The sequence below is a fragment of the Terribacillus sp. JSM ZJ617 genome (genome assembly GCF_044383785.1).
In the GTDB taxonomy this organism is placed as follows: domain Bacteria; phylum Bacillota; class Bacilli; order Bacillales; family Amphibacillaceae; genus Terribacillus.
On the sequence record NZ_JBISEQ010000001.1, the window covers coordinates 1149901 to 1248575 of the forward strand.

The following is a 98675-nucleotide window of genomic DNA, read 5'->3' on the forward strand; positions in this document are numbered from 1 at the left end:
TTGCTGCAGAAAAAAAGATAGAATCGATCATCGCCGTCAGTGATGCCGTTAAACCAGATGCAGCAGAAGCTATTAAACAATTGAAATCACAAGGTATCCGGACAGTCATGCTGACAGGGGATAATCAGCGAACAGCTGACAGCATAGCGGCGAAAGTTGGGATCGACACCGTTTTTGCCAGTGTGCTTCCCACTGGAAAGGCAGATCGAATTGCGGCTCTGCAGGAGGAAGGCTTTACTGTCGCGATGGTAGGGGACGGCATCAATGATGCACCTGCTTTGGCAGCCGCTGATATCGGAATTGCCATCGGCACCGGCACAGATGTTGCAATAGAAGCAGCAGGAGTGACCATACTTGGCGGAGATCTCAAACTCGTACCAAAAGCATTAGGGTATAGTGCGAAAACAATACGCAACATCAAACAGAATTTATTTTGGGCACTTGCATATAACAGTGCGGGTATACCAGTTGCGGCAATCGGTCTGCTGGCACCATGGCTTGCTGGAGCAGCAATGGCCTTCAGTTCTGTCAGTGTGGTAGCAAATGCTTTACGATTGAAAAGACAATTAAAGGAGAGATAAGACATGGAAATGACATTACAAGTAAGCGGGATGACTTGCGGACATTGTGAGAAAGCAGTCAAAGGAGCACTAGGAGAACTGGAAGGAATTCAAGGGGTGGACGTGGATTTGGCCAGCGGAAAAGTCGATGTTGTGTATGATGACACATTAGTGACGAAAGAAGATATGAAAGAAGCAATCGAAGAACAAGGTTATGAAGTAGTAGCATAAGAAAAACCTCCGCATTCTGCATGCGGAGGTTTCTTTTTATACTGCTGCAGCTTTTCCGTCTTTTTTAACAAACTGAACAGGCTGCTGTTTTTTCAGCATTAATGCTGCACATGTAAGTAAGAACGTGATAATCAAGATCAATCCAAGATGGAGGATGGTTGATGGTACACTTTCTCCAGCGTAAATTAGCTGAGTGAAGCCTTGCACCCCATTAGAAGCTGGCAGTGCAGCGCCTATTACACGGAATACAGGAGACAATAGGTCTGTCGGGATGATATTCCCGGCAGCCATCAATTGGAACGGAATCATAGCAACGTTGAATAAAGCACCAGCATTGCCGAAAATAGCAAAGCTCATCTGTGTGAAAGCGATACATGCAAAGACAACTAGCAGCTCGAATCCCCATAGCTGCATGTAGGAAGCAGCTGTATCGTTTGCAAGTGCATGAATCGTTACGATAATCGTCGTTACGACAAGACCGATAATCAGTAAAAGCAGCTGTTTATTCCAGAAGAGCTGCCATTTGCCGAATTTACGACTCAGGATTTGTGTGACAATGTTCATTTGGATATTCATTGTCATGACAGCGATGAAGATGATGAAACCAAGGATCATCGGCACCATGCTGGTTGCGAAGTTATCAATGTGATTTTCTTTGATGATTTCTGCTTGTACATTGGAACCAGCTATAGAGTCCGTCATTTGTCTTGCTGTACTTTCAGCTGCCGACAAAGCAACCTGTGAGTTGGAGCTGTTCAAATAGAATTGTAATGTCGTGTCACTCTGTTTGGCTAAGTTTTCGGTGAATGCTTCCGGAATGACAATCAGCATCGTAATATCATTTTTATCCAGCTGTTTCTTTGCTTCATCATATGAAACAAGATCCGCATCAAATGGCATACTATCCATCATTTTTTCTGCCAATGCATTGGCCTGTTCGCCATCTTCATTGACGACAGCAACATGCAAGCGGTCCAGATGATTTGTTGCATCATGATAGCCTGTCAGCCAGATGACGGAAAATAGTAATGGGACAAGTATGGCAAAAGCCATGCCCACTTTCGTATTCGGGATTTTAAGCATTTCCCGCAAAGGTTGTAAACGCAAAATAAAAACTCCATTCTATATTAGTTGCACGTGCATGTATTTAGCGAAAAAAATCACTGCAAATTCTGATGCAGCTTTCGAATCAGAGTATGCAGCAATTCTATATCCTTCCGTTGGAAACCTAAATAAGCATGATTTTCGATTTCTTCTATCTTCGGTTTGATATCTTTTACCAGATCCCGGCCTTCTGCTGTAATTTGCAAACGGATTGCCCGGCGGTCGTGGAGATCATGTCCGCGGGTGACCAGCCCCTTTTTGACAAGCTTATCGACTATCTTCGTAACGGTTGTCTGCTCTCTTTCCGTTAAGTCGGCAAGCTCTTTTTGGGTGATGTTATCCTGCTTGTCCAATTCCGCAATAAGGGAGAATTGTTCTGGTGTCAGTTCAAACTGTTGAAGCATGCGGGACGTTTCCCGTTTCAAGGATAAGTATGTCCGGGATAAAAGCAGTCCTAACTCGTCTTGTGTCCTGCTCATGGTCCGCTCCTTTCAGATAGCTCAAATAGTTGCACATGCAAGTATATTACGGGTTTGTATCCTATGCGTCAATAATTTTTTTGGATTGGGTTAAAAAAAGGACAACCAGCAGCTGATTGTCCTTCTGTGTCATGTATAGGGAAGTTCTTGTCGTGTTTTGCTGAATTGCTGATAAGCCTGTTCCACTTTTTGCTGCGGAGCTTGCTCCAGGCTGTACCACCCATGCTGGAACATCAAGTTATACAAATTTCGCTGGGAGTCTTGTGTCTCCTTGAACATACGGGCTACTGTTTCATATAATGACTGATTGCTCATTTCGTTGAGTGCCGTGCTGTAAGAAGCTGTCATATACTTTTCGGTAGCAAGCAGATCAGTGACGTGATCCCGGTCATTCATGTTCTGCGTTGTCGGGACTGGTGTCTGGGGATTTTCTATCTTTTGATTCTCTGGCATAACGTTCCCTCCTTAATTGAGCGGTTTTGTCTTCAAATGCTCCAGTAACATATCATAATGGCGCTGATGCATCTGGCCGATAGTGTGCAGCGCTTCCTGGGCATCTGTCAGCTGCACTTCACCGGCAGCATGCTGTGCCTTTTTTGCGGCATTCAAGTTCCAGTTCAGCATATCGCTCAAGTACAGTAAGTCTTTTTCTGAGATCATTTCTGGCGGCTGCAGCATGACATTTTGCTGATTTTCTGCTGGCATGGGATCCCTCCTCTTTCCTTTTTATCGTACCCGGGATCCTGGCGATTATTCTGTGCGAAAGATGCAAAGGACTATGCTAAAATAGCAGTATCAAAAGGAAGGAGATCTGTATGTTCCGATTTTATTGGTACCCGAATTGCAGTACATGTAAAAATGCAAAGAAATGGCTGGATGCGAATGACGTATCCTATGAAGCGATACATATCGTAGAGAACCCTCCAAGTCCGGAGATCCTGCAAGAAGCAGCGGATAAAAGCGGATTGCCGCTTACCAAACTGTTCAATACGAGCGGAAAGGTATACCGGGAGGGCGGCTATAAAGAGAAAATCAAAGAGGCAGATGATGCCCAGCTCAAGTCATGGCTATCCGAAAACGGTATGCTTATCAAGCGACCGCTATTAGTTGGGGAGAAGGCGTCAGCGGTAGGTTTCAAACCGGAAGTGTACGAAACTGTGACTGCTTCGAATTAAGCAGAAACGGTGGTAATTTTATCTATTACCTCTTATAGTAAATATGTTAGCTATTCTTGTAGAAAATAGGTGGAGGAATAAAAATGAGCAACTTACCGAAAGATCTACGTTATACTGAGGAACATGAATGGATTAAAAAAGAAGAAGGCAATCAATATCGAATCGGTATTACCGACTTCGCCCAGGATGAACTCGGAGACATCGTATTCGTGGAACTTCCATCAGTTGGTGACGAATTGAAAGCAGACGAGCCATTTGGCAGCGTCGAATCTGTTAAAACAGTTTCAGAGCTGTATGCTCCGATTAGCGGTAAAGTCGTAGCAGTGAACGAAGATTTGGACGACAGCCCTGAGTTCGTAAATGAATCCCCATACGAGAAAGCATGGATGATCGTAGTGGAAACAGACGATGAAGCAGCGTATGAGAGCTTGCTTTCTGTTGAGGATTACGAAGGACGGATTAAAGAGGATTAATTTTTTGGGTCCTTGTTGATATCTGTTAGCAAGGGCGGCGGTCTCTTTTCATATACTATGGCAAGCGTTCATTGCTAAGCTGCCTTTATTCGGGGGCTCGGGCAAGAAAGCAATCAAATATCGATCAGAATAGGTGATGCCAGTATGGGTGATGAAGAAAAAGTCATTATCGTAGAAGGACGCTCGGATAAAGAGCAGATAAGGAAGATCATCGATGAGGAAGTGACGATCATCTGCACCAATGGAACATTGGGCATCGAGCGGCTGGAACAGCTGTTGTATGACTATGACTTGGATCACAAGCAAGTATATATTATGGTGGATGAGGACAGCGCTGGTCATAAGCTGCGAAAACAGTTAGCACGAGAGCTGCCGCATGCCCAGCATATTTACGTAGACAGAACCTATCGAGAGGTAGCGGCGACCCCGGCCCCAGAATTGGCCACAGCCCTGCTTAGCAGAAGTATCATGGTGCATCCATTCTTCCTCGTCTGAAGAAAGAAGGGATGAATTATCAACATTATCAAAACGGAGGTCCAGTCCGTTATACACCAGGAGCAAGCAAGGATATTTGTGCACACGCCTTTTTGCGGCACATGTCAGCTTGCTGAAAAAATGCTCCTTGCGGTGGAGGCAATGATGGACCAGGAATACTATCATAAACTGAACGCCTCTCTCTTTCCTGATTTCATGCAGGAACATCAGATTGAAAGTGTGCCTTGTCTCATTATCTTCAAACAAGGTGAAGTTCAGGAAAAAATATACGCTTTTCATTCCGTCCAGCATATGCTGGCCAAGACGCTGAGTGAATAAAAACAGCTTTCCTTTCCGGAAAGCTGTTTTTTCTTGCAGGAAATCAGAATGAGAAGAGCCAAATACAGTATATGGAGGGGATGGCGGATGATCATCGAAAAACTGACAAAGCTCAAGCATCAGATCGAGGTGAGGGAGGATTTGCTGCCTTTATGTAATGACAAGCGGCTGAAGGTCTTCATTGAATGGGAGGATGCCCATTTCGATTTGCATATAGATAGAAGCAGCCTCACGACACCAGCTTCCAAGCCTTATGGCATTTTACATATACGTACCGATGAGCAGACATTGCAGGAGCTCCTTAGCGGCGAGGTGCAGCTTCGCAGTATCCGTCACAGGCAAGTGGTGGAGGGGGATTATCAGCATATTTTGCTTGTGGAGGCACTACTATTTCTGGGAGCTCCAGGAAGTATGTAAAATATGTTGACAAGATTATTAACTAGATGCTAAACTCCTTTTAGCAATCATATACCAAACTCTTATCAAGAGTGGCGGAGGGACTGGCCCGATGAAGCCCGGCAACCACAGGTTTTCCTGTATGGTGCCAATTCCTGCAGGGAAACCTGTACAGATGAGAGAACAATTATCGAACGCAGATGCGTCTTTTTGTTCTCAGGACAAGAAGACGCTTTTTTTTATGGTTATAAAGCCACATGAGGAAGGAGGAGCGGATATTGATCACTATCAAAAACCTCTCCAAGACATATCGCACAAAAAAACAGAATATTACAGCGGTCGATCAGCTTAATCTTACGATTGAGTCGGGTGAAATCTTCGGCGTGATTGGCTACAGCGGTGCTGGAAAAAGTACTTTCGTACGCCTGCTGAATCGTCTCGAAGAACCGACCGCCGGCGAAATAATCATCAATGGCAAGGATATCGTTAAACAGCGAAAAAACGAGCTTCGTCTTGCCAGACAAGAAATCGGGATGATCTTCCAGCATTTCAACCTGCTGTGGTCCCGTACTGTACACCAAAACATTGCTTTTCCATTAGAAATAGCTGGTGTGCCGAAAAAAGAAAGAAAAGCAAAAGTAGACCGGCTGATTGAGCTAGTCGGATTGAAAGGGCGCGAAAATGCCTATCCATCACAGCTGAGCGGCGGACAAAAGCAGCGTGTCGGCATTGCAAGGGCATTGGCTAACGACCCGAAAGTGCTGCTTTGTGATGAAGCAACATCCGCACTGGATCCGGAAACAACAGATTCCATCCTTGATTTGCTTGTGGACATCAACAAACGACTCGGTCTGACTATTGTATTGATTACGCATGAGATGAATGTTATCCGTAAAATCTGTCACCGTGTAGCTGTAATGGATACCGGTAAAGTGGTAGAAGAAGGCGATGCTGCTCATGTATTCCAAGACCCGCAGCAGGATATCACAAAGCGATTCGTCCAGCAGCTGGATGGAAGCGAGCAGTATGATTCCTTGTCTGCAGCAGTAGTGAAAGAAGGTACAGGTACGATCGTGAAGCTTTCCTTCTCCGGCGAAAACGTCAATCAGACGGTTGTCAGCCAGACTGCGAAACAATTTGATGTTGATATTAACATCCTGCAAGGAAATGTATTGCAGACACAAACCGGAGCAGTCGGTAATTTGTTCCTGCAGCTGGTAGGCAGTGAACAGGAAGTGGAGAAGGCACTGAACTTCATCCGCGCAGCGAATGTGAGAGCGGAGGTGCAGGAACTTGTTTGAGAAGTGGTTCCCGAATGTAGATATTGCAGATTTGAATACAGCCATCTATGAAACATTCTATATGACGATCCTTTCTTTGATTGGTACATTCATCATTGGTATCATCCTTGGTCTGTTGCTTTACCTGACTAGTAAAGGGAAGCTTTGGGAAAATAAGGTTGTCTATGGAGTTGTAGCAGCTGTCGTCAACATATTCAGGGCGATACCTTTTATCATCCTGATATTACTTCTGTTCCCTTTCACCGATTTTGTAGTCGGCACCATCCGTGGTCCAGAGGCAGCACTGCCCGCGCTAATCATTGGATCAGCACCTTTCTATGCACGGTTAGTCGAGATTGCATTGAAGGAAGTGGACAACGGGGTAGTGGAAGCCGCGAAGGCAATGGGTGCGAAGAACAGTACGATCATGTTCAAAGTACTGCTGAAAGAATCCATGCCAGCCCTTGTTTCTGGTCTTACAGTAACAGCAATTGCGCTGATCGGATCCACAGCGGTAGCAGGTGTTATCGGAGCAGGCGGATTAGGCGACTTTGCTTACTTCTATGGTTTCCAGCGACGTCAGTTTGATGTTGTATTTATCTGTACGCTATTAATCGTTATTGTTGTATTCGTCTTCCAATTCATTGGAGACTTGATTTCAAATAAACTAGATAAACGATAAAGGAGAGGGATTCATTTGAAAAAGGCATTATTAGTTATTCTATCAGCAGCTTTCATGATCTTCCTGGCAGCTTGCGGTTCATCTGGCAGCGGCTCGGGTGACGAAGAAACAACAACAATCAAAGTTGGTGCTTCCAGCACACCACACGCAGAGATTCTTAAAGAAGCGCAGCCTATCCTTGAAAAAGAGGGAGTCAATCTGGAGATTGAAGAATATCAGGATTATGTACTTCCGAACGACGACTTGGCAAGCGGCGACCTGGATGCGAACTACTTCCAGCACATCCCTTACCTAGAAACTTCAAACGCAGATACTGGCTATGACCTGATCAGCCTTGGAGCAGTTCACTTGGAGCCAATGGGTGTGTATTCCAAAAATATCAAGAACGTCGATGATATTAAAGATGGTACAGAAGTAATCATGGGTCGTAACGTAGCAGAGCAAGGCCGTATCCTATCTATTTTCCAAGATGCTGGTCTTATCACGATCAAAGATGGTGTAGAACCTGTAGATGCTACTTTGGATGATATTGGTGATAACCCGAAAAACCTGAAATTCAGCATGGATGTTGACCCAGCATTCCTTCCTGATACGTATGAATCAGAAGAGGATGCGCTAGTTGTCATCAACACGAACTATGCATTGCAAGCAGGTCTTACGCCTTCTGAAGACGCATTGATCCTTGAAGGTACAGATTCTCCATACGGCAACATCGTGGCTGCACGTGCCGAAGACAAAGACAATGAAGCATTGAAAAAATTGATGGATGTCCTTCATTCCGATGAAATCAAACAGTTCATCGAAGACAATTATGACGGAGCGATTCTTCCTGTCGATAAATAAGAAATACTATTCTCATGCCTTTGCTGGAATTCTCAGCAGAGGCTATATTTTTGGGTTGAAATGGATGTGTGATACAATAGGAGAAGATCATGTTAAAACTGTGTTTTTATCTAGTAAAAAAGTTGATAATGGTCGAATAATGCTTTAAGATTGTAATGAGAATAAATTGATAATGTGTTTAAATAACGTATTATCGAAACTTATAAAATAGCAGCTATCGGAGGGTTTATAAATGGCAGGTTCAGTTTTAGAAATCAAAGACCTACATGTTTCGATTGAAGATAAGGAAATTCTAAAAGGTGTAAACCTTACGATAAAGAGCGGAGAATTCCATGCAGTAATGGGACCGAATGGTACTGGTAAATCTACATTGGCATCCGCAATCATGGGACATCCCAAATACGAAGTGACTAGCGGAAGCATCACTTTGGACGGGGAAGATGTTTTGGAAATGGAAGTGGACGAGCGTGCTCGTGCGGGTCTGTTCCTTGCAATGCAGTATCCAAGTGAAATCAGCGGTGTAACAAACTCTGACTTCCTTCGTTCTTCCATCAACGCTCGCCGTGAAGAAGGCGACGAAATTCCATTGATGAAATTCATCAAAGAGATGGACGAAGCGATGGACTTCCTTGAAATGGATAAGAACATGGCACAGCGTTACTTGAATGAAGGTTTCTCCGGCGGGGAGAAAAAACGTAATGAAATCCTTCAGCTTCTTATGATGAAAGCTGAAATCGGTATCCTTGACGAGATCGATTCCGGTCTGGATATCGATGCGCTGAAAGTTGTTGCAAAAGGTATCAACAAACTGCGCGACGAAAACTTCGGTTGCTTAATTATTACCCACTACCAGCGTTTGCTAAACTACATCGAGCCTGATTTCGTACACGTTATGATGCAAGGCCGTGTTGTGAAATCCGGCGGATCCGAGCTTTCTCAGCGTTTGGAAGCAGAAGGTTACGATTGGATCAAACAAGAGCTTAACATCGAAGACGAAACAATTAACGCGTAAACTGGAGGAGGGATCTTATGACTGTTGAAACGAAGCAACAATATAATGATGAATATATCAGCCGTTTTTCCAGTTCCCGCAATGAGCCTGAATGGATGAAGGAACTTCGTCAGCAAGCTCTTTCCCAATCGGAATCTTTGGACATGCCAAAACCCGATAAAACTGGGATCAAGAACTGGGATTTCGATACGTATGTGCATGAAGTAGCAGGGGAGAAAATCAATACGTTGGAAAGCCTGCCAGCAAGTGTGGCGGCTTTGATTGATACGGATAATGCTCCAAACCTTTACGTTCAGCGTAATAATAGTGCAGCATACCTTGCTCTAAACGAAAAATGGAGCGACCAAGGTGTTATCTTCACGGATATTTTCACTGCCCTGCAGCAGCACGGCGACTTGGTGAAGAGATTCTACATGAAGGATGCTGTGAATATTGATGAAAATCGTTTGACTGCTCTGCATGCAGCATTGATGAACGGCGGAGTATTCGTCTATGTTCCGAAAAATGTTGTAGTGGACGAGCCGCTTCAAACTATCTTCTGGCAGGAAGATGATAAAGTAGCTTCCTTCAATCATATTTTGATCGTTGCGGAAGCGAATAGTGCTGTAACATATGTTGAAAACAGCATTTCACATAACGCTGACCAAGCAACATTCGCAAACGTTGTGACAGAAGTCATTGCAGCAGATAATGCCAGCGTATCTTATGGTGCGGTTGATAACTATGCTGCAGGTACGACTGTCTATGCAAAACGCCGCGGTGTAGCTTACCGTGATGCTCGCATTGACTGGGCGATCGGTCAAATGAACGATGGTAACACAATCAGTGAGCATATTACACACTTGATCGGTGATAACTCCGGTTCCGAAGCGAAAAGTGTAGTTGTAGGACGCGGAAAGCAAATCCAGAACTTCACGACGAATATTGTTCACTTCGGTAAGAATTCTGTTGGAAGCATCTTGTCCCACGGTGTTATGAAAGACCAGGCAAGCTCTGTATTCAACGGTATCGGTAAAATCGAACATGGTGCCAGCAAATCTGATGCAACCCAAGAAACACGTGTGTTGATGCTTAGCCAAGGTGCACGCGGTGACGCGAACCCGATTCTTTTAATTGATGAAGATGATGTAGTGGCAGGACACGCAGCTTCTGTAGGCCGTGTAGATCCGCTTCAGCTTTATTACTTGATGAGCCGCGGAATCACGAAGCATGAAGCTGAACGTCTAATCATCCATGGATTCCTTGCACCTGTAGTTAACCAGCTGCCGATTGAAACGGTAAAAAATCAGCTGACCCAGGTAATTGAAGGGAAAGTAAACTAATGGATGCCCGCTCTATCCGTGAACAGTTCCCGATCCTGCATCAGGAAGTCAACGGACATCCGCTGGTCTACTTGGATTCCTCTGCAACTTCCCATAAGCCGATAAAAGTATTGGAAGCTGTGGATGCCTATTACCGGAACGACAACAGCAATGTACACCGTGGTGTGCATACACTTGGAACCCGGGCTACGGATAAATATGAAGGTGCCAGAGAAAAGGTGCAGCAATTCATCAATGCCAGAAGCACCAAGGAAGTAATCTTCACACGCGGTACAACGACAGCAATCAATACGGTTGCACACTCTTACGCCCGTGCGAACTTGGAACCTGGTGATGAAGTGATCATCACACCGATGGAGCACCATAGTAATATCATCCCGTGGCAGCAGGCGGTCAAAGCGACCGGAGCAACATTGAAATACTTTGAACTGAACGAAGATGGTACGTTGAACATGGAAGATGTGAAGAAATCGATCGGTCCGCAAACGAAGATCGTAGCTTTGACTCATGTTTCCAATGTTCTTGGAACCATTAATCCTATAAAAGAAATCGTCGAGCTTGCTCATCGGCAGAATGCTGTCGTTCTAGTTGATGGCGCACAAGGCGCACCGCACTTAAAGGTGGATGTGCAGAATCTTGATTGTGATTTCTATTGCTTCAGCGGTCATAAAATGTGCGGACCGACTGGAATCGGTGTCCTTTACGGAAAGCAGGAACTGCTTGAAAATATGGAACCGGTCGAATTCGGCGGTGAAATGATCGATTTCGTACATCTGTATGATTCAACATGGAAGGAGCTTCCTTGGAAGTTTGAGGGAGGTACTCCTATCATTGCTGGAGCAATCGGTCTTGGTGCTGCAATTGACTTCCTGACTGAAATCGGTCTGGATAATATCGAAGCACATGATCAGAAGCTGACTGCATATGCGATGGAACGGATGAGCGGAATCGAGGGGCTGACCATCTATGGTCCTTCGAAAGACAAACGCTCTGCAGTGGTCACTTTCAATATTGATGGTGTCCATCCGCATGATACAGCGACTGCTCTCGATACAGAAGGTATCGCTGTCCGTGCCGGACATCATTGTGCACAGCCGCTTATGCGCTGGCTGGACGTCACAGCTACTGCCCGTGCAAGTATGTACGTTTACAATACCGAAGACGATATCGACAAACTTGTCAGCGGACTGGCAAAAACGAAGGAGTTTTTCGGAAATGTCTTTTAATAACCTTGATACACTCTACCGTCAAGTGATCATGGATCACTATAAACATCCGCGGAATCGTGGTAAGCTGGAAGAAGGCGCACTTGTGGTCGATATGAATAACCCGACGTGCGGGGACCGAATCCAGCTGCAGCTCCAGGTGGAGGATGGCAAGGTGAAGGATGCGAAATTCGAAGGAGAGGGCTGCTCCATCAGCATGTCCTCTGCCTCTATGATGACACAAGCCATCAAAGGTAAATCCGTTGAAGATGCACTCCGGATGTCTCAGCTGTTCTCCGATATGATGCTAGGTAAGGAAATTGATCCTGGCAATCTGGAAATGGGCGATGTGGAAGCATTGCAGGGAGTTGCGAAATTCCCGGCACGCATTAAATGCGCAACACTCGCTTGGAAGGCAATGGAGCAAGGCGTCGAAAAGAACTAAAACTTGAACACTGTCGTGTGAAATAGATGTAATCCTATAAGGAGGTTTTACCATGGCTAAAAAAGCGCCTGAAATTGGAGATTACCGGTATGGCTTCAGTGATCGTGATGTATCCATTTTCCGTACGGAAAAAGGCCTTACACCTAGAATCGTTGAAGAAATCTCTAAATTGAAAGAAGAACCACAATGGATGCTGGACTTCCGTCTTAAATCCTTGGAGCAATTCTATAAGAAACCAATGCCGCAGTGGGGTGGAGACCTTGCTGAGCTTGACTTCGATGAAATCACTTACTACGTGAAACCATCTGAGCGTTCTGAGCGTTCTTGGGATGAGGTACCGGAAGAAATCAAGAACACATTCGATAAGCTAGGTATTCCGGAAGCTGAACAGAAATACCTTGCTGGTGTTTCGGCACAGTACGAATCCGAGGTTGTTTACCATAACCTAAAAGAAGACCTGGAAGAAATGGGTATCATCTTCAAAGATACAGATACTGCCCTTAAAGAAAATGAAGACTTGTTCCGCGAATACTTCGGTAAGCTTATTCCGCCTTCCGATAATAAATTCGCAGCTTTGAACTCGGCAGTATGGTCCGGCGGTTCCTTCATCTATGTACCGAAGGGCGTTAAGACTGATACTCCGCTGCAAGCATATTTCCGAATCAACTCTGAAAACATGGGTCAGTTCGAGCGTACACTAATCATCGTTGATGAAGGTGCTTCTGTACATTACGTAGAGGGCTGTACAGCTCCTGTATACACAACGAACTCCCTGCACAGTGCAGTAGTTGAGATCTTCGTTGCAAAAGATGCTTACTGCCGTTATACAACAATCCAGAACTGGGCGAACAACGTCTATAACCTGGTTACAAAACGCGCGACAGTAGATGCTAACGGTACGATGGAATGGATCGATGGTAACATCGGTTCCAAGCTTACAATGAAATACCCAGCTGTCATCCTTAAAGGGGAAGGCGCACGCGGTATGACATTGTCCATCGCACTTGCAGGTAAAGGACAGCATCAGGATGCTGGTGCGAAAATGCTTCACTTGGCACCAAATACTTCTTCTACGATCGTTTCTAAATCCATCTCTAAACAAGGTGGTAAAGTAACGTATCGCGGAATCGTTCACTTCGGTAAGAAAGCAGACGGCGCTCGCTCCAACATCGAGTGTGATACGCTGATCCTGGATAACAAATCCACTTCCGATACGATTCCTTACAACGAGATCTTCAACGAGAACATCTCTTTGGAGCACGAAGCGAAAGTTTCCAAAGTATCCGAAGAGCAATTGTTCTACTTGATGAGCCGTGGTATCTCTCAAGAAGAAGCAACAGAAATGATCGTAATGGGCTTCATCGAGCCATTCACGAAAGAACTTCCTATGGAATATGCCGTTGAAATGAACCGTCTGATCAAGTTCGAAATGGAAGGTTCCATCGGTTAATAGCTTTACTATTAATATGAAAAAGACGAACTCTTGGAGTTCGTCTTTTTTGTTGTGTAAAATTGATTCTTCGAGAAGATAAGAGTATCCATTTTATCGGAATCAACATATAATTTTCGTTTTTGAATAATTATTTATTGTAAAACGATAAATAATATATTAAGATCGTAATTAAGAAAAACAAGTGAGGTGCTTATAATGAAACGAGAAACACTCTTCTTAAAGCTAGCTGTCTTTCTAATGGCTTTACCGGTTCTTGCATTATGTATTTTTGCGATTCCGAATATAGCTTTTGGTTCGGCAGATTATTATCCGGAAGTGGAATTTTTAAAATATCCTGCTTTGGTTGGATTGTATGTAACGGCATTGGCATATTTCCTAGCTCTTTATCAGTCTTTTCGCCTGCTTGGTTATATTGACAAAAATATAGCTTTTTCCGATTTGTCTGTTAAGGCATTAAAGAATATTAAACTCTGCGCTATAACTATAAGTATTGTTTACGTAATACTTCTGCCGCTAATTTATGTCGTTGCCGAAAGAGACGATGCTCCAGGACTTATTTTGGTAGGAATGGCGCTTATCTTCGCGCCGTTGGTAGTTGCAATTTTTGCTGCTGTCCTGCAAAAGCTGCTGAAAAATGCCATTGATATTAAATCAGAAAATGACTTAACGGTCTGAGGTGAACAATATGGCGATAATTATAAATATAGATGTAATGCTCGCTAAAAGAAAAATGAGTGTTACAGAACTTTCAGAGAAGGTCGGAATTACAATGGCGAATCTGTCCATTTTGAAAAACGGAAAAGCAAAGGCGATTCGAGTATCAACGCTAGATGCTATTTGCAAGGCTTTGGATTGTCAGCCTGGAGATATCCTGGAATACCGAAGTGATGAAGAATAATGAATTAGCAGACATGTGGTAAGTGTAAGTAAGTACCGGAGGGATATAGCTATGTATAGAAATCGAAGCATTACTTACTATGCAGGACAGGAATTACCCGCATTTCAAAAGAGAACGTTAGCCTCGAGAATGGTGGGAGCACTGACGCAGCTTGTCCGTTTTGGGTGGGAGCAGGCTTTATCCTGTTTGTTTCCCGTCGTCATCTTTGCTTCTTTAGCTTTGACTCAAGTTATCCCGCTCCCGTTTCTGCCGCGATATGACTGGCTGCTTATCATTTGCCTTTTGATGCAGTGGCTGATGCTGCGTTCCGGTCTTGAAACACGGGATGAACTAAAGGTGATTACGGTGTTCCACTTTATCGGTCTTGTGCTTGAGCTATTCAAGGTACATATGGGTTCCTGGTCTTATCCAGAAGAAGGCTATTTCAAAATCTTTGGCGTTCCTTTGTATAGCGGCTTCATGTACGCAAGTGTTGCGAGTTACCTTTGCCAAGCATGGAGAAGGTTAAAAGTGGATCTCGTGAAGTGGCCGCCGTATCTTATTGTCGTTCCTCTGGCAGCTGCGATTTACTTGAATTTCTTTCTGCATCATTTCTGGATTGATATTCGGTGGATCCTATCCGGACTGGTACTCCTCGTCTTTTGGCGAGCATGGGTTACTTACGAGGTTGGTGGTATTCGTTACCGAATGCCGCTTGCGCTTTCTTTTGTACTTATCGGCTTTTTTATCTGGATAGCTGAAAATATTGCTACGTTCTTTGGTGCTTGGGAATACCCGAACCAAACGGAAGCATGGAGCCTTGTTCATTTAGGCAAGGTGAGCTCATGGCTATTATTAGTAATTGTCAGCTTTCTTATAGTAGCGACGCTGAAGCAGTTTAAGGGAAAGAACAACACATAAAATTATATGGCAAACTGTGCTTAGTAAAGCGAGAGGTATAATGTTTGACAGTAACAACCTCTGGGAACATTTCCTTTATGTGAAGAAACGAAGGAGATGAAGTCCATGAGTTACAATTTAGATGGCAAAGTAGCAATCGTGACTGGGGCCAATGACGGTATCGGATTGGAGACAATGAAAGCCTTCCTGAATGAAGGAGCAAAGGTTGTCGGTGTCAGCTTAACGTTGGATGATGTGCAGGATATTGCAGATCGTTCTTCCTTTCTGCCACTGGAGCTGGATCTGACAGATGAAGGAGCTGCTGACAAAGTGGTCGAGGCGGCTGTTTCTCATTTCGGAAAGCTGGATATCCTAGCGAATGTTGCGGGGATTGCTACCTATAAAGATAGTTTCATGGATGTAACATTGGATATTTGGCGAGAGACTTTCGAAACGAATTTATTTGCTGTAGTAGCATTAACGAAAGCAGCCATTCCAGAACTGAAGAAACAGCCTGGTGCAAGCATCGTCAATGTGGCGTCAGAGAGCGGCCATGTACCTGATTCGTTTGCAATTGATTACAGCGGAAGTAAAGCAGCTATCCTGAATTTGACTCAAGCCTTGTCTGATGAGTTTGGCGGAGAGATTCGAGTGAATGTCGTATCCCCTGGTCCGACACGAACAACGATGTGGAACAAACCGGGCGGCATGGTCGATATGCTAAGCGATATGTTCGATAAAGAAGGTGAGGATGCTGTCAGCTACTTCGCAAAGGAGGTCCGTCAGATTCCTCGCGGGGAGATCGGGAAACCGGAAGAGATTGCCAATGTAATCGTCTTTTTAGCTTCTGATAAAGCGACCTATGTCACTGGAGCAGAATTCCCGGTGAACGGCGGGTCGGTCAAATACAAATGATTTCTGTTATAATGGTATGACTGCTGTATGCAGTCATACTTTTTTATTACAGTTGAAAAGATGGAAGGGATACACATGGTTTTTGCCGTAAGTTTACTAATAGGGCTCCTTGCAGCCGCGCTTGGCAGTTTGGTAGGTTTGGGAGGAGGAATCATCCTCGTACCGTCGCTGCTGATCTTGAGCAACTTCTGGGATGAATTCAGCTGGGCTACACCACAAGCAATCGTTGGTGTGTCTGTCATCTTTATGATCTTTACTGGCCTGACTTCTACGCTGACATATATGAAAAGCGGACGGGTTGATTACAAAAGCGGACTCATTTTCCTGGCAGGAGGATTGCCAGGAGCTATTCTTGGTTCATTCCTGAATCGTTTTATCTCGGGTGATGGTTTTTCGTTATACTTTGGCATACTTGTACTGCTTGTTTTCTTTATGTTCTTCGTAAAACGTAAGGAACGTGAAGTGATTAATCCAAAAGGAATCATCGTTACAAAAGAGATTGACGGGACCACTTATACATATAGCTTCCGATTCATGGCGGCATTTGTGCTGTCTTTGTTCGTCGGACTGCTTTCTGGTATGTTCGGAATTGGCGGGGGCAGTTTCATGGTGCCTGCCATGATCCTTATGTTCGGTTTTCCAGCACATGTTGCTGTTGCCACAAGTATGCTAATGGTATTTTTCCTCAGTATCGTCAGTACCGTTATGCATATTTCCCTTGGACATGTGGAATGGAACGTTGTATGGGCCTTTATTCCAGGTGCGATTATTGGTGGGTTCCTCGGTGCGAGGATTAACCAGATGCTGAAAGGAAATACTGTCGTTTGGATATTGCGTATCATGCTCGTATTAGTTGCTGTCCGTTTGATTTGGGACGGTTTGTCGTCATAAAGGAGTAGAGAAGGATGCAGGAAAAGCTGACTATCAACTACACAAATGATTTGCATAGCTATTTCGAGAACTGGCCGAAGATTGTCGGCTATCTGAAGGAAAATAAACAAAAGCTGAAGGAAGCGGGCGAGACGTGCTGGCTGATTGATATCGGCGATCATGTCGATCGATCACGTCCGATTGCAGAAGCATTCCGAGGCAAGGCGAATATCAGCCTGCTGAACGAAGCTGGCTATGACTTCGCAACAATCGGCAATAATGAAGGAATCACACTAGATTATGATGACCTTTATCATTTGTACGATGAAGCGGAATTCCGTATTGCAGTCGCGAACCTTCATTCACAGTCCGAGGAGGATCCGAGCTGGATGGAGTCGTCCTGGGTGGTCGAAACAGCTGGCGGTGTAAAAGTCGGTATGATCGGACTGACAGCGCCGTTTCCGGATTTCTATAATCTAATCGGCTGGAACGTCCAGGACCCGATGGAAGTTCTGAAGCGTGAAATTGACCCGCTTCGCTCTTCTTGCGATGTGGTTGTTTTGCTTTCCCACCTCGGAATTTATGCAGACAGGGACATAGCTTCTGCTTTTCCGGAAATCGATGTGATTGTCGGCGGGCATACGCATCATTTGCTTCATGAAGGAGAATATGTGAACCAATGTCTGATTACGACTGCAGGCAAGCAGGGCTTTCATTTCGGAGAAGTGGAGATCATTTGGGACACAGAACAGGGATGCATTATCGACAAGCGAGCCAGGGCTATTCCTGTGGCAGATTTGAAGGATGACGCAGACACAGCGGAGCATGTTGCTGTTTATTCGGAAAATGCAGCAAAAGCAATGCATCGACCTGCCGTCGTTCTGCCAGATCCGATGCCTTGTGCTCCTTATGAAGATTCCCGTGCAATGGATCTGTTGACGGATTATCTGCGCAGATGGACGAAGGCAGATCTTGCTTTTCTGAACGCAGGGGTGCTGCTGGAAAGCTTTCCGGCAGGGGCGGTTTCTTATATGGATATTCACCGGATCTGCCCACATCCTATCAATCCGGCAACAGTTCCATTAACTGGAGAAGCGTTGGAACAAATCGTAAATGCTGCATTGCAGCCTGATTTTGTTTCATTCCCTCTTAAAGGATTCGGCTTCCGTGGGAAGGTCATCGGAAAGATGATTTACAGCGGACTGACGTTCGACATTACAGGAACAGAAGCAAAACCAGTGGCTGTAAACGTAAAGATACACGGTAAGCCGCTTGATCCTGCCAAGCTTTATTTAACCGCAATGGCGGATACCTTTACTTTCGGCAGCTTGCTGCCCAATATAAAGCAAGCAGAAGGCAAGACATATTTCATGCCGGAAATGCTGCGTGATTTACTTCTGGAAGCATTTCAGGAAATAGAAAAATGAGCAAACACCTCCGTTTCTCCTACATAGGATATAACGGAGGTGTTTTTAAATTGATGACTGTAGAACCTTTATTTCTAGAAGGCAAGCCTTTTACCGCTGTGACCGTCGTATTGCCGAAAACAACCTTGCTCGTTGTGTCGAATGATGTCGGCTATATTATGTGCGGCGCATTGGACGTAGATTTGCTGAATGAAAAGCTGGCAGATCGCAATATTATATCCGGCAGGGCGGTCGGAGTTAAAACGATCGAGCAGCTGCTGGCAGCACCACTTGAGAAGGTGACTGAAGCATCAGCAGCGTATGGCTGGAAACCTGGGATCATAGGTAAAGAAGCATTACTTCTACTGTCTTAAAAAAATTGTCGAAGCTTGCCTCGTCAATCTAGATTGTTTTCCGATTTTCTGGTACTATTTTATCAGAATGGAATGTCGGAGAAGATAAGGGGTACGTCAATGAGACTAGTTTCGACAAAATCGGTAAAGCCCGGCAGTAAGCTCGCTCAACCCGTATATAATGATAAAGGCAGTATTCTCATCCAGCGGGATGTGGAGTTGACAGTAAATATTATCGATCGCTTAAGAGAGCTGCGATATACCTATGTCTATATCCGAGACGACAGGCTGCAGGACATCGAGCTTTACTTCTCCACTTCCAATGAAAAACGGCTAAAGGCAATGCAGGTTATCCATAAGAGTTTTCAGGAAATCAAAAAGAGTGACAATGGACGTTATTTGACTGAAAAGATGACGGATAAAATTACGCATTCCATCCAGGAGATGGTCAGTAACCTGCGGCCAAAGCGTCAGACACTGACGATTCTTTCCGATATGCTCATATATGATGATTACATTTTCTCTCATTCAGTCAATGTAGCATTGTATGCGATGGCCATCGCCAATGAAATGAAGCTTCCGGTTTCCGTTGTGGAGGAGATTGGTTTCGGAGCAATCCTCCATGATGTAGGCAAGATGTTCGTCCCGCAGGAAGTATTGCAGAAAACCGGCAAATTAACTGACTCTGAATTCGAGCAGATTAAGGAACATACAACAAAGGGTTACCATTATTTGCGCAAGATGAATAATATCCCTCTGGTAGTCGCGCATTGCGCATACCAGCATCATGAACGGATGAATGGCTCCGGCTATCCGCGAGGCATCAGCGGATCCGATATTCATTTGTATGCGAAAATCATTGGCATTGCCGATGTCTTCGATGCCGTGACAAGCAACCGAGTATACCGGGATGCCATGCTGCCGCATGAAGGTCTGGAAATACTGTTTGCGGGCGCGGGGGATCAGTTCGATATGGAGATGGTCGAGGCTTTCAAGCGAAGCGTGGCAATCTATCCTACTGGTCTGACTGTCCGTCTTAGTGATGGAAGAACGGGTATCGTGATTCGTCAAAATGAAGATATAAATACGAGACCTATTATCCGTATTCTTCAGGAAGCCGATGGTACTGAACCTGAACCATATGAGGTAGACTTGTATGAACATTTGAATATAACAGTTGTAGCTTGTTCGACATCTGCTGAGATGAACTAGCTTATTCTAAGCCTCCTTGGTCAAGCATATGTTTGATTCGAGGGGGTTTTTCCATGCGTCCATGGCAGCGTAGAGCTACTAAAGCATCACCTTCCTTTCGTCATGTACTCCTGATGACCTTGCTGCTATTCCTGCTATTTACTAGTTTAAGCCTTTGGCTTGTGAATAGGGGCCTGGAGCCGACGCTTATGGCAATTGCTGAAACAAAGACAGAGCAGTTTGCCAAACAGGCGATAAATCAGGCTGTACAGGCAGAGAAGGAAGCGGATTTGGACTTGAACGCATTTGTGCAAGTAGAGAAAGATACTAACGGAAATGTGACACATGCCAGCTGGGATGCAGCGACAGTGAACGAAGTGCTGCGGAAAGTTACCTTTCGCGTCCAAAACTATTTGCGGCTGATGGAGGATGGCGAAATGCCGGCAGTCAGCGAGGAACAGCTGGCTGAGGAAGCAGCGGCGGATGTTATTCAGGAGAAATTGGAGGAAGATCCGACACTTGTCGAGATACCGCTCGGTCAAGCAACCAATAATGCTTTGCTTGCCAATCTTGGTCCTCGGATCCCGGTGAAATTCGAAATGATCGGTTATGTAGAATCCGGTGTTGATGTAAAGGTGGAAGAATACGGTATAAATAACGCAATGTTCGTCTTCATGGTCGAAATCAAAGCGAATGTCCGAATCATCATTCCATTTTCCACGAAGACGACAACCGTCACGCAGGATGTTCTGTTGGGAAGTACGGTAATTCAAGGGCAAGTGCCGGAATTCTATAACAATGGAGGAGAGTCCGGTTCATCTCCATCTTTCTCCATCCCAATGCAAAAGGAAGGCGAATAAATTCAGCCTTCCTTTTTTTGCTGTTTGGATTTTTGTTCCCATATCCGCAGATAAGGATATGGGTCAAAGGAAAACTCCGAGCGCCCGTTGTCTTTATACATGCCGTAATGCAAGTGGGGCGGAAATTTGCCGGATGTTCCAGGTGGTCCATAGCCGCTGGCACCTACATATCCGATCACATCTCCAGGTTTGACAACATTCCCGACGGAAACGCCTTTTTCGAATCCGTTTAAATGGGCATAGTAATGGTAGATATTATTGCTGTCACGAAGACCGATACGCCAGCCTCCATACAAATTCCAGCCTTTCAATTCAATGACGCCATACGTAGTCGCATATACCGGGACTCCGTAGTTAGCGAATATGTCCGTACCTTCATGAATTCGCCTGCCTCCAAATCCTCTTGCATCTCCCCATGTGTTGCGGTAACTGTAATTATGATGGAGAGGAAGCGGGAAGGAGCGTTTATCCAGTTCGATTGTTCCGAATTTCTCATATAGCTTGGCAGTATTCATGATCGTCTGTACGGTGAGATCGCGCTCATAATAATGCCAAAGGGCGATTTTGATATCGTTCTTCGTTGTCCCGACCCGCTGGATAAATGAAGCCATCGTAAAGAGTACATCTTCTGGATTGTCCGGATCGGCTTGCTTGTCTCCATCTCCATCACGTCCTAATCCTTGAAACCATAAGATAGAAGCTTCGTCTGCCTGCTGTCCGTGTGCAGCAGCCCCGAACCATTTTTCTTCCGGGATTTCGATTGCGATCAGTTTCTTTTCTTTGGATAGTGACGGAAGATTATGCTCGTACTGGTCGATTGCAGCTAAATAATACCAAGGAAGACCTGTGGCAGCTGCTGTTTTTTTGTAAAGCGCCATGCGATCCTGTTTTGCTTTATCCACGTTTTCTTCTCCTTTTGCATAGACGGAGAACGGGAAACTGCTTAGCAGGAGGATTAGCAGCATGGCAATGTGCATCTTTTTCATGTGCTGCTCACCTTTCCTTATACGTTTACTGTTAGTTTGTACAGAGATCAGAAATTCATGAGTCCCGATCAATAGTTGAGAGGAAGGTATGCGAAAATATAAAAGAAATATGCTACACTAGAAACAAGATAGGGGAGTCGATAGATGGTGAAAACAACAGTACAGGGCAAGCACTATGAAGTGGTGCAGGATGTAAAGGGAGCCTTTCAGGAACAGGCATTCCAAAACCGCTACAGCGAAATCCTGACGAAATATGATTACATTGTCGGTGACTGGGGATATGAACAGCTTCGTCTGAAAGGTTTTTTTGATGACGACAACCCAAAGGCCACCTTCGATACGAAAATCAGCACTTTGGAAGATTATTTGTATGAGTATTGCAATTTTGGCTGTGCATACTTTGTCGTGAAAAAAGTTCCGGCAAAGTAAACGCGCAAGAGAGGGGCAAATACGATGTACTTTGTGGATAAACGAAAGATAGAAGCAATCCTTACATATATGGAAGAACTGCTGGCAGCTGAGGTATCTCATTCTTCAGGGCTGACAGATAAGCTGGCTGCTGAACGGCGGGCGCAGCTCTTGATTGAAGGTATACTGGATACTGGCAACAGTGTAATTGATGGATTCATTATGCGTGATCCGGGAAGTTATGATGATATTATCAATATCCTTGCAGATGAAAAGGTGATAGCCGAAGACACTGCACCAGCCTTCAAAGAAGTGATTGCGCTGCGTAAAATGCTCACTGCTGAATATCAGCAGGTGAATCACCAAAGACTTTCGGATACGATGGAGAAGCATCACGATTTGCTTGGGCAATATATAGAGTGGGTAAGAGCATATCTGGTGGACGAGACGCGGACAGCTTCCGCTTTTTCAAGGGGCAGCCAAGATGAAAGCTTATGATGGATATCTGATTGATTTAGATGGAACGATGTACCTCGGTAAGGAGCGGATCGAAGCCGCGCCAGGATTCATTCAGAGACTAAAGGCGGCTGGTAAAAAGCATCTTTTCGTAACGAACAATTCCACGCGCACACAGGAGCAAGTAGCTGCTAAGCTCCGTCAAATGGATATCGCAGCAGAACCGGAAGATGTGTTCACGACGAGCATGGCGACCGCAGCATACATCCGTGAGCACAATCCAGCTGCCCGGGTATTTGCCATCGGGGAGGAAGGGCTGTTTGATGCCTTGGCGAAAGAAGAGCTCACCTTAGCAGAAGAAGATTGTGATTTTGTTGTTATTGGTCTTGATACATCGATCACATATGAGAAGCTGGCAAAGGCATGTCTGCTTGTTCGGGCAGGAGCAAAGTTCCTCTCCACAAACAGTGATCGAGCCCTGCCTACAGATGCTGGCTTAATGCCGGGAAACGGTGCGATGACAGCTGTCATTTCTGTCAGCACTGGTATTGAACCGACTTTTATCGGCAAACCAGAGAACATCATGATGGAGCAAGCAAGGAAGCTATTGGATATGGATAAGGAACAGGTTCTTATGGTTGGTGACAACTATTTGACAGATATAACAGCAGGTATCCGGGCAGGAATGGATACACTGATGGTTTGCACCGGATTTACAAGAAGGGAAGAGCTTCCTTCTTTAGACCCGAAACCAACATATACGATTGATACGTTAACGGAATGGGAATTCAAATAAGGAGCGGCCTCTATTGGAGGCTGCTCCTTATTAATTAAGCTCTTATATCAAGATGTCAGTAACCCATCTGCAGTGCTCTATTGGCATTTCTAATATCATTTTGCAGCAAACGCTCGAAGTTATATGCTGGGTAAAGGCCTCTTCTGTACATATAATCAAAGATTTGCGCATGCGTATCGATTGCCAGCTGTAATTGCTTTCTCAGCGTTTCGCGGAGACCAGGTGTAGCAGTTTCTGTGATAGCAATCGCATAATTCCGGACAGATGTCTTGGCGAAAAGAAGCAAATCACCGGCATAGAAAGCAGGACTGACTTGTCGTGTATCCGTTACCTCGTTGGGTCCGGGTGCATAAGGAAAAAACTGAAGCAGTTCATTCAAATTGTTCTCCAAACCTTTGATTGTCTGTTCATAAATGGAGCGAAGTTCACCGTCATTGATATTCCCAATGAATTGTTTCATTTTCATCAAGGCAATAGCTTGTGAAGCGACAAGTTCATGCAGTTCAAGAGTTTCATGCCATGCTAAATGGTTCGGATAGCCGGCTGTGGTATTTTCCAAAAGATTCCCTCCTCGTATACTAGACGTTTACACTATATTCGGGAATATACTGAATGGATACAGTTTTTATACACACAAAAAGAAGCAGCTAGAAAGCTGCTCCTTTGTTACCCATCAATATTTTCTTCATCGTTCTGGCTGTGTGCAAGTCTGCTCGCTGCTGCAGCCGCGATTGCCCCTACAATGTCGTCCAGAAAGGTATGGCATTCCCCGCTGCTTTTGTCATTCAGCTTGGCCAAAATACCGGGTTTCTGTTTGTCGATATAGCCATAATTCGTAAATCCTATAGATCCATATAAGTTGATGATGGAAAGTGCAATCACTTCGTCGATACCATACAGGCTTTCATCCCGCGCCAGGTTATCTTGAAGCGGCTGTTCCAGTTTTCCTTGTTCCGTTAGTACATCAAGCTGGATCCCTGTGAGGATGGCGTTTTGAACCTCTCTTTTGGACAATACACGTTCTACATTATAAATACACCGGTCCATCGTAAGGCCAGGATAATATTTCTCTTGCAGAAAATGTACAAGCTCTGCGATATCTTTTACTTGCACACCGCGTTCGATGAGCCACTCCCGCGCTTTTTTCTCTAATTCAGCTGTCATAAGATCACTTCACTTTCCTATGTATGATTCTCTGTTTAGCAGTATACCCTTCTAGCCTATGCGCCAACCATCAGTACTGGAACATGTTTCTTACATATGCATCATAAAATGAGACAGGAGGTGTTTGCTCGTGTTGCAGTTGATGCAGCAATATATTCCAGGTTTCAGCGGCAAGCCGGTATCCTACCGGAATTATCACGCATATCAGACAACAGATCGATTATATGTCATTATACCAGCAAGGACGGATCAAGACAGTTATTATGAATTGGCTGCTATCACTGTTTATATGCAAGAGGCAGGTTTTCCACGTCTTGCGCAGCCAATGCTGACAACGGATGGACAGATATTGACGGTCTATGAAAATACGGCGTATCTCGTAGTGGAAATGCCGCCGCCTTATCCAAGGGGACTTGATGCGCATGGGGCAGAGCTGGCAGCATTTCATCAGCTGGGTGCCGGATGTCCATTTGCGCCTGATACACTCTCCAGCTACGGAAAATGGAGTGATCTTTGGACTGCTCGTCTGTCGCAGGCAGAAAGTCTTTATTCAAACATGTATCAGAAACGGCCGCTTGTCCATGAAGAACGGATATTCCTGGATACCTTTCACTATGTTATCGGCAGGACAGAGCTTGCCATCCAATATTTGAATGAAACAAGCAATGAGTTCCGTTTTACGGACTATGATCAGCCGACCACGGTATTCACCAAATACGGTTCTGAACTGGCAGATACATATGTGCTGCCTCATAACATCATTTATGACCATCCAGCTCGTGACTTGGCAGAATTCACAAGGACTGCCTTTTGTAAGGAGGAGGAAGGGGAAACGGCTGAATTTCTGAAGTCTTATATGCAGCAGCGGCCGCTCTCTGTTTTCGGAATGCGGCTGCTGTATGCCAGATTGATCATGCCGCTTCATCTGTACGATCAGATGGAGAAAGGTCTGACTGGAAAAGCGTATGAAACTCTCATCATGCAGCAAAGCAAGTATGAGCAACGTTTAAGCGGATTATTCGACCGTATGCAAGTCGATGCGCATACTCTTGAGATACCGATATTGGAAAATTATTTGTAAAGTTGGTTGCGATAGCAGATTGATAGAGTTATAATGTCCTTTATATAAAAACATTTGTTTACTTGAGGTGGACAGGAGGCTGGATGAGATGAAACAAAGGATACAAATCGGCTTATGCGGCCTTGGCACAGTTGGAAGCGGTGTGGTTCAAATTTTGCAGGATCACCAGGAACAAATTCGGTATAAGCTCGGCTGTGAAGTGGAAGTAGCGAAAGTGCTCGTCAAGGATAAGGAGAAGAAGCGGGAGTATATCAGGGATGCTTCCATCCTTACGACGGAAGCCGCTGATATTACAGATAACCCGGACATTGATATCATTGTGGAAGTGATGGGCGGCATGGAAGATACATTTCAGCTGCTGGAACGAGGCATCCGGAATCGAAAACATATCGTGACAGCCAATAAAGACTTGATGGCAGAGCATGGTGATAAGCTGTTTACACTGTCCCAGGAATATGGTACCGATATTTATTACGAGGCTAGTGTGGCCGGCGGCATACCGATTCTTCGTTCACTCAGTGACGGTCTTGCTTCAGATAAAATTGAGAAAGTGATGGGAATCGTCAATGGAACGACGAATTTCATTCTTACGAAAATGACAGATGAAAACCTATCCTTTGAAACAGTGCTGGAGGAAGCGCAGGCACTTGGATTTGCCGAAGCTGATCCAACGTCAGATGTAGAAGGTCTGGATGCAGCCCGTAAGATGACTTTGCTGGCGAACTTGGCCTTCAAGATGCCAGTGGCATATAGTGATGTCCAAGTTGCTGGTATCACTTCCATCTCGCAGGAAGATATCGAGTTTGCAGGAAAACTCGGCTATATTGTGAAGCTGATCGGTATCGCTGCAATTGATGAGGGAAAAGTCGAAGTCAGCGTCGAGCCTACTTTGCTGCCGGAAGCACATCCGCTGGCACAAGTGAAGAATGAGTTCAATGCCGTTTATGTATATGGGCACGCTGTCGGGGAGACGATGTTTTATGGTCCGGGAGCTGGCGGTCTGCCAACAGCGACAGCAGTCGTATCAGATCTTATGGAGGTCATCAAGAATATTCGCTTAGGAGTCAGTGGTAAGGCATATGTGCAGCCGCAATATAAAACTGCTTTAAAGGATAATACAGAAAAGCACGCCAAATATTTCATTCGTGTTGAAGCAGAGGATCAGACAGGTGCATTCCATGCCGTCACAAATGTCTTTGCAGGCCAGGATGTCTCGTTTGCGAAAATCCTCCAGCTGCCGCATTCCAAATCAAAAACAGCAGAAGTTGTCATGGTGACACATAAACACAGCAAGCAGCAAATCGAAAACAGCATACAGCAGCTGGAGCAATTGAACGTCGTGAAACGCGTCATCAGCTGCTATCGTGTAGACGGAGAGGATTGAGAAGCATGGGATGGAAAGGTCTTTTAGAAGCGTATAAGAATCATTTACCGATATCAGAGGAAACACCAGCATTAAGTTTAGGAGAAGGAAATACACCTTTAGTAAAACTTGAAAAGCTGTCAGCAGCGTATGGTATCGAGGCCTATGCGAAAATCGAAGGAGCGAACCCGACGGGAAGCTTCAAGGATCGCGGTATGGTCATGGCCATTGCCAAGGCAAAAGAGGCAGGGGCGAAAGCAGTCATCTGTGCTTCCACAGGCAATACATCTGCTTCAGCAGCTGCATATGCAGCCCGTGCTGGTATGCGCTGCTTCGTCGTCATTCCAGAAGGTAAAATTGCACAAGGGAAACTGGCACAGGCTGTCATGTACGGAGCGGAAATTTTCTCGATCGAAGGCAATTTTGATGATGCACTGCGTGTTGTACGGCATTTAAGTGAAACCGAGCCGGTAGCACTCGTGAATTCTGTCAATCCATATCGTCTCGAAGGACAGAAGACGGCGGCCTTCGAGCTGTGCGAACAACTGGGACAAGCGCCGGATTATCTCTTCATTCCGGTTGGCAATGCAGGTAACATCAGTGCTTACTGGAAAGGTTTCAAGGAATATGAACTAGAAAAAGGATACAGTCTTCCAGTACTGAAAGGCTACCAAGCAAGCGGGGCAGCTCCGATTGTGCATGATAGGGTGTTCGACAATCCGGAAACAGTCGGTACTGCCATACGTATTGGTAATCCTGCAAGCTGGCAGAAAGCAACCGCTGCAAGAGATGAATCAGGCGGAACAATCGATGAAGTGACAGATGAGCAGATTATCGCTGCTTATCAAAAAATCGCCCGTGAGGAAGGAATTTTCGCTGAACCAGGATCTTGTGCTTCATTCGCTGGACTGCTGAAGGCGTTGGAGCAAGGTGAGGTGCCCAAAGGTGCAACAGTCGTTAGTGTACTGACTGGAAACGGATTGAAGGATCCGAATACAGCAATAGAATACAGTACTATCAAGCCGGTTGTCCTCCCGAACGAAGAACAGGTGATTGCAGACGCCATCAGGGAGCGGATGTAATGAAACGCTGGCAAATAAGCGTACCCGCAAGCACTGCCAATATCGGACCAGGATTCGATTCAGTTGGGATCGCTTTAGATCTGTATTTGGAGCTGGAAGTCCAGCCTGGTTCAGAGTGGGAATTCATTCCGATGTCGGAAGCTGTACAAGGACTTCCGGCAGGTAAGGACAATATGATCTATGAAACGGCCATTTATGTTGCGGATCGCTATGGATATAGTGATCTGCCGGCATGTACAGTCCGAATGAGTAGTGATATTCCGCTGGCTAGAGGATTAGGCAGCAGTGCCACCGCCCTTGTCGCAGGAATTGAACTTGCTGATTGTCTTTTGGCGCTTCAGTTGAGTGATGAAGAAAAGCTCGATATCGCTGTCAGTTTGGAAGGACATCCTGATAACGCAGCACCATCCATTTTAGGTGGGTGTGTAATCGGCTATTATGATGACAAAGTCCATTATGTGCAGACACTAATTAAGGATGTACAATTCCTGGCAGTTATTCCATCATTCGAGCTCGCAACAGCAGATGCCAGAGCAGTTCTTCCAGATCAGCTCCTGTATAAAGACGCTGTGAAGGCAAGTGGCATTGCGAATGTAGCCGTTGCTGCTTTGCTGCAGCAAAACTGGGAGCTGCTCGGAGAAATGTTGACGAAGGATCTTTTCCATCAGCCCTACAGGCAGTCAATGATTCCCCATTATAAGAAAATCGCGGACTCACTTCAGAAAGCAGCATATGGTGTCTATTTAAGCGGAGCTGGGCCGACAATGATTGCTTTAGTTGATGAAGCCCGAGCGGAGTCGGTTCATTCACACTATCAGAAATTGTATCCTGAATTTGAATGGCTTTTGCTTTCTTGTGCTGCCAAAGGGAGCTGCGCAGTCGAGTTGGCTATTGAAGCTTAACAAAACCCACAGAAACCGGATGATTTCTGTGGGTTTATCATTGTCGTTTATGGAATGTCTTGCGTATAAATAAAGAACCACGGGAAAGCTTTCACTTTTCCGTGGTTCTATCAATGTATTAGAATACTTGCTCGATCTCACGCACTCCAGGAACTTCTGCCATCAAGGCACGTTCAATTCCGGCTTTCAATGTGATCGTAGAGCTTGGGCAGTTGCCGCATGCTCCCATGAGACGCAGACGCACGATACCTTCATCAACATCGACTAGCTCGACGTCGCCGCCATCACGCAGCAAGAATGGACGCAATTTATTCAAAACTTCTTGTACTTGGTTTTCCATCATCCATTATCCCCCTTACGATTATATATTCATTATAAATCCTTTCGGGCAAAAAATCCACGCTGGCTAACTGAGAAATTCTATCAATTAAAAAATAAATTCCAACATCGTGATTGTTACGGTAAACTGAAGCTATCAGTATACGAGAGGATGGAGCCGGATGACCACTAATATTACCGTTTATGGAGCTGATATTATCTGTGCAAGCTGTGTGAATGCACCAAGCTCCAAGGACACGTATGAATGGCTGCAGGCCGCATTGGCAAGGAAGTTCGAAAACAAACAGTTTCGATTCGAGTACATTGACATCAATGAGCCGCCTGATGAAGAAAAGCACAAACAATTCGCTGCGAAGGTAATAGAAGAGGATTTGTTCTATCCAGTTGTTCTTGTCAATGATGAAATAGCTGGGGAAGGAATCATTTCGATTAAGGCAGTCACGAAAGCTGTTGAAACAGTCAGCGCAACCTAGTTGTGCTGATATCCCGCCTTATGGTAGGATTATCACTTGATAGCGTTACATCCTAGAATAGGAGATGAGCGGGATGAATCCGATCATTGAATTTTGTGTTAACAATCTGGCCTCCGGCTCGCAGGCGGCTTTTGAGAAGCTGGACAGTGACCCAGGCCTTGATGTGATAGAATATGGCTGTACAAGCTTTTGCGGCATTTGTGCCCAACACATGTTCGCACTCGTAAATGGCGAACCGGTGACAGCTGAGACACCTGATGAGCTTGTCGAAAACGTCTACAAGTTCATCGAAGAAAATCCGTTATTTTAATTGGCCGTGCGTCTGCATTTCGCAGGCCATGGCTTTTTTCATAGTAGAGGAGAAATGACAATGGATATCCCTTTTGTAAAACTGCATGGCTTAAAAAACAGCTACATTTTCGTGAATCTCTTTCAATTCCAGCTCGAGGAGGACATGCTCGCACCGCTTGCGATTGCTGTTGCAGACAGGAATACCGGAATCGGATCTGACGGCTTGATCCTCATCCATCCAAGCGAAACATGTGACGTAGGCATGCGTATTTTCAATCTGGACGGCTCTGAAGCGATGAATTGCGGTAACGGCCTGCGCTGTGTTGCCAAATATGCTTATGAGAACGGTCTGGTAGAAAATGATACATTCACGATTCAGACGAAGGCAGGCCAAGTAGAAGCGCAAGTCCATGGCACAAAAGAGCATGTGCATGAAGTGACAGTTGATATGGGAGCACCGATTTTACAGCGTGAATTGATTCCGATGCTAGGTGAGACTGGTCAGGAAGTCGTCAACGAAGCTTTTGAAGCTGGTGAAGAACAGCTTCAAGTCACAGCAGTGAGCATGGGCAATCCACACGCCGTATTCTTTGTCGATAACATTGAGGAAGCACCGCTTTATACCCAGGGTCCGGTTATTACCAATGATCCCAGATTCCCAGAAGGTGTTAACGTAGAGTTCATCGAAATGGTTTCCGAGAAAGAATTGCATTTCCGTGTATGGGAACGCGGCTCTGGTGTCACCCAGGCATGCGGTACTGGCGCTTGTGCAGCAGTTGTTGCAGCCATTCAAAATGGCAAAGCACCATACGGAGAAGAGGTAACCGTGCATCTTAGCGGCGGCGATCTGTTCATCCGCTGGGAAAAAGATGGTTCCGTCTGGATGCGTGGTGCTGCCGAGAAGACTGTATCTGGTATTTTTCACTGGGAGCACGGTGCTTGAGCATCAGCGTATAGGAGCGTATACTTACAGTAAGATTAGAATGGGGAGGTAACCTAACATGGTATTGAATATTACCGACAGTGCGAGCCTTCAGATCAAGGAAATGATGAAGGAAGAAGAAGCAGAAACTGTTTTGCTGCGCTTTGGCGTAAAAGGCGGCGGCTGCAGCGGCCTTTCCTACAGTCTCGGCTTTGAATACGAAAAGAATGAAGAGTTGGATACATTCGAAGAGGTCAACGATATCCCGGTCATCATCCGTTCTATGGACATTCCGGTTATCCAAGGCACGACGATCGATTTCAAACAAAATATGATGGGCGGCGGGTTCACGATCGATAACCCAAACGCCATCGTCAGCTGCGGGTGCGGTTCGTCATTCAAGACAGCGACGAATGCTGGTACGCCTGAGAATTGCTGATATATTGAGTTAGTTGTTCAGGGTTATTAATTACAAGGGGATTTGTAATAAACACAGTCCATAAAAACTGTGTTAACAATCCTTTAAATAGCAAACTAAGGTTGTAAATTACATGCCTTCTCGATAGTTTATGTCTAAAACATAACTGTTGGAGGAGGTTTTTTTATGTCTTTGAATAAGAGAAAGAAACGACAACCAGTAGGGAAGATGTCAAATCAAAGGGAATTTCCTGCCTTAACACTACAACAAGCGATTGATTTAGTCATAGCAGGTAAGAGTGCTGAGGGGTTGAGAGAAAGAACAATGAAAGATTATAGAAAGGATTGGGGTTATTTTATAACTTGGCTTGAAAGAAATTATGAAATTGAGACAGTAGATAAATTAACTCCTCACATATTTAGAGACTATATTAATTACCTTAAATACGATGCACCTAAATATCAAGGACACAAGTACATTCATAATGACCAAGGGCGTGGACTGTCTGATACTACAATCAATATCCGTTTAAGAGTCTACAGAGCAATGTTCAATTTTCTGGAAAGAGAGGAGTTAATCGAGGTAAATCCTATGTCTAATGTAAGGCTATTAAGACAAGATATAGACCTTACAAATTGTTTTACAAATGATGAGGTCAAAGAATTATTAAGACAACCAAACCAAAGAGATTATGTAGGTTTTAGAGATTATGTAGCAATGCTTTTATTATTGGATAGTGGTATTAGAGCTAATGAATTGCTTAGTTTACGAATAACTGATGTTGATTTTCAAACTAGGTTTATAACTCTTGATGGAGAAAGAAATAAAAATCGTAAGCCACGGCTAGTTCCAATATCAGCTCATACAGTGAAACTATTACTTCAATTAGTAAATGAAAATAAAAAGCACTTTTCCACTGACAGATTATTTTTATCCTCTTATGGTGAGCCTCTAGGTCAGAACCATTTTAACAAGCGTTTAAAATACTACGGTGAGAAGGCAGGAATAAAAGATAAAAAAGTCACTGCGCATGTTTATAGACATACGTGGGCAAAAAACATGACACTAAATGGTTGCGATGCTTTCACACTCCAAAAGATGGGAGGATGGTCAGACATTAGAACCATGAGAAGGTACATACAAATGGATACTGATGACCTCCGAAAAAGTCATGATATTCATTCTCCGGTAATGCAAATAATAAAAAAGACAAGATGAATCAAGAAATTATTGGAATAAGATACTTGTACTGTAAATAAGATGATACAATTGTAATAGGTAAAAATATATACGCGAGGAGTATTATTGTGGAGGTAAAGGAAAATTTAACTGAGAAAAAGCCCTTTTATAAAAAAAGTAAATTTATTGGTATCTTGGCATTGGTTATTATTGGAGTAAGTTTGACTTGGTATCTAATAAGTCAACACAAATCTCAGCAAGCAGCTGCGGAAGAAGAGAGGGAAAATCGAGAAGAAGAATATATAGAATTATTAAGTAACACAACCGATGCCATAAACCAAGTGAATGAATCGTCTAGACAAATTATATATATGTATAGTGACGTTTGGAATGTAACTATTGAAAATGATTTGTATGTAAGTGCGATTGCGGAATATTTAGGGGTAGAAGAATCAGTAGTTATAGATAATGTTCCTACAGATAAGATTAGAGTTAACCCTAGGGGAGAATACATTGGAAGAGGAGATTTTAATGCTGCTCTTGAAACGGTACGCAATGTCCTATTATCTGAAGGGATATATGATAGCATGGAAAATGCACAAACTACTATAGAAGACAACGTAAAAGAACTGAAAAATCCACCTGAAAAATATAGAGAGCTACATGAGGATTTTGAAGACTACTACTCGAATCACTCTATATATGTTAGTTTGGCTACTTCTCCAACAGGTTCTTATTTAACATATACAAGAGATACTAGTAATCTTTTGACTGAACTTGGTGGGCAGTATAGTTCGTTGGAATTAGAACTACCATAAAGCATAATTGTTGAAAAGATTAAATAAAATTCTGATTTTATCTAATCTAGGGCACATTAAGTATTTTTCATAAAGCATCTAGTTGATTGACTACTATATATATAAAACCCTATCTAAAATAGATAGGGTTTTAGTATTGACATTTTCTCTATATTATAGTATAATATAGAGAAAACCTCTTATTTATATAAACTTATTGACTATAATATAATAATACACTTAATCAATATCTTTTGTCAATAGATTAATAATAAAAAAGAGGAATGAATTTTGGAAAGGGGATAATTTTAGGGATTAACTAAATCATCTTTGGGTGATAGAAAGTGATTGTACTTATACACTGATTAGAGATTGATTGTAGGAACCTACAAAGTAATAGCGAATATTATCATACATTAACAATTAAGCAGAAATGAAGGGGTGTTTCTAAACATAAAGTTTTGACTAATTTGTAAGCGAATAATAAACGTGAATATATAAAAATATGGAACAACCTCTTTTTTCTTCAAGGAAAAGGGGATTATATTGAGTAATAAGGATAAAGAAATAATAAGGAAAATAAATGAACTTTACATAATGGCAAGATACCAATATTTAATTTTAGGTGAGCGTGGAAACTATCAAACATTTAATAGATATAAAAATTCTAATGTATATTCGTTAAATGATTACACAATTCAGCGGCATTTGGATGGGAAATTAACTTTAGGTGTTTTTGCTTCTTCATTCTATACTAAGTTTATATGCTTTGACGTGGATGTTGTAGATGAAAAACTAGCCAAATGGACAGTTTATCGTATTGTTGCATCTTTGATAGAAGTTGGAGTGCCAGAAAATGATATACATATATCTTTATCTGGCAATAAAGGTTATCACATAGAAATGCACTTTAATATACCAATTAAAAATGAAGTTGCTTATGAATTTTATCTTATGATATTGAATATGAGTAATTTGTTGAATATTGATTATGGAGAAGTAGAATATAGACCTAATGCGATGAAACAAGGAGTGAAAATTCCTTTAGGAATCAATTTTAGAAACAAAAGAAAAAAACGTTGTTGGTTTGTAAGTTATGATAAGGGTTTAAAGCCAATTAGGAATAAAAATTACATACTAAAAATCAAACAAATGAGTGCTGACGTTATTTATGATATTTTAGAGCGTGAACGCGACGTACTTGATGAGAGAGAAGTAATAGAAGTAGAAGAAACTAAGGGGTTTATTGATAACCAGTATACTCCTCTAAAGATATATGGGGAAAATATACAAGAACGAGAAACTATAGAGGCAATAGAAAGTTTATTGCAAAACGGTTTAACTATAACAGGAACAAGACACAACTCATTATTTAAGTTAGCAAAGTATTTTCGGCACCAAGGTCATACTGTAGAGGAGTGTAACTCGGCATTAATCGAATGGATGGGCGAACAGGACACGAGGTGTTATACCACTAAATGGGGAGATTGTGTCAAAGATATTGAATTAATAACAGAATATATTTACGAGAAAGAAGTAAATCTAACAGTAGTAAAAAAAGACTTATATATTACATATGATGAAACTAAAGAAATAATGAAATTAAAATCTAAGAACGAAAAGATTTTAGCATATTGTTTACTTGTACATAGCAAAAGATATGCTATTAAAAACGGTAATTTTTATATGACATATAAGCAAATGAGTGAGTCGAGCGGCTTAACTGAGAAAACAACAAGAAACTTAATAAATATACTTGAGGAAAATGGTTTTTTGAAAATAGTAGAACGTAATCGTCCTGATTATGATGGCAATGGAAAATTAAAAAAAGAAAAGAAACCAAACGTTTACAAAATTGATATTGAACTTAAATTAAAGGAAAATAAAACCCAATTCAAAATAGTGGATGAAGATTCAAAATATGTAGATTCATTTAATTCTTGTATACTTTTCTACTTTGATAAAAAGACAATAAAGGAAATGTTACCTAGAAGACAATATGAGAGTATTGTAAAGATAATCAGTTAATTGGCTTTTCTTGCGAAAAGCTCAATATTTAATTATCTATTATAGGTAAAAACGTACAGAGTAAATCTTTGATTAGCCTTAAGTTTAAAGATAGTTAATTAACTTAAATGGAAACATAATGCTAATCAAAGACTTAACATAAGAAACTATAGTTATGGGGAATACGCTTTGAGATACTATCTACGGATAGCAACTATTATATAATCTATTATAGGTAAAATCGTACATTTGAATGAGAAAAGAATATACTAGACATACTATCTTATTGTACTAACAGATATATTAATGTGTTTGCAATAACTTTAAGGCATTAAGGTAGACAAATATCGGGAGTTGTAAAAAATGGAAAAACTAAGAAAGTTTGCTTTGTCACTCCTTTATCATGCTAAAAGAATAGATATTACGGAGATTTCTGCTTACAGCAATAACTCTTTGAAGAATTTATTAGAGGTAGCCTTCGAACATCCTTTATACAAAGATATTTTTGAATTTGAACTTGCTGAGTCTTTGGTATGCTCTCATTTAGAAGATATTATTCCTCAATCAGAAAACAGATTTAGTACTAATGATGCTGATGACCTTATAAATAATTTATATGATGGTTTAAAGAGAAATATTGCTGAAAATTGGATTGTTTTTCCTCTTAGAAATGCCTACTTAACTGAAACTATTAGATTTAAAGATTTTGTATTTATTGGAGGAAATAAAGAAGAAAAAACAGATGTTTTAAGGCGGTTAGGCAGAACTTCTATGGCAAAAGCAAAGTCTAGAGTGGAGCATACAACTAGGAAGTCAAAGCATTTTTTTGAGCATCCATTACTAGCAATAAGGGTAAGGCATCAATATAACTATGTATACAATATGGCGAGAAAATTTAGCTTTTATGCGAATAGTATCTTGCAAGCTCTCTATTGGGGACGAGTATATCCAAAATATGAATATCCTATTTTTTATAGTCCATTTGATGTGGGGAACGCATACCATATTTTGGTGTACGGTAAAGAAGATTGGCGCATTAATCATATGGCGGCTAACTTTGATACTACATGTAAAATAAATTTGGATTTCCTTCATGAAAAATCATACCGAACATTATACACTAAGATTTTTCATGAACTATTCTATAATAGTCATGAAAAAAGAATCACTTATAAATTTACTGTTGGATTTAAATTATTCAAAGAAGCAATTGACTTAGAAAGAAATAGGAATATTTATCAAGGCATTAGTATTTCATTGTTATTAATGACTATTGCAAGTGAGAATATATTATTAAAACAGGAAGATGCTAAACGAAATAAATTAGCTGTCTTATATTCAAGACTAGTAAGATTAGATGACGTATCAGATATTGAAATTGCAAGATTATTAAAAAGTGTATATAGCTTACGCTCAGAATATGTACATGCAGGAACAGAGATTCATAAAGATTTTAATCCTGACCTATCTGATGGTGTAACTACACAAAAATATGAACTATTCAGGAGGGTAATATCGCATCTATTGTGTGATACAGTATACTATACTAGGTTGGTTAATAGAAGAAGTGGTATTAGGGGTATATCGGAAGAAGAAATTTGGTCTGAGTATTTAGATAACCATTGGAGAAGAGGAAAAACTATTTTGAGAAGGTAAATCAACACACTTAGACTATTAATTCTAATGACACTTATTGATAACAATTAATCTTAAAAGCCTTTGTAAAGGCTTTTTTATTTGGATTTTTATAATGAGTTAAATAAGTCTAAATAATGCTTGTATAAAAACTATAAATTGCGTTTTGTCTAGAAGTTTCAACTTCTAACCACGATGTTCAAATTGTCTAAAAGATATATTTTTCATACTTGGATTTGTCTAGAAGATAGTCTATAATTGATTGTACAGAAGATAACTAACTTTTGAATAGAAAGCGGGTTTATGCAATGTTAATTGGATACGCTAGAACTTCTACAGTCGGACAAGAAAATGGATTAGAAACACAAAGGCAGTTATTAGAGGAAATAGGGTGTAAGCGCGTATTTTATGAGAAGATAACGGGAACAACCACAGTTAAAAGAGATGAATTAAAAGAAGCAATTAAATTTTTAAGCGATGGTGATATTCTTGTTGTGACTAAGATTGACCGTTTAGCACGGTCTATAATTGACTTACATAATATTGTTAAGGAACTGAATCAAAAGGGAGTAGGTGTTAAATTTCTAAAAGAAAATATTGATTTTCAAGCAGGTAAAAATAATAACTCCCTACAAACATTATTATTTAACATATTAGGCTCATTTGCTCAATTTGAACGAGATTTAATTGTTGAAAGGACAAGTGAAGGAAGAGAGCGGGCTAAAAAACAGGGTAAACATATGGGGAGACCACCGCAGGATAAAAAAGCAATTGAAAAAGCATTGAAGTTTTACAATGAAAGAGATTTAAACGGAATGAGTGTAAAAGATATATCAAATTTAACGGGTGTTCCAAGAAGTACGATTTATGCGGAGTTAAAGAAAATATAGTGAGGTGTAATAATGGAGTTTACTAGTGAAACCTTGCAATACCTTAGTACTGGATTTAGCCCTAATTATAAACACTTTAATCATAAGATGAATAAATTGCAGATATTAATCGATACAGAAGATGAACTTGAATATTTTAAAGAATACTATTGGGAGAAAGCCCAGGAGTCTTCAAAGCCGAAAGGATTTAATTCGGTATTTGCTATTATTCGTTATCGAGTTGACAAAATAAGAATGCTAGATATGTCATACGATGAATTTCTCCAATTATATAACCAAGACAGAATGACAGCCTTAAGAAAATTATTTCTTGAGCCTATGCATAAAGCACATTTAAAGTTGTTAGATGAAAAGTTAGGGGACGATTCAATAAAAATCTTATTTAATCTTCATAAATTGAATCCTACTAGGTCACTCTTAAGATTAATAAATCAAAATGTGACCGTGAAAGAACGGTACGAAAGGGATTTGGAAGAATACAAAAAAGGGAGATTAGAGTTACCGGAAGAATCACATTTTTTAGAGTCGAATGCATTCTATCCTAAGTTTGATAATATTGATGGAAATAATGCATTTGAAGAAGGAAAAAAGACTTTTAAGCAGCACTTTGTTAGAGAGCGTAATCCCCAAGTAATTAGACTTGCGAAGAAACGCTTTAAGGATAGAAATGGAAGACTATTTTGTGAAGTGTGTGGTTTTGATTTTTATGAGAAATATGGGGAAATTGGACAGGACTTTATTGAAGGGCATCACACAGTTCCTGTATCAGAATTAAAAGACGGTGACGTAACTAGAGTTGCTGATATAGATTTAGTTTGTTCTAATTGCCATAGTATGCTTCATAGTAAAAAAACTTTGCTGAGCAAAGAGGAACTCAAAAGGCTTATTGATAAATAATCGTTCATTTTGTTATTAGAGTTATATCCCTTTCCAGGTATTTGAATTGATGTGATAGTAATAAACATTGCATGCACCCAAAAAGGGTGTTTTTTATTTTATCTACAATAGTAATCAAAAATCTTTCTTTTTGTTTTTGTAATTAAGGTGAAAAATAGATAGAATGTATTATAATGAAAATAGGAAAAAAGTTACAATATCATAAAAAGTAAAGGTAGGTTAGCTTTGATGATAAAAAGTATAGAGAGAATAAATAACTTTGGTATATATAAGGATTATCAAAAGCAGTCTGACTTGCATGATTTTGCTAAGTTTAACCTAATTTATGGGTGGAATGGAAGCGGTAAAAGTACGCTGTCAAAGCTTTTTGCAATAATAAATAATGATATAAAAACTTCAGATTTTAAAGATAGTCAATATGAGTTTAAGTTAGAGGATGGTTCAAAGATATATCAAGATACTGAAGAATCTAACCTATTAATGACAGTATTTAACTCGAATTTTATAAATGATAATATTGATTGGAATGATACTGTTAAAAGTATTTTGCTCATATCTGAAGAGAAAATCGAAGAACAGAAAAAAATTAAAGAATATGAAATTAAAAGGCAAGAAATAGTAAAATTAAAAAAAGACCTTAAAGATAAGTACGACAACTTATACAAAAGTAACCAAAACTTCCTCTCATCAACTGCAAAGCATGTAAAAGAAAGATTTAAAATTATAGATACATCTGATAAGTATTATCTAAACTACAACAGGACTAGATTAGAAAAATTTATTGAGGTATATAAAGATAAAGTACAGAGTGTTGAGTCATTGTTGACAGAAGAAGAGTCCATTAATGTAACAAAATCTATAAAACCAGAATCAAAAAGTAAGATTGATTTTGTATTTAACACTTTAGATGAAGATTTGCTAATAAAGGGTAGCGAGAGAATTAAGACTTTAATTAATACTTCTATCATTAACCAAACAGTTCAAAGCCTTAAAGACAACGAAGTAATTAGTCACTGGGTGGAGGAAGGATTTAAATTACATTCCGGGTCTATAACTGGAATATGTGAATTTTGTGGACAACTTATACCAAGCTCCCGACTTGAGGAATTGGAAAAGCATTTTAATGATGAGTACCAACAATTTAAAGAAAAATTAATAACAGCCAAAGAATGGGTTCGGAAGCAAATGTTAAATTCTTCGAATGAAAAGGCATTGCTTTATTCCTTGTACGAAGAATTTTATGATGCTTTTAATAATCAAATGAACATCCTAACTCTAACAGAAAAAAATATTAATGATAAACTAGAAAATTGGGTCAACGTTCTAGATAAAAAAAATAAAAATCCTTTTGAGAAATTGCAAGTAACAGAACTAGATGAAATTTCTATTTCCTTACTTCAGGAATATAATACCGCTATTGTTTCTTTGAACGAAATAATTAAATTACATAATTACAAATTTGAAAATTACCAAACAAAAACTAAAGAACAAAAGCATAAACTAGAATTGAGTTACACTGCCGAGGCATTAAAAGAGTATGACTATTTTTATGCTGAAGAGGAAAAGAATAATATAAAATTAAAGATACAGGAACTAGATTCCGATTTAAATATGATTAACCAATCTATGTTCCTAATAGAAAAAGAGCTATCGAATGAAAGTCTTGGTGCAGAAGAATTTAATAAACAATTACAGTTGTTTATCGGTCATAATGAGATATCATTGGAATTTGATAAACTTAAGAAAGGATATAGGATACTTAGGACTAGGACTAGGGAAGCTGCGAAGAATTTAAGTGAGGGAGAAAAAACAGCGTTAGCTTTTGTTTATTTTATTACTAAGCTTAGAGAAAAGGGCAATGAGATTAGTAATCAAATTATTGTAATAGATGACCCTATTTCCAGTTTTGATTCGAATAACTTATTTAGTGCTTACGCATTTTTAAGAGCTCATTGTCAAGAGGCTAAACAGTTATTCGTACTAACCCATAATTTTGTTTTCTTCAAATTATGTAGGGATTGGATGTTGGGGAAAAATAAAAGAGATAAGGTTAAATCAAGGTGTTATGCAATTGAAAGTATAGGAGAGAGTAGCGAAAGAAGGTCTTTTATAACTAACGCAAAAGATGCTCTAATAAAGTACAATTCTGAATACCATTATCTATTTCATAAAGTTTATTCCTTTAAGCGAAGTGAAGAACTATCCTTAGATGAAGCTTTCTTGGTATCAAACCTGTCCAGAAAATTATTAGAAGGCTTCCTCACTTTCAAATTTCCAAAAAAGAGAAATGACTTTAATCAATTGCTAGAGGCGGCGATAAGTGATGTTCAAAGAAGGGAAAGAGTTTACAGGTTTATCAACAAGTATTCACATAATGCGACGATAGAATTTAGTGATAATGCTATAGACAATCTATTGGGCGAGAGTAAAAATATTGTAGATGAGATAATGGATGTTATTAAGGAATTAGATATGACTCATTATTCAGAAATGGAGAGTTTAGTTATAGATAACTTATAAATTAAACTTTTTAGAGTGTAACAATATAGCTTGAGTATACAGGGGAAGCTTTCTACCATTTCCAATGTCATGTTTTCTAATATATAAGGTAGCAGTAATACCCCCGCACTCAGAGCCGAAGATAGTACCGTGTAATTATCGTGCAAAATAGCTTTATAAACAGAGTTTCACGTGTGTTCTACGTGAACTAGTTATTGTCTCAAGTGCTGTTTTGGGTTAGAATTAGTTAGCGATATAAACAATCGAGATAGTATGTTATTAACAATCTATTTTGCAATTTATAACCCGACATAATAACTAAAAATACTTTAAAATCAGCATTTTCAAACAAAATATGATGGGCGGCGGGTTTACGATCGATAACCCGAACGCCATCGTCAGCTGCGGGTGCGGTTCGTCATTTAAGACAGCGACGAATGCTGGTACGCCTGAGAATTGCTGATGCATAAATAAGCCTTCCTGGCCGTTTGTTCTTGCAAACGGCAGGAAGGCTTATTTTGCATACAGAAGACCTTTAATTTTGAAGAGCCGCTTTAATATGGCCATTTACTTGATAGCTGTTTAAAAGGCCGATGTGAGATACACCGTAAATTCGGATATTATCCGCACCAGATAGGATAGAAAGAGACGGGTTCACGATATAGTCACTTGTAGAATAGATAGAAGTAGTGTCTATACCAGCAGGTGCAGCGCTGGTTGTCAGTCTATTTGCTCCTCCAAGCGTTACCAGTTTATCTACTTTGTCACTTCCGCCTTTATTCAATATGTAATACAGACTGTTTGCTCCACCCATACTATGGGCTACGATATTAACTTTGTCACTGCCTGTTTCCTCTAGTACATCATTGACAAATCCTTTTATGGCAGTTGAATTCAATTCTTGGTGCCCTTGCTTGCTTGGAAGATCAATAGAATAAAGTTCATCTTCTGACCAGCCTTGCCCCTGCAGGTATCTCTCAATGAAATAGAAATTTGAATCGGAGCCAGTTAAACCATGAACAAAGACAACAGGTGTGTTGGCAGTGGCCGCTTGTACTTTAGAAGGCTGCAGGTAGACAGATAAAGCGAACACCATTGCGAGACTGATAAAAAAGAGCGTTAAGATTTTACTTTTCTTCATTTTATATTTCCTCCTATCAATAAATGAGTAATTCTATTAAATTGTAAAATATAAACTAGAATTCCGGTATTGGGAAAATAAGGGTAAGTTTCACTTGTTTATATAATGAAAGAAACAATTTTTATCACCTAATAGCTATCGAGTAAGTTTTTATTTCCCAACTCAGTGTAGTTTTCTGCTTTTCCATTTATCTGGGTAAATGTGTGTACTGGAATTCGACTGCAGTTCAAAATTTCATGTATGTCATCAAAGGAGGTCTATCATGATTACTTTGGCAACACGTGTCATGCTTGCTGCATTTGAGGAAAATAGACATAAGGCGATTCCTTCCAGTGCTTTAAATGAAAATGCGGACTCGATCAGAACTTCTTTAAATGAGAATGAAAAAGCCTTCTAACACTGGGGGGGTGAAACAGCTTTAGGAACCGTCCGTTTTAAAGAACAGGACGATGCTATATATTTCTTTCGCCTGTCTGTATGTCCAGAAGAAAGAGGCCGAGGAATAGCAGGACAGCTGCTTCAGGCATTAGAAGATTATGCAGCAGCCTATGATTTTGCTGTGCTTTGCTGTCAGGTGAGGCTGTCAGAAATAAGAAATATCAATTTATACAAAAAGAATGAATTTTATATAACCGACAGTGAAACAGTCGTAAAGCCCAATGGAATTCACGTGGAAACTGTAACTATGACCAAAAATCTATGATAAGTCTATAGAACTCTATAAGACCTCTTTCATGTACAAAACCAAATATTGTAATGTATGAATGTGATTATATTAATAAAATACGGGTATATAACTCCTACCATATAAATCATGGGTGAAAGCATTGTTTGTTTTTGCAACAGACATATGCAAAAAATGGAGGAGAGAGAAAGATGGACAAACAAGCTAACGGACAAGGGCAAGTCCCTCAAATGGAGGATGATGGTCGAAGTTCGAAACGAAGATTGAGACTGATCGCATTCATTTCCACTTTTGGTGGATTATTATTCGGTTATGATACAGGTGTAATCAATGGGGCATTGCCTTTCATGGGTCAGGAGGATCAGTTGAATCTGACACCGTTAACGGAAGGGATGGTAGCAAGCTCCTTGCTTCTAGGAGCTGCATTTGGTGCTGTATCCGGCGGGAAGCTGGCAGATAAAATTGGCCGCCGCCGTGTCATTTTATATTTAGCTGTCTTATTCTTTATTGCAACTTTAGGCTGTTCATTCGCACCAAATACGGAGACGATGATTGTCTTCCGAGTCTTGCTCGGTCTGGCTGTCGGTGGGGCATCCGTAACAGTTCCAGCTTATCTAGCTGAAGTATCTCCATCTGAATCAAGAGGAAAAATGGTTACAATCAATGATCTGATGATCGTTACTGGCCAGCTGATTGCTTATTCTTCTAACGCGTTTCTTGGAAACATGTTCGGAGATACAGCTCATATCTGGCGTTATATGCTTGTTATTGCAACAATTCCTGCACTTGTCTTATGGTTCGGTATGCTTGTCATGCCGGAAAGCCCAAGATGGCTTGCGCAGCAAGGTATGCTGAAGACCGCTTTTCAAATCTTATTGAAGATTCGCCGTAAAAACCGTGCGAAACAGGAAATTGAACAAATTAAGAAAACTGTTGAAAGAGAGAAGAAGCTGGATAAAGCTTCCTTTAAAGATTTGACTATTCCATGGATCAGAAACATTGTGCTGATCGGTTTGGGTATTGGTGTCATCCAGCAAATAACTGGTGTTAACTCTATCATGTATTATGGTACGCAGATTTTAAGTGAAACCGGATTAGGCCGTGATGCGGCACTCATAGGTAATATCGCAAATGGTATCATTTCCGTTGCTGCCGCTATTTTCGGTATTTGGTTATTAGGTAAGGTTCGCCGGAGACCGATGCTTACAATCGGGTTCATCGGAACGACAAGTGCATTGCTTTTGCTTACCATCGTCACAACCTTCTTTGAGGGTAGTCCTGCGCTGCCATATATGGTACTGGGACTTACGGTTACATTCTTAGGATTCCAGCAAGGGGCTGTTTCCCCGGTTACGTGGCTGATGCTATCTGAAATCTTCCCTTCCCGTATTCGCGGAATGGGAATGGGAATAGCTGTATTCTTCCACTGGATGACGAACTTCACTGTAAGTTTGACATTCCCTGTACTGCTTAGCGCAATTGGATTATCAAGTACTTTCCTTATCTTCGTTGTACTAGGTGTCTGTGCGATTATCTTTATCCGAAAATTCCTGCCAGAAACGAAAAACCGTACACTGGAGGAATTGGAACACGATTTCCGTAATAAAAAGATTCGTAAGACTGTTCCAAAACTGAATAAAAAAGCTGGATTAAGTGAAAGAGTGTAAATAAAACAATCCCTTCCTGACTATCAGGTGGGGATTTTCTGCTATAAAGAAAGATATTGTTATGTCTTTTTTATGGGGGAAAACGACAATTAATATGTTTGCTGTGGTACAACTGTTTAATTGAAACAGAGTTGTAATATAACAAAAGTGATTATTTTGATAAAAGACGGGTATATAACTTCTACCACCCTCTACATACAAACAAGGGTAAAGGCATGATTCATGCAGCAGTCAAATGCGTAAATGGAGGAGAAAAATATGGACAAACACGAGACTGAAAAAGGGCACGTCCCACAGAATGAGGATGATGGAAAACATTCGAAGCGAAGGCTGAGATGGATCGCCATCATATCTACTTTCGGAGGATTATTGTTTGGATATGATACAGGAGTCATCAATGGTGCTCTGCCATTTATGCGGCAGTCCGATCAGCTTAACCTGACCCCGCTGACAGAAGGTGTTGTTGCCAGTTCGCTGCTGCTAGGAGCAGCATTCGGTGCTGTATTCGGCGGGAAGCTTGCCGATAAGATAGGCCGTCGACGTATTATATTGTATCTTGCTGTTTTATTCTTTATTGCGACATTGGGCTGTTCATTCGCTCCGAACACGGAGACGATGGTTATCTTCCGCGTCCTGCTTGGTCTGGCCGTCGGTGGTGCTTCCGTAACCGTCCCGGCTTACCTTGCGGAGATGTCTCCAGCAGCGAAGCGCGGGCGAATGGTAACGCAAAATGAATTGATGATCGTAACTGGTCAGCTGCTTGCTTATACTTCCAACGCTGCACTCGGGAATTTGTTCGGTGATACAGGTCATATCTGGCGTTATATGCTGGTTATTGCGACCTTGCCAGCTATCGTACTTTGGTTCGGGATGCTAGTCATGCCGGAAAGCCCAAGATGGCTTGCACAGCAAGGTATGCTGAAGACAGCTTTCCAAATTCTTTCGAAGATACGCCGCAGAAATCAGGCGAAACAGGAAATGGCGGAAATTCGCAAGACAGTGGAAAAAGAGGAGAAGCAAGATAAGGCTACATACAAAGATCTTGCAATACCATGGATCAGAAAAATTGTGTTTATTGGTATGGGTATTGGTATTATTCAGCAGATCACCGGGGTTAACTCCATTATGTATTACGGAACAGAGATTCTGAGTAATGCAGGATTTGGAACAAAAGCAGCACTGATTGGTAATATTGCTAATGGTGTCATTTCTGTACTTGCCACATTTGTTGGTATCTGGCTGCTAGGCAGAGTAGGGCGCAGGCAGATGCTGACAGTTGGTTTTATCGGTACAACGAGTGCGCTGCTGCTTATTACGATAGCTGCTACTTTCTTTGAAGGAACAACAGCACTTCCTTACATGGTGCTAGCTCTTACTGTCACATTCCTTGCCTTCCAGCAGGGAGCTGTTTCACCAGTCACATGGCTGATGCTGGCAGAGATTTTCCCTTCCAGACTGCGTGGAATGGGGATGGGAATCGCAGTATTCTTCCAATGGATGACGAACTTCACGATTAGTTTGACGTTCCCAGTACTGTTAAGTGCAATTGGTCTATCCAGCACCTTCCTGATCTTCGTTGTCCTGGGGATTGCTGCCATTCTCTTTATCCAAAAGTTCCTTCCGGAAACAAAGGATCGGACACTGGAAGAATTGGAGCAGGATTTCCGTCAGATGACAATCCGCAAATCAGTACCAAAATTGAAGAAGAAAGCAGAAATAGGAGAAAGGGTATAATCCCTTCTCCTATTTTTTTGTTTCAGTTAGTTTCTTTAAGCCCGCTTCCAATTCGTCAAAAAATACAGGCATTCCGTGTCCAGTACCTGCCGCTTGCGGATGCAGCTCTTGCAGCTTCCTGATGGAGCGGAAGGACTCTTGCTCGTCCATTGTAAAGTAGCGGGGAGGACCATTGAATTCCTTTTGCTGCGTGAGCACTTTGTGCAGGGATTCCTGCTGCACAGTCGTGAACGCATCCCCCGCAATCAAGACTTTGTCTTCTGTATGGAATAAGCTGATATGTCCGGGAGTATGGCCAGGCGTATGGATCCATTCCCAGCCAGGAAGATGCGGTACTTGATGGTCGAGCGGAACGAGCCGTACATGTTTGCTTAAATCGATCCCGGCATTCGGAAACGTTTTGGACAGCTTGGTGATCAGTCCGCCGCCAGCATCTGTCTTAGCTTCCGGATAATCTAGCTGTCCCGTTAGATATGGAAGCTCGAGCTCATGCGCATAGACAGGGACATCCCATTCCTTTACCAGCTCGACGATGCTGCCGACATGGTCAAAGTGACCATGTGTGAGGATGATGCATGCTGGTTTGGCGCCTTCTCCGAATAGTTCAGCAGCAGCTTTCTTGATATTGCCTGCTGTATCAGGGACTCCAGCATCGACAAGCACCCATTCTTTTGTAACAGGATTTTCAATGAAAAAGACATGCACTATTCTGTCAAGATAGCCATGAACAGTTGGGGAGACGGTTGTTTCTGTTCCGCTCTTTATTGAGGCAAGCGGAATCAATCGATGTTCAAATTCGTTTTCCATACAGCTCCTCCTTTATCGATACTAGTGTGTGATAGACAGGCTTCCTTATACAAGAAGTATAAAAAAACACCGGTTTCCATAAAGGTAACCGGTGCGGTGTTATTTAAAACATGCTTGTGGAATGTTTAGGCTGTACACGTGCGTCTGGATCAATGTATGTTTTGGCATTGTTGATGGCAGTCGGGCCTTCGCCGAAACCAGAGGCGATCAGGTTAACCTTGCCAGGATATGTGCAAATATCACCTGCAGCGTATATGCCGGGAATATTCGTTTCTTGTTTTGTATTTACAACAATGCTGTTTTTCTCGATTTCCAGATCCCATTGCTTGATCGGACCTAAGGAAGAAATGAAGCCGTAATTGACGAGCACTTCGTCCACATCGATCGTTTCCGTTTCTTCGCTTTTCACCTTCTGCAGAACAACCTGTTCGATGCGGTCGGTACCAAGCATTTCAACTGGTGTATAAGGAGTCATGATTCTAACATTGGATTGCATGAGTCGTTCCACACTATGCTCATGGGCGCGGAATTCATCGCGGCGATGCACGAGAATGACTTCTTTGGCAATCGGTTCAAGCATCAGCGCCCAGTCAACAGCCGAATCGCCGCCACCTGCTAATAGAACACGCTTGCCAGCGTATTTCTGCATATTATCCACATAGTAATTCAGGTTGACACCCTCGAACTCGTCACATCGTTCAACAGTCAGGCGACGCGGCTGGAAGGCACCGTTTCCTGCTGTGATGATGATCGTTTTTGAGAAGTGCACGTCTTTATCTGTTTCGATGCGGAATGTATTATCTTCCAAACGCTCGACTTTATCTACCGACTCACCAAGAGCGATCGTTGGATCGAAGCGTTTAAGCTGTTCCATCAGGTTGTCCACTAATTCCTGCGCGCGGACTTGGGGGAAGCCTGCAATATCGTAGATGTATTTTTCTGGGTATAAAGCAGAAAGCTGTCCGCCCACTTGGGGAAGGCTTTCAATGATTTTGACACTTTGCTGACGCATCCCACCATAGAATGCGGTGAAAAGTCCGACTGGACCTGCACCGATGATGGTCACATCATAAACTTGATCTGACATACCGGTTCCTCCTAGTATTTTTAAACGTAACACCTGGTATTTTATCATAGTTGCTGAAATATGAGTAAGAAGAAGGATTTTTAATGTATGGTAGTATGCCCTGGTACGTGATAAGCTTCCCCTTTTTTGGTTGATAAAAGGAAAGAAAACGTTTACCATAATATTGATGACGGTTTTGTGACAGTTTTATGTTTTCATCTGCTTTATAAAGTGAATAGTATCACAAACAAAAAAATTAATGTGTTGTTAGGTTGCTGAAGCTTAGGAAAAACCAAACTATGTTAATGGATGTGATCGAAGATGAGCAAACCCAAAATTGTGATTGCAGGTGCTGGTTACGGCGGCCTGATCACGACAGTGAAACTTCAGAAACTGATTGGAGCGGACGAGGCGAGCATTACACTCGTCAATAAGCATGATTACCATTATCAGACAACATGGCTCCATGAAAACGCAGCAGGGACGAGACATCATGATCAGACACGGATTGCCATCAAGGATGTTATCGATGCAAAAAAAGTCAATTTTGTACAGGATACGGTAACGAAAATCAAACCGGACGAAAAAAAGCTGGTGATGCAAAACGGCGAAATCTCCTATGATTATCTTGTTGTAGGCTTAGGTTTTGAACCGGCGAATTTCGGGATTGATGGTCTGCTTGACCATGCGTACATGATTCGGAGCATCAATTCTTCCCGTTTGATTCGAGAGCATATCGAGCACAATTTCGCTGTGTATAACAATGAAACGGAAAAGAAAGAAGAGCGTCTTAATATCGTGATCGGCGGAGGCGGTTTCACGGGCATTGAATTTGCTGGAGAACTAGCAGAACGTATACCAGAACTGTGTAAGGAATATGATATCGACCGCGATAAAGTACGTGTTATCGTTGTGGAAGCAGGTGCTTCCGTCATGATGGGATTTGATCCGCAGCTTGTAGAATACGCCTTGAACTCACTGGAATCCCGCGGTATAGAATTCCAGACGAATGCTTTCCTTAAGGAAGTGACGGCCGACAGCATCGTTTACGAAAAAGCAGGCGAGAGGCATACGGTCAAAACCAATACAACTGTTTGGGCAGCCGGTGTCAAAGGAAATTCGATTTTGGAGGAATCTGGATTTGAAGTAAATCGCGGTAAGGTAATGGTCACAGACGATCTGCGAGACCCGCATCATGACGATATCTTTATTGTCGGCGATTGTGCTGCAGTGATAAATGATGAAACCGGAAAACCATATCCGCCGACTGCACAAATTGCTACACAGATGGGCTACAACTGTGCCCAAAATCTAAAAGCACTCATCCGTAAAGAAAGAAACACTCAAAAATTCGTGCCGGAAATCAAAGGTACACTGGCTTCCTTGGGAGGCGGTGATGCCATGGGTATGGTAATGGGCAAGAAGCTGTTCGGAAAGCCAGCAGATGTGATGAAGAAGGCATCGGATAATCGCTATCTTTATCAGCTTGGCGGTGTAGGACTGGTTTTGAAAAAAGGGAAATTCAATATCTTCAGCTAAACAAAAAGCAGCCATATGGCTGCTTTTCTTTTGTATAGGGATATTCTCATTTGTCGATGCTGGTACCAGAGGTGAAAGATATGATACGACGATGGTGCATTAGAGCACTCCTTTGTTCCCTCTGGCTTACAGCTATGTATGTGACATGGAGCCAGCTGACGAATTTAACTGCAGAGGACGTCATCCAATATGAACAGAGGCAGCTTCCTGTGCGTGATTTCGGAAGCAAGCAGCTGCATTTGCAATTAAAACAGCAAATAGATGACTAGAGAAATACCAATGCCGGTCAGGGCGCCGAAAAAGACTTCAATCGGCTGATGTCCGAGCATTTCCCTGATTTCACGATTCTTTTCGAACTCTTGTTTACTGCCCCAGTGTTTTGCTTCGTCTACAAAGCGCTGGAAATCCTTCAATAGCAAATTAAGCAATACCGCTTGTTCACCAGCTTGTCTTCTTACACCAGATGCATCGAACATGATGATGATGCTAAAGACAAAGGATGCGGCAAAGATAGGGGAATCAAGTCCGCTTTCAAAGCCGATCGAGGTTGTCAGGGCAGCCACTGCTGCTGAATGACTGCTCGGCATACCTCCCGTACTGAATGCAAGATCGGCCTGGATGCGCTTATCGGCAATCGCGCGGATGGGTACTTTTATTACTTGTGCGAAAACGATGGCAATCAACGCACTCCATAGTGGCATATTTTGTAACAATGACATGTACTGCTACATCCTTTCAGAGAAAAAGCTATAATATATGATGTACTCATTATAACTAAATTTCCCTGAGAAAATGTCATTTAAACGAAGTATTATATGTCACTTTACCTTTTTTGAAAGCATGAGCCACTCTAGGGTAAAAGAGGGCTGCAAGTATAGCGAAACCGAAATCTTTGATAAAGAATGGAATCATACTGATCCAAGCAGCCAAGTAGCTGATATCCACACCCATCCAAAGGTGCATGGCGCCATACATATACGTGACACCCAAAAGATAATTTACAATTACACCAGCGATTACCGCCCCGAATGCCCGGTATCGTATAGATGTCTTTTCCATGATGAATCCAGCGATAAAGGCAATAGGTATGAAAGATAGCAAGAAACCGCCAGTGGGACCAGCAAAGACACCAAATCCTCCTGAGAGATCTGCGAATATCGGCAACCCCGTCAGACCAAGCAATACGTAACAGATCATACTGTAGGCTCCCCATTTATAGCCTAACAGCAATCCAGAAAGTAAAGCGAAGAACGGCTGCAATGATAATGGTACGGTTTGTCCTCCGATTGGTACAGCAAGAAACGGAAGCCAGACCGAAATGTTTGCTCCGACTGTCATCAAGCCAACAAACATCGCGCTTGCAGTCAATTTACCAGTACGACTCATAACTTATCAACTCCTTGCAGAAATAGTAAACGACACCACTACTATTGTCAACTTGAATTTTACTGAGGTTTACAATGTAGACAAAGAAAAAGGCATAGAAGCCTCCTTCTATGCCTGAATTGCTGCATCCAATGCAATTTCCATCATATCGCCAAAAGTAGTCTGACGTTCTTCGGCAGTTGTTTCTTCGCCAGTGAGGATGTGATCGCTGACTGTAAGAACAGATAGCGCTTGACAATCATGTTTCGCAGCTATCGTGTAGAGTGCAGTCGTTTCCATTTCGACAGCCAAGACTTTGTAATCTGCCAATTTTCCGTAGAATTCCAATGTGTTGTCACGATAGAAACGATCGCTTGTAAACACGTTGCCAACACGGATATTCAAGCCTTTTGCTTGTCCAGCCTGATAGGCTTTCAACAGCAAATCAAAGTCAGCTGTAGGTGCAAAATCGACTGTGCCGAATTCCTGTCGGTTTATTTGGGAATCAGAGCTCGACGTGGATGCTAAGATTACATCACGAACTTTTACATCTTTCTGAATAGCGCCGGCAGTACCAACACGGATCAGTTTTTTCACACCGTAGCTTTGAATCAATTCATTTACATAGATGCTGATGGAAGGGACACCCATACCAGTACCTTGAACGGAGATTCTTTCTCCTTTGTATGTACCAGTATAGCCATACATTCCTCTTACTTCGTTATAAAGCTTTGCATCTTCTAAAAATGTTTCGGCGATGTATTTTGCGCGAAGCGGATCGCCAGGAAGCAGGATCTTGTCTGCAATCTGGCCAGCCTCTGCATTTATATGTACACTCATGACAGCACTCCTTTTTCTAGATGTGTCAAAATTACCATAAATACTGGAGAAACTCAATCTTCTGCCAAGAAGCTGTTTTTAAACTTAAAAAAGTGGCATATTTATTTAAAACCGCTTTCTTTTCTCCTATAATAATTATGTTACCACTTTCACATTTACATACATGAGCTATTTGCTTTGGAGGGAATTACGATGCAAGAGAAAACATTCACCATTACTAGCGAAACAGGTATCCATGCGAGACCTGCTACGCTGCTCGTTAATAAAGCCGGCCAGTTCAACTCTGAGATTGAGCTTGCATACAAAGAAAGAAAAGTGAACTTGAAATCGATTATGGGTGTCATGTCACTAGGTGTACCGCAGGGAGCACAGGTTGTTATTACAGCAGACGGAAATGATGAGGAAGCAGCGTTAGAAGGTATCCAGGAAGTGTTGGAAAACCATTTGAGCTGATCGAAAAAGCTGGAGATTTTCTCCGGCTTTTTTTATACTTTTCTCAAGGAGTTTAATACACCGTAGGGGGAGTCCTGGCTGATGAAATGTCATATATCACAGCTTCCTGGTATCGGAAGCAAAATTACGCTGCGCACTGGAGAAGAGGGGATGGTTGTCATCATCGTCCACCATTCTGGCAAACGGGAGCTGTATTTCTTCGAGGATGCTTCCAATGATGAAGCGGATTTCGCAATGGATTTGACAGCGGATGAAACACGGGAACTAGGCGCACAGCTTCTAGGTGCAACGTATCAGCCAGTTGATACCGATCAGCTGAAGCTCTTTCGTAAGCAAATCATCGTAGATTACATTGAATTATCGGAATCATCAGAGATTGCGAATAAGACGCTAGGTGAAGCTGCGGTACGTTCCAAAACCGGGGTAACTGTTATCGGGATCATCCAAGGTGATGAGACAATTGCTATTCCCGAGCCGGATACAGTTTTGCATCCTGGGGACGTACTGATGTCCATTGGAAAGAAAGTACAAATAGATGCGATGATCGACCTTTGTGCAGGTAAGGACGAACAGACTTGAGTGTGCAGCTTCCAACGCTGCTTGGAGCTGGCCTTGTTTTGCTCGGCATTTTCTATTTGGGTTTTCTTTCCATCAAGATCCGTTTTCCTAATGTCATTCTGTATATCTTGTTTGGCATCATTCTTGCTGATCTGCTCGTTCATAATGAGATTCTTCACTTTTCCAGTGAGGTTGGAATCGTTTTGCTTTTCTTTGTGCTCGGTTTAGAATTCAGTATTTCGAGACTTGGCGGAATAGCTAAGAAAATCTGGTCAACCGGACTGCTGGATGTGGCCTTAAGTCTTGGTGTTACGATGGGGATATGCCTCATTTTGAAGGTTGATTTGTTTACATCATTCCTTATTGGTGCGGTAGCATATGCTACAAGCTCCTCCATTACTGCTAAGCTGCTGGATGACAGAAGCAGAATGGCCAATATGGAGACAGAATTCATATTGGCACTCCTTATTTTCGAGGATATCATCGCGCCGATTTTAGTAGCTGTGCTAATTGGTATCAGCAGCTCGGGAAGCTTTGATCCGGTTAGTGCTGTGTATCTTGTGCTGAAAATACTTGCCCTAGCTACAGGGGCAGTTGTTCTCAGCAAAACAGTCTTCCGCAGATTTGATACCTTCATGGATAAGCTGGAAGACGAGGACTTTAAAATTGTGCTGTTGATCGGGATAGCTTTGACATATGGCGGGCTTGCTGTCTACCTTGGATTATCCGAGGTGCTGGGTGCCTTCCTGGCTGGGATGATTTTAGCGGAATCAGGTAAAATCGAGCGTGTGGAACATGCTGTGATACCAATTCGAGATTTGCTGCTTCCGACGTTTTTCATCTATTTTGGAACAACCATAGATTTCGGCGACGGTGTACCAATGCCGTTATTGCTTTTGATTGTCCTGATCTGGACAATAGCAGCCAAAGTGATGACAGGCTACTTTGGAGGATTGATGTACGGATTGCCGAAGCGAGTCGCTTTCCGCGGCGGATTGTCTATATGTGCCAGAGGAGAATTCAGTGTTGTAATAGCCAGTATTGCAATGGGTACGGCAAAAGTATTTGCTGGCATCTACATTGTCCTGGCAGCCTTCATCGGTGTATTGCTGTTCGAATTTGCCCCGCAGGTAACAAACAAGATTTTTGGTAAGCCTGTGACGAAAAAACGTAATCTGAAAGTGCCAGGCTCTTAAGACTGAAAAAAGGCAGAAGCTAAGCTCCTGCCTTTTTTGTTTATTTGAAGTAATCCTTTTCCAGTGTATCAACGTTTGCAAGCGCGAGTTCTTGATAACGCGAGGCGGATTGTTCCTTTAAATCGTTTCTAAGCTGCTGAAGTGCAGTACGTAAAGAAGCGGAGTACTCAGGTACTTCGTCTGCAAATTCTGATACAGCTGTTTTCGGTATATTCGCTTTTTCATGCTGAGCCAATGCGCGGCGTTCATGGAAGAAAACATCTTCTGTTTCCTTTGGATGGTGCAGATCACCTTGCTGTGGATGCTTGAGAACGGCCAGTATCTCCACCAAATAGAACTTGCCGCGTTCCTCTTTGATTTTTCCGACATAGGAACCAGTTTTGTAGCGTGCTTTTACGACGCTGCCGATTTCCATAGTCATTTTGCTGCCTCGAATTCCTTAAGGCTGTTTGTCAGCCGCTGCAGGGCATCGCGCATCGTTTCAGGCGGACAGGCAATGTTCATCCGAACAAATCCAGCACCCGCTTCTCCGAACTGAATGCCATCATTGAATCCGAGTTTCGCTTTCTTGGCAAAGAAGTCCATCAATTCATTTTGTTCCAGCTGCATCTGGCGGCAATCCAGCCACATCAAATAGGTGCCTTCCAGAGGTGCAATTTGGATCAGGGAAGTATCTGCCAATGCTTCTTCCGTCAGCTTTCGATTGACGGCCAGTATGTCCAGCAGTCCTTCCAGCCATTCCTCACCGTCAGTATAAGCAGCTTCCATTGCGGCAACTGCCATCGCATTCAGCATATGGAAGCCTTGCTTCGAGAACGTCTCCTGCAGCTGCTGACGCATATCTTCCTGCTGAACGATGCTGTAAGATACCTGCAATCCTGCTAAGTTGAATGTTTTTGACGGAGAAAGGAATGTGATCGTCCGTTTGCCCATGTCCTCAGACAAGGAAGCAATGGGTATATGCTGATATCCTTCATGAATCAAATCAGCATGGATCTCATCTGACAGGAGCAAAACATCATAGGTCTCGCACAGCTTTGCTAAGCGCTCCAGCTCTTCTATCGTCCAGACACGTCCAACTGGATTATGCGGGTTGCAAAGAATCATCGCCTTTGCTCCTTCTCGGAAACATGTCTCCAAGTGTTCGAAATCCATTTGATATGTGCCATTCTCTTCAAGGAGAGGGTTTTCGACGATTTCACGATCATGAGCTGTAACCACACTGTAAAAAGGAGCATAGACAGGTGTTTGAATCACAACTTGTTCACCAGGTTCGGTAAATGTCTGGATGGCCATATGCAAACTCGTCACGACGCCCGGACTGTATAGAAGCCAGCTTGGCTTAATGCGCCAGCCATGACGTTTTTCAACCCAATTGGATACGGTCTTGGAAATACTCGCATCTGTGATTGTGTAACCGTAGATGCCGTGTTCAGCTCTGCTCTTCAAGGCATCTATCACGGCTTGAGGCGCCTGGAAATCCATATCTGCGACCCACATTGGCAGAACATCTTCTCCTCCATATAATGCTTTGAGATTGTCCCATTTGACGGACCGCGTCTTTCTGCGGTCATGTACTATTTCGAAATTATGCATAGTCCGTACTCCTTCCATCATTTCTTTTCCCATTATATAAAGAAATGCTTCGAAAAGCGAAAGGCTTGATCATTCTATATACGAAACAATCGTCTCCGGTGTTTCTTCGGGTAGGAGATGACCGGCATCAGGCAGGATATGGAGCGTCGCATGGGGCAGCTCTGCAAGCAACCGATAGCCAATGGAAGGAGGCAGTAATGGGTCTTCTTTTCCCCAGAAAATGATTGTTTTTGCTTTTATTTGCTGCAGGCTGTCATTCGGCAAATCGCCGCCTCGTGATCGGATAAAATGAGCCAGACTTGGAAAAAGTTCCTTGGCCATAAAGGGAATGCTGTATGCAATCACCATCCGAAGGGTGACCTTTTCAGGATCTGCAACAAGGTGGCGGAGGAAACCGACGACGCTGGTAGCTTCGAATACGAATTGCATAATCGCAGGGAAGATGCTGGCAGAAGCGATCATGCTTGAAAACGTGTCCGTTGGCAGCATATAGCTTGATGGTGCAAATAGAAATAGCTTATTAATACGTTCCGGGTAGCAATAAGCGAGACGCATAGCAATTTGACCGCCCATGGAGTGACCGCCAATATCCAGATACATTATTTGCAAGTGATCAAGAAGAGATGCAGCAAGGTCGGTATAGTCTTCATAGGAAAAAGCTAATTCAGATGATTTTTCACTATTTCCGAAGGGAGGGAAATCCAATGTTATTACCTGGTAACGTTGACGCAGCTCGGGTATCATGCGATGAAAGCAGCTTCCTGAGGCAAGGAAACCGTGAAGAAGAAGGATTGTACGTGATGAGTCAGTATTGTGAGAAGGGTAAATACGGTAATCGATAGCTATTTTTTTGTAATGGAAGGTATGGTTCGAATAAGACATTCTAGCTGCCCCTTTGCCTGCAATTAATTCTAGTCTCGGTCATTTCATACTTTATATGCAAAAAAAATAGCAAAGCGATACGGATCGCTTTGCCTACAGGGGGAATACGAGAAAGTCTTACAGTACTATGTATTGCCCAAATTGCTCACTAGCAAACCTGTTCCGATAAAAAAATCATACTTAGATAAATTTTTGCCGAAACCAACTTACTGTGATAGAATTATTTATTGCGTATAAAAGTAGAAAAAATCAGGAGTTGTTTAGTATGGCAGAGAAGTTCGAAACAGGACAAGTATTGACAGGTAAAGTAACAGGAATCCAGCCTTACGGTGCGTTTGTTGCATTGGATGAGCAGGTTCAAGGTTTGGTTCACATTTCCGAGGTGACTCACGGTTTCGTAAAAGACATCAATGAGCACCTATCCGTGGGCGATGAAGTTAAAGTTAAAATCCTTGATATCAACGAAGAAAGCGGTAAATATTCCCTTTCCATCCGTGCTACTGAAGAAGCACCTGCAAAACAGCAGCAAGCTAGCAGCCAGAAGCAAGCTGTTTCTGAGGATGCTCCAGCAGGATTCAATACGTTGAAGGATAAACTTCAAGACTGGATCAAACAAACTGAAGGCAACCGCAAATAATTAGAAAGACCCCCATTGAAGGGGGTCTTTTTTGATTTATCCGTTTATGCCTTGGTAGTTGACGCTTCTTCCACTTCTTTGCGCTCAAGGAACAGAGCGGAAATCGACACAAGACCAGCCAAGCCGACAAGACTGTAAATGATCCGTGGAAAAGCAGCAGCTTGACTGCCGTTACCAAAGATACCTGCAACCAAGTCGTAGTTGAATAAACCGACTAGTCCCCAGTTAATCGCGCCGATTATGACAAGAACAAGAGCGATACGCTGTACCATATTCAACTGCATAACCTCCATTTCATGAAGCGGGATGATAAATCTTTATTAGCATGCCTTTGTTGGCTGATTATATTCCTGCAACAATTCTTGCTTTACTTGTCCAGTTTCGGTAAAGTTGCAGTAGTAAGCAGTTTCAAGGAGGATGAATATGACACACATCGGATTCGATTATAAGAAAGCGATGCCATATATCGGGGAGCAGGAGCTTGATTACCTTGCACCGCTCGTACAGGCTGCGCATGACCAATTACATAATAAAACAGGTGCCGGCAATGATTTCCTTGGCTGGCTTGATTTGCCGACAGATTATGACAAAGAGGAATTCGCTCGTATCAAGCAGGCGGCAGCGAAGATCCAATCAGATTCGGATGTCCTGCTCGTTGTCGGAATCGGCGGTTCTTATCTTGGCGCCCGTGCGGCGATCGAGGCACTGACGCACAGCTTTTTCAACGTACTTTCCAAAGAAGACCGCAAAGCGCCGCAAGTATTCTTTGTCGGCAATAGCATCAGCGCCCCTTATTTGAATCAGCTGCTTGATGCGATCAAGGGCAAAGATGTCAGCGTGAATGTCATTTCCAAGAGCGGTACGACGACGGAACCAGCAATTGCCTTCCGTGTCTTTAAGAAGTACCTGGAAGAAAAATACGGAGTGGATGAAGCACGCAAACGTATTTATGCCACAACGGATAAGGCAAAAGGTGCTCTGAAAACACTTGCCAGCAAAGAAGGCTACGAGTCGTTCGTCATACCTGATGATGTTGGCGGCCGTTTCTCTGTCCTGACAGCAGTTGGACTATTGCCAATTGCGGCAGCTGGTGTCGATATCGACAGCATCATGTCAGGCGCACAAAAGGCGCAGGAAGAACTTTCTGTATCCGAATTGAAGGAGAACCCGGCTTATCAGTACGCAGCTATTCGTAATGTCCTGTATAACAAAGGCAAGAATATCGAACTGCTTGTGAACTATGAACCGTCATTGCAGTACTTCAATGAATGGTGGAAGCAATTGTTCGGAGAGAGTGAAGGGAAGGATTTGAAAGGGTTGTTCCCGGCATCTGCTAACTTCTCTACCGATTTACATTCCCTCGGTCAATACGTACAGGAAGGCCGTCGTGACTTGTTCGAAACAGTCGTACATGTGAAACAGCCGGTCTCTGATGTGACGATAGAAGCGGAAGAGGAAGATCTAGATGGACTGAACTATCTTGCAGGTCAAACGGTCGATCAAGTGAACCATAAAGCCTTCCAGGGTACATTGCTTGCTCATACAGATGGTGACGTACCAAACTTAGTCGTAGAAGTTCCAGCACTCGATTCCTTCAGTTTCGGGTATCTTGTATACTTCTTCGAGAAAGCTTGTGCAATCAGCGGCTACTTGCTTGGTGTGAATCCGTTCGATCAGCCAGGAGTGGAAGCTTATAAGAAGAACATGTTTGCGCTGCTTGGCAAACCTGGCTATGAAGAAGAGAAAGCAAAATTAGAAAAAAGATTATAATAAAAAATCCCTTCAGCCATTAAGGCTAGAAGGGATTTTTTATTCGATATGCTGTAAGGTGATGATGCAGTCCTCTTGATGCATCGGTTCCTGGAAGTCTGGGTTCATATCCATACTTTCTCCTCGCATATAGCCGATTACCGTTTTTTCCTTGCGGGCAAAATAACGACTAGCTTCAAAGTAGCTTTTACCCGCTAATTCATTGGGCAGGGAGATGATTCTGATTTCCTGTTCTCGCAGAAAATGCAAAAGAAGTTCCAAATGACTTTTCTTTTCTTTATGATACACTTCGTGGAAAAACAATGTACTCACAAAATCGTTAGATCGAATGACGACATCTGCTCCTGCGCGTCGTAGATTTTCCTTTTGACTAAATGTCAGAACTTCAGCTACAATGTGAAGCTTTGGATTGTTGCCCCGCAAGGCAATCGTCGTCAGAATCGTCATGTAATCAATTTGTTTCTCGTTTTTGCCAGCGTTGGCAGTGATGATAGCGGTCTTGGCATGCTGGATATTCGCTTTTTGAAGAGTCTTATCTTCAGAAGCGTCGCCGCGGATGAAGTGCAAAGGGTGTTCCCGGTAGGGGAGCATAGTCAATGACTGATCAATCAAGACGACAGATTGTTCAGGATGTTTTTCGGTCAGCTTTTCAAGCAGTGCCCTGGCCCGCTCATTCCAGCCGATAATGATTATATGATTGCTTCCTTTGAATTCGGTTAGTCCTTTCGAAAGATCCTGGGTATACTTTACAGTTCCAGCAGCAATAGTGGCCAAATAAAAAGTGACAAGACCCGCTCCTGAGAGGATAAGGACAATCGCAAGAATCTTACCGGAAAATGTTTCGGGGATCAAATCCCCATAGCCGACTGTGGATGCGGTGACGAATGCCCACCAGACACCATCAAAATAGGTGGGAAACTGCTCCGGTTCTATGTGGCGCATGCATATTCCGAATATCACCATCACGATAAGTATAGTGGAGAAAAGACGGACAAATATGGGAAGGCGGAAATAGAAACGTCGCAGAAACTGCGTGACCATACTATCCCTCCTCATTTTTTTGTTAGTATATGTTTATTCAGATTGTTTAAACGGACAGGAGGGGGAAGATTTGGATAAAATGATGGCAGGTTGGCTGGAAGGCTACTTGCAGGAAGCAATCTGGCATGTAGAAACTATTGATATGGGCTGGGATCATGACGTTTATGTACTGAATAACAGCTGGGTATTACGAGTGCCGAAGAAGAGTGGAGCAGTCAATCAGGAAGAGAAGAAGCTGCTCAAGGATTTACAAGTTAAAACAAACATTGCACTGCCAGCATTCACTATCTTAACGACTCCGAAGGGAAGCGAAGCTGTACTTTATCCATACATACCGGGACATCCTATATCTGCAAACATGTCAGATATAGTTCTTGAGGTGGCAGCGAGTCAGCTGGGTGCCTTTCTCTCGAAACTCCATCAACTGGATGCTTCCATGTACAGGTTACCGAAACGAGACAAATCTTATTATGATCGGCTTTTAGAAGGAATAAGCAGCTTTTATCCGAGTTTGCCTGCTTTTGTCATTAATTACACAGAAAGATTGATTGTTTGCGGAATTAGAACCAGTTTGTACCGCTGTTGTGCATGGAGATTTACGATCAGCGCATATATTGTGGGAGGAATCGTCCTGCCAAGTCGGTATCATTGATTTCAGTGATATGCATGTCGGTGATCCAGCTATCGATTTTGCTGGAATAAGTGAGATAAGCAAGGTTTTCTTGCAACAAGTACTGTGCGCGTATGAAGCTGATGATAAGGAAAAGATTTTTCGGCGGGCAGAGCAGCTATCCAAACTAGGCTTATATTATGAGCTGCTTGAATATGGACCTAACAGTAAGCTATTAGCTGAAATGGAGAGCCGATTTGTTTAATATGGGATACTTTATTTTGAATAGCAACTGTACCCCTGCAGTAATTTAATACAAAGCAAAAAACATCCGAGATGGATGTTTTTATGCTTCTTCTAGGCCTCTTTTCAAGCTTGCATAGACTCGCTGCCAGAAGTCTGTATTGTCACGATAGGATTTTGTGATGAAAGTGAGCATTTGGCTGCGTTTTTCCTCATATTCAGGTGCATCCTTATCCGGCAGACTGCTGAAGGATTCATCAATATAAACTTGCAGTTCTGGAGCTCGCGGACCCCATTTCGCAACTTCATCTCCATTTTGGTTGATAAAGATGATGATTGGAATGGAACGGCTTTTACCATTAGTCAGGTATTGATCCATCAATTCCAAGTTCTCATCACGGCGAAGGATGCGAACATCGATTGCTCCGGCTTGTGCGATATGATAGAAAATCGGCAAATTCAGCATGGCATCCCCGCACCAGTCTTCTGTCAGTACGATAGCTCGCAGTTTTTGGGAGCGGAGTGTGTTGAAAAACTCTGTGTCAGCTGGAAGCTCGTAGTGATCGTAGATATGCATTGTATTTTCTTTATGTGTTTGCATGGAGTCCAAATACGCATCGATATTAATACCTTTTTCAAACCATTCGTTTAATGTCGTCATGTGCCTCATCCTTTCTGATGTTTAGTTTACCCGAGCGATAGGATAAACTAAACAAATAAGCCTCTTAATATGCTACAGTGATAGAAGACTACATAAAAAAGGCGGATAGAAGATATGCAACTAGAGAACCAGGAATTTTTAATGGAGCTGCTGCGGACGGCATCTCCGTCCAGCTATGAAATGGATATACAGAAGAAGTGGATGAAGGAATATGCTCCATACGCAGATGAGATGCGTACAGATGTGTCAGGTAATGCCATTGCAGTAGTGAATCCAGATGCAGAATTCAAAGTGCTGCTTGCTGGTCATTGTGATGAAATTGCGATGGTCGTAACGGGGATAGACCAAAACGGTTTCCTGCAGATTGATGAAATGGGACGCTTCAATGCAAAAGCTGCACTTGGTATGACCGTACAGGTCATAGGCTATAACAAGACGATTCCAGGTGTCGTAGGTGTAAATGCGATGCATCTCGGAGGCGTAAAGGGAGACTTTGAACTGCCAGATCTGTATATTGATTGCGGAGCTAAGTCTAAACAGGAAATGGAGCAATACGTGCAAGTAGGTGACTTGATTGTGTACCAGCGGCAGCCATCAGTGCTGATGGATCGTTATGTTACTGGGCGAGGTCTGGATAATCGTACAGGTTCATTCATCGTAGGAGAAGTTGTCCGCAGGCTTAAGCAAGAGAACGTCAATATTGGCGTATATGCAGTCAGCACAGTGAATGAAGAAACGAATATGGGTGGTGCGTACTTCGCAGCAGCTGGTATCCGGCCGGATTTAGCAATTGCCTGTGACGTTACATTTGCGACCGACCATCCAGGTGTCAATAAGCGGAAAGCAGTGGATGTCAGCTTGGACGGGGGTCCTGTGCTGGCGAAGGGGGCACCTATCAACCGTAAAGCAAATCTTTTGCTGGAGCAAGCAGCGAAGGAACTGGATATTCCGCTGCAATACGAATTGACGCCCCGCATTACCGGAACGGACGCAGATAAGATGCGCTATTCAGGTAAAGGCGTGTCGACTGCGCTCGTATCCTTGCCGCTTCGCTATATGCACTCCCCAGTAGAAACAGTAAGTTTGCAGGTCATCCAGCAGGAGATCGATCTATTGGTAAAATTCCTGACAAACCTGACAGGTGAAGAAAGCTTGAATCCATTGGATCTGTGAGCATAGGGGTTGCAAATGCGCAGAAAGCAGTTATAATATAATAACAAAACTAAATCGATTCTATCTTCGGGGCAGGGTGTAATTCCCGACCGACGGTGACAGCAGGAAACTGCTGAAGTCCGTGACCCGCAGAACATAGTTCTGCGGCTGATCCGGTGCAAGTCCGGGACCGACAGTGAAAGTCTGGATGGGAGAAGATACGAAGCAGAAGAGGGATGCCGAACGGGCTATCCTTGTTTCCATACGGTATCCGTATGTTTAACATCTTCATGCTTATTTGCGTATATTCCAAGCCCCGGAGCATTATGCTCCGGGGCTTTTTAACGTAGATAGGCAGCTTCCCCTTCATCAAGAGTTAGAATCGATAAACAAGATGAAGGAGGAGAACGATTATGCGTTCATCCAAGTTAACTAAAACAATCACTTTCGCTTTATTGGGAGCGATCAGCATGGTGCTTATGCTGCTGAATTTCCCGCTACCATTCCTGCCGCCTTACTTGAAGATAGACTTCAGTGAGATTCCGGTACTGATTGCAGCACTGCTGTTTTCACCACTTGCAGGTGTTGCTGTCGAGGCAATCAAGAACTTATTATATCTTATCTTTACAGGTGCTGGTGACCCGGTTGGCGTCGTAGCGAATTTCTTGGCAGGCATGCTTTTCGTAATGCCGGTTGCATATTTTTATCATAAATTCAAAGCAGGCAAGAAAACACTTATTTCAGGATTGGCTACGGGTACAGTTACCATGGCAGTCGGAATGGGTTTGTTGAATTACTTTGTTGTCCTGCCGCTATATAGCATCTTCTTAGGATCTCCTGTGATGAGCGCTGATGCAAAATGGGCAGCAGTCATTGCTGGTATCCTGCCGTTTAACCTTTTGAAAGGTATCATCATTGCGATTGTATTCGTACCGCTATTTGCTAAACTGAAACCTTGGTTTGCAAAGCGTAAAAGAACAGCTGCAGCATAAGAGAAGCTCCCGTTTGGGAGCTTTTTTTATGTCTTAAAAACAGTTGTTGCAAAGAAGGGTAGTCCATGCTACAATAGTCTAGCGATGAGCTGAATTGCATAAGTCGGTAAAGCGCGTCTTAGACACGTGCGGATGTGGCCGCACGGCTTTATACGCCGCAATTAACAAAGGCACCCTGCGAGGGTGCCTTTTCTTATGCTCTTTTTTAAGCTCTTCTTGCTTCTTCTACTTCAGCTTGTTCCTCTACAAGTAAACGGGCAGTCGGTTCAGCCTTCAGCCGCTCCTCCGGAATAGGTTCGCCTGATTTCTCACTTACTCCGTAAGTGCCTTCTTCGATTCGGTCTAGTGCATCTTCAATATTTCCCCGGTGGAATCATTAGGGAATTCCTTGGCGCTGTTATAGCTGTCATTCCCTTTAATTTGTTCCTCTGCTTCTTCCTTCATTGCAAGCAATTGATTGCGGAAATAATCCAATTTATTTTTATCCATTTTCATTCCATCTCCTTTAGTGCCTTTTCGTTTTCACGGCCAGCGTACAGCGGGCGATAGAGAGCAGGTCCTTATTCTCATCTGAAATGGTTATTTGCCATACCATCGTCGATTTTCCAATATGAATGGGAGAAGCGACCGCAGTCACGATACCGGACCGGACACTGCGAATATGGTTTGCATTGATCTCCAGCCCAAACACCGCCTGTGTTGATGGGTCTGCGTGCAGGTTGCCGCCGATACTTGCTGCTGTCTCTGCCAGAGCTACGCTGGCACCTCCGTGCAAGAAACCCATTGGCTGCCGGTTATGCGGCCCGACGGGCATTTCCATCACAACCTGATCCTTGCTTGCTTCGACCACCCGCATTTGCAGCTGCTCCATTAATGTTTCTGAGAAGTCCATAATAGTAACCTGCTTTCTGTATGGTAATGTATTTCCCGTACTAGTCTGTATTAAACCTATATAAAAAAGCGGGCAGGATGCCCGCTTCTAAATTAGAATGAAAGTGGTACGAATTGCTGGATCAGTAAAGCAATCACAAGCAATAAACCATAAATCGTATTCGTTTGTCCCGTTGCTTTCATTGCAGGCATCATCTCAAGCGGCATTGTCTTGCCGATGAAACCCCGGTAAGCATCACGGGCTTTTTTAATGCTCAGGAATGTAATGACAGCCCAAATTGGAAGTAATCCTACAGCAATGAACACAGCAGTAATAACATAGCTGACGATGAAACAAATACCAAGGAAGGTAACACCTTTTTTACGTCCGAGCAGGATAGCTACTGTTCTTCTGCCGTTCACTTTGTCACCATCATGGTCACGCAGGTTATTGGCAAAATTGATACACGCGATGAAAATAGTCACTGGGATACTGATCAAAACGACGTCTCCAGTAAGCGTCAACGTCTGAATGTAATAGGTGATGCAGATGATGATAGCACCCATAAAAACACCAGATGTCAATTCACCAAAAGGTGTATAGGAAATCGGATATGGACCACCTGTATACAAATAACCGCAAAGCATACATGCCAATCCTATTAAGGCGATATACCAGCTGGATTCCATGCAAATATACACGCCTAACAGCATGCTGATAGCATAGAATGTCAGTGCAAGTGACAAAACGGTTTTCGGCTTGATACCGTCACGTACGATCGTACCGCCGATTCCGACAGACTGTTCATTATCCAGTCCGCGTACAAAATCATAATACTCATTGAACATATTTGTCGCACATTGGATCAGCATACAAGCAAGCAGCATAGCTCCGAAAAGCAGCCAGTTGATCTTGCCGTCCAATGCAGCGAGCATCGTTCCTATAAAGACAGGCACAAAGGAAGCTGTCAAAGTATGAGGACGCATGAGACGCCACCAAATTTGGAAGCCTTCGCGCTCATTAAGTGCTTGTCGCACGTTATCGTTACCGATGGATTGCATAATACTTTCTCTCCTTAAAAATGCAGGGCATTATATCATATTAATTTTAGGGAAACAAAGATAGCATGTCAACGCAAATTGCTTACTTAAAATAAGTTATCAAGTGCTACTCCTTGTTTATCGGCGAAAAAGGGAATAGAATAGGGAAGGACATCAGAAAATGAACGTAAACGAACTAATTGTCCTTGCAGTAATGTGGAGGTCGGAAAATATGATTCAACAATATAAGACAGATTTCGAGTCTTTTCTTCGAAAAGCTGCTGTTAATGTTAAGCAGCAACAGCAAATACTTGTCAGCTGGACTGAGAAAGTCGGAGCGATAGATCCTCTCCGTTTCTTTGCTAACGGTTCTTCTTTGGAAGGAAACCGCCATTTCTGGTACAGCCAAAAAGATGATTTTTGCTTGGTTGGTGCAGGATCGGCAATATTGGATATGCGCACTGCAGAAGAATGGGAGCATGTTATAGAAAGTGCAGTTGTTCACAATCTTTCTGCGATAGCTGGTACAGGTCCTGTTGCTTTCAGTGGAATGAACTTTCAGCAGGAGCGCGAACGTGAGCTGTGGCAGGACTTTCCTGATACACAATATCGCATACCTGCTTTTACTTTGACCAAAACGGAAAAAGAATATTATGTAACCATCAATCAATTAGTGGACAGCTCAAATATCGAGAGTCAAATCACCAGTATACTTGAGCAGCTTGAGCAGCTGTTCTCTGAAAATGATATTCCTGTACTGCAGACTGAGCTCATTAGTAAAGAAGAGCTTGAGTCACAAGCGTGGAAGCGATTAGTTAAAGAAGCAACGGACACAATAAAGTCGACTGAATTGGATAAAGTCGTGCTGGCACGGGCGATGAAACTTGAATTTGAAGAAAAGCTTCAGGCAGCGGGTGTGCTTCGGAATTTGCTGGACACCCAAAAGGACAGTTTTATTTTTGCTGTCGAAAATGGCTCAGCATGTTTCCTTGGGGCAACGCCGGAGCGTCTGGTGCGTGTTGAGTCTGGCACACTGCATACAAGCTGTGTCGCTGGAACTGCTCCGCGCGGTAAAAATGAGACAGATGATAAAGTGATCGGAAATGCGCTGCTGCAAGATAGTAAAAACCGTGAAGAGCATCAATACGTTGTGAAGATGATTACCGATGTAATCAGCAAATACAGCAAGGACTTGCTTGTACCTGAGGGACCGCAGCTATTGAAACTGCGGCAGCTTCAGCACTTGCATACTCCGGTTTCTGCCACACTCCTGCCTGGAGCCTCGCTGCAGCAGATTGTACAGGAACTGCATCCAACACCTGCGCTGGGCGGTTTGCCAAAGCAGGAAGCATTGGATTTCATTGAAAAGAAAGAACCGCTTGAACGAGGCTGGTACGGTGCGCCGGTAGGCTGGATAGACAGCTATCGTAATGGTGATACAGCCGTTGCTATCCGTTCTGGTCTGCTGAACGGGAAGCAGGCTGTGCTATTTGCAGGCTGTGGTGTCGTGAAGGATTCAGATCCAGATATGGAATTCGCAGAGACGGCAATCAAATTCCGTCCGATGCTGGAAGCTTTGGAGGTATCAGAATGAGTCATATTGAAACATTGACCAAATATGTTGGACATTTTGTGGACGCACTTTGGCGAAGCGGTGTGGAGCAGGTCGTTATTTCTCCAGGTTCTCGTTCTACACCCTTAGCTCTTATGATGACCGAGCATCCGCAAATGAAGCAATGGGTGAATTTGGATGAGCGCTCCGCTGCATTTTTCGCGCTCGGTCTTGCGAAGGAAAGCCAAAAGCCGGTAGCGCTTGTCTGCACATCAGGTACTGCTGCAGCGAACTATATGCCTGCAGTTGTCGAGGCTTTTTACAGTCGTATCCCATTGATTCTTTTGACAGCTGACCGCCCGCATGAACTGCGGGATGTAGGTGCGCCGCAGGCCATCAATCAAATCCAGATGTATGGCGGCTTCGTCAAATGGTTCCATGAGATGATGCTGCCCGAATCGAATCCGGCTGCGTTGCGATATGTACAGCAGCAAGCGGGCAGAGCGATGCAGCAGGCATTGGAAGGAAATCCAGGTCCAGTGCATCTTAATTTTCCGTTCCGCGAGCCGCTTACACCTGATTTTACCATTGAGAACATATGGACCTCAGGAGAAACAGCTGTAAAGCCTGCTCTGTATGGATCAGCACAATTGGACGCAACCCTTGTACAGCAGTTTGCCGAAATACTTGAAAACTCTAAAAAAGGCTTGATCGTAGTCGGTCCGCAGGAGGATAAAGGATTTGCGGATGCAGTCGTTGATTTTGCGGAGAAGTGGCAGCTGCCAATCCTGGCAGATCCGTTATCGCAATTACGAAGCGGTGCACATGCGAAGGATGTTATTATTGAAACGTATGATACGATCCTGAAATCGGAATCAGTACGTGCAAAGCTGCAGCCAGACTTTATTATCCGGTTTGGTGCTATGCCTGTTTCCAAGCCATATCTATTTCTTATGAAAGAATATACCGGCAATAACCATATTGTAGTAGAGAAACATGCAGGCTACCGTGAACCAGTCGGGGTGGACACGCAATTTATTTATGCTGATCCGGCTAAGCTTTGTAAGTCGTTAGCAATAATTCCTGCCGCTAAGAGGGAAACATGGCTGCCAACATGGCAGGAAATGAACCGCATCGCGCAGGACGTATTGCATGATGATATGGAAACAAAAGAGCTGACTGAGGGAATAGCTGTGCAGGACATGCTGCGTGAAACACCGGAGGATAGTCATGTGTTCGTTGGTAACAGTATGCCGATCCGTGATTTGGACAGCTTCTTCTTTGCAACAGATAAAGGAATACAGCCATGGTGCAACCGCGGAACAAATGGTATCGATGGTGTTGTTTCCACAGCGTTGGGTGTTGCTGCCAGCGGCAAGCGCACTACACTCGTAATCGGGGATCTTTCCTTCTATCACGATATGAACGGGCTGATGCTAGGCCGCAATTATGGTCTGGATCTCACCATTGTTGTAATCAACAATAATGGCGGAGGTATCTTCTCCTTCCTTCCGCAAGCGCAGGAGGCAGCTCATTTTGAGGCACTTTTCGGTACACCTACGAACTTGGACTTTGCGCATACAGCCAATTTATATCAGCTGCCTTATACACTGGCAGATGATCGTGCAGCATTTTCCAATGCTTTGCAGGAGAGTTATAATAAAAAGGGCATGCATATCATCGAGGTGCGTACCGAGCGTGACGCTAATGTTAGCTGGCACCGTGAAATATGGAAGAAAGCTGAGCGGCAGCTGCTGGATTATTTGGATACTGATCATGCCTAGGTTTCACTATATCGAAAGCGGCAGTGATTCAGCATCAGATACACTCCTGCTGTTTCATGGATTTACTGGCACGCATCAAACGTGGCTGCCTTTCCTGGAATCATGGAGTGAGAAACATCATGTGATCGCTGTGGATATGCCGGGCCATGGTAGGACTGCCATTGAGGATGACCTGACAATGGACCGGTTTACGGATGATATTGCTGATTTTCTTGTCCAACAAGGAATTGCGGACGTTAAGCTGCTCGGGTATTCTATGGGAGGCAGGGCGGCAATTGCCTTTGCCTGCCGTTATCCGGATAGAGTAAGTGAACTACTGTTGGAAAGTGCATCCCCCGGGCTGCGAACAGAAGAAGAAAGGCTGGCCAGGCAAAAACAGGACGAACGGCTGGCCAGTCGGCTTGAAACGGATGGTTTAGAGGAGTTTGTGAAATATTGGGAGAACATCCCGCTTTTTGATACACAAAAAAACTTGCCTGAGTTTATCCAGCAGATCATCAGGGAAGAACGCTTATCGCAGCAACCAACCGGTTTGGCAAGTTCACTACGGACTATGGGAACGGGCAAACAAGACTCCTATTGGGACAAGCTGTCCTATTTGGATAAACCAGTCGTTTTAGTTGCTGGATCAATGGATCATAAATTCGTCGGTATCAATCAGGAGATGGAAAAACGGCTGTCTGCAGCAGAATTACACATCGTTGCATCGGCCGGTCATTGCGTCCATGTTGAACAACCGCGAATCTTTGATAAAATAGTAAGAAGATACTTGCTTCATAATGAAGCGGATATATTGGAGGAATCATAATGGCAATTACATGGGAAGCTACCCGTACGTACGAAGACATTTTGTACGAAGAATACAATCAAATAGCAAAAATTTCAATCAACCGTCCGGAAGTTCGCAATGCGTTCCGTCCGCAAACGGTAAATGAACTGATTGATGCGTTTACATACGCACGTGACGACTCAAACATCGGCGTTATCGTACTTGCAGGTGTCGGCGATAAAGCATTCTGTTCCGGCGGTGACCAAAAGGTACGCGGTCATGGCGGCTATGTAGGGGAAGATCAAATTCCTCGCTTGAATGTACTTGATTTGCAGCGTTTGATTCGTGTTATTCCGAAACCAGTCGTTGCAGAAGTATCTGGTTATGCAATTGGCGGCGGACATGTGCTTCATGTTGTCTGTGACTTGACGATTGCTGCTGATAACGCAATCTTTGGCCAAACTGGCCCTCGTGTTGGAAGCTTTGACGCTGGTTATGGCGCTGGTCTTCTTGCACGTAACATCGGCCAGAAGAAAGCTCGCGAAATTTGGTTCCTATGCCGTCAGTACAATGCACAAGAAGCATTGGATATGGGCTTGGTCAACACAGTTGTTCCATTGGATCAGCTGGAAGCAGAAACAGTTAAATGGTGTGAAGAGATGCTTTCCATGTCTCCGACAGCATTGCGTTTCTTGAAAGCTTCTCTTAATGCGGATACAGATGGACTTGCTGGTTTGCAGCAAATGGGCGGAGATGCGACATTGCTTTACTATACTACGGATGAAGCGAAGGAAGGCCGCGATGCGTTCAAGGAAAAACGCACGCCTGACTTCAAGAAATTCCCGCGTTTCCCTTAATAGATATCACCAGGAACCTTTGCAGCATATTGCAAAGGTTCTTCTTTATGACAGAAAGGAATGGATGTAACATGACGGAAATCATTCCGCATTGGCTGCAGAAGCAGGCTGATCTTAGTCCAGGGCGTTTAGCTTTGGAGACGCCCGAGGGAACGACAATAACATTCGGTGATTTGCATAAAGCAGTCGATATCCGGGCTCGGAAGCTCACTTCGCTAGGTGTAAAGCAAGGATCCCGGGTCGCCGTGCTGTCCCATAACAGTGTGGAGATGGTGATGCTTGTCCATGCTATGAGCTATATCGGGGCAACATTGATCCTGCTTAATACGAGATTGACAGCTGCTGAATGGTCATTCCAGCTGCAGGATAGTGAAGCTGAATTATTGCTCACTGAGGCAAGATTTGAAAAGCAGGCAAAAGATACTGGTGTTCCTTCAGTGACAATCGAAATGCTGCAGAACCAGCCTGAAAAGGAGTATACATGCTGCACAGAGCTGCAATTGGATGATGTGTTCACTATCATCTATACTTCCGGTACAACAGGCAATCCGAAAGGCGTCGAGCATACTTATGGCAACCACTGGTGGAGTGCTATAGGGTCTGCCCTGAATCTCGGTCTATCACAGGAGGATAAATGGCTGTCTCCTCTGCCGATGTTCCATGTAGGCGGATTATCGACCATTTTCAAGAGTGCCATTTACGGGATGCCATTATACGTGACCGAGAGCTTCGATGAAAAAGACGTACAAACAGCGATCATGGAGCGGGGAGTGACCATCGTTTCTGTTGTGACGGTCATGCTTCAGCGCCTGCTGAGGCTGCAGGAGGAAGATGGTGTCACATATCCCGAGAAATTCCGCTGCATGCTTTTGGGCGGAGGACCTGCTCCGCTCCATTTGCTTGAGGAATCAAAAACGCGTGATATCCCTGTATTCCAATCGTATGGGATGACCGAAACTGCGTCACAAATCGTGACGTTAAGCCCTGAGGATAGTATTCGTAAGTTAGGATCTGCCGGAAAAGCACTAGTTCCTGCCCAGCTGCGCATCATGACCGAGACCGGGTTTGCCAAGCCGGAAGAGCCCGGGGAAATCCAAGTGAAAGGTCCTATGATTACAAAAGGATATTATCGGAATCCAGACGCAACAGATGGAGCTTTCCGGGAAGGCTGGCTTGCGACAGGAGATATTGGCTACACAGATAAAGAGGGATACTTGTATGTGCTTGACCGGCGGAAGGACTTGATTATTTCCGGAGGTGAAAATATCTATCCTGCAGAAGTGGAAGGTGTATTGACAAGTCACCCTGGCATAAAAGAGGCAGCTGTCATCGGGAAAGCTGATACGAATTGGGGAGCTGTACCAGTAGCATTCCTTGTAAAAAGTGCAGAAGTGAGCGCCGATGAATTACAGGCGTATTGCCAGCAAAAACTGGCCCGCTATAAAATTCCAAAGTACTGGCACTTTGTGGATGAGCTTCCGCGTAACGCCAGTAATAAACTGATGCGCTATAAGCTGCAGCACCTGTTAGATGAGGGGAGTGCGTGATGGAACTGAGAAGCTATCGTCTATTCCGATACACGCTGCCGCTTAAACAACCTTTCACGACTCATGCTGGTGCATTGAACGAAAGAGAAGGCATTATTGTCGAGCTTCAGGATCATGATGGGCGTTCTGGCTTTGGCGAGGGAGTTGCTTTTGCTGCTCCTTTTTATACGAGTGAAACAGTTGCATCGAGCTGGAGCTTGCTTCAGGAATCTTTACTTCCGCTTTTATTCGCCAATAAGCTAAATCATCCGACAGAAGTTCCGCAGCTGTTTGCAGGCATTGTCGGCAATCAAATGGCCAAGGCTGCTGTCGAAGGAGCGGTATGGGATTTATACGCGAAGCAGCAGGGTAAGAGCCTCACTTCTTGCATCGGCGGTACAAGGACGAAAGTGAAAGCAGGAGCAGTCATCAGCTTGTCCGATGATCTTGAACAGACTATAGAGATGATACGCAGCCAAGGCTTTGAGCGTGCCAAGCTGAAAGTGACAAAATATAACGAGCGCAAGGCCATTGAGCTGGTCAAGGAAATTGATCCAGAGCTGCCGCTTATGATTGACGGTAATGGGATGTACAAGGGAGAGGATATCCCCTTGCTTGCCGAATTGGACAGTTTGAATTTACAGATGATCGAACAGCCATTTTTGCCTGGAGATGTAATTTTACATCATCGCTTGCAGCAGCGCATGGACACGCCCATTTGTCTTGATGAAACAGTGGAGAGCTTTTCGGATGCCTGGCAGGCTCTTGAAATGGGAGCATGCCGAACCATCAATATCAAGATTGGCAGGGTAGGAGGCTTGACGGAAGCGATCCGAATCCATGATTTATGCCAGCAGGCTGGCTTAGCTGTCTGGTGCGGCGGAATGGTGGAAACTGGTATATCGAAGGCGCATAATCTGGCGCTCGCCTCCTTGCCTGGATTTTCAATTCCTGGTGATTTGTCTGGATCTGATCGCTATTTCGACCGAGACCTGCTGATAAAGCCGCTGCGAGTGGAACAAGGAAGCATGCGAGTTCCAGATGGACCTGGTATCGGGGTAGAGGTGGATTTGGATTACTTGCTGCACGTGTCCAAAGAGGTATCTGCTGGCGAATAGGTGTCAAAGGGAGCAGATTAGGGTACTTCTATAGTAATGCTGCTTAGAGGAGGAGTACCTATGTTTATGTACCTGCTGGCAATTGTATTGCCGCCTGTTGCCGTTTTGTTCACGGGCAAGCCATTTAAAGCATTGCTTAATCTAATATTGACGCTCATCTTTTTCGTTCCGGGAGCCGTACATGCCGCCCTGGTAGTGAAAGATCATAAAAATAGTAAAAAACAGTATGCTTGAAAAGGCGCCCACTAACTGGGCGCCTTTCTCTTACTTTTCTACTAAAAATACGTGGTATACTTGAGTTGACAGCTAATAGATGTTACATTCGTAACCATACACGAAGAGAGGGGTTTCTATTTTATGAAACGTATTACAACCCTATGCTTGATGCTGGTACTAGCTATCGTATTGGCTGCATGCGGGAATGATGAGGATAAATCATCTGACAATGCTTCCACAGCTGATCAGGAAGAAGCACAAAAGCAAATGGAAGAAATGCAGAAAAAGATGGAGGAACAGCAAGTAGATCCGGATAAGACAGTTGCGACTGTCAACGGTACGGAGATTAAAGGCGAAGAGTATAATTCACTTCTTTCTTCTGCTCAGCAGCAATCACAGGCCAACGGAGAGGATCCGACAACTGATGATGGTGCGAAGGAATTAAAGGACCAAGTGTTGAAAAGTCTTGTAGGAAATGAACTGCTTTTCCAGGAAGCGGAGAAGAAAAACTACGAGGTTTCTGATAAAGAAGTGGATGAGCAAATGCAATCTGCAAAAGAACAGTTCGAAAATGAAGACAAATTCAAGGAAGCTTTGGAAGCTGCCGGTACAACAGAAGATGAGTACAAGCAGCGTTTGAAAGAAGGTTTGCTTGTAAATAAATATGTGGATGAAGAGCTCTCACCAAAAGAAGTGACAGAAGACGATATGAAGACATATTATGATGAAATGGAAAAACAGGCTAAAGAAAGTGAACAGGAAGACAGCCTGCCAAAATATGATGACATCAAAGATCAGCTGAAAGCAACAATGGAACAGCAGAACCTGCAGACAGTCATGCTTGAAAAAGTGGACGAGCTCGAAAAAGATGCAGATGTGAAATATAATATTTAAAGTGAAAGGGCACCAGGGTATCCTGGTGCCTTTTTTGTTTAGTAAGTTGCAGCTGGTTGATCAGAGATGTCTACTGCGCTATCTGCTTCAGCTGGAATTTCGATGCTGTCTGCTGCATTGTAGTTTTCGTAATTCATATCCATCAATGCATTGACGGTCGCTTCGTCACCGGCTTCTTCCATCTTCATGACCATATCCAATTTGATATTCTTCGGATAATTTGTTTCTTTATCGATGGAGATCGTGTAATTGAACTTATCGAAAGTAAAGTTACCCATGCTCTCGAGGCTTTCGCCTGCTGCACCCATCTGTTCTTCCATAAAGCTCATCATCTTATCTTCTGCTACTACAACATCAAGTACATATTCCGTATCCGTTTCGGATACTTTGATACTTTCTGCCAAATCTTTAACTTGCTGGATCTGCTCATCCAAAGGCTGTGCAACCTGATCGGTTCCAAGTGAAGCGCCGATCTCTGATTCAGCATCCATCTTCATCCACATATCGGATGCTGGCTCATACATATAAATCATATTGTCCTTGATGTACATATCGAATTGCTGTCCCATGGAATCCATGCTGAGTTTTGAGGAAAGTGGATCCATCACGATAGTACCGTCTGCAGTTGTAGTCATGGATTGATCCATTCCAGAAGCTTTAATGTCCATATCCATTGTCATATCCATATCATAGCTATTCAAGTTTTCATTGGCTTCGGCGGATTTTTGCAGGATTTCTTCCGGCGTCGGGCCTTTCTTTTCTTTGCCTTCCGCATCTGTAGAAGCGCTGTCTGTTCCGCATCCAGTCAAGAATAGAGCCAGTGCTAATACTAACCAGCCAAGGTGTTTTACCGATTTCATCTAATCCCTCCAAAATAATTTGCTTTTCACGGACCCCGTTACCTTATTACAAACGGAGCATGTCTTATTACAATAGATGTCAAAAATTAGTCCGTATGGAAAGCTTATCAATTCATTACGTATTTTACATGAATTCGCTTCACAATTTCCTACAAAATTCTACATTCAGTAATAAGTAACTACGACTTTTTTGGAAATGATTACAAAAGGGAAGCATAATACCTAGATGAGGAGTGAGACGTCAGCACTAGAGTCAGGTTAAATGCTTACTTTAGGGAGCAGCAGTTGTTAATACTCACGTCATTATAAAGCTGGCATCTAAACGAGTTCTGGATACATTAGAAGTCAGAGGATGTATAAGCTGCTATGTCCGGGGCATTTTGAGCTTCGGCAGTATCTGAGTCGGTTCCTTACGATTGAAGTCTTCCTATGTTATAGCTGATCGATATCAATCGCAGCTGACTCTCCGCCTGCAGAAGCATCTATTGCCATCTGTAAATTTATATATTGTGGCAAGTGAGAGGCTTTATCGATGTAAGCCGCATAGATAAGTTTATCGAAACTTTATATCATCAGCCGAAGGAATTGTTTTATTCTGATCCGCTGCTGCTTCACTGGGAAAGAATCAGCTGCACCACAGGATGGAAATAGTGCTGAGTATAAACAAACTTAGATACCAGTGCTTCATCAAGAATAACCATCCATTATCTTTTGTTAGCCAGATAAATTAGAAAGGATTTTGAGTTAAACGTGTTGTATGTAATTCTTCATCAAGCCATTTGTAATTCATATGCTCACTTCCCTTTATTTTACAAATAAGATGCGTATTCAAATATAGCGTTTGAATACTTAATGGAGGTTAAGTGTCAGAAAGCGACAAACAGTATGAAAATCCTACAAACATTCAGGGTTTTAAATGCTTACAGATGAGGAATACCTATAACATGACTACATAAGGAGGACTATTTATGCTTCAACCAACTTGGAAAAAAGCAATAGCTGCAATCATCATGCTCCTAGTCCCATTTACATTCGCGCTATCATACCAAACAGACAATATATCTGCAGTTACAGCTGAAAAAAATGAGACTGTCGAGAAGGCGGAACTGAATAAAGAACAAATAGTACAACTGACAGATGCATTTATGGATAAAGTCACACAGGACATTGATACAAATTACAAAGTTCTAAATTATAGTACGAAGGAAGATTTGCTAAAAAGTTTTGACGAAGTGGCTACCAGAGATGTTAGCGGGCCGATTGTCGATTTCTATTTCACAGAGGAAGCGGATGGCTTGTATATTCTGCCAACGGAGACACCTGCTTGGTTCAATCCTGATAATTCATACAAAGTGGAAACAGACTCCGATAAGTATGTTACAATTACACAAAGCAATACCGATGATTTGCACGGTAACTATACAATCGAGATCAAATTCTTGTATGACGGAGGCTGGAAGATCGCAGCAGTCAAATACTTGTAGGTTTGATGTGAAGAAGGCAGTGGGAAGATGATTACGTTCAGAGATTACTACAATAATGAAGTGAAGATGTCTTTTGCCGATCATCCATTTTCTGATCAGCCTAAACATGTGTGGGTGATTTGCCGATACGGCAGCAAATGGCTGCTCACGCGTCATAAGGATCGGGGATTGGAGTTCCCTGGCGGCAAGGTGGAAAAAGGAGAAACCGCTGAGCACGCTGCTTTGCGGGAGGTAATGGAGGAGACTGGCGGTGTGGTTCAGCAGCTGAAGTATGTCGGTCAGTACTTCGTAGCTGGCAAGGCTGGACATATCGTAAAGAATGTCTATTATGCCATCATTTCGGAACTGAAAAAGAAATCCAATTACTTGGAAACATATGGACCAGTACTGGTCGAGAAGTTCCCTTCCCATCTGGCACAGCATGCAGAATATAGCTTTATGATGAAAGATAAGGTGCTGCCTAGTGCATTGCACCATATAGATAAGTTTGAAAAGACAATGTAAAAGAACTGCCCCGATTATGGGGCAGTTCTTTTTATCTGTATAGCGGTCCTGCTTGGCGGACAGTTTCATCAATGAAATCGAATTTAGCAAAATTTTGATGGAATTTTACTGCAAGTTCTTGTGCCTTCGCTTTGTAAGCAGCTTTATCCTCCCATGCATTTTCCGGCATCAGCAGCTCTGCTGGCACATTTGCAATAGAAACAGGAACATGCAGGCCGAAGATCGGATCTTGCGTAGTCTCTGTATCATGCAGTTCTCCGCTGAGAGCAGCCTGAACCATTGCTCTTGTAAAGGCAAGCTTCATTCGGGAACCGGAGTGATAATCTCCACCCGTCCAGCCGGTATTGACTAGATATACCTCTGCTTGATGCTCACTGATTTTTTCCCCGAGCATATCAGCATAAACAGAAGGTGCCAGCGGCAGGAATGGAGCACCGAAGCAAGTCGAGAATGTTGCTTCAGGTTCTGTGACGCCTCGCTCTGTTCCGGCAAGCTTGCTCGTATAGCCGCTAAGGAAGTGATACATTGCCTGTTCAGTTGTCAGTTTACTGATTGGCGGCAGGACGCCGGTCGCATCTGCTGTCAGGAAGACGATTGTTTTTGGATGACCTGCCAAGCTCTTCGGCAGACTGCCCTTGATGTAGTCAATCGGGTAAGCTGCACGTGTGTTTTCCGTTACAGATCCATCTTCATAATCACAAACACCAGCTTCATCAACTGCTACATTTTCAAGAATCGTACCGAATTTAATGGCGCCATGAATTTCCGGCTCTTTTTCAGCGGAAAGATTGATGCACTTAGCGTAACAGCCGCCTTCGATATTGAAGATACCATCAGGTGACCAGCCGTGTTCGTCATCCCCGATCAAAGGTCTGTTCGGATCAGCTGATAGTGTCGTCTTACCTGTTCCGGATAAACCGAAGAAGAGGGCTGTATCATTATCAGGTCCGACGTTGGCTGAGCAGTGCATCGGAAGGATCTCCTGCTGCGGCAGGAGAAAATTCATTACAGAGAAAATGGATTTCTTCATTTCCCCGGCATATTCTGTACCGCCTATCACGATTACGCGCTGTTTGAAAGAGACGATTACAAATGCTTCTGAATTAGTGCCATCGACTAGCGGATCTGCTTTTACACCAGGAGCAGAGATGACAGTGAATGCAGGTTTATGTGCAGCCAGCTCTTCTTCACTCGGCCGGATGAACAATTGGTGGGCAAACAGATTATGCCAAGCGTATTCATTGATTACCTGTATCGGAAGGTGGTAGCGTTCATCAGCTCCGGCAAAGCCTTGGAATGAGAAAACTTCTTCCTGCGCCTGCAGGTAGTCGACGACTTTACCTAATAAGTGTTCGAATATTTCTTCGCTGATAGGCTGGTTGACTTTTCCCCAGTCCACTTTGTTTTCGGAAAGCTCGTCTTTGACGATGAATTTATCTTTTGGTGAGCGGCCGGTATATTTTCCTGTCGCAGCCCGCAGAGCACCAGTCTTTGTCAGACGTGCTTCCTGGCGGGACAATGCCGCCTCCGTCAGCTGAGCCGCGGATAAGTTTTTTCTTACATTGGATTGGGAGCGCATTTCTTCTAACGCTGTTAATGCGTGCATCATTCGCATCTGGATCCCGCCTTTTTTAAATTTTTAATTAGTATAACACATTAAAATATTAATACATACTATTTTAAAATGCAATCAATAAGCGGATGCTTTATCGAATAATAATTCCTAGTTTTTTAGTTGGTATTAACATGATTTTGTTGACTTCTGTAGGCTGTTCCGATAACATAGTTGCGAACGGAAAACACTCTTATTCAGAGTAGGCGGAGGGACAGGCCCTAAGAAACCCGGCAACCGTCACATTTGTGAAATGGTGCTCAACCTGAGCAAGGGATACCTTGAACGATAAGAGAGGGAATAAGCCATCCTTCTGTTATGATGGAAGGTTTTTTTTATGTAACGGCTTAATAACAGAAAAAGAGCAATACTATTGGTAGTGCTCTTTCAACCTTCACCCATTATCAAGTTTCTTAATAACATACTTGGAAAGAGTAAAACTTCCGTATTAATCGTAGTTGAAGGGGGATTTGGCAGAATGACTGCTAATCGTCGATTATTTACCTCAGAATCCGTTACTGAAGGCCATCCGGATAAAATCTGTGACCAGATTTCGGATGCTATATTAGATGAAATACTAGCTAAGGATCCGAATGCCCGTGTTGCTTGTGAGACGACTGTTACGACAGGTCTTGTACTTGTTGCAGGTGAAATCACAACAAGCGCTTATGTTGATATCCAAAGCATCGTCCGTAAAACAATCAAGGAAATTGGTTATACACGTGCGAAATATGGCTTTGATGCTGATACATGTGCTGTATTGACAGCAATCGATGAGCAATCTCCAGATATCGCAGGCGGTGTCGATCAGGCGCTTGAGGCTCGTGAAGGGCTGATGACAGACGAAGAAATCGATGCAATCGGCGCAGGTGACCAAGGCTTGATGTTTGGCTATGCAAGCAATGAAACACCAGAATACATGCCTCTGCCAATTTCACTGGCGCACCGTCTATCCAAGCAATTGGCGAAGATACGGAAAGATGAAACTGTGGATTACTTGCGTCCGGATGGGAAAACACAAGTAACGGTAGAATATGATGAAAACGATCATCCAGTACGTATTGATACGATTGTCATCTCCACGCAGCATCATCCGGAAGTCGAGCAATCTCAGATCCACGCTGATTTGAAAGAGCTTGTTATCAAACCTGTTGTTCCAGCGGAATTGCTGGACGAAAATACGAAATACATCATCAATCCGACAGGTCGTTTCGTTATCGGCGGGCCGCAAGGTGATGCAGGTCTGACTGGCCGTAAAATCATCGTTGATACGTATGGCGGCTATGCTCGTCACGGGGGCGGAGCATTCAGCGGGAAAGATGCTACGAAAGTGGACCGTTCCGGTGCTTATGCAGCACGTTATGTGGCGAAGAACATTGTTGCAGCAGGTCTTGCTGATAAATGTGAAGTACAGCTTGCTTATGCAATCGGTGTTGCTGAACCAGTTTCCATCAGTATCGATACTTTCGGAACAAGCAAACAATCCGAAGAGGCATTGGTAAAAGCAGTACGCGATCTATTCGATCTTCGTCCTGCCGGCATCATCAAAATGCTGAACCTGCGTCAGCCAATCTACAAAGATACAGCTGCATACGGTCACTTCGGACGTACAGATAAAAACTTCCCTTGGGAGCAGACTGACAAAGCAGTACAGCTGGAAAGCTATACATTTGCATAATCTGCTTGAAAGGCAAGAGCGATAATTACGCTCTTGCTTTTTTTTGTGTCGGCGCCCATAATCTTCCTTCAAGAACCGAATTGTTTTATGCTATAATTAATGGCTAGAAGTAATGAAAGAGAGGCTAATAAGTAAATGTGTGGTTTGATTGGCGTAATTAGAAAGAACGTAAAACAACTAACGCAAGCTGATAAGGATAAATTCAAACAACAGAACAACATCATCACGCACCGCGGTCCGGATGATGAAGGATATTACCATGACGAGCATGTATCATTCGGTTTCCGCCGCTTGAGTATTATTGATATCGAGGCTGGTGTCCAGCCATTAAGCTATGACGACGAAAAAATCTGGATGGTCTTCAACGGAGAAATCTACAACTATGTAGAGCTTCGTGAAGAATTGCTGAAAAAAGGCGCAGAGTTCAAAACGGAATCCGATACCGAGGTCATCGCTGCGATGTACCATACATACGGAACGGAAGCATTTAAAGAGCTTCGCGGTATGTTCAGCATCTTGCTATGGGATAAAGAAAAGAAAACACTTTTCGGAGCACGTGATCCATTCGGCATCAAACCGCTCTTTTATAAGGAGACAGAAGATGAGATTTTCTTCGCTTCTGAGAAGAAGAGCATCACACTTCTGGAAGAATCAGAAACAGTTGATACCGAAGCGCTGCAGCATTATTTGAGCTACCAGTATGTACCGGAGCCATTCACGATGACAGAAGGTATCAAAAAGATAGAGCCTGGTCATTACTTCGTGAAGCGTGAAGGTGAACCGATAGAATTCCATCGATACTGGCATGCGACATTCTCACCGAAGATCATGGACAAGCAAGCTTGGATCACGCGTATCCAGGATGTTCTTCATGATTCTGTGAGCAAGCATATGCGAAGTGATGTGCCGGTCGGTTCCTTCCTTTCCGGCGGAATTGATTCCAGCATCATTGTAGCCATTGCGAAGCAATTTAATCCGAATTTGAAAACATTCTCTGTAGGTTTTGAACGGGAAGGATTCTCCGAAGTTGATGTCGCGAAAGAAACGGCTGAAAAACTCGGAGTAGAAAACTATTCCCATATCATCACACCAGAAGAATATTTAGAGAAACTTCCGAAAATCATGTGGCATATGGATGATCCATTGGCTGATCCATCCGCTGTGGCCCTTTATTTTGTGGCAAGAGAAGCTAGCAAACATGTAACAGTTGTACTTTCTGGTGAAGGTTCCGATGAGCTATTCGGCGGTTACAATATTTACCGTGAGCCAGAATCCTTGCGCATGTTCGACAGCATTCCTGGACCTGCAAAAGCTTTGCTTGCAAGAGTGGCTAAAATCTTGCCAGAAGGTGTACGCGGTAAGAGCTTCCTAGAGCGTGGTACAACACCATTGAAGGATCGCTATATCGGAAATGCTAAAATGTTTGAAGATGCAGACAAGCAGAAGCTATTGAAAACATACAATGATGCAATCCATTATCAACAAATCACTGCCCCATTGTATGCGAATGTGAAAAACGAATCCCTTGTCGATCAGATGCAGTATATCGACATTCATACATGGATGCGCGGAGACATCCTATTGAAAGCAGATAAGATGACAATGGCACATTCACTTGAGCTTCGCGTACCATTCTTGGATAAAGAAGTATTCCGCGTTGCCCGTGAGATTCCGGAAGATCTGAAAATCGCTAACAACACAACAAAGAGCCTGCTTCGTGAAGCAGTAGAAGGCATTGTGCCGGATCATGTTTTACATCGTAAAAAACTTGGTTTCCCAGTACCGATGCGCCACTGGCTGAAAAACGAATTGAATGGCTGGGCGAAGACACTCATCCATGAAAGCCAAACAGATCATCTTTTGCATAAAGACTATATCTTGAATCTGTTGGATGCGCATTGTCAAGGCAAGGGAGACTACAGCCGTAAAATTTGGACTGTACTTGCCTTCATGCTATGGCATCAGATTTATGTTGAACGTAAGTATGACTTTGCGGAGTTCCAAAAAGTCGACAGAGTGGAAAGCAAGCTGCAGACCACATAATAAAAAAGCCGTTCCTGTAAAAGGGGCGGCTTTTTATGTTGTTTCTTTATACTGTTTGCTTTTCTTGATATATTCCATTCGTATGCGCTCCATATCTTTGTAATCGGCTTCGGTCAAATCACGAATGACTTTAGCAGGTCTGCCGAATGCGAGCTTGCCGGAAGGAATCGTTTTGCCAGGAGGCACGAGTGACCCCGCACCTACATATGCGCCATCCTCGATGATCGCACCATCAAGGACGAGTGAGCCCATCCCTACAAGGGAATTTTTCCCTATTGTGCAAGAATGCAGCGTAACTTGATGACCAATCGTGGCTCCTTCCTTTATAATAAGAGGAAGGTCAGGGCTTTGATGAAGGACGCAAAGATCTTGGACATTGGCGCCTTCACTGATTACAACTGGAGCAACGTCTCCGCGTATAACTGTCTTAAACCATATACTGGCATCTTTTTCAATCGTAACTTCCCCTGTAATAACAGCATCAGGGGCAACATAAGCATCTTTGTGAACATGTGGACGTTTCTTGTCGTATTCGTATATCATTTGAATACTCCCTTCGTTTATGTTCTTATAGAATTAATAGATTTTTTGGAATGAAGACAATCCCGGATTCGAGGAGCGAAATCACATTATGACCCAACAAATACCAAAGTCATCGGTTTTACTTATGCATCAAGTATATCGGAAAATATTCCCGGAAGTACATAAAGAATTGGAACTATGGACACAGAGGGCAGAAGCGATACCGGATCCGGAACTGCGAAAGCAGGCGCTGGAGAGTATTCGGACCAAACGCTTCCATTGCCAGGGTGGAGCGGTGTACAGTCTGCTTGCTGGTGATGCATGGAAGCAGGCAATCAAGTTCATTATTGCCTATCAGACTATCAGTGACTATCTCGATAATTTATGTGATCGCAGTACTTCACTCGATCCAGACGATTTTCGCCTGCTGCATCAATCAATGCTGGATGCATTGCAGCCAGGTGAAAAGCTGAAGGATTATTATGCATTGCGTGATGAAACAGAAGACGGCGGATACTTGCACTCGCTTGTTTTCACGTGTCAGACTATCCTTGGCAAACAGCCTAATCTGCAAGTTCTGCAGCCGTATTTGCTGAAACTTTCTGGATTATACGGCGATTTGCAAGTGCACAAGCATGTAGCGAAGGAAGAACGGATTGAAAGACTGACAAACTGGTTTGCCCTGCATCAAGAGGAACACCGGGATCTTACGTGGTATGAATTCTCGGCATGCAGCGGGTCGACACTCGGTATCTTCTGCTTTGTTTCTTATGGAATGGGGATGGAAATCGACCAGCAATTGGCTGATGATATCTATCAAAGCTATTTTCCATATATGCAAGGACTTCACATTCTGCTCGATTACTATATTGATCAGATGGAGGATGAAGAGGAAGGCGATCTGAATTTCTGCCATTATTACCGAGACTCGGAGGAAATGAAGGAAAGACTCCTATACTTCATAGAACGGACGAACGAAAGTGTCCAGCGTCTACCGCATGCGTCATTCCATGAGATGGTCCATCACGGGCTTGTCGGACTGTACTTGGCAGATCGCAAAGTGAGTCTGCTTTCGGATAGTAAAGAGATGATCAAAACATTGCTCAAGGCAAGCGGCAACAAATCGAAGTTTTTCCATTTGAATATCAAGGCATACAATAAAATGAAAGAAGCGCGTACCCCGATTGGCTAGGGGATCGCGCTTCTTTCATTTTTTCTTCTCTGATGAACGACTGCTAAAAACACATGAGCAGGTCGAACAACAGGAATTTCTGTACATACTCCGGTACCGGTTAAGACATTCTAAGCTCATTTCAAATCCACATTATATCAGGATGACACCATTCGGAAATTGCTTGTGACTGTGATAGGTGTATCCGGATTTGCTTCCATACCATCTCCCGGTGACAGTGCATGTAAATTTCAAAAAATATGTTGATAAATTAAACAACTATATATATAATGAATTTATGAAAGCGTTATAAAAATGAATGGTGTTTAAAAATTAAACAATAGTTGGTTGGATGGAGCAGTATTAGCGGAATTTAAATAAGAATGCCAGTGCCAGTGACACTATACTCCATTGCATTCATAAAAAGTGAAGGAAATGAGGTAAGGACAATACAAACGACAATGCAGAAGTTATATAAATTTCAAACAGCAGATCATATTATTGCCGGACCAAATTCTCTTGGTGATTTAGGAGAGCAACTTCATTTAGTAGGCACAAAAATACAGTCGGCTTTAATTATTACACAGCCGCCAATGGAAGATTTAGGGTTTGTAGATCAAATAACAAACCAACTATCAGCAAAGGGTATTAAGGCGCAAGTTAATACGAACATCCTTCCTGAACCAACAGTTGAAAACATCGAAGAAGTATTTCAAAGTACATCCATTGAAAATTACGACGTATTAATTGGTATTGGAGGAGGAAGCGTTCTTGATACCACTAAAATTCTATCTGTATTAAGAACGAATGATAAATCAGTCCGTGAACTGTTAGGAACAGATTTAGTTGAAAAACCTGGTACCCCAACAGTGTTAATTCCCACTACTTCAGGTACAGGAGCTGAAGTAACGCCAAACGCGATCGTTACATTGCCTGATGAAGAATTAAAAGTCGGAATAGTAAGCAAGCATCTTCTGCCGAACATTGTAATCCTTGATCCGCTTTTAACTTTAGGGTTACCAAAGCCTATTACAGCTGCAACAGGAATGGATGCGTTTACCCATTCACTGGAATCATTTATCTCAACCAAAGCAAACTTAATCAGTGACATGGTTGCGTTAGAATCTATTCGCCTTATCTCGTCGAGTATCGTTGAAGCCTATCAAGATGGACAGTCTGTTGAAGCGCGAGAAAAAATGCTTGTTGGTTCTATGTATGGCGGGATGGCCCTGACGGCAGCGGGTACAGCAGCTGTACATGCACTGGCTTATCCATTGGGAGGAAAGTTCAAAATTCCTCATGGTGTAGCAAATTCAATGCTTTTACCTCATGTCATGGAATTTAATATGGATAGCATAATAGATCGTTTGTACCTTGTAGCTGAACCAATGGGCATTGAAATTCAAGGGCATTCAAAAGAAGAAGTGGCTCAAAATGTAGTGGACCGTATTGTAGAATGGACGAACATACTGGAAATTCCACAAAACTTGAAGGAATATGGCGTAACAGAAGAAGATATCCCGGAATTAGCTATTTCGGCTTCTAAAGTCACACGTCTGTTGGATAACAATCCAAAGGATATAAGTGTAGAGGATATGGAAACGATTTATCGCAAATTACTAGTTTAGTTGTTACTATAGCTTTCAGCATGGCTAAATGCTGACAGGCCGAGCATGAAGTTCGTGGGAGGGAATATGATGAAGCCGATTATAGGGATTACCATGGGAGATGCCGCCGGTGTGGGTCCTGAAATTATTGTAAAAGCCTTGAGCCATACAGCCGTATACGATATATGCAGACCGATTGTGATCGGTGATACGAAAATAATTGAAAGAGCCATCCGCGTCACACAATCTCCATTAACCGTTGAGACTATTGCATCTGTCTCAGATAGTAAATTTGAATTTGGCAGAATCGATTGTATTGATTTGGATTTATTGCCAGCTGATTTACCTTTTGGAGAGTTATCCCCAAAAGCAGGAGATGCTGCCTTCCAATATTTGAAAACGGCAGTTGAGTTGACAAAAAAGAAGGAGATTCAATCGATCTGTACCGCGCCATTAAATAAAGAAGCCCTCCACAAAGGAGGACATCTATATCCAGGACATACTGAAATTCTTGCAGAGTTAACGGAAACAGCTGATTATTCCATGATGTTATCTTCGCCAAAACTAAAAGTCATCCATTTAACCACACACGTTGGCTTGATTAGTGCAGTAGAGTCTATCACGCCAGAAAGAACGTATAAGGTTGTAAAGCTTGCTCACGAAACGTTGACACGTGCAGGATATACAAATCCAAGCATCGCGGTTTGCGGAATTAATCCACATGCGGGTGAAAATGGGTTGTTTGGTGAAGGGGAAGAAGAAGAAAAACTAGTTCCTGGAATACAGGAAGCATTTTCTGAAGGCATAAATGTAAGCGGTCCGCATCCTGCAGACACTGTGTTTTTCCGAGCAGTTCGTGGTGATTTTGATCTGATCGTTGCCTGTTATCATGATCAAGGCCATGTTCCGATAAAGGTATTAGGCTTGGAAGAGGGGGTCAATATCACGGTTGGTTTAAATGGCGGTGTTATTCGTACCTCCGTAGACCATGGTACTGCATTTGATATTTCCGGAAAAAATATTGCAGATGAAAGAAGTATGCTTGCAGCTATCCAATCGGCAGCTGACTTGTCTCCAAAGGAAGTTTTGAAATAAGAATTAAAATAGTCATTATGCAAAATGGGTGCTTGTTCCCCAAAAATCTCAGTATGGGTGTCGAACCTAGAATCTTGCTCAAGAAGTTTTCAAAGAAGCTTATGTGAAAAATGTAACCCCTTATCTGGGGAAGAAGTTAGCTCATAACGTTAATGCAGAAATGAGTGAATTGTGTGATCTTCGATGTAATAGAGAATTTGGATGAGTATAAATCCTTAAATCCAAAATTCGACAACGGTTTAAAGAAATTCAAAGAAGCAAAGATAGATTATAATAAGCGATTTGATTTTGATGGAGGCTATTTGTTCTTTCAGGAAGGATCTACGACTCACATAGATGAAGGGACGTTTGAAGCTCATAAAAAATATATCGATATTCAAATTGTATTGGATGGATCGGAATATGTAGCATGGGCACCCATTGATCAATTAGCAGTAGATGTTACATACAATGCCGAGAAAGATGTCGTTCGATTAAACGGCAGTCCGAAAACGACTATGAAAATCAATAAAGGCATGGCCTACATTTGTCTGCCTCACGATGGACATAAATCTCTAAAACATATAGATGAAACGACGAGTTATAAAAAAGCAATTATTAAAATCGAAATTTAAATAGAAAGATAAGGTGAATAGCATGAGTAATAAAATAGTAATTAACGAGTCAATTCCAAACGGTAAATTATATCATGATGCATATACAAATATTGATTTTTCTTTGATTCCATCCGGACCATTCTCAACTGCACATGCACCGACTGTTACAAAGTTGGAAAATGGTGATTTACTATGTGCGTGGTTTGCAGGTTCATTTGAAGGCAGCCCGGACATTTCAATTGTATTATCTAAATTCGATCATCTCTCCCAAGAGTGGAACGAACCGAAAATCATCTCACAGGACGATACGCGCAGTGAGCAAAACCCATCATTCTTCCATGCACCCGATAATTCCGTTTGGTTGATCTATACTTCCCAGGAAGGCAGACAGCCAGATAAAGATAATATGCAATTCACTTCCATTATTAAGTATCAAAAAACAAGTGACAATGGTGAAAGTTGGTCCGAGCCAGAAGTGTTGTTCAACCAGCAAGGTACTTTTGCACGACAAGCTATTCAAGTATTAAGCAATGGCAGATGGATTTTCAGCACGTGGGTATGTGAAGATTCCGAATTTGGTCTGACGAATGATCCCACAGTAATGCATGTGTCGGACGATGAAGGACTGACTTGGAAAGAAGTACGTATGCCTGATAGTAATGGACGAGTACATGCCAACGTCATAGAATTGGAGAATGGTCATCTCGTGGCATTTATGAGAAGCAGATTCGCAGATTATATATATAGAAGTGAGTCGGCCGATTATGGAGATTCTTGGACAGCTCCTGAGCCAACAACCTTGCCAAATAACAATTCAAGTGTAAGCGCAATCAAACTGGATAACGGTGCAATTGCGATTGCATATAACGCTAATTCAGCTAATAACCCTGAAAAAGGCAAAGTAGCTTGGCCTGGATTACGAAACCCTGTCGTAGTTTCCGTGTCGGAGGATGCTGGTAAAACTTGGCCGATTGGTCGGATTATAGAACACGCTGAAGGTTTCATTGGAGTGGAGAATAAAACGAACAATTCACAGTTCGAATATCCAACTATTTATCAGGATCCGCAAGGGTATCTACACCTAGTTTACGCGTATAAAAATAGAATGTGTGTAAAATATAATGGTTTTTCAGTTGAGGACATTTATGGCGCAAAGCGCGAATACGAAGGGGTCTACAATCCAACTTCTGGAGAAATAAGCTAAGTAGAAAGGCCAGATGAATCTACCAGTAAATGAAAAGAGTGTGGGGCGACATAGCGGCTGTCTCCTAATACTCTAGCATCGGTGTGCTGCGTTTGCATAGCAGCCGCAGCACACTTTCATGCAACGCTGTCGCATATAGTTTGAACACATTGCTAGAAAAGGTGCGCGGTTGAATTGCAGCAGAGCAATCTGAGAGGTTTAACATGCTCCTATATAAAATTTCCATTGGAGCGCCTTAAAATGTAACCGCTTCATCGGGAAGGATTAGCTCGAGATTGTAAGGGAGTATGATGTACAACTCATAAGAGACTCTAGGAAGTCTTCAAGATGATGGCAAAGTGTCATCACTTAAGAGAGGAGTAACAAAAATGACAATGGATATGTATCTTGCACTTGGTATCTTGGTGCTGATGATTGTGATGATCATGTCAGATAAGTTTGCCTTCGGCGCACCACCACTCATAGCTTCCCTTTTGCTTGTAGTGACAGGTCTGGCCACAGTTCCCGAGGCTTTCGCCGGCTTTGTAAATTCAAGCGTTATCATGGTCGCCGGCTTTATGGTTGTCATGGCGGGACTAATGAAGACGAGTGTAATTGGTAAGGTTCAAAGTTCTATGCTTGCTTTGGTGAATAAGGGAGGATACAAAAGTTATGCTCTTTTGATTGTAGTGGTTATGTTTGGTGCCAGTTTAGCTGGACCTGGTTCCACTGGATACTACGTGCTTATTTTATCTTTGATATCTACTATCCCTTACAATAAAAAAATGCCTACGTCTAAATTAATGATGCCTTTGGGATTTGCGACTAACCATCCTTTGATTCCTTTCAATGTGGCGCTGTTTTATGGTGTTACTGTCAGTGTACTGGAAACAGCTGGATTTACCGGCGGGCTTTCTATGTCTAAGTTTGCAGTGGTGAATTTCATCTTGACCCTTGGTTTTTTGGCGTGGGCTTTGGTTGCTTATCGTCTATTGCCAGATCATCCGATTTCGGAAGATTCTGGATTTGATGAAGTGGCAGTTGCGTCTGAAATCAATACCATGCCTCAATGGAAAGAATACGCTACGATAGCGGCTTTTGTCTTAAGTGTAGCAGGCATGATGCTCATGAATTTATTCGGCGAAGCGGCTTATGTCATACCTGGCTTGGCTGGGGCATTCTTGCTGATAATTAATGTACTTGACTTCAAGGAAGTTCGAGATAATATGAGTGCACCAGTCATCCTGTTAATGGCCGGTGTTATAGGGGTTGCCAATGCGTTGGCGGAGACTGGATTCACAGCTATGGTAGGAGACTACGTGGCAAATTCTTTAGGGACTAATATCAGTCCATTCATGCTGATCTTCATTTTTGCTCTTTTAACTAGTACATGTGCTACGTTTACTGGTTCAAATATGGGTTCTGTATATATCTTTGCACCGATCGCTATTGCAACAAGCCTGAGTTTGGGTCTTGATCCAACTGCTGCAGCGGTTGCAGTTGTAATATCTGCATGGAACGGCGGCTACATGCCAGTCGATGGTATGCCTGCTATGATCTTAGGTATGGGTAAGTATAAGCTGCCGCAGTTCTGGCTGTTCTCCGTACCTATGTATGTGATTCGAATATTCGCGCTAAGTGTTGGTGCGATGATTATGTTCCCTGTAAGTTGATTATGTAATAACAGGAACTGATGAATGGAATGCAATCAGCTTGTATAACGAGGAATAAGCTGGAGTCGTTTTTGTTTTAACCTGATAGAGAGCTTGATTCCAAATCAGGATGAATCCTTTATCAACTAGGTGGTCTATAAAAGACTGAAACATATATTGGGAGGAAACGTGTATGGGACAACAGATTTCTAATGTAAAACCATTATGTCCGCCAGGCCGTCCGCCGCGCTACGAAGATATACCCTTTGCCGAGGTAGCGCTTGATACTGGTGAGTCATACACACTGAAAATGGACATTTATCAAGACCTTAACCAGAAAACTCCAGGTCCCTGCATCATTTACTATTTTGGTGGTGGGTGGATGTATGGAGAATACAAGCAGGTTACCCAGAAAGCAGTATATTTCAGGGAACTTATAAAGTTGGTAGAACAAGGATATACCATTGTATCTCCATCCTATCGCTTGGCCAGTCAGTCTGTTTTCCCGGCGTGCATTCATGACTGCAAGGGAGTGGTGCGTTATTTGAAAGCGAATGCAAATAGATACCATATCGATCCTGAACGAATTGGCGTGTTGGGGAACTCTGCTGGCGGACATCTAGCAGCAATGGTCGCAATGAGCGCAAATTGCAGGGAAATGGAAGGGGATGTCGGCGGTAACCAAGAATATACAAGTGCGGTAAGGGCAGCAGCAATTTTTTATGCGCCATCCGACATAGTAGAACTCATCAAGAGTGATACCAATGCAGCATTAAAGAATTTGTCTGGAACAGAAGTTGATCATGCAGACAAGTCCATGGATACTGTTGTAACCCAAATTCTTGGATATACTGAGCCTGGAAAATCGTTGTTGGATTTGAATGGATTGCTGGAAAGCGGTGATACGGGTGAACTGGATTGGAAGTATATAGAACTAGCCAAAAAATGCAGTCCGATTACATACGCAAGCGCCGATAATCCACCGATGATGATTTTGCATGGGAGTAAAGACCCTCTGGTACCGATTGAGCAAAGCGAGAGCCTTTATAAAGCCCTAGTGTCTTCTGGTGCGGAGGCTATGTATCTAGCTGCTTCCAAGGCTAATCACGGCCCCACAATGGGAGAGGAAGCTGATCAGATGGCGTATCAGTTTTTAAAAAACAGACTTTGAGTATATGTATAACACCGAATATTATCAAGTTTCTTGCTGAAAGCCTATAAAAAAGAAGCGCGTACCCCGATTGGCCAGGGGCTCGCGCTTCTTTCATTTTTTCTTCTCGATTGCAATGATGAATGGCGGAGTATTCTTTTGGTTAAGGAAACGGTACTGCAAGACGGCGTAATGTTTTTGATCATAATCCTTTACGTGGGCAAGCAGTCCTTCTTTTTCAATGGCGCCTTCCGGATGGCCATGATAAACGACCAAAACGATTCTGCCGCCGGGTTTCATTGCGTGACGGATTTTCTCAATTGCAGTAATCGTGCTTTCTGCATTGGTGGTAATAGCTTTACTGCTCCCTGGCAAATAGCCTAAATTGAAAATGGCTCCAGCAAGCTTCCCTTCATCTTCGGGAGTTATATAATGATCGACACGCTGGTGGCTGTCCAGAATCAAAGTCGTATTCGTGACATCATGCAGGCTTAAGTGCTTACTCGTCATTTCGATGGCCTGCTCCTGTATATCGAATGCCAGCACCTTTCCATCTTCGCCGACATAACGGCTGAGTACGAGTGTATCGTTCCCATTTCCGCATGTTGCATCAATGACTGTATCTCCTGGCTGAATCACTTGCTCCATCAGTTCGTGTGCATAAGCGATAACGTGTTTTAGCATTTCCCTGAATCCTCTCTCTGACAAATTGTACTCTCTTATTTTTACGCTACATGCGCTTATTTAGCAAATCAAATCTCTTTAATGTAAAGGAAAATTTACAATTAATTTACCAAATATATGTAGAAACCTGTCGATGTAAGGACCATAGTATTAGTATGAAGAAAGAGAAAGGAGTATATCGACATGTATAAGTACATCCTAATACCTATTTGTGCCTTGATTCTATGTTATTTATCTGGGTGTGCGGCAAACCCGGCAGCAGCTAAATTGGATGAAGAAAAACGTATCGGTATCGTTTTGACAGAAGCAGGGCTCGGAGATCAGGAAGGAAATGATTTAGCGATCGAGGGACTGACAAAAGCGAGAGACCGACTTGATATCATTTATTCATATAAAGAGATCACTGCAGAACTAACCTATGAAAAAGCATTAAAGGAACTAGCGGAAGAAGGAATGGACACGATTATCACGTTGGAAACAGCAGCGGAGGATGCGGTAATCAGTGAGTCGAAGGTCAATCCCGATACTACATACATAGCTTTTGAGACGGAGCTGGAAGGAGAAAATCTGTTCGGCTACTCATTTGATACAAAACAGGCAGGTTATTTGGCTGGAGTGGCGGCTGCCACTGTGACGCAGTCTGGTAAAGCAGGGTTCATTGGCGGGTCGTCCAGTGCTTACCTGGAAGGTTTCGAACAAGGAATTGCAGATACGTCCAAGGATACCGAACTGCTCGTTCGGGGGACTTCGCCAGATGATAAGGCAGCAGGCAGCAAAGCGGCAAAGGAAATGATCGCTGAAGAAGCAGATATTCTTTTCGCTGAGCCTGGCGATGCTGGAAAGGCAATGCTGCAGCAAGCAGCACTCGCGAATGTATATGCGATCGGCGCTGGAGGTGACCAGAGCTATCTCGCTCCTGAAAATGTCGTCACGTCTGCTCAGGTGCAAATTGATCATATTATATTCGATTTTCTTGAACGGTTATCAAAAGGCAAAGAGTTGCCTGAAAATCATATGATCGGTTTAGAAGAGCAGGCTGTCGGGTTAAGTCCTATCGCTGTTGTCAGTATTACCGACACAGTTGAAGGGAAAGTCCATACAGCGACACAAAAGCTGTTAGAATCGGAGTGAGCTAAATGAAACTGACACGGAAACTATTCCTGCAGGCAGCAGGGACGAGTGCTTTGGCATTGGCGCTCATTGCATTTATCATTTTCAGTATGATAAGGATCAATGCTTCGAGTTATGAGCAAGTTCAGCATCTCCTTCAGCTTCAACAGCTTGACAGTCAGCTGAACAATGCCGGACAGGTACTGCGGAATACGACTACAATCCGCACGGATGCTTCCGCGGCTGATTTACGCTCTTACATGGAACAAAGCAATTCAAGCTTCAAGCAGCTTTTGCAATCATCGGAAGGGCAGTCAGCAGCATATCTTGAGGCGGGAAAGGAAAAATATGATGAATGGCAGGCAGAAGTAACGAGTCTGCTGACTAATGTGAATGAGATGGATGCGCTACGGTTATCAAGCCGTGTCCAAGGACTGCTGAATGATATTTATATGGCGAACGCATACAGTACAGCAGCTTATGAGGATGAACAGCTTGCCCTGCAGAATCAGATTACATTTGTGATTGTGGTGTCTGTTATAGGCGTATTGCTGCTCATAGTCATCACAAACTACACATCACGAAGAACGAGTAAGTCGATTGCTGATCCCCTATTGGCACTCGCATCCAGGACGAACCAAATTGCAGCGGGTGATCTAACGGTGGGACCGTTAGAGAAAACAGGTAGTCTGGAAATCAGTGAGATGAACCAAGCCTTCGGACAAATGACGGAGCAGCTGAAGAATTTGATTGGTTCCATTGAGAAGGCTAGTGATGAAGTAGCCGGAATGTCTGTTGAAATTGATAAAGACAACCAGAATCTACAGGGGCTCCATAAAGAAATTGCTGCTTCAGTTGGGGAAATCACTTCCGGGTCGCAGCGAATTTCTGCAGATTTGCAGCAGACGGTGACGCTGATAGAGCAGATGGATAAGCAAGGCAGTGCAAACAGTGCGTTTGCTACGGAAACAGTCGCGCTGGGCAAACTTGCGTCTGAGGCAGCGGTACGCGGCAGGGAAACTGTACATAACCAGCAGCAGCTCATGGTCAAAAACGGAGAAAGCAGGGACTTGATGGAAGCATCGCTTCGAGGTTTCATCCAATACTCCCAGCAAATCGAGCAAATGGTAGCATCAGTATCTTCTGTCGCTGAACAGACCAATCTGCTTGCGCTAAACGCCGCAATTGAGGCTGCAAGAGCGGGTGAAGCGGGGAAAGGCTTTGCTGTCGTTGCAGATGAAATTAGAAAACTGGCGGATGAGTCCAAATCATCTGCAGATGCTATTTATCAGACGGTAGGGTCGATTCGACAGGGTACTATGAGTTTATCCGAAGCTGTTCAATTCGGCCATGAAATTGCCAAAGCGGAAACAGCTTCTATGGAAAGTATGGAAAGCTCATTCATGGAGATCGAAGAAAAGTTTCAGTCCATCTCGAATCGGCTGCAGCAAATCCAAAACGGCAGCATCCAATCGGAGCGGCTGGGAGCTGAGGTACTAGGCAGGGTAGAACAAATCAGCAGTACCCTCCAGGAAAATACTGCGAAGACCGATATCGTCCATCATTCCACCAATGCCCAGTATGGAGCGTATGAGCAGCTGGCAATGACAGTCGGTCAGCTTGACCGTGTAACAAGTGAACTGCAGGACGCTGTTTCGGTGTTCCGGACGGAAGCTGCCGAATCTTGACAAATGCAGTCCAGTTCCGTACACTGGACACAACAATACTGTGAACGATGAGGAGAAGGAGTAGTAGCAAGCTCTGCTTGGTTTAAGAGAGACGGCGTTCCGGTGCAAGCCGTCCCAGCATCTTGTGAACTCGCCTTCGTAATTGCAAAAGGGAACTGCCAGTACTTTTTGCCGTTTTCCGCGTTAAGGAATGTCGAGCGGGCGCAATTAGCGCTAAGTTGGGTGGTACCGCGGGAGAAGTCTCTCGTCCCATTATTGGGATGAGGGGCTTTTTTCTTTGCTTCACGGTCAGATTGTTCAAGTTGAAGAGAGTACAGGAGGCACACGATATGTCATTCAATCATCATGAAATCGAAAAGAAATGGCAAGCTTATTGGGAAGAAAATAAAACATTCAAAACAGATACTTCCTCTGAAAAACAAAAGTTTTATGCGCTGGATATGTTTCCTTATCCATCCGGTGCGGGTTTGCATGTTGGGCATCCTGAGGGCTATACAGCTACAGATATTCTGTCTCGCATGAAACGGATGCAAGGCTATGAAGTACTGCATCCAATCGGTTGGGATGCCTTCGGATTACCTGCAGAGCAGTACGCGCTCGACACTGGAAATGATCCGGAAGAATTCACGAAAAAGAATATCGCGACCTTCACAAGACAGATCAAGGAGCTTGGGTTCTCTTACGATTGGGATCGTGAAGTTAATACGACAGATCCAGAATACTATAAATGGACACAATGGATTTTCCTTCAATTGTATAAAAAGGGTCTTGCTTATGTGGATGAGGTAGCAGTGAACTGGTGTCCAGCTCTTGGTACTGTACTTTCCAATGAAGAAGTCATCGACGGAAAGAGTGAACGGGGCGGACATCCTGTCATCCGCAAGCCGATGAAGCAATGGGTGCTTCGTATTACTGCTTATGCCGATCGCCTGCTAGAAGACTTGGATGAACTTGACTGGCCGGAAAGCTTGAAAGAAATGCAACGCAATTGGATTGGACGCTCGGAAGGTGCGGAAGTAACATTCCGCATAGAAGGCACTGATGAAAGTTTTGATGTGTTTACGACTCGTCCGGATACTTTGTTCGGTGCTACATTCGCGGTACTGTCCCCAGAGCACCCGTTAGTTGATAAAATTACTACTGAGGCACAACGAAAGGCTGTAGAAGCATACAAACAAGAAGTTGCTGCGAAAAGTGATTTGGAGCGTACAGATCTTGCGAAAGAGAAAACTGGTGTCTTTACCGGAGCATATGCAATCAACCCGGTCAATGGCGAGAAAATGCCGATCTGGATTGCGGATTATGTACTTATGAGTTATGGTTCCGGAGCTATCATGGCTGTACCTGCTCATGATGAACGCGACTATGAATTTGCAAAGACTTTCGATTTGCCGATCAAAGCAGTTATCGAAGGTGCTGATATAGAAAATGAAGCTCATACTGGTGAGGGAGCGCATATCAATTCTGATTTCCTTGATGGTATGAATAAACAAGATGCAATATCTGCAGCAATTGCTTGGCTGGAAGAGAACAAACACGGTTCGAAAAAGATCAGTTATCGTCTGCGTGACTGGATTTTCAGCCGTCAGCGCTACTGGGGTGAGCCAATTCCAGTAATCCATTGGGAAGATGGTACAATGACAAGTGTACCGGAAGAAGAGCTTCCACTTGTTTTGCCGAAAACAGATGAAATCAAATCATCCGGCACTGGTGAGTCCCCGCTTGCTAATATTACGGAATGGGTGAATGTCACTGATCCGGAAACAGGTAAGAAAGGGAAGCGTGAAACACATACAATGCCGCAATGGGCAGGAAGCTGCTGGTACTTCCTTCGTTATATCGATCCGAAGAACCCGGAGAAGCTGGCTGATTTTGAGACGCTGAAGAAATGGCTGCCGGTTGACGTATATATCGGGGGAGCAGAGCATGCTGTGCTTCACTTGCTGTATGCGCGTTTCTGGCACAAGTTCTTGTTTGATATCGGTGCTGTACCGACAAAAGAACCTTTCCAAAAGTTATATAATCAAGGAATGATCCTTGGAGAAAATAATGAGAAGATGAGTAAATCCAAAGGTAACGTGGTCAACCCTGATGATGTTATCGATTCCCACGGTGCAGATACACTTCGTCTATATGAAATGTTCATGGGGCCGTTGGATGCTTCCATTGCTTGGTCTGAAAATGGATTGGATGGCTCCCGTCGATTCCTTGATCGTATATGGCGATTATTTATCACAGAAACAGGAGAACTTTCGGAGAAAGTACAGGACACAGAATCGGAAGATCTGCAAAAAACGTATCATGAGACTGTCAAAAAAGTGACAGAGGACTTTGAAGCTTTGCGCTTCAATACAGGTATCTCTCAATTGATGGTATTCATCAATGATTGTTACAAAGCTCCTGTCATCCCACGCGAATTTGCGGAAGGATTCATGAAATTACTTTCACCGGTGGCACCGCATATTGCAGAGGAGCTATGGAGTAAACTTGGTCATGAAGATACGATTACGTTTGCGGAATGGCCGGTCCATGATGAGTCGAAGCTTGTTGAACAAGAAATCGAAATCGTATTACAGGCAATGGGTAAAGTGCGATCAAAAGTTATGGTGCCTCATGATGCTTCAAAAGAAGAACTTGAGAAAATCGCACTAAACGACGAACAAATGAAAAGCTGGCTGGAAGGAAAGACTGTCCGTAAAGTGATTGTCGTTCCAGGCAAGCTAGTCAATGTAGTAGCAAACTGACAGCGAATCCCTTCTGTTTTACGGAAGGGATTCTATTTTAAGTAAAGGGGAACGGAACATGCGGAATATACAACCGGAAGAATTGGATGAACTAATTGAAAATGGCACCTCTTCCTATAAAGTGATTGATGTACGGGAAGATGAAGAAGTAGAGCAAGGTATGATTCCTGGAGCAATTCATATCCCGCTGCAGCAAATACCTGAGAAGCTGTCTGAATTACCGACGGACGACACATATGTACTTGTCTGCCGCGGCGGTCATCGAAGCATGAATGCTGCTGCGTTTATGGAGAACCAAGGCTATGATGTGATCAATATGGATGGCGGAATGCTGGAATGGAAAGGCGAACTCGTCTTTAAATAAGGTAAAAGCACTGCGAGGAAGACGGTTCGACGGCTTCCTCGCAGATATTCTATATTTCTTTGAAACTAGTATTGACAGTATCGAAACATGGTGATAGTATAGAGTTACTGTCGCAAGGCAGTCATTGATCTTTGAAAACTGAACAAAACAACCAATTACGAACTAAACGACATGATCGCAAGATCAACGTCAGCTCTAACGAGCAATGCATCAAAACTTTCATGGAGAGTTTGATC

Annotated in this window: 107 protein-coding genes, 2 pseudogenes, 3 riboswitches and 1 other annotated feature (1 of these 113 running past the window's edge); of the genes and pseudogenes, 81 read left to right on the forward strand and 28 right to left on the reverse strand. The window is 43.1% G+C overall.

The genetic code is table 11. From position 1 onward, the window contains the following. Both ACH6C1_RS05685 and copZ read left to right on the forward strand, forming a co-directional pair. A protein-coding gene (locus ACH6C1_RS05685; RefSeq protein ID WP_374075364.1) for a heavy metal translocating P-type ATPase crosses the window boundary here: on the forward strand, positions 1-581 show its 3' portion. 1804 nt of this gene lie to the left of the window's left edge; 581 of the gene's 2385 nt are visible here — the last part of the coding sequence; its start codon lies off the left edge, out of view; the stop codon is at positions 579-581. 3 nt (positions 582-584) lie between these two features. Continuing rightward, positions 585-791, forward strand: a complete 207-nt coding sequence (gene copZ / locus ACH6C1_RS05690; protein WP_374075367.1) for a copper chaperone CopZ — start codon at positions 585-587, stop codon at positions 789-791. A gap of 36 nt (positions 792-827) precedes the next feature. Here the strand turns inward: copZ and ACH6C1_RS05695 are convergent, their stop codons facing one another. From ACH6C1_RS05695 to ACH6C1_RS05710, 4 genes are all read right to left on the reverse strand, one after another. Further along, on the reverse strand, positions 828-1898 hold the full coding sequence (locus ACH6C1_RS05695; protein ID WP_374075369.1) for a YhgE/Pip domain-containing protein: 1071 nt from the start codon (positions 1896-1898) through the stop codon (positions 828-830). Positions 1899-1951: 53 nt separating this feature from the next. Continuing rightward, the gene (locus ACH6C1_RS05700; protein ID WP_095224348.1) at positions 1952-2374 is read right to left on the reverse strand and encodes a MarR family winged helix-turn-helix transcriptional regulator; all 423 of its coding nucleotides are present in this window, start codon (positions 2372-2374) and stop codon (positions 1952-1954) included. A 129-nt stretch (positions 2375-2503) separates the two neighbouring features. After that, positions 2504-2827 (reverse strand): spore coat protein, encoded by a 324-nt coding sequence (locus tag ACH6C1_RS05705; RefSeq protein ID WP_095224347.1) that lies wholly within the window; start codon positions 2825-2827, stop codon positions 2504-2506. Positions 2828-2839: 12 nt separating this feature from the next. Next, positions 2840-3079 (reverse strand): hypothetical protein, encoded by a 240-nt coding sequence (locus ACH6C1_RS05710; protein WP_095224346.1) that lies wholly within the window; start codon positions 3077-3079, stop codon positions 2840-2842. A 110-nt stretch (positions 3080-3189) separates the two neighbouring features. On the opposite strand from ACH6C1_RS05710, the gene ACH6C1_RS05715 reads away from it, so the two are divergent. From ACH6C1_RS05715 to yunB, 22 genes are all read left to right on the forward strand, one after another. Then, complete coding sequence (locus ACH6C1_RS05715) at positions 3190-3549, forward strand: arsenate reductase family protein (RefSeq protein WP_374075372.1); 360 nt, start codon at positions 3190-3192, stop codon at positions 3547-3549. Positions 3550-3632: 83 nt separating this feature from the next. Continuing rightward, positions 3633-4022: a glycine cleavage system protein GcvH gene (gene gcvH / locus ACH6C1_RS05720; protein ID WP_093725748.1), complete on the forward strand. Its 390-nt coding sequence runs from the start codon at positions 3633-3635 to the stop codon at positions 4020-4022. Between the two features lie 144 nt (positions 4023-4166). After that, positions 4167-4517, forward strand: coding sequence for a ribonuclease M5 (locus ACH6C1_RS05725; protein WP_038564869.1), 351 nt, complete (start codon positions 4167-4169; stop codon positions 4515-4517). Between the two features lie 27 nt (positions 4518-4544). Continuing rightward, positions 4545-4835, forward strand: coding sequence for a thioredoxin family protein (locus ACH6C1_RS05730; protein ID WP_374075584.1), 291 nt, complete (start codon positions 4545-4547; stop codon positions 4833-4835). Positions 4836-4922: 87 nt separating this feature from the next. Continuing rightward, positions 4923-5252, forward strand: coding sequence for a hypothetical protein (locus ACH6C1_RS05735; protein WP_374075375.1), 330 nt, complete (start codon positions 4923-4925; stop codon positions 5250-5252). Between the two features lie 59 nt (positions 5253-5311). Further along, positions 5312-5413, forward strand: a riboswitch (SAM riboswitch). 96 nt (positions 5414-5509) lie between these two features. Further along, positions 5510-6532, forward strand: coding sequence for a methionine ABC transporter ATP-binding protein (locus tag ACH6C1_RS05740; RefSeq protein WP_095224342.1), 1023 nt, complete (start codon positions 5510-5512; stop codon positions 6530-6532). After that, complete coding sequence (locus ACH6C1_RS05745) at positions 6525-7193, forward strand: methionine ABC transporter permease (protein ID WP_366247488.1); 669 nt, start codon at positions 6525-6527, stop codon at positions 7191-7193. The genes ACH6C1_RS05740 and ACH6C1_RS05745 overlap by 8 nt, the downstream gene beginning before the upstream one ends. A 15-nt stretch (positions 7194-7208) precedes the next feature. Further along, positions 7209-8036, forward strand: a complete 828-nt coding sequence (locus ACH6C1_RS05750) for a MetQ/NlpA family ABC transporter substrate-binding protein (protein WP_374075378.1) — start codon at positions 7209-7211, stop codon at positions 8034-8036. Between the two features lie 232 nt (positions 8037-8268). Continuing rightward, a complete protein-coding gene (sufC, locus tag ACH6C1_RS05755) occupies positions 8269-9048 on the forward strand; it encodes a Fe-S cluster assembly ATPase SufC (protein ID WP_095224341.1) in 780 nt (259 codons plus the stop codon). Between the two features lie 17 nt (positions 9049-9065). Further along, entirely contained in the window at positions 9066-10370 is a 1305-nt protein-coding gene (gene sufD / locus ACH6C1_RS05760; protein WP_374075381.1) for a Fe-S cluster assembly protein SufD, read from the forward strand. Next, a complete protein-coding gene (locus tag ACH6C1_RS05765) occupies positions 10370-11596 on the forward strand; it encodes a cysteine desulfurase (protein ID WP_374075384.1) in 1227 nt (408 codons plus the stop codon). Before sufD ends, ACH6C1_RS05765 begins: the two co-directional genes overlap by 1 nt. Beyond that, positions 11586-12020 (forward strand): Fe-S cluster assembly sulfur transfer protein SufU, encoded by a 435-nt coding sequence (gene sufU / locus ACH6C1_RS05770; RefSeq protein WP_095224338.1) that lies wholly within the window; start codon positions 11586-11588, stop codon positions 12018-12020. Before ACH6C1_RS05765 ends, sufU begins: the two co-directional genes overlap by 11 nt. A 52-nt stretch (positions 12021-12072) precedes the next feature. Continuing rightward, complete coding sequence (gene sufB / locus ACH6C1_RS05775; RefSeq protein WP_095224337.1) at positions 12073-13470, forward strand: Fe-S cluster assembly protein SufB; 1398 nt, start codon at positions 12073-12075, stop codon at positions 13468-13470. 195 nt (positions 13471-13665) lie between these two features. Then, complete coding sequence (locus tag ACH6C1_RS05780; protein ID WP_374075586.1) at positions 13666-14148, forward strand: DUF2975 domain-containing protein; 483 nt, start codon at positions 13666-13668, stop codon at positions 14146-14148. Positions 14149-14158: 10 nt separating this feature from the next. Then, complete coding sequence (locus tag ACH6C1_RS05785) at positions 14159-14371, forward strand: helix-turn-helix domain-containing protein (protein WP_038564903.1); 213 nt, start codon at positions 14159-14161, stop codon at positions 14369-14371. Positions 14372-14503: 132 nt separating this feature from the next. Further along, positions 14504-15271, forward strand: a complete 768-nt coding sequence (locus ACH6C1_RS05790) for a DUF817 domain-containing protein (protein WP_374075588.1) — start codon at positions 14504-14506, stop codon at positions 15269-15271. A gap of 105 nt (positions 15272-15376) precedes the next feature. After that, positions 15377-16165: an SDR family NAD(P)-dependent oxidoreductase gene (locus ACH6C1_RS05795; protein WP_374075388.1), complete on the forward strand. Its 789-nt coding sequence runs from the start codon at positions 15377-15379 to the stop codon at positions 16163-16165. 75 nt (positions 16166-16240) lie between these two features. Beyond that, positions 16241-17056 carry a sulfite exporter TauE/SafE family protein gene (locus ACH6C1_RS05800; RefSeq protein WP_095224334.1) on the forward strand — a complete coding sequence of 272 codons (816 nt, stop codon included), beginning with the start codon at positions 16241-16243 and terminating at the stop codon, positions 17054-17056. A gap of 14 nt (positions 17057-17070) precedes the next feature. Then, complete coding sequence (locus ACH6C1_RS05805; protein ID WP_374075392.1) at positions 17071-18462, forward strand: bifunctional metallophosphatase/5'-nucleotidase; 1392 nt, start codon at positions 17071-17073, stop codon at positions 18460-18462. Between the two features lie 50 nt (positions 18463-18512). Then, a complete protein-coding gene (locus ACH6C1_RS05810) occupies positions 18513-18815 on the forward strand; it encodes a YunC family protein (protein WP_374075394.1) in 303 nt (100 codons plus the stop codon). A gap of 99 nt (positions 18816-18914) precedes the next feature. Continuing rightward, entirely contained in the window at positions 18915-20006 is a 1092-nt protein-coding gene (locus ACH6C1_RS05815) for an HD-GYP domain-containing protein (protein WP_374075396.1), read from the forward strand. A gap of 53 nt (positions 20007-20059) precedes the next feature. Further along, a complete protein-coding gene (gene yunB, locus ACH6C1_RS05820; RefSeq protein ID WP_095224331.1) occupies positions 20060-20845 on the forward strand; it encodes a sporulation protein YunB in 786 nt (261 codons plus the stop codon). A 2-nt stretch (positions 20846-20847) separates the two neighbouring features. Here yunB and ACH6C1_RS05825 read toward each other — a convergent pair whose 3' ends face one another. Beyond that, positions 20848-21831 carry a M23 family metallopeptidase gene (locus ACH6C1_RS05825; RefSeq protein ID WP_374075399.1) on the reverse strand — a complete coding sequence of 328 codons (984 nt, stop codon included), beginning with the start codon at positions 21829-21831 and terminating at the stop codon, positions 20848-20850. Positions 21832-21975: 144 nt separating this feature from the next. On the opposite strand from ACH6C1_RS05825, the gene ACH6C1_RS05830 reads away from it, so the two are divergent. From ACH6C1_RS05830 to ACH6C1_RS05840, 3 genes are read left to right on the forward strand one after another with little or no spacing between them, the layout of a single operon-like run. Continuing rightward, the gene (locus ACH6C1_RS05830; protein ID WP_095224329.1) at positions 21976-22260 is read left to right on the forward strand and encodes a YutD family protein; all 285 of its coding nucleotides are present in this window, start codon (positions 21976-21978) and stop codon (positions 22258-22260) included. Between the two features lie 24 nt (positions 22261-22284). Further along, complete coding sequence (locus ACH6C1_RS05835) at positions 22285-22737, forward strand: DUF86 domain-containing protein (protein ID WP_374075403.1); 453 nt, start codon at positions 22285-22287, stop codon at positions 22735-22737. Beyond that, positions 22724-23491: a TIGR01457 family HAD-type hydrolase gene (locus ACH6C1_RS05840; protein ID WP_374075405.1), complete on the forward strand. Its 768-nt coding sequence runs from the start codon at positions 22724-22726 to the stop codon at positions 23489-23491. The genes ACH6C1_RS05835 and ACH6C1_RS05840 overlap by 14 nt, the downstream gene beginning before the upstream one ends. Positions 23492-23546: 55 nt before the next feature. Here ACH6C1_RS05840 and ACH6C1_RS05845 read toward each other — a convergent pair whose 3' ends face one another. Both ACH6C1_RS05845 and ACH6C1_RS05850 read right to left on the reverse strand, forming a co-directional pair. Then, positions 23547-24050 (reverse strand): spore coat protein, encoded by a 504-nt coding sequence (locus ACH6C1_RS05845; RefSeq protein ID WP_374075407.1) that lies wholly within the window; start codon positions 24048-24050, stop codon positions 23547-23549. 107 nt (positions 24051-24157) lie between these two features. Beyond that, positions 24158-24655, reverse strand: coding sequence for a phosphatidylglycerophosphatase A family protein (locus ACH6C1_RS05850; protein ID WP_095224326.1), 498 nt, complete (start codon positions 24653-24655; stop codon positions 24158-24160). Positions 24656-24785: 130 nt separating this feature from the next. On the opposite strand from ACH6C1_RS05850, the gene ACH6C1_RS05855 reads away from it, so the two are divergent. The 4 genes from ACH6C1_RS05855 (at position 24786) to thrB (ending at position 29083) form a co-directional block, all read left to right on the forward strand. Then, a complete protein-coding gene (locus tag ACH6C1_RS05855; protein ID WP_374075409.1) occupies positions 24786-25736 on the forward strand; it encodes a protein kinase family protein in 951 nt (316 codons plus the stop codon). A gap of 88 nt (positions 25737-25824) precedes the next feature. After that, positions 25825-27120 (forward strand): homoserine dehydrogenase, encoded by a 1296-nt coding sequence (locus ACH6C1_RS05860; RefSeq protein WP_366247475.1) that lies wholly within the window; start codon positions 25825-25827, stop codon positions 27118-27120. Between the two features lie 5 nt (positions 27121-27125). Continuing rightward, a complete protein-coding gene (gene thrC / locus ACH6C1_RS05865) occupies positions 27126-28181 on the forward strand; it encodes a threonine synthase (protein WP_374075412.1) in 1056 nt (351 codons plus the stop codon). After that, positions 28181-29083, forward strand: coding sequence for a homoserine kinase (thrB, locus tag ACH6C1_RS05870; protein WP_374075414.1), 903 nt, complete (start codon positions 28181-28183; stop codon positions 29081-29083). Before thrC ends, thrB begins: the two co-directional genes overlap by 1 nt. A 118-nt stretch (positions 29084-29201) precedes the next feature. Here thrB and ACH6C1_RS05875 read toward each other — a convergent pair whose 3' ends face one another. Further along, complete coding sequence (locus ACH6C1_RS05875; RefSeq protein WP_038564952.1) at positions 29202-29426, reverse strand: NifU family protein; 225 nt, start codon at positions 29424-29426, stop codon at positions 29202-29204. A gap of 157 nt (positions 29427-29583) precedes the next feature. Here ACH6C1_RS05875 and ACH6C1_RS05880 point away from each other — a divergent pair, with 157 nt between their 5' ends. The 12 genes and pseudogenes from ACH6C1_RS05880 to ACH6C1_RS05935 form a co-directional block, all read left to right on the forward strand. Then, a complete protein-coding gene (locus ACH6C1_RS05880; protein ID WP_374075416.1) occupies positions 29584-29895 on the forward strand; it encodes a YuzD family protein in 312 nt (103 codons plus the stop codon). Between the two features lie 73 nt (positions 29896-29968). Continuing rightward, entirely contained in the window at positions 29969-30205 is a 237-nt protein-coding gene (locus ACH6C1_RS05885) for a YuzB family protein (RefSeq protein WP_038564957.1), read from the forward strand. 60 nt (positions 30206-30265) lie between these two features. After that, complete coding sequence (gene dapF / locus ACH6C1_RS05890) at positions 30266-31129, forward strand: diaminopimelate epimerase (protein WP_374075419.1); 864 nt, start codon at positions 30266-30268, stop codon at positions 31127-31129. Between the two features lie 58 nt (positions 31130-31187). Beyond that, a complete protein-coding gene (locus ACH6C1_RS05895) occupies positions 31188-31547 on the forward strand; it encodes a HesB/IscA family protein (RefSeq protein WP_095224319.1) in 360 nt (119 codons plus the stop codon). A gap of 165 nt (positions 31548-31712) precedes the next feature. Continuing rightward, positions 31713-32744, forward strand: coding sequence for a tyrosine-type recombinase/integrase (locus tag ACH6C1_RS05900; RefSeq protein WP_374075423.1), 1032 nt, complete (start codon positions 31713-31715; stop codon positions 32742-32744). Between the two features lie 89 nt (positions 32745-32833). Then, positions 32834-33523 carry a hypothetical protein gene (locus ACH6C1_RS05905; protein WP_374075425.1) on the forward strand — a complete coding sequence of 230 codons (690 nt, stop codon included), beginning with the start codon at positions 32834-32836 and terminating at the stop codon, positions 33521-33523. 525 nt (positions 33524-34048) lie between these two features. Continuing rightward, complete coding sequence (locus ACH6C1_RS05910; RefSeq protein ID WP_374075427.1) at positions 34049-35530, forward strand: TOTE conflict system archaeo-eukaryotic primase domain-containing protein; 1482 nt, start codon at positions 34049-34051, stop codon at positions 35528-35530. 342 nt (positions 35531-35872) lie between these two features. Continuing rightward, entirely contained in the window at positions 35873-37165 is a 1293-nt protein-coding gene (locus ACH6C1_RS05915; RefSeq protein ID WP_374075429.1) for a hypothetical protein, read from the forward strand. A 287-nt stretch (positions 37166-37452) separates the two neighbouring features. Beyond that, entirely contained in the window at positions 37453-38034 is a 582-nt protein-coding gene (locus tag ACH6C1_RS05920; RefSeq protein WP_374075431.1) for a recombinase family protein, read from the forward strand. 12 nt (positions 38035-38046) lie between these two features. Continuing rightward, positions 38047-38931 carry an HNH endonuclease gene (locus ACH6C1_RS05925; RefSeq protein WP_374075434.1) on the forward strand — a complete coding sequence of 295 codons (885 nt, stop codon included), beginning with the start codon at positions 38047-38049 and terminating at the stop codon, positions 38929-38931. Between the two features lie 228 nt (positions 38932-39159). Then, the gene (locus tag ACH6C1_RS05930) at positions 39160-41451 is read left to right on the forward strand and encodes an AAA family ATPase (RefSeq protein WP_374075436.1); all 2292 of its coding nucleotides are present in this window, start codon (positions 39160-39162) and stop codon (positions 41449-41451) included. Between the two features lie 322 nt (positions 41452-41773). Then, positions 41774-41893 (forward strand): annotated as a pseudogene (locus ACH6C1_RS05935) (iron-sulfur cluster assembly accessory protein); the annotation flags it as partial. Between the two features lie 72 nt (positions 41894-41965). On the opposite strand, the gene ACH6C1_RS05940 reads toward ACH6C1_RS05935, so the two are convergent. Beyond that, positions 41966-42571, reverse strand: coding sequence for an esterase/lipase family protein (locus tag ACH6C1_RS05940; protein ID WP_374075438.1), 606 nt, complete (start codon positions 42569-42571; stop codon positions 41966-41968). Between the two features lie 262 nt (positions 42572-42833). On the opposite strand from ACH6C1_RS05940, the gene ACH6C1_RS05945 reads away from it, so the two are divergent. The 4 genes and pseudogenes from ACH6C1_RS05945 to ACH6C1_RS05960 all read left to right on the forward strand — a co-directional run bounded on the left by ACH6C1_RS05945 (position 42834) and on the right by ACH6C1_RS05960 (position 46657). After that, positions 42834-42968 carry a hypothetical protein gene (locus tag ACH6C1_RS05945; RefSeq protein WP_374075440.1) on the forward strand — a complete coding sequence of 45 codons (135 nt, stop codon included), beginning with the start codon at positions 42834-42836 and terminating at the stop codon, positions 42966-42968. A gap of 24 nt (positions 42969-42992) precedes the next feature. Next, positions 42993-43274 (forward strand): annotated as a pseudogene (locus ACH6C1_RS05950) (GNAT family N-acetyltransferase); the annotation flags it as partial. A 212-nt stretch (positions 43275-43486) separates the two neighbouring features. Then, positions 43487-44923: a sugar porter family MFS transporter gene (locus tag ACH6C1_RS05955; protein WP_374075590.1), complete on the forward strand. Its 1437-nt coding sequence runs from the start codon at positions 43487-43489 to the stop codon at positions 44921-44923. Positions 44924-45181: 258 nt separating this feature from the next. Beyond that, positions 45182-46657 carry a sugar porter family MFS transporter gene (locus ACH6C1_RS05960; RefSeq protein ID WP_095224315.1) on the forward strand — a complete coding sequence of 492 codons (1476 nt, stop codon included), beginning with the start codon at positions 45182-45184 and terminating at the stop codon, positions 46655-46657. Between the two features lie 9 nt (positions 46658-46666). On the opposite strand, the gene ACH6C1_RS05965 is transcribed toward ACH6C1_RS05960, so the two are convergent. After that, a complete protein-coding gene (locus ACH6C1_RS05965; protein WP_374075443.1) occupies positions 46667-47464 on the reverse strand; it encodes an MBL fold metallo-hydrolase in 798 nt (265 codons plus the stop codon). A 103-nt stretch (positions 47465-47567) separates the two neighbouring features. Continuing rightward, positions 47568-48551: an NAD(P)/FAD-dependent oxidoreductase gene (locus ACH6C1_RS05970; protein WP_095224313.1), complete on the reverse strand. Its 984-nt coding sequence runs from the start codon at positions 48549-48551 to the stop codon at positions 47568-47570. 300 nt (positions 48552-48851) lie between these two features. On the opposite strand from ACH6C1_RS05970, the gene ACH6C1_RS05975 reads away from it, so the two are divergent. Both ACH6C1_RS05975 and ACH6C1_RS05980 read left to right on the forward strand, forming a co-directional pair. Continuing rightward, the gene (locus ACH6C1_RS05975) at positions 48852-50069 is read left to right on the forward strand and encodes an NAD(P)/FAD-dependent oxidoreductase (RefSeq protein WP_374075445.1); all 1218 of its coding nucleotides are present in this window, start codon (positions 48852-48854) and stop codon (positions 50067-50069) included. 80 nt (positions 50070-50149) lie between these two features. Beyond that, a complete protein-coding gene (locus ACH6C1_RS05980) occupies positions 50150-50338 on the forward strand; it encodes a hypothetical protein (RefSeq protein ID WP_374075447.1) in 189 nt (62 codons plus the stop codon). Here ACH6C1_RS05980 and ACH6C1_RS05985 read toward each other — a convergent pair. The 3 genes from ACH6C1_RS05985 to deoD form a co-directional block, all read right to left on the reverse strand. Continuing rightward, a complete protein-coding gene (locus ACH6C1_RS05985; RefSeq protein ID WP_095224311.1) occupies positions 50315-50788 on the reverse strand; it encodes a divergent PAP2 family protein in 474 nt (157 codons plus the stop codon). The genes ACH6C1_RS05980 and ACH6C1_RS05985 overlap by 24 nt on opposite strands. Positions 50789-50864: 76 nt before the next feature. Beyond that, on the reverse strand, positions 50865-51455 hold the full coding sequence (locus ACH6C1_RS05990; RefSeq protein WP_374075449.1) for a biotin transporter BioY: 591 nt from the start codon (positions 51453-51455) through the stop codon (positions 50865-50867). 108 nt (positions 51456-51563) lie between these two features. Next, positions 51564-52274, reverse strand: coding sequence for a purine-nucleoside phosphorylase (gene deoD, locus ACH6C1_RS05995; protein WP_038564986.1), 711 nt, complete (start codon positions 52272-52274; stop codon positions 51564-51566). Positions 52275-52466: 192 nt separating this feature from the next. Here deoD and ACH6C1_RS06000 point away from each other — a divergent pair, with 192 nt between their 5' ends. The 3 genes from ACH6C1_RS06000 to ACH6C1_RS06010 all read left to right on the forward strand — a co-directional run bounded on the left by ACH6C1_RS06000 (position 52467) and on the right by ACH6C1_RS06010 (position 54481). Further along, a complete protein-coding gene (locus tag ACH6C1_RS06000; protein ID WP_095224309.1) occupies positions 52467-52727 on the forward strand; it encodes a phosphocarrier protein HPr in 261 nt (86 codons plus the stop codon). A gap of 81 nt (positions 52728-52808) precedes the next feature. Then, complete coding sequence (locus ACH6C1_RS06005) at positions 52809-53306, forward strand: cation:proton antiporter regulatory subunit (protein ID WP_095224308.1); 498 nt, start codon at positions 52809-52811, stop codon at positions 53304-53306. 2 nt (positions 53307-53308) lie between these two features. Further along, positions 53309-54481: a cation:proton antiporter gene (locus tag ACH6C1_RS06010; protein WP_374075592.1), complete on the forward strand. Its 1173-nt coding sequence runs from the start codon at positions 53309-53311 to the stop codon at positions 54479-54481. Between the two features lie 40 nt (positions 54482-54521). Here ACH6C1_RS06010 and kapB read toward each other — a convergent pair whose 3' ends face one another. The 3 genes from kapB to ACH6C1_RS06025 all read right to left on the reverse strand — a co-directional run bounded on the left by kapB (position 54522) and on the right by ACH6C1_RS06025 (position 56959). Then, complete coding sequence (gene kapB / locus ACH6C1_RS06015; RefSeq protein ID WP_374075453.1) at positions 54522-54902, reverse strand: kinase-associated lipoprotein KapB; 381 nt, start codon at positions 54900-54902, stop codon at positions 54522-54524. Beyond that, positions 54899-56077 carry a MalY/PatB family protein gene (locus ACH6C1_RS06020; protein ID WP_374075455.1) on the reverse strand — a complete coding sequence of 393 codons (1179 nt, stop codon included), beginning with the start codon at positions 56075-56077 and terminating at the stop codon, positions 54899-54901. Before ACH6C1_RS06020 ends, kapB begins: the two co-directional genes overlap by 4 nt. A gap of 69 nt (positions 56078-56146) precedes the next feature. After that, a complete protein-coding gene (locus ACH6C1_RS06025) occupies positions 56147-56959 on the reverse strand; it encodes an alpha/beta fold hydrolase (RefSeq protein ID WP_374075457.1) in 813 nt (270 codons plus the stop codon). Between the two features lie 265 nt (positions 56960-57224). On the opposite strand from ACH6C1_RS06025, the gene yugI reads away from it, so the two are divergent. Beyond that, a complete protein-coding gene (gene yugI, locus ACH6C1_RS06030; protein ID WP_095224304.1) occupies positions 57225-57596 on the forward strand; it encodes a S1 domain-containing post-transcriptional regulator GSP13 in 372 nt (123 codons plus the stop codon). A 44-nt stretch (positions 57597-57640) separates the two neighbouring features. On the opposite strand, the gene ACH6C1_RS06035 is transcribed toward yugI, so the two are convergent. Next, positions 57641-57874: a DUF378 domain-containing protein gene (locus ACH6C1_RS06035; RefSeq protein WP_095224303.1), complete on the reverse strand. Its 234-nt coding sequence runs from the start codon at positions 57872-57874 to the stop codon at positions 57641-57643. A gap of 145 nt (positions 57875-58019) precedes the next feature. On the opposite strand from ACH6C1_RS06035, the gene ACH6C1_RS06040 reads away from it, so the two are divergent. Next, on the forward strand, positions 58020-59366 hold the full coding sequence (locus ACH6C1_RS06040; protein WP_374075460.1) for a glucose-6-phosphate isomerase: 1347 nt from the start codon (positions 58020-58022) through the stop codon (positions 59364-59366). Between the two features lie 39 nt (positions 59367-59405). On the opposite strand, the gene ACH6C1_RS06045 is transcribed toward ACH6C1_RS06040, so the two are convergent. Further along, positions 59406-60407 carry a potassium channel family protein gene (locus ACH6C1_RS06045; protein ID WP_176465812.1) on the reverse strand — a complete coding sequence of 334 codons (1002 nt, stop codon included), beginning with the start codon at positions 60405-60407 and terminating at the stop codon, positions 59406-59408. 79 nt (positions 60408-60486) lie between these two features. Between ACH6C1_RS06045 and ACH6C1_RS06050 the strand changes: the two genes are divergently transcribed. Both ACH6C1_RS06050 and ACH6C1_RS06055 read left to right on the forward strand, forming a co-directional pair. Continuing rightward, positions 60487-61059, forward strand: a complete 573-nt coding sequence (locus ACH6C1_RS06050) for a phosphotransferase (RefSeq protein ID WP_374075595.1) — start codon at positions 60487-60489, stop codon at positions 61057-61059. After that, the gene (locus ACH6C1_RS06055) at positions 61022-61282 is read left to right on the forward strand and encodes a hypothetical protein (RefSeq protein ID WP_374075462.1); all 261 of its coding nucleotides are present in this window, start codon (positions 61022-61024) and stop codon (positions 61280-61282) included. Before ACH6C1_RS06050 ends, ACH6C1_RS06055 begins: the two co-directional genes overlap by 38 nt. Before the next feature lie 81 nt (positions 61283-61363). On the opposite strand, the gene ACH6C1_RS06060 is transcribed toward ACH6C1_RS06055, so the two are convergent. Then, positions 61364-61921 carry a thioredoxin family protein gene (locus ACH6C1_RS06060; RefSeq protein ID WP_366247456.1) on the reverse strand — a complete coding sequence of 186 codons (558 nt, stop codon included), beginning with the start codon at positions 61919-61921 and terminating at the stop codon, positions 61364-61366. 114 nt (positions 61922-62035) lie between these two features. Here ACH6C1_RS06060 and ACH6C1_RS06065 point away from each other — a divergent pair, with 114 nt between their 5' ends. Together ACH6C1_RS06065 and ACH6C1_RS06070 are read left to right on the forward strand one after the other, a co-directional pair. Further along, positions 62036-63094 (forward strand): M20/M25/M40 family metallo-hydrolase, encoded by a 1059-nt coding sequence (locus ACH6C1_RS06065; RefSeq protein ID WP_374075465.1) that lies wholly within the window; start codon positions 62036-62038, stop codon positions 63092-63094. Between the two features lie 58 nt (positions 63095-63152). Continuing rightward, positions 63153-63297, forward strand: a riboswitch (FMN riboswitch). 189 nt (positions 63298-63486) lie between these two features. Continuing rightward, positions 63487-64065 carry an ECF transporter S component gene (locus tag ACH6C1_RS06070; protein ID WP_374075467.1) on the forward strand — a complete coding sequence of 193 codons (579 nt, stop codon included), beginning with the start codon at positions 63487-63489 and terminating at the stop codon, positions 64063-64065. Between the two features lie 205 nt (positions 64066-64270). Here the strand turns inward: ACH6C1_RS06070 and ACH6C1_RS06075 are convergent, their stop codons facing one another. The 4 genes from ACH6C1_RS06075 to ACH6C1_RS06090 form a co-directional block, all read right to left on the reverse strand. After that, the gene (locus ACH6C1_RS06075; RefSeq protein ID WP_374075597.1) at positions 64271-64423 is read right to left on the reverse strand and encodes a TraR/DksA C4-type zinc finger protein; all 153 of its coding nucleotides are present in this window, start codon (positions 64421-64423) and stop codon (positions 64271-64273) included. Further along, positions 64408-64554 (reverse strand): hypothetical protein, encoded by a 147-nt coding sequence (locus tag ACH6C1_RS06080; protein ID WP_374075470.1) that lies wholly within the window; start codon positions 64552-64554, stop codon positions 64408-64410. Before ACH6C1_RS06080 ends, ACH6C1_RS06075 begins: the two co-directional genes overlap by 16 nt. 16 nt (positions 64555-64570) lie before the next feature. Beyond that, the gene (locus ACH6C1_RS06085) at positions 64571-64957 is read right to left on the reverse strand and encodes a PaaI family thioesterase (protein ID WP_095224295.1); all 387 of its coding nucleotides are present in this window, start codon (positions 64955-64957) and stop codon (positions 64571-64573) included. Positions 64958-65049: 92 nt separating this feature from the next. Then, positions 65050-65997 (reverse strand): 1,4-dihydroxy-2-naphthoate polyprenyltransferase, encoded by a 948-nt coding sequence (locus tag ACH6C1_RS06090; protein WP_175074694.1) that lies wholly within the window; start codon positions 65995-65997, stop codon positions 65050-65052. 211 nt (positions 65998-66208) lie between these two features. Between ACH6C1_RS06090 and ACH6C1_RS06095 the strand changes: the two genes are divergently transcribed. From ACH6C1_RS06095 to ACH6C1_RS06130, 8 genes are all read left to right on the forward strand, one after another. Next, positions 66209-67570, forward strand: coding sequence for an isochorismate synthase (locus tag ACH6C1_RS06095; RefSeq protein WP_374075473.1), 1362 nt, complete (start codon positions 66209-66211; stop codon positions 67568-67570). Further along, positions 67567-69312, forward strand: coding sequence for a 2-succinyl-5-enolpyruvyl-6-hydroxy-3-cyclohexene-1-carboxylic-acid synthase (menD, locus tag ACH6C1_RS06100; protein ID WP_374075475.1), 1746 nt, complete (start codon positions 67567-67569; stop codon positions 69310-69312). Before ACH6C1_RS06095 ends, menD begins: the two co-directional genes overlap by 4 nt. Then, entirely contained in the window at positions 69305-70120 is an 816-nt protein-coding gene (gene menH / locus ACH6C1_RS06105; protein WP_374075477.1) for a 2-succinyl-6-hydroxy-2,4-cyclohexadiene-1-carboxylate synthase, read from the forward strand. The genes menD and menH overlap by 8 nt, the downstream gene beginning before the upstream one ends. Further along, the gene (gene menB, locus ACH6C1_RS06110) at positions 70120-70938 is read left to right on the forward strand and encodes a 1,4-dihydroxy-2-naphthoyl-CoA synthase (protein WP_038565044.1); all 819 of its coding nucleotides are present in this window, start codon (positions 70120-70122) and stop codon (positions 70936-70938) included. Before menH ends, menB begins: the two co-directional genes overlap by 1 nt. Before the next feature lie 71 nt (positions 70939-71009). Further along, positions 71010-72485 carry an o-succinylbenzoate--CoA ligase gene (locus ACH6C1_RS06115; RefSeq protein ID WP_374075480.1) on the forward strand — a complete coding sequence of 492 codons (1476 nt, stop codon included), beginning with the start codon at positions 71010-71012 and terminating at the stop codon, positions 72483-72485. After that, complete coding sequence (gene menC / locus ACH6C1_RS06120; protein WP_374075599.1) at positions 72485-73582, forward strand: o-succinylbenzoate synthase; 1098 nt, start codon at positions 72485-72487, stop codon at positions 73580-73582. Before ACH6C1_RS06115 ends, menC begins: the two co-directional genes overlap by 1 nt. Positions 73583-73648: 66 nt before the next feature. Next, entirely contained in the window at positions 73649-73816 is a 168-nt protein-coding gene (locus ACH6C1_RS06125) for a YqaE/Pmp3 family membrane protein (protein ID WP_374075602.1), read from the forward strand. 123 nt (positions 73817-73939) lie between these two features. After that, positions 73940-74692 (forward strand): SurA N-terminal domain-containing protein, encoded by a 753-nt coding sequence (locus tag ACH6C1_RS06130; RefSeq protein WP_374075482.1) that lies wholly within the window; start codon positions 73940-73942, stop codon positions 74690-74692. Positions 74693-74730: 38 nt separating this feature from the next. On the opposite strand, the gene ACH6C1_RS06135 is transcribed toward ACH6C1_RS06130, so the two are convergent. After that, the gene (locus ACH6C1_RS06135) at positions 74731-75552 is read right to left on the reverse strand and encodes a DUF6612 family protein (protein WP_374075484.1); all 822 of its coding nucleotides are present in this window, start codon (positions 75550-75552) and stop codon (positions 74731-74733) included. 968 nt (positions 75553-76520) lie between these two features. Here ACH6C1_RS06135 and ACH6C1_RS06140 point away from each other — a divergent pair. After that, entirely contained in the window at positions 76521-77036 is a 516-nt protein-coding gene (locus ACH6C1_RS06140; protein ID WP_095224285.1) for a hypothetical protein, read from the forward strand. A gap of 27 nt (positions 77037-77063) precedes the next feature. Beyond that, a complete protein-coding gene (ytkD, locus tag ACH6C1_RS06145) occupies positions 77064-77540 on the forward strand; it encodes an RNA deprotection pyrophosphohydrolase (RefSeq protein ID WP_095224284.1) in 477 nt (158 codons plus the stop codon). Between the two features lie 31 nt (positions 77541-77571). Here ytkD and pckA read toward each other — a convergent pair whose 3' ends face one another. Continuing rightward, complete coding sequence (pckA, locus tag ACH6C1_RS06150) at positions 77572-79155, reverse strand: phosphoenolpyruvate carboxykinase (ATP) (RefSeq protein WP_374075487.1); 1584 nt, start codon at positions 79153-79155, stop codon at positions 77572-77574. A 187-nt stretch (positions 79156-79342) separates the two neighbouring features. Beyond that, positions 79343-79447, forward strand: a riboswitch (SAM riboswitch). A 183-nt stretch (positions 79448-79630) separates the two neighbouring features. On the opposite strand from pckA, the gene metK reads away from it, so the two are divergent. After that, positions 79631-80830, forward strand: a complete 1200-nt coding sequence (metK, locus tag ACH6C1_RS06155) for a methionine adenosyltransferase (protein ID WP_374075489.1) — start codon at positions 79631-79633, stop codon at positions 80828-80830. A gap of 135 nt (positions 80831-80965) precedes the next feature. Next, a complete protein-coding gene (gene asnB, locus ACH6C1_RS06160; RefSeq protein WP_095224281.1) occupies positions 80966-82873 on the forward strand; it encodes an asparagine synthase (glutamine-hydrolyzing) in 1908 nt (635 codons plus the stop codon). 33 nt (positions 82874-82906) lie between these two features. On the opposite strand, the gene ACH6C1_RS06165 is transcribed toward asnB, so the two are convergent. Beyond that, entirely contained in the window at positions 82907-83416 is a 510-nt protein-coding gene (locus ACH6C1_RS06165; protein ID WP_374075492.1) for a gamma carbonic anhydrase, read from the reverse strand. A gap of 88 nt (positions 83417-83504) precedes the next feature. Here ACH6C1_RS06165 and ACH6C1_RS06170 point away from each other — a divergent pair, with 88 nt between their 5' ends. The 7 genes from ACH6C1_RS06170 to ACH6C1_RS06200 all read left to right on the forward strand — a co-directional run bounded on the left by ACH6C1_RS06170 (position 83505) and on the right by ACH6C1_RS06200 (position 91870). Continuing rightward, positions 83505-84587, forward strand: a complete 1083-nt coding sequence (locus tag ACH6C1_RS06170) for a tetraprenyl-beta-curcumene synthase family protein (RefSeq protein WP_374075494.1) — start codon at positions 83505-83507, stop codon at positions 84585-84587. A gap of 440 nt (positions 84588-85027) precedes the next feature. Beyond that, positions 85028-86194, forward strand: a complete 1167-nt coding sequence (locus tag ACH6C1_RS06175; protein WP_374075604.1) for an iron-containing alcohol dehydrogenase — start codon at positions 85028-85030, stop codon at positions 86192-86194. Between the two features lie 69 nt (positions 86195-86263). Next, a complete protein-coding gene (gene pdxA / locus ACH6C1_RS06180; RefSeq protein ID WP_374075606.1) occupies positions 86264-87268 on the forward strand; it encodes a 4-hydroxythreonine-4-phosphate dehydrogenase PdxA in 1005 nt (334 codons plus the stop codon). A 173-nt stretch (positions 87269-87441) separates the two neighbouring features. Beyond that, entirely contained in the window at positions 87442-87882 is a 441-nt protein-coding gene (locus ACH6C1_RS06185) for a NanQ anomerase/TabA/YiaL family protein (protein ID WP_374075496.1), read from the forward strand. A 22-nt stretch (positions 87883-87904) separates the two neighbouring features. Further along, positions 87905-89068, forward strand: coding sequence for a sialidase family protein (locus ACH6C1_RS06190; protein WP_374075498.1), 1164 nt, complete (start codon positions 87905-87907; stop codon positions 89066-89068). A gap of 368 nt (positions 89069-89436) precedes the next feature. Then, on the forward strand, positions 89437-90720 hold the full coding sequence (locus ACH6C1_RS06195; protein ID WP_374075500.1) for an SLC13 family permease: 1284 nt from the start codon (positions 89437-89439) through the stop codon (positions 90718-90720). 172 nt (positions 90721-90892) lie between these two features. Next, a complete protein-coding gene (locus tag ACH6C1_RS06200; RefSeq protein ID WP_374075502.1) occupies positions 90893-91870 on the forward strand; it encodes an alpha/beta hydrolase fold domain-containing protein in 978 nt (325 codons plus the stop codon). A 93-nt stretch (positions 91871-91963) separates the two neighbouring features. Here ACH6C1_RS06200 and mnmM read toward each other — a convergent pair whose 3' ends face one another. Continuing rightward, positions 91964-92533, reverse strand: a complete 570-nt coding sequence (gene mnmM / locus ACH6C1_RS06205) for a tRNA 5-(aminomethyl)-2-thiouridylate-methyltransferase MnmM (RefSeq protein ID WP_095224439.1) — start codon at positions 92531-92533, stop codon at positions 91964-91966. Between the two features lie 183 nt (positions 92534-92716). Between mnmM and ACH6C1_RS06210 the strand changes: the two genes are divergently transcribed. The 4 genes from ACH6C1_RS06210 to ACH6C1_RS06225 all read left to right on the forward strand — a co-directional run bounded on the left by ACH6C1_RS06210 (position 92717) and on the right by ACH6C1_RS06225 (position 98439). Then, a complete protein-coding gene (locus ACH6C1_RS06210) occupies positions 92717-93664 on the forward strand; it encodes a BMP family ABC transporter substrate-binding protein (RefSeq protein ID WP_374075505.1) in 948 nt (315 codons plus the stop codon). Positions 93665-93669: 5 nt separating this feature from the next. Then, on the forward strand, positions 93670-95331 hold the full coding sequence (locus ACH6C1_RS06215; protein ID WP_374075507.1) for a methyl-accepting chemotaxis protein: 1662 nt from the start codon (positions 93670-93672) through the stop codon (positions 95329-95331). Positions 95332-95372: 41 nt separating this feature from the next. After that, positions 95373-95586: a binding site (T-box leader), on the forward strand. A 74-nt stretch (positions 95587-95660) separates the two neighbouring features. Beyond that, entirely contained in the window at positions 95661-98075 is a 2415-nt protein-coding gene (gene leuS, locus ACH6C1_RS06220) for a leucine--tRNA ligase (RefSeq protein ID WP_374075509.1), read from the forward strand. A 58-nt stretch (positions 98076-98133) separates the two neighbouring features. Then, positions 98134-98439 carry a rhodanese-like domain-containing protein gene (locus ACH6C1_RS06225; RefSeq protein ID WP_374075511.1) on the forward strand — a complete coding sequence of 102 codons (306 nt, stop codon included), beginning with the start codon at positions 98134-98136 and terminating at the stop codon, positions 98437-98439. Positions 98440-98675: the final 236 nt, after the last annotated feature.

Excerpts from the sequence above, each read along its gene's own strand:
- copZ (WP_374075367.1), top strand. The coding sequence starts at position 585 with ATGGAAATGACATTACAAGTAAGCGGGATGACTTGCGGACATTGTGAG.
- ACH6C1_RS05700 (WP_095224348.1), bottom strand. The coding sequence starts at position 2,374 with ATGAGCAGGACACAAGACGAGTTAGGACTGCTTTTATCCCGGACATAC.
- ACH6C1_RS05705 (WP_095224347.1), bottom strand. The coding sequence starts at position 2,827 with ATGCCAGAGAATCAAAAGATAGAAAATCCCCAGACACCAGTCCCGACA.
- ACH6C1_RS05710 (WP_095224346.1), bottom strand. The coding sequence starts at position 3,079 with ATGCCAGCAGAAAATCAGCAAAATGTCATGCTGCAGCCGCCAGAAATG.
- ACH6C1_RS05715 (WP_374075372.1), top strand. The coding sequence starts at position 3,190 with ATGTTCCGATTTTATTGGTACCCGAATTGCAGTACATGTAAAAATGCA.
- gcvH (WP_093725748.1), top strand. The coding sequence starts at position 3,633 with ATGAGCAACTTACCGAAAGATCTACGTTATACTGAGGAACATGAATGG.
- ACH6C1_RS05725 (WP_038564869.1), top strand. The coding sequence starts at position 4,167 with ATGGGTGATGAAGAAAAAGTCATTATCGTAGAAGGACGCTCGGATAAA.
- ACH6C1_RS05735 (WP_374075375.1), top strand. The coding sequence starts at position 4,923 with ATGATCATCGAAAAACTGACAAAGCTCAAGCATCAGATCGAGGTGAGG.
- sufC (WP_095224341.1), top strand. The coding sequence starts at position 8,269 with ATGGCAGGTTCAGTTTTAGAAATCAAAGACCTACATGTTTCGATTGAA.
- sufD (WP_374075381.1), top strand. The coding sequence starts at position 9,066 with ATGACTGTTGAAACGAAGCAACAATATAATGATGAATATATCAGCCGT.
- ACH6C1_RS05765 (WP_374075384.1), top strand. The coding sequence starts at position 10,370 with ATGGATGCCCGCTCTATCCGTGAACAGTTCCCGATCCTGCATCAGGAA.
- sufU (WP_095224338.1), top strand. The coding sequence starts at position 11,586 with ATGTCTTTTAATAACCTTGATACACTCTACCGTCAAGTGATCATGGAT.
- sufB (WP_095224337.1), top strand. The coding sequence starts at position 12,073 with ATGGCTAAAAAAGCGCCTGAAATTGGAGATTACCGGTATGGCTTCAGT.
- ACH6C1_RS05785 (WP_038564903.1), top strand. The coding sequence starts at position 14,159 with ATGGCGATAATTATAAATATAGATGTAATGCTCGCTAAAAGAAAAATG.
- ACH6C1_RS05795 (WP_374075388.1), top strand. The coding sequence starts at position 15,377 with ATGAGTTACAATTTAGATGGCAAAGTAGCAATCGTGACTGGGGCCAAT.
- ACH6C1_RS05800 (WP_095224334.1), top strand. The coding sequence starts at position 16,241 with ATGGTTTTTGCCGTAAGTTTACTAATAGGGCTCCTTGCAGCCGCGCTT.
- ACH6C1_RS05805 (WP_374075392.1), top strand. The coding sequence starts at position 17,071 with ATGCAGGAAAAGCTGACTATCAACTACACAAATGATTTGCATAGCTAT.
- ACH6C1_RS05815 (WP_374075396.1), top strand. The coding sequence starts at position 18,915 with ATGAGACTAGTTTCGACAAAATCGGTAAAGCCCGGCAGTAAGCTCGCT.
- yunB (WP_095224331.1), top strand. The coding sequence starts at position 20,060 with ATGCGTCCATGGCAGCGTAGAGCTACTAAAGCATCACCTTCCTTTCGT.
- ACH6C1_RS05825 (WP_374075399.1), bottom strand. The coding sequence starts at position 21,831 with ATGAAAAAGATGCACATTGCCATGCTGCTAATCCTCCTGCTAAGCAGT.
- ACH6C1_RS05830 (WP_095224329.1), top strand. The coding sequence starts at position 21,976 with ATGGTGAAAACAACAGTACAGGGCAAGCACTATGAAGTGGTGCAGGAT.
- ACH6C1_RS05835 (WP_374075403.1), top strand. The coding sequence starts at position 22,285 with ATGTACTTTGTGGATAAACGAAAGATAGAAGCAATCCTTACATATATG.
- ACH6C1_RS05840 (WP_374075405.1), top strand. The coding sequence starts at position 22,724 with ATGAAAGCTTATGATGGATATCTGATTGATTTAGATGGAACGATGTAC.
- ACH6C1_RS05850 (WP_095224326.1), bottom strand. The coding sequence starts at position 24,655 with ATGACAGCTGAATTAGAGAAAAAAGCGCGGGAGTGGCTCATCGAACGC.
- ACH6C1_RS05860 (WP_366247475.1), top strand. The coding sequence starts at position 25,825 with ATGAAACAAAGGATACAAATCGGCTTATGCGGCCTTGGCACAGTTGGA.
- thrC (WP_374075412.1), top strand. The coding sequence starts at position 27,126 with ATGGGATGGAAAGGTCTTTTAGAAGCGTATAAGAATCATTTACCGATA.
- thrB (WP_374075414.1), top strand. The coding sequence starts at position 28,181 with ATGAAACGCTGGCAAATAAGCGTACCCGCAAGCACTGCCAATATCGGA.
- ACH6C1_RS05875 (WP_038564952.1), bottom strand. The coding sequence starts at position 29,426 with ATGATGGAAAACCAAGTACAAGAAGTTTTGAATAAATTGCGTCCATTC.
- ACH6C1_RS05880 (WP_374075416.1), top strand. The coding sequence starts at position 29,584 with ATGACCACTAATATTACCGTTTATGGAGCTGATATTATCTGTGCAAGC.
- ACH6C1_RS05885 (WP_038564957.1), top strand. The coding sequence starts at position 29,969 with ATGAATCCGATCATTGAATTTTGTGTTAACAATCTGGCCTCCGGCTCG.
- dapF (WP_374075419.1), top strand. The coding sequence starts at position 30,266 with ATGGATATCCCTTTTGTAAAACTGCATGGCTTAAAAAACAGCTACATT.
- ACH6C1_RS05895 (WP_095224319.1), top strand. The coding sequence starts at position 31,188 with ATGGTATTGAATATTACCGACAGTGCGAGCCTTCAGATCAAGGAAATG.
- ACH6C1_RS05900 (WP_374075423.1), top strand. The coding sequence starts at position 31,713 with ATGTCTTTGAATAAGAGAAAGAAACGACAACCAGTAGGGAAGATGTCA.
- ACH6C1_RS05915 (WP_374075429.1), top strand. The coding sequence starts at position 35,873 with ATGGAAAAACTAAGAAAGTTTGCTTTGTCACTCCTTTATCATGCTAAA.
- ACH6C1_RS05920 (WP_374075431.1), top strand. The coding sequence starts at position 37,453 with ATGTTAATTGGATACGCTAGAACTTCTACAGTCGGACAAGAAAATGGA.
- ACH6C1_RS05925 (WP_374075434.1), top strand. The coding sequence starts at position 38,047 with ATGGAGTTTACTAGTGAAACCTTGCAATACCTTAGTACTGGATTTAGC.
- ACH6C1_RS05930 (WP_374075436.1), top strand. The coding sequence starts at position 39,160 with ATGATAAAAAGTATAGAGAGAATAAATAACTTTGGTATATATAAGGAT.
- ACH6C1_RS05940 (WP_374075438.1), bottom strand. The coding sequence starts at position 42,571 with ATGAAGAAAAGTAAAATCTTAACGCTCTTTTTTATCAGTCTCGCAATG.
- ACH6C1_RS05945 (WP_374075440.1), top strand. The coding sequence starts at position 42,834 with ATGATTACTTTGGCAACACGTGTCATGCTTGCTGCATTTGAGGAAAAT.
- ACH6C1_RS05955 (WP_374075590.1), top strand. The coding sequence starts at position 43,487 with ATGGAGGATGATGGTCGAAGTTCGAAACGAAGATTGAGACTGATCGCA.
- ACH6C1_RS05960 (WP_095224315.1), top strand. The coding sequence starts at position 45,182 with ATGGACAAACACGAGACTGAAAAAGGGCACGTCCCACAGAATGAGGAT.
- ACH6C1_RS05965 (WP_374075443.1), bottom strand. The coding sequence starts at position 47,464 with ATGGAAAACGAATTTGAACATCGATTGATTCCGCTTGCCTCAATAAAG.
- ACH6C1_RS05970 (WP_095224313.1), bottom strand. The coding sequence starts at position 48,551 with ATGTCAGATCAAGTTTATGATGTGACCATCATCGGTGCAGGTCCAGTC.
- ACH6C1_RS05975 (WP_374075445.1), top strand. The coding sequence starts at position 48,852 with ATGAGCAAACCCAAAATTGTGATTGCAGGTGCTGGTTACGGCGGCCTG.
- ACH6C1_RS05980 (WP_374075447.1), top strand. The coding sequence starts at position 50,150 with ATGATACGACGATGGTGCATTAGAGCACTCCTTTGTTCCCTCTGGCTT.
- ACH6C1_RS05985 (WP_095224311.1), bottom strand. The coding sequence starts at position 50,788 with ATGTCATTGTTACAAAATATGCCACTATGGAGTGCGTTGATTGCCATC.
- ACH6C1_RS05990 (WP_374075449.1), bottom strand. The coding sequence starts at position 51,455 with ATGAGTCGTACTGGTAAATTGACTGCAAGCGCGATGTTTGTTGGCTTG.
- deoD (WP_038564986.1), bottom strand. The coding sequence starts at position 52,274 with ATGAGTGTACATATAAATGCAGAGGCTGGCCAGATTGCAGACAAGATC.
- ACH6C1_RS06000 (WP_095224309.1), top strand. The coding sequence starts at position 52,467 with ATGCAAGAGAAAACATTCACCATTACTAGCGAAACAGGTATCCATGCG.
- ACH6C1_RS06005 (WP_095224308.1), top strand. The coding sequence starts at position 52,809 with ATGAAATGTCATATATCACAGCTTCCTGGTATCGGAAGCAAAATTACG.
- kapB (WP_374075453.1), bottom strand. The coding sequence starts at position 54,902 with ATGACTATGGAAATCGGCAGCGTCGTAAAAGCACGCTACAAAACTGGT.
- ACH6C1_RS06020 (WP_374075455.1), bottom strand. The coding sequence starts at position 56,077 with ATGCATAATTTCGAAATAGTACATGACCGCAGAAAGACGCGGTCCGTC.
- ACH6C1_RS06025 (WP_374075457.1), bottom strand. The coding sequence starts at position 56,959 with ATGTCTTATTCGAACCATACCTTCCATTACAAAAAAATAGCTATCGAT.
- yugI (WP_095224304.1), top strand. The coding sequence starts at position 57,225 with ATGGCAGAGAAGTTCGAAACAGGACAAGTATTGACAGGTAAAGTAACA.
- ACH6C1_RS06040 (WP_374075460.1), top strand. The coding sequence starts at position 58,020 with ATGACACACATCGGATTCGATTATAAGAAAGCGATGCCATATATCGGG.
- ACH6C1_RS06045 (WP_176465812.1), bottom strand. The coding sequence starts at position 60,407 with ATGGTCACGCAGTTTCTGCGACGTTTCTATTTCCGCCTTCCCATATTT.
- ACH6C1_RS06050 (WP_374075595.1), top strand. The coding sequence starts at position 60,487 with ATGATGGCAGGTTGGCTGGAAGGCTACTTGCAGGAAGCAATCTGGCAT.
- ACH6C1_RS06060 (WP_366247456.1), bottom strand. The coding sequence starts at position 61,921 with ATGACGACATTAAACGAATGGTTTGAAAAAGGTATTAATATCGATGCG.
- ACH6C1_RS06065 (WP_374075465.1), top strand. The coding sequence starts at position 62,036 with ATGCAACTAGAGAACCAGGAATTTTTAATGGAGCTGCTGCGGACGGCA.
- ACH6C1_RS06070 (WP_374075467.1), top strand. The coding sequence starts at position 63,487 with ATGCGTTCATCCAAGTTAACTAAAACAATCACTTTCGCTTTATTGGGA.
- ACH6C1_RS06080 (WP_374075470.1), bottom strand. The coding sequence starts at position 64,554 with ATGGATAAAAATAAATTGGATTATTTCCGCAATCAATTGCTTGCAATG.
- ACH6C1_RS06085 (WP_095224295.1), bottom strand. The coding sequence starts at position 64,957 with ATGGACTTCTCAGAAACATTAATGGAGCAGCTGCAAATGCGGGTGGTC.
- ACH6C1_RS06090 (WP_175074694.1), bottom strand. The coding sequence starts at position 65,997 with ATGCAATCCATCGGTAACGATAACGTGCGACAAGCACTTAATGAGCGC.
- ACH6C1_RS06095 (WP_374075473.1), top strand. The coding sequence starts at position 66,209 with ATGATTCAACAATATAAGACAGATTTCGAGTCTTTTCTTCGAAAAGCT.
- menD (WP_374075475.1), top strand. The coding sequence starts at position 67,567 with ATGAGTCATATTGAAACATTGACCAAATATGTTGGACATTTTGTGGAC.
- menH (WP_374075477.1), top strand. The coding sequence starts at position 69,305 with ATGCCTAGGTTTCACTATATCGAAAGCGGCAGTGATTCAGCATCAGAT.
- menB (WP_038565044.1), top strand. The coding sequence starts at position 70,120 with ATGGCAATTACATGGGAAGCTACCCGTACGTACGAAGACATTTTGTAC.
- ACH6C1_RS06115 (WP_374075480.1), top strand. The coding sequence starts at position 71,010 with ATGACGGAAATCATTCCGCATTGGCTGCAGAAGCAGGCTGATCTTAGT.
- menC (WP_374075599.1), top strand. The coding sequence starts at position 72,485 with ATGGAACTGAGAAGCTATCGTCTATTCCGATACACGCTGCCGCTTAAA.
- ACH6C1_RS06125 (WP_374075602.1), top strand. The coding sequence starts at position 73,649 with ATGTACCTGCTGGCAATTGTATTGCCGCCTGTTGCCGTTTTGTTCACG.
- ACH6C1_RS06130 (WP_374075482.1), top strand. The coding sequence starts at position 73,940 with ATGAAACGTATTACAACCCTATGCTTGATGCTGGTACTAGCTATCGTA.
- ACH6C1_RS06135 (WP_374075484.1), bottom strand. The coding sequence starts at position 75,552 with ATGAAATCGGTAAAACACCTTGGCTGGTTAGTATTAGCACTGGCTCTA.
- ACH6C1_RS06140 (WP_095224285.1), top strand. The coding sequence starts at position 76,521 with ATGCTTCAACCAACTTGGAAAAAAGCAATAGCTGCAATCATCATGCTC.
- ytkD (WP_095224284.1), top strand. The coding sequence starts at position 77,064 with ATGATTACGTTCAGAGATTACTACAATAATGAAGTGAAGATGTCTTTT.
- pckA (WP_374075487.1), bottom strand. The coding sequence starts at position 79,155 with ATGCGAATGATGCACGCATTAACAGCGTTAGAAGAAATGCGCTCCCAA.
- metK (WP_374075489.1), top strand. The coding sequence starts at position 79,631 with ATGACTGCTAATCGTCGATTATTTACCTCAGAATCCGTTACTGAAGGC.
- asnB (WP_095224281.1), top strand. The coding sequence starts at position 80,966 with ATGTGTGGTTTGATTGGCGTAATTAGAAAGAACGTAAAACAACTAACG.
- ACH6C1_RS06165 (WP_374075492.1), bottom strand. The coding sequence starts at position 83,416 with ATGATATACGAATACGACAAGAAACGTCCACATGTTCACAAAGATGCT.
- ACH6C1_RS06170 (WP_374075494.1), top strand. The coding sequence starts at position 83,505 with ATGACCCAACAAATACCAAAGTCATCGGTTTTACTTATGCATCAAGTA.
- ACH6C1_RS06175 (WP_374075604.1), top strand. The coding sequence starts at position 85,028 with ATGCAGAAGTTATATAAATTTCAAACAGCAGATCATATTATTGCCGGA.
- pdxA (WP_374075606.1), top strand. The coding sequence starts at position 86,264 with ATGAAGCCGATTATAGGGATTACCATGGGAGATGCCGCCGGTGTGGGT.
- ACH6C1_RS06190 (WP_374075498.1), top strand. The coding sequence starts at position 87,905 with ATGAGTAATAAAATAGTAATTAACGAGTCAATTCCAAACGGTAAATTA.
- ACH6C1_RS06195 (WP_374075500.1), top strand. The coding sequence starts at position 89,437 with ATGACAATGGATATGTATCTTGCACTTGGTATCTTGGTGCTGATGATT.
- ACH6C1_RS06200 (WP_374075502.1), top strand. The coding sequence starts at position 90,893 with ATGGGACAACAGATTTCTAATGTAAAACCATTATGTCCGCCAGGCCGT.
- mnmM (WP_095224439.1), bottom strand. The coding sequence starts at position 92,533 with ATGCTAAAACACGTTATCGCTTATGCACACGAACTGATGGAGCAAGTG.
- ACH6C1_RS06210 (WP_374075505.1), top strand. The coding sequence starts at position 92,717 with ATGTATAAGTACATCCTAATACCTATTTGTGCCTTGATTCTATGTTAT.
- ACH6C1_RS06215 (WP_374075507.1), top strand. The coding sequence starts at position 93,670 with ATGAAACTGACACGGAAACTATTCCTGCAGGCAGCAGGGACGAGTGCT.
- leuS (WP_374075509.1), top strand. The coding sequence starts at position 95,661 with ATGTCATTCAATCATCATGAAATCGAAAAGAAATGGCAAGCTTATTGG.
- ACH6C1_RS06225 (WP_374075511.1), top strand. The coding sequence starts at position 98,134 with ATGCGGAATATACAACCGGAAGAATTGGATGAACTAATTGAAAATGGC.